This window comes from Rhodanobacter sp. Soil_C_14, from assembly GCF_057657335.1.
This window is the reverse complement of the sequence record NZ_JBDGIQ010000007.1, coordinates 54,289-168,914: the sequence shown is the minus strand read 5'-3', so window position 1 is coordinate 168,914 and position 114,626 is coordinate 54,289. Positions and strand designations below refer to the sequence as shown.

The window sequence follows — 114,626 nt, the reverse complement described above, 5'->3', positions numbered from 1 at the left end:
GCTGTGGCTGGGCGCCTGCGCCGTGCGCGCCCAGGCCGACGGTACCCAGCCCATGCCTGAAAACAGCATCACCCTCGAACGCAGCACCTGCTTCGGCAACTGCCCCGCGTATCGCGTGACCGTGACCGCCGCCGGCCAGGTGAGCTTCACCGGCCAGGCCCACGTGCAAACCATGCAGGCCACCGGCCAGGTCACCCCGACCCAGCTGGCCGCGATCCACGACGCGCTGGCGCGCGCCGACTTCGATGCGATGCAGGCCAGCTACGTCAGCCGCAACGACGGCTGCGGCATGATCATGACCGACCAGCCCGGCATCAAGATCACCGTGGACAGCTCCAGCGGCAACCGCAGTGTGGACTTCTATTTCGGCTGCACCGGCCCGGCCGCCGAAGCGGTACGCCCGCGCATCGAGCAACTGGCCAACAGCATCGACCAGCAACTCGGCACGCGGCGCTGGATCGGTACGCCGAAACCGCCGGGCGCGGCGGAACACGTGGAGCGCTGAGCAGACGCCACCGGCGCCCCGCGCGTAGGGCAGACACCGTCCGCCGACTCTTCAGGTATATACGACTCATGGTGACAGACCACGATCAAAGAGCGGAATTCAACTACCTCCGGCCCCTTTGATCACCGAGGTGCTGCCCGACGAACTGGTCGAAGAGATGCGCCTCCACTTGCAGCAGCAGAAGGTGTTGGGGACAGATCGGTTTCGGTCGAGAGTTGAAGAGAGGACGGGCTGATTCACCGCCGTGCGGTCGATAGGCCTTCCCCATGCGTTCAAATTGTCCTGACACCTTTCGCCTTTTGTAGCAAACTGAGGCGCCGCTCAAGACATGCCAACCACACAGGGAAGAAGAACCATGTCGACAAAAACAGGCAGTATCTCTTCGCTTGCGCCCGACCTGGACACTCCAGCGGATATCTTGAATCTGACCATTGCAAGCAATCGGATTGCATCCAACGGACGCAACTTCAATTCGTATGATGTTCGAAACTCGCTGTTGGTTCGCCAACAGAAGGCACGTGTCAGATACCGGAACGGTATGACCCTGCCAACCTCAGCGGAAGTATTGTTGGCCAACGCTGAGCGAAAGGACTACAACCATCGTCGCTCCCTATCCACGAACGTAACGAAAGCGACGTCGCAGGCTCGGCCCGCTGATGTCTGTGCTCATCACATCGTCGCGCTACGCGACATTGAAGCGGAGAACTCTCGACTCCTGCTGTTCGTGTGGGGTATCGGCATCAATGACGCCGACAACGGCGTCTTCCTGCCTCGCTATGGCAAAGGGCTGCCTGGCTATCCAGATGCCGCACATCACAGCCCGCACCATGCGGCTACGTACCACCTCACGGTGTTCTATCAGCTGAGTCGCGCGACCGAAGTCGAATCGGGTCGAGTACGTCTACGCTCGATCAAGTCACAATTGCTGTCGGGCGTGTTGACGCTTTGAGTAGGGGAAGACAGATGACGATCTGGGAACTGCGATGCGCCTCTGTTCGAGACTACGCCATGGTTGTCTCTCTAAACCGGGATGACATGCTCGAACGACTTTTCAACACGAATGGAAGTCCAAAAAATTGGCTTGATCGTCCGCTCGTCGGCTTGGCGGACAGCGCGCGAGGCAAGAACCCGCGCCCGCCAGCCGACGTCAGTGCGATGGTCGCTGGTGCATTGGTTCTCAATGAGCGCGCAAGGATGATGCTGGCCCCGTTTTTGTTGCAGTTCGGACAACTGCTGGAGCTCGATTGCCAAGGTAGTGGTGAGGTTCGCCACTTCTACAACGTCACCAATATCATCCATTGCGTCAATGTGGAGCGCTCCGAGATGTCCGATCTGGGGGACGTAAAAATGGAGGCGTTCAATGAATTGAAGATTCCCGTTGAGCCCGCCATCTTCAAAGATCCCTCGACGGCAGACGTCAGAATCTATATCAATGATTCCGGCAAAAGGCACATGGATAGCTTGATTGCTTCCGCGAATTTGACCGGCATCGAATGTGGCGCTCTGGCCCCGCTACTCTGGTAAAACAAAGGGGCCAGCTCAACCTGATCCCCTTGGGCTGTGTAACCGTGACCGCTGACGGCCAGGTGCGCTTCGCCGGCCAGGCCCACGTGCAAACCATGCACGCCACCGGCCAGGTCACTCCGACCCAGCTGGCCGCGATCCACGACGCGCTGGCGCGCGCCGACTTCGATGCGATGCAGGCCAGCTACGTCAGTCGCAGCGGCGGCTGCGGCATGATCATGACCGACCAGCCCGGCATCAGGATCACCGTGGACAGCCCCGGCGGCAGCCGCAGCGTGGACTTCTATTTCGGCTGCACCGGTCCGGCCGCCGAAGCGGTACGCCCGCGCATCGAGCAACTGGCCAACAGCATCGACCAGCAACTCGGCACGCGGCGCTGGATCGGCACGCCGAAACCACCGGGCGCGGCGGAACACGTGGAGCGCTGAGCAGACGCCGCCGGCGCCCCGCGCGTAGGGCGGACATCGTCCGCCGGCACTTTCGGGCACGCCCTCCGTGGCGGCTGCCCTGGCAGCATGGAAACGCGGACAACTGAGCCTCACCCCTGCCCGGGATCAATTCCATTCCATTCAATAACGCGATTGGATCTGACAAAAAAAACCAGGCTGTAAGTTCTGAACCTGCCAAATGCCTCAGTTCTGAACCGATACTTTTGTACAGCCCTGACAGCAGCCATTTCCACCCCAATATTTTTGGTCGACTCCGCAATGGAGATATCGATTGGAACGCCATTCGAATCGATGGAAAAGTTCAGCCGAACACATTCCAAAGCGTCACCGTCTGATGACATTTCGCCAATGGGTAGCTCCATTACCGCGGAGTGGACAATAAGCGAGCCTGTTCTATCGACAAGCAGATGTTCCGCGTGCCTTCCACAGTCGAAACTGGCTTCGCCTGATGACGTTGCCGCAAGCATAAGCAAGGTGGCGAAAATCATATGTTCACCTCTCGACCAGTCCTCAGGAACAGGAAGGCTGTCATATGTTTCCTACAAGAACCCCCGCCCATTAAACTCGCCCTCTGATTCAGCCGAAGCAACGGTACGCTGCCTCATCGAAAATAAGCCACGTTGGGACTGTTGGCCATGGCGGTCGAATTGCGAACAAATCAGAGTAACCCAAACCCATTCCGGTTTATTTCTTTATTTTCTCAATTGCCTTATAAATCGCCGATTCGGAACCCAACTGTGAACCGACTTGTCCTGATGGAGGAAATTCACCGCTTTTTAGCGCCGCTCGCAAATCTGGCACGTAGCCGACAGCCCTAGGCCCAATGTTTCCCAATGCAACCGCGGCATACATCTTGACACCATCATTGGGATCAGGCAGCAAGCTAGACAGCGCGCGAAGCTCGGCATCACTGACTGAATTTCGAGCATCAACACTCATTGCAGAAACCGACTCGGACAAACTTCTGGCCAAACGGACTCGCTCCTCGCCTGCCGACGTAACCTTTAAGGCTTTAATCCGGGCCAAAATGGACTGTTGACCATGCCCATTAATCTCGCCACCTGTCTGGCTTGCATATGTTGCGAATGGCGGTGTCGTCAATGGCATGATCATCGTCAGGATGACTGCCGAAAGTATCTTTTTCATGGTAGCCACCACTATCCTGCATCGTTGACAGTCATTCAGCAGAATGGGGCGTTGCCAATTGAGCCTGCCAGGTGGTTCGCTCTGCCTGGCAATGTTCGAATTCAATTAGCCACGCCCCTTTAATTTCTCGGTCGCCGAAGCGGTACGCCCGCGCATCGAGCAACTGGCCAACAGCATCGACCAGCAACTCGGCACGCGGCGCTGGATCGGCACGTCAAAGGCACCAGGGGCGGTGGAACATGCCAAGCGCTGAAAACCTGCGCGAGCGGGAAAGATCAAAAGAACCGGGATCTAATTACCTCCGCCCCTTTAAATTAATCTCACATATCATTTAACGTGGCGATTTATTATCTATTTTTTCGTCGCGCCCCGCTTATGAGCAAAAAAACAAAACACCACCCCCCATGAATAGAAACCACTTGCCAAACTCTCTAATCACAAGATCAATAGAGAAGTGCACCGAACCCATGTCGTGAAAATAACCTCGAAAGTTAGCCATAAGAACTACAATAAAAGACGCCAAAAGACCGAAGAGAACTGAAACAAGGATCAACTTAGCCCAAGTATTCATTGACCTTTACCCTTACTAGCCAAATCGCTCGGCGTCAATTGTCCGGCGGCACTACTCACCACGTTACCGAACAAAGGGAACGGAGGCAATTAAACGGCTTAGCCTACTCGTGACCGGCGCCATCACGGCAGGCCTGCCTGGTCGCCTCTCAGCTCAGCGCATCTCAAGTGCAGCCCCAGTTCTGTCATATCGCCTGACGAAGGCGCGGCGCATAGATGCATAGCCTCCCCACCACTCAAAGCCGACTGCTCCGCTTCAATGCCAGGTACCGTTCGATCAGCGCGCCGGACAGTTCGCTGCAGCTGACGTCGAGGGTGTTGACGCCTTCGCGGCGCAGGGATTCATGCACGCGGTCGCGCTCGGCCAGGTAGTGCATCGCGGCGGCGCTGCGGATGCTGTCTTCGAGTTCTTCGCCCGGCTCGCTGGCGGCGCGGTCCAGCGCCAGTTCGCGCAGGCTGACCAGCATCACCAGGTGGCGTTTGGACAGCATGCCGACCGCGGCGCGCAGTTCCACGTCGTCCTCATCGCGCACGTTGGTGATCAGCACGACCAGGGCGCGGCGGCGCTGGTGCGCCTGCAGCGCGCTGGCCGCGGCCAGGTAGTCGGTGGCTTCGGGCAGTGCCTGCAGGTCGTAGCCGGCACCGAGCAGCATGTCCATGCCCAGGCTGCCCTGCTGCGGCGGCAGCCAGCGTTGCTGCTGGCCGGTGCAGGCCAGCATGCCGACCGCGTCGCCCTGGCGTAGCGCGATGCTGGCCAGCGCCAGCGATGCGTTCAGCACGTGATCGAAATGCACCAGCTGGTCGTCCTGCGCCAGCATGCGGCGGCCGCAGTCCAGCATCAGCACCACCTGCTGGTTGCGCTCGTCGCGGTACTCGCGCGAGATCAGCCGGCTGCTGCGTGCAGTCGCCTTCCAGTCGATCTTGCGCAGGCTGTCGCCGACGCGGTAGTCGCGCAGTTCCTGGAATTCGGTGCCTTCGCCGCGACGCCGCTGCAGCCGCGCGCCCACGCTGCGCGAGGCCAGCTCCACGCTGAGTCCCGCCAGCTCGGCCAGCGAAGCGAAGTTCGGATACACGCGCACGGTCGACGACGCACCGATCACGCGGCGCGCGGTCCATGCACGCCAGGGCGAGCGCAGTTGCACGTGGCAGCCGTCGAAGACGAACTGGCCCCGCGCATCGGGGATCACGCTGTAGTCGAGCAGCAGATCCCGTCCCGGCGGCAGGCGCACGTCGCGCGGCATGCCATGGACCACCCAGCCGCCCGGATGCAGGTCGTGCAGGCGCAAGGCCTGCGTCCGCCGCGTGCCGCCGCGCAGGCGCAGGCTGACCGTGGCCGGCGGACCCAGCGGCATCACCGGCACCACGTCGCGCTGCAGTTCGGGCGAGGGCATCCGGCGCAGGCGCAGGACGTCGACCAGGGCGAACAGCGCGATCACGACGGCAGCGGCCAGCCACGCGGACAGCGGCAGCCAGCCAAGGCTGGCCAGCACGCTGAGCACGGTCCAGCCCAGCAGCACCCACAGCAGTAGCGGAGCAGGTCGCATCATTGGCGCGGCGCGGGCACCTTGTGCAGCAGCGCGGCGAGCACGTCGTCGGGCCGCTGCCGCTCGATCAGCGCCTCCGGCGCCAGCACCAGGCGATGGCGCAGCGCCGGCAAGGCCACCGCGCGCACGTCGTCGGGCGTGACGAAATCACGACCGTCGACCGCGGCGTGGGCGCGTGCCAGTCGCGCCAGCGCCAGCCCGCCGCGCGGACCGGCGCCGCCGATCACGCCCGGCCACTCGCGCGTGGTGCGGGCGATGCGCACGGCGTAGTCGGTGACCGCCTCGTCCATGCGGATCGCCGCCACCGCTTTCTGCACCGCCATCAACTGGGCCTGGCTCAGCACCGGGCGCACCTGCGACACGTCGAGGTCGGCGGCGATCTTGCCGTTGACCACGCTGGCCACCATGCGTCGCTCGTCTTCCAGGCCGGGATAGCCGATGACCACCTTGATCAGGAAGCGGTCCAGCTGCGCCTCGGGCAAGGGATAGGTGCCTTCCTGCTCGATCGGATTCTGCGTGGCCACCACCATGAACGGCTCGGGCAGCGCGAAGCGGCGGCCTTCGATGGTGACCTGGCCTTCCTGCATCGATTCGAGCAGGGCGGCCTGGGTCTTCGCCGGCGCGCGGTTGATCTCGTCGGCCAGCAGCAGGTTGGCAAACACCGGGCCGCGACGGATCTGGAAACGCTCGGCCTTGGGATCGTAGATCGCATGGCCGGTGACGTCGGCCGGCATCAGGTCGGGGGTGAACTGCACGCGGCCGAAGGTGCAGCCGACCGACGCGGCCAGTGCGCGCACCAGCAAGGTCTTGCCCAGGCCGGGCACGCCTTCGATCAGCACGTGGCCGCTGGCCAGCAGGGCCAGCAGCACCTGGTCGAACACGTCGCCCTGGCCGATGAAGGCGCGGGTGACCTGGCCGCGCAGGGCGCGCGTCTGCTCGCCCAGTTCGGCGATCGACAACGGGGCCGGCGGCGTGACCGGAGTAGCGAGGGTTTCGGTAGTCATGGGCGGCTCCTGAGTCGGGCCAGGGTGATGATGGAAGTGCGGAAGGCCTGGGCGTTCGCGGGTGACTGGAAGGCTTGCGCGATCTGCGCGGCGTCGAGCGCGCTGCGCTCGGCCAGGCGGGCGTACAGCGCATCGCCGTTGAGCATGGCGCAGGCCGGGTCGCGTCGGCGCAGGCGCGCCAGCACGGTGTCGCTGGCCAGCCGGTGCAGGCTGCGGCCGCCGTCGCGGCGATAGACGAACTCGCCGGCGGCGTGCACGTGTTCGAGCAGCGCACGCCGATGCAGCGCCGGCGCGGGCATCAGCGGACCCAGCCGCGCGCTGCGCATCGCCATCCACGCGCCGAGCAGCAGGGCCAGCGCCAGCAGCGCGGGCCAGCCCTTGAGCCACAGGAATGTCAGGAACGACGGACCATCCAGCGCGTACACGATGTAGAGCGTGCCGCGCCCGCGATTCGGTTCCAGCAAGCCCCAGGCGAACTGTTGCGCCACCGCCCGCTTCAGCTTGTCGCGCGAGATCGGGGCGAAGCTGGCCAGCAGGCTCACCCTGCCCTTGCCCAGCCGGGTGCGCGCGAACAGGTAGCCGCCTTGCGCATCGCCGATGGAAGCCTCGACCGCCGTGGCGGCGGCACCGGCCAGCAGGAAACGGGCGCCGCACAGGCGCAGCTTGTCGTCGTCCTTGCCGTTTTCCGCATCATCGAAAGCGCTGCACGCATATTCGCCCGGATGCGGATCGAGCAGGCCCAGCGCATCGAACAGCGGTGTGCGCGCACCGCTTGCCGCCCCCGGCGACAGCAGCAGAAGGCCGCCGCCGCGCACCCACGCGGCGATGCGCGCCGCATCGGCGACATCGACCCGGCTGGCGTCGTCGCCCAGAAGCAAGGTGTCGCCGGGCTGCAGAGCAAGATGCTTCGGGTCCAGCGTGGTCAGCGAGCGCGCGGGCAGCTCCAGCCGCCGCAGGGTTTCCTGCAGGGCGAAGAAGCGGTTGTAGCGGGCCTCGCCATGCGCTGGCGTGGTTTCGACGACGTCCCGGCGTTCGAACGTGGCGAAGAAGCCGGCCAGCAACAGCAGTACCGCGCCGAGCAGGGCCAGGACGAGGGTCAGCGTCCGGCGATTCATGCCGGTGCTCCCGCCTGCGCGGGCCAGCCCGTCAGCAGTTGCTCGATGGTGGCGTCATCCGGATAGCGGCCGGCGTAGGCAGCGAACTGCCAGGTGCGCACGATCGCCACCACCCGCTGCGCACGCGCGACATCCTCGATCGCGCCGGCGCGGTGCAGCCAGTCCGACTCGGTCGCATCCTTCGACGGTGGCAGTTGCAGCAGCTGCGCCGTGTGTTCCACGCAGCCGCGATAAAGCAGGGCCAGCGCCTCGCGCCTGCGCTGCGCCTGCCACAGCGCGCGGGTGGCCGCGGCCAGGTCGTCGGGCAGCGGCAGCTCGGCCGCATCGCCGGGCAACAGGCTGGACGAGGTCATCGCCGCCGGCTCTTCCGGCTCGGCTTGCCAGCGTCCACGCCAGCGCCAGGCAAACCAGCCCAGCGTCACCAGCGCAGCGCCCAGCAGCAGCCACAGCAGGCCCTTGAAGATCGCCGACAGCCACTGGCCCAACGCGGGGAACGGCATCTCCTGTTGCTGGCGTTCCGTCTGCCACGGATGCTTGAGCCGCCAGCCGCGCGTCGTGTGTTCGCCACCGAAGCGCGGGTCGCGATAGACCTGCGCGGCCGCTTCGGCGAAGCGCCTTCCGTCGCCGGCCGGCGGCGTGCCGAACACCTTCTCGACGCTGGTGGCGATGGGTTTTTCCGGCGCACTGACGCTTGCCTGTGCACGCGGGCTCGCCTGCGCATGCAGCGAAGGCAGCATGCCCACGCACAGCAGCACGCCCAGCACCTTGCCCAGCGCCTCGATGCGCGTGCGCATGCGGCGGAATGCCAGGTCGATGTCCCACGCCTCCAGTTGCGTGCGGCGATTGAGATACAGCGCGAATCCGCAGGCGACGTACAACGGCTCGATCGCGCTCATCGCCAGGTAGGCCACGCCCGCGCCCAGCACGATCCAGATGGTCGAGACGCCCTGCGTTCCGCCGCGGAACAACTCGCCGAGCGACTCCGGCCGCCATTCGTCGGGAATCAGCAGCCACGCGAACAGCCAGAAGCTGAGGAACAGCACCAGCTCGAACTGCAGGCAACCATAGGTCAGCAGGCTGACGTCGCCCACGATGCGCTTGCGCAGCACCTTCCAGCGCGCCGAGCGCTGCTGCCGCGTAGCGCCTTCGAGCAGATCCAGCGGCAGGCGCAGGGCGCGACTGCTGTCGATGCGCAACCAGGTCAGCCCGGCCAGCGTGCTGCGCCAGCTCCACTGGCGCTGGCCACGCAAGGTTTCGCGCCAGCCCGGCGCGCGATCGAACACCGCACGCGACAGCACGTACAGCGGCACCCGGTCGAACAGCGGCTTCAGCCACCACACCAGCACCCAGCCCAGCCACGGCAGGTCGAGCAGCAGGCCCAGCGCATTGCACAGCACGAACGCCGGCAGGGTGAAGGCGAACCACGCCGACCACACCGCGCGCGCGTTGGCGCGCAGCATGGCGGCGCCAAGATCGACCGCCTCGCGCGTCACGCGCGGGCGCAGCACCACGCTGATCCGTTCAAGCTCCATGCCTGCCCGCCCTGCCGCCACGCCACAACCAGCCAAGCACCAGCACCCACAACACGGCGGCGCTGCCGAACTTCACCGCATCGGACAGGCTGGCGATCGACGACCAGTACGCCTCGACGAAGGCCGCCACCACCAGCATCGCAAACGCGCCCAGGGCCAGCTGCGCCCCGATCCAGCCGGCCGCGACCAGGGCCGGTCCGCGGCGCTGGCGACCCGGTGACAGCAAGGTCAGCCCCAGCCGCAGGCCCGCACCGCCGGCGATCACCAGCGCGGTCAGCTCGAAGGCGGAATGGGCGGCGACAAAACGCCAGAACGGACCGCCATAACCGATCGCGGTGAGGTGCCCGGCGACGCCGCCGATCAGCAGGCCGTTGGCGCCCAGCACGTAGATCGCGCCGACGCCGAAGACCAGGCCCGAGGCGAACGAGCGAAACGCGATGCTGACGTTGTTCATCACGTAGAAGCCGAACATGTGCAGGTCGGTGCCGCTGCTGCGGCCGATCTGCGCGTTGGCGGGGTCGTACATCTTCTCGAATTGCGCCAGTTGCGCGCTGCTGAAGACCGTGTGCGCCAGCTCAGGGCGCAGCTGCATCAGCACCAGGGTGACCAGCGCCGGCACGTAGAACAGCACCGCCGCCGCCAGCATGCAGCGCCATTGCGCCCGCACCAGCCGCGGAAAGCCGGCGACCAGGAACGCGATGACGCGATGCCAGCGCGGCGCCGGCGGCTGGTACAGCACGCGATGCCCCTGCTGCACGATGCGCTGCAGGCGCTCGGTGACTTCATGGCTGTAGCCGCGACCGCGGGCCAGCGCCAGGTGATGGCAGATGCGCCGATACGACGCGGGAAAATCCAGCGCCTGCTCCTGGCGCAGGGTGCGTTTCGCCTGCCGGTCCAGCGCATTCAGCCACGACTGCAGGTGGTCCCACTCGCGGCTGTGCAGGGCGACGAAGCGTTCCTGTTTCATGCCCGCCCCAGCAGCCAGTTGGCGTGCGCCACCAGTTGGCGGATCGCCCCGGTGTCGCGCTGCCCGGTCAGCGGCGTCAGCAGGTTGGCCAGTTCTTCCTGGCGCTGCACGGTGAGCTGGCCGGCGCGCTCGGCGAACTCGACCAGCGCGGCCTGCTCGTCGCTGGCCAGCACCAGCGGCAGCGGCACCGCGGTCAACGCGGGAATCTCCTGGCCGGCAGGAAGGTCCGCGACGTGGATCACCATGGTGCCGGCCACGATGTCGCCGAGGCGCCGCGCGTGCGGATCGATCAGGGTGCAGGCCAGGCCCACGCCGTAGACGCCCGGCAGTGCATCCACCACCCGCAGCAGGTTGCGCACCACCGACGGCAGCCAGGTCACCGGCGTGCCGTCGGCATTGACCACGCGCAGGCCCAGTGCGCGCTTGCCGAACGTCTGCCCGCCCAGCCACACCTCGCACACCACCGAGTAGCCCCACAGCAACGCGAACATCACCAGCATCGCCAGCCCGTTGCCGCCCTTGCCGAACGCCGCCAGCGGGATCAACGCCACGAAGAAGATCGCCAAGCGCAGCAGCAGGTCGACCATCCACGCCTGCGCACGGGGCAGCGCGCCGGCTGCACGCAGGCGCAGCGAGACGCCTTCCGGCGTCTCGATCTCGCGGACGGTATCGATCATCAAGCGTCGACGACGATGGTGTCGGCGATCAGGTCGTGCAGGCAGCGCTTGTCCTTGCCGAAGATCATCATCGGATCGATCAGGTTGATCGCCTTGCCCACGAACGGAATCATGCCCAGGATCAGCACCGGCACCACGCGCAGGAAAATGTAGCGCCCCAGGCCGATCCGGCTGCCGTCGGTGCGCACCACCGCGATGTCCACGGCACGCTTGCCGATGGTCTGCCCGCTCCGGTGCAGCATCAGGCAATTCACCACGATGATGGTGACCATCAGGGCCAGGCCCAGCAGCATCAGCGCGACCATCGGCCCGGCGGGCTTGATCCCCTTCCTGACGTCCAGTGCCATGTAACCGGCCCAGAACACCGGCGCCAGCCAGATCAGGCTGACCACGCCATCCAGCAAGGCGGCACCCAGACGCTTGCCACGCCCGGCCTTGCGGTTCTCCAGGTCATACGCGTCCCACGCGCTTGCATCGTCGACCACGGCCGCCGGTGCGGCGTACGGATTGTTTTCCATCGAGTCCTTCCCCTTGCTGCTTGTCCATGTTGCCCTCCCCCATGGCGAGCAACTTCCACGGAGTATAAAAGGCGTTTTCCGCGCTTGCCTACCGCTTGGGCTTGAGCAGCGTGCCGGTGCACTTCGGCGAACCGCACAGGCACTTCCACAGTTTTTTCAGGCGCGCGGTATGCGGCACGTCGAGCACGATGCCGTAGTCGTAGGTGAGTTCCTCGCCCGGCCTGATGTTGCGGATCGCCTCGATCAACACCTTGTCGCGACGCGGGTCGCCGCTGGCGCTTTCCTCGACCAGCGCGCGGCAGTTCGGCGCACAGCTGTGGTTGATCCAGCGGGCGCTGTTGCCTTGCTGGTTGGCGTCGATGATGTAGTCGTCGTTGAGCGTGAACAAGAAGGTATGGCCGGTTTCGCCGCCGTCGCCATACAGATCGTCCGCCTCGTCGTGACTGATCAGCCGGCCCTTGTACTCGATGATTTCCTCACCCTTGCCGATCGGTGCGGTGGCGAACACGCCATTGCCGTGGATCGGCGAGCGGCGTGCGATAAAACGTCGTGACATGCGGTGCAACCCCAGCGCTGGAGACAAGTCGTCGATGATGCCTGTTTGCGGATGAGCGCGAAACCGGGCGGGCGGGACGGGCTTTCGCGGGGCGCCGCGGCGAGGCGATGACGATGTTCGACGCCGCCACTGGCCAGTTGCCCCCCAAACGCGGTTAGAATCGACTTTCAAACGATCGTTTGGAGAACGGCAATGCGTCTGTTGCGCTGGATCATCCCCGTCCTGCTGCTGGGCCTGGCCGCCTGCGGCCCGGCCAGGAAGAGCGTGTTCCCGCCCACCGTGAACATCCAGCAACTGGTGGTGCTGCCCAGCGGCCAGTGGCAGCTGACCGTGCGCATCCAGAACAACAGCTACGCCGGCATGAAGTTCAGCTCGATCGACGGCCAGTTGCAGATCGCCGAACTGGTGCCGGTGCGCCTGCATGCGAACTTCGACCTCGACATCCCCGAGCTGGCCGGCGACGTGGTCCGCATCGACGTGCTGCCCACCAGCGCGATGAGCCAGGCGCTTGCGGCCATTGCCGGCAAGGGCAGCGCCGGTTCGCTGGCCTATCGCGTCAGCGGCAGCACCAACGCCAAACCCGAGCAGGAAGACAAGCCGCGCTCGTTCGACTTCAACGGCAGCGACTGGATCTCGGCAGTGCCGGGCATCGCCAACACGTATCGCTGATCACCCCATTCAACGAAGGAACCACCATGACCGCATACAAGGCTCCCCTCGACGACCTGCGTTTCGCCCTGTTTGATGTACTGGGCGCCGAGTCGACCCTGACCTCGCTGCAGGGCGGCGAAGCCCACACCCGCGACCTGTTCGACGCGGTACTGGAGGAAGCCGGCCGGCTCAGCGAACAGCTGCTGGCGCCGACGAATGGTCCGGCCGACGCCGAGGGCTGCCACTACGACAAGGCCACCCAGACGGTGACCACGCCGAAGTCGTTCAAGGAAGCGTTCAAGGCGTTCGCCGAAGGCGGCTGGACCGGCCTGACCAATCCGGAAACCTACGGCGGCCAGGCCCTGCCCGGCGTGCTGGGCACCGCCACCACCGAGATCTTCCAGTCCGGCAACCTGGCCTGGAGCCTGTATCCGCTGCTGTCCGAGGGCGCCACCCACGCGATGGAAATGCACGGCGAGGAATGGCAGCGCGAGCGTTTCATGAAGCCGATCGTCGAAGGTCGCTGGACCGGCACCATGTGCCTCACCGAGCCGCAGGCCGGCTCCGACCTGGGCCTGCTGAAGACCCGGGCGGAGCCCGCAGCGGCTGACGCGGACGGCCACGCCGTCTACAAGATCAGCGGCACCAAGATCTTCATCAGCGCCGGCGAGCACGACCTCACCGAGAACATCGTGCACCTGGTGCTGGCGCGCCTGCCCGACGCGCCGGAAGGCAGCCGCGGCATCTCGATGTTCATCGTGCCGAAGTTCAAGCTCAACGCCGACGGCACGCCGGGCGAGCGCAACACCGTGGCCGCCGGCGCGATCGAGCACAAGATGGGCATCCACGCCTGCTCCACCTGCGTGATGAACTTCGACGGCGCCGAGGGCTACCTGATCGGCAAGCCGCACAAGGGCCTGGCCGCGATGTTCACCATGATGAATGCGGCGCGCCTTTCGGTCGGCGTGCAGGGCCTGGCATTGGCCGAGCGTGCGCTGCAGAACAGCCTCAACTACGCGCGCGAACGCCTGCAGTCGCGCTCGCTGTCGGGCCCGAAGTTTCCCGACAAGCCGGCCGACAACCTGCTGGTGCAGCCGGACGTGCGCCGCATGCTGCTGACCCAGCGCGCCTTCGTCGAAGGCTCGCGCGCGCTGGTGCTGTACACCGCGCTGCAGACCGACATCGAACATCGCGGCACCGACGAAGCGGCGCGGCAGAAGGCCGGCGAACTGGTTGCCTTCCTGATCCCGATCGCCAAGGGCATGACCACCGAGCTGGCGCAGGAGTGCACCAAGGAAGCGCTGCAGATCTACGGCGGCCACGGCTACATCGCCGAGAACGGCATGGAGCAGTTCGTCCGCGACGCCCGCATCATCACCTTGTACGAAGGCACCACCGGCATCCAGGCGGCCGACCTGCTGGGCCGCAAGATCCTCCAGTTGCAGGGCGTGGGCGCGAAGCATTTCCTGCAGGAGATCAGCGCGTTCTGCCAGCAGCACAGTGCCGATGCCGCGCTGCGCAACCTGATCGGCCCGCTGGCCGTCGCCACGAAGGAGTGGAGCGACCTCACCGTGAGCCTGGCCCAGCGCGTGGCGGCCAACCCGGAGGAACTCGGCGCCGCGGCGACCGACTACCTGTACTACTCAGGCTACGTCACCCTCGCCTACCTGTGGGCGCGCAGCGTGGTGGCCGCCGAGGCCGGCAATCAATCGGCCGCGTTCAAGCAGGCCAAGCGCGACACCGCCGCGTTCTATTTCGCCCGCATCCTGCCCCGCACGCTGATGCACAAGGCGGCGATCGACGCCGGCGTGGACACGCTGCCCGCGATCGCCTGATCCATCGCTGGCAGTTCAACGACAAGGCCCGGGGCGATCCCGGGCTTTTGTCTGTCCGGGCGCCGACTTCTCAGAAGTGACCGGATGTGCCCATCCGGGTCAGCTTCTGCTGTGCAAGGCTGACAGGATCAGGCTGACGGGATCAGGCCGACGGGATCAGGCGCCGTCGCCCGCGACGCCGTACATGCGCACGTACTGCCTGATCCAGTCCTCGTGGGCCTCGGCGACCTGCAGCAACTCCAGCGCCAGCGCTGCCTGGGCCGCGGCGATGTGCGACGGGCTGCGCGCAGGCCTCGGTGGCGCCTTGGCCACGTGCAATACCGGCACCTCGGCCGTGGCTGCGTCGCTGTCCAGCAGGTAGCTGATGTCGTAGGCATGGTCGCTCATGCCCGGACTGAAGCAACAGTCTTGCCAACTTTCCGGTCGCGATGTGGCGGCGGCGGGTTTACTCTGGCGAGAGTTGACCCCAGGGGATTCATCATGACGTCGAGTCGGTTCGCTGCGGGCATTCGGCCTGCCCTTTTCGCCCTGCTGCTCACCGCGACTGGCCTGCTGCAGGCCACCGATACGGCGCAGGCGAAATACCCGAACTACCCCAGCGAGACCCCGGCGAAATTCGTGCCGGCCACCGCCAGCTTCGACTACGAGCGGCGCGACGTGATGGTGCCGATGCGCGACGGGGTCAAGCTGCACACCGTGATCCTGGTGCCCAAGGGTGCCCATCACGCCGGCATCCTGCTGACCCGCACCCCGTACGACGCGAACGCGCTGACCAACCTCAGCATGAGCGGCCACCTCGGGCCGGCCCTGCAGGGCTACGACAACGTGGCCGACATCATCGTCGAGGACGGCTACATCCGCGTGGTGCAGGACGTGCGCGGCAAGTACGGCTCCGAAGGCGACTACGTGATGAACCGGCCGCTGCACGGCCCGCAGAATCCCACTCCGGTCGACGACGCCACCGACACGTACGACACCATCGACTGGCTGGTGAAGAACATTCCCGAGTCGAACGGCAAGGTCGGCACGCTGGGCATTTCCTACGACGGCTTCGAGCCCCTGATGGCGCTGTTCAACCCGCACCCGGCGCTGAAGGTGTCGGTACCGATGAACCCGATGGTCGACGGCTGGATGGGCGACGACTGGTTCCACAACGGCGCGTTCCGCCAGCAGAACCTGGCCTACATCTACGAGCAGGTCGGCAGCCGCGACAACTCGATCAAGTGGTGGACGAACTACCACGACGACTACGACCTGTTCATGCATTACGGCTCCGCCGGTGCGCTGGCCGACGCCTACGGCATGCGCCAGCTCGGCTTCTGGAACAAGCTGCTGGCGCACCCGGCCTACGACAGCTTCTGGAGCGACCAGGCGGTCGACAAGCTGCTCGCCGCGCAGCCGCTGAAGGTGCCGGTGATGCTGGTGCACAGCCTGTGGGACCAGGAAGACATCTACGGCGCACAAGCCGTGTACCGCGCGATCAAGCCGAAGGACGCCGGCGGCAACATGGTCAAGCTGGTGATGGGCCCGTGGAATCATGGGCAGGAAATCGGGGAAGGCAGCTCGCTGGGCGCGATCCGCTTCGGCAGCGACACCGCGAAGTATTTCCGCGAGAAGATCCTGCGCCCGTACCTGGCGCAATACCTCAAGGACGGCGCGCCGAAGGCCGACACCGCCGCCGTCACCGCCTACCAGACCGGCAGCAACCAGTGGCAGCGACTGGATCGCTGGCCGCTGGCGTGCGCCGATGGCTGCCCCACGAAAAGCCGCCCGCTGTACCTGGAACCCGGCAGCAAGCTCGGCTTCAACGCGCCCGCCGCGGGCGCCGCCTACGACGAATACGTATCCGATCCCGCGCACCCGGTGCCGTTCCGCGCGCGTCCGATCCAGCCGATCGGCTACGGCACCTTCACCTGGCCGCAGTGGCTGGTCGACGACCAGCGCGAGGCGTCCGGCCGCACCGACGTGCTCAGCTACGTCAGCGACGTACTCACCGCGCCGCTGACCATCAGCGGCGCGCCCGAGGTGAACCTGGTCGCCTCGACCAGCGGCACCGACAGCGACTGGGTGGTCAAGCTGATCGACGTCTACCCCGACCAGGTGGCCTACGAACCGGAGATGGGCGGCTACCAGCTCGCCGTGGCGATGGACATCTTCCGCGGCCGCTACCGCGAAGGCTTCACCGAGGCGAAGCCGCTCGCCGCCAACCAGCCGCTGTCCTACCGCTTCGCCCTGCCCTCGGCCAACCACGTCTTCCTGCCCGGCCACCGCATCATGGTGCAGGTGCAATCGAGCTGGTTCCCGCTGTACGACCGCAACCCGCAGACCTTCGTGCCGAACATCTTGCTGGCCAAGCCGGCTGATTACGTGAAGGCGACGCAGCGCGTGTACCACGCGGCGGATCAGGCGAGCTTCATCGCATTGCCGGTGGTGGGCGGCTGAAGCCGGCCGACGCTGCCAGCGGTTCCTCCCCTCTGCTCGCAGGGGGACGGGCAGCAACGTTGGCGACAGGCGCGCTTGCCGTCAGTCTACAAGTCCATCGGAATCGATGCCGGTCAACCCGGCGCCCCTGGCAGACTCCATGAACTCCGCCCCGGCGAGCAGAAGCCGGCTGGCCTCGTTGTTTGAACCGAAATACCCATCAGAGAAGCGCAGCTCCCTGCTCGCGACGGAAGCTCCTTGCTGCAGGATGATACGACTGCAACCGATGATCTCGCGATAACGTTCGCAACCGGGGCACCAGCGTGAGCGCACGGTGCCCATGGCTCTGTAGTCGAGTGCCACCGGGTTGGAGCACTTGAGGTGGTGGAAGCCAGGCGCACGGGGCAGGTCTGCAAATATCAACTGTGCATTTCCAAGAGAGCGGCAGAAGTCCATGAATTTGGCACTGACAATGATTGCGCCGTCATAACAACAGGAGATGTCGTAACGCCGGGTGCGAAGGCGAAACGCCGGAGTTGTGAAATCCGGATCTGTGCGATAGCCACAGGAAGCGCACGACGGACAGCCACTCGCGGGATCGAGTCGATCGCAAGAGCCGACCATGTTTGAATGATTGTCCCTGACCGATATCGCGAAGATCACGGGCCCGGCTCCCATGCTGGAGGCGAGAGCGTCAATCTCCCGTCCGCAGGGCAAACCAGCCAGACCGTTGGGCGCCCGAAGCACATTCCTTCGAGGGCATGCCAGGCGGAGATTGTTGCCTGAAAGGCAGCGGGCCGTCGCCCTGCAGCGGTGCTTGTCATCCCCACATCCGCTCCGGCATCCGCAGGAAGCAGATCTGCCCAATGCCGAAGCCGCCGGCAAAAAAAACCACCTCACCCAACTCCAGCCCCACTATCTGCGAGTGCAGCAGGCAAAGTTCAGCCAGTACCAGCGTGGCGCCTCCGCCAATGATCGACTGGATCCAGGCAGAACGCCTCAATGACGCGTAGTTCGCATGCCCGAAACGGGGCTGGAACAGGCGCCTGAAACATCCCGACAGGAAATGCCAGTACATGACGAAACCGACGACGGCGATGAAAAGGAGCTCGAGCATCAACCAGATTCCATGTCGAACGATGCCCGCCTGCCCTGATGAACGCGAATCTGACATACCCGTTGCGCTCGCGACAACCATCGCAGCGGATGTGCGGCATGGTCGCTCATCGCCGGTATTGCGCCACACCCCCGGCCAGCATCGCCAGCGTGCACGGATTGCCTTGCAGCGACCGAAGCCCCACGCTGGTGCAGTCGACCGCTGGCACGAGACGTGATGAAGCAGAGAATCAGGATGATCGCGCGGATGCTGCTGTTCGGCCTGCTCGCCCTGGCCACCCTGGGTTCGGGCGCGTGGGGCGCGCTGGCCCTGTGGTACCAGCTGCCGGGCGGCACGGTGGTGAAGATCCTGGGCAGCGTGACCTGGTCGCTGGTGGTGATCGTGCTGGCAGGCGTCGCGATCAGCCGCCGCAGCTGGCTTCCACCGGGAATCTACCTGGTGCTGTACGCGTTGCTGCTGCTCTGGTGGAGCGGCATTGCACCATCCAACCTGCGCGACTGGGCCGACGACGTCTCGCGCCCGCTCACGGGCCGCATCGAGGGCAACCAGGTCGTGCTGGACAACGTGCGCGACTTCGTCTGGCGAGCCGACACCGACTACGACGCGCATTGGGAAACCCGTCGCTACGACCTCGACCACCTGGTCACCGCCGACGCCGTGCTGTCGTACTGGGGCAGCCAGGCGATCGCCCACGCGATGATTTCGTTCGGCTTCGACGACGGTCGCCACGTGGTGTTCTCGGTGGAGATCCGCCGCGAACGGGGCGAGCAGTATTCGGCGATCGGCGGCTTCTTCAAACAGTTCGAGACCACCCTGGTGGCGGCCGACGAACACGACATCATCCGTGTGCGCACCAACGTGCGCGGCGAAGACGACTACCTGTACCCGCTGCGCATGGACAAGCCCGCGATGCGTGCGCTGTTCCTGTCCTACGTGCACGCCGCCAACCGGCTGGCGGCGACGCCGGCGTTCTACAACACGCTCACCTCCAACTGCACCACGATCGTCTACCACATGGCCCGCCAGATCGAGCCGCGCCTGCCGTGGGATTTCCGCCTGCTGTTCACCGGCTACCTGCCGGAATACCTGCACGGGGTGGGCGCGGTGGATCGCAGCGTGACGGTGGACGTCCTGCGCGAACGCAGCCGGATCACCGACCGGGCGAGAGGCACGCGGGCGACGGACGACTTCTCGCGGGCCATCCGCGAACGCACGCCGTGATCGACCCGGGGGCCTTGCTCAGCCGCTCAGCGCGAAACGCGTCACCCGCCTGACCGGGTCGGCCTCGACCAGGCTCACCCGGACGTCAGCTCCCAGCGGCAAGGCGGCGCTGCCGGACACACTGGCCTCGATCGCCGGCTCGCGCACGATCACCGTGCCCTTGCGCGGATCGTCGCGGGCCACTTCGACGATCGCCCCGGGGAACACCTCGCCCACCCGCGGCGCCAGCACCACGGCTTCGGCCAGGTTGAGCACGGCGCTTTCGTACTGACCGGCGCGATGGCCGGAGGTCTGCATCGTGGCCGGCAGATCCGGCAGCGCGGCCAGCGCCCATGCCGGCACCGGCTGCTTCGCGCACAGCGCCACGCAGATCTCGCCGCTGTAGCGGTCGACCAGCCGCCGCAGTGGCGCGGTGGCGTGGGCATACTGCGCGGCCAGCGCCGAGTGCATCGACTGTGCCGGCAAGGTGCCGTTGAACGCGGCGTAGCCGGCGCCCCGCAGCACGCTGGTGCAGGCGGTGAGCATCGCCACGTGCACGTCGCTGGAAGGGTCCAGCGAGCGGATGAAGCCGGGATAGTCCAGCGCATCGGGCCAGTCGATGGCCAGCGCCCGCGCCGTGATGCGCAGTCGCGCGATCGCGTGCGGATCGGGCGGCGGCAACGTGCGCAGGATGCCCACCTTGGCCTGCACCATCAGGTAGGCCGCCGCCATGCCAGTCAGCAGCGAAATCTGCTCGTTCCAGTCCTCCACCGCCAGGCGACCGCGGAAGGCCAGCTTCCACTGCCCGTCTTCCACGCTGACTTCCTGTTCCGGCAGCGGCAGGCTCACGCCGCCCCGCGACACCTCGCGCTGCCGGCGCAGTTCGCCGATCTCGCGCAGCACTGCCCACATGGGATCGGCCGCACCGGCGTCGATCTGCCGCTGCACACCGTCGTAGTCGAGCCTGGCCCGACTGCGCACCTTCGCTCGACGCACGTCGACGGCGATGCCTTCGCCGGTGTGATCCAGCTCGATCGTCCACAACAGCGCGGGACGCAGCTGGTCAGGCAGCAGCGAGGCCGCATCCTCGGACAGCACCTTGGGGTGTAGCGGAATCTTGCTCTCCGCCCCGTACAGGGTCTCGCCGCGCCGATGCGCTTCCAGGTCGACCGGATCGCCCGCGCTGACGAAGGCCGCGACATCGGCAATCGCATAGTGCACGCGATAGCCGCCGTCGGTGCGCTCCACATGCATTGCCTGGTCCAGGTCCATCGCACCAGCGGGGTCGATGGTGACCAGGGCGATCTCGCTGCGATCGAGCTCGGGCCAGCGGGGGTTCGCCGCCGCCGCGCTGGCCGCCGCCTCGACCTCGGGCGGAAACGCCGACGGCAGTTTCAGGTCGTCCTGGATGTCGCGCATGCCCTGGGCGAGAGCCGAATCGGCGGATGGCCGGATGTGGATGCGGCGGGTGGTCGACATGGATGACGCTCCTGCGTGGCGGTTTCGACATCGACGGATGAAGTCCGTGACGACGGGCATTCCCCGCAAGATATACCCATGCCCGGCGGGACTACCACGGCGACGATCCAGGGTGTAGAAACGGCAAGTCCCGTCCTGCCCGCGATCGACTCCCATGAGCGACTCCACCCTGATGATCCGTCTGGCCGAAGAAGAGGACGATGACTTCATCCTCGAACAGGTGCCGCGATTCACGGATTTCACGCTGCCGCCGTGGCGACGCCGCCACGAATGCATCGAGGGCATCCGCAATGACCTGCTGCGCCATCTGGAAGACCAGCCACCAAACAGCTACCTGTTCGTGGCCGAGGACACCGATGGCGAACGCGCCGGCTTCATTCACCTGCAGCGCACCACCGACTTCTTCACCGGACGCAGCAACTGCCATGTCTCGGACATCGCGGTGGCGCCGTCGCACGAGGGGCACGGCGTGGGCAAGCTGTTGCTTGCGCATGCCGAGGCCTGGGCCAGCGAACACCAGTGCCAGCTGGTGACGCTGGCGGTGTTTCCGGGCAACGAACGCGCCCGCGCCTTGTACGAAGCGGCTGGCTACGCCACCGACCTGCTGCGGCTGGCCAAGCCGGTGCGCTGAGCACGCATGCGAAGAAGCCGCCCGCAGGCGGCTTCTTCATGATCCGGCGCTGATTGCAGCGATGATCAGTTGGTGGTCTTGCCCGCGGCTTCCTCGGCCTGCTCGCGCACGTCGAGGCGATGGGCGAGGCGATCGATGTTGGACAGCGACAGCAGGTGGGCATAGACCCAGCCGAGCACGCCTTCGCGCAGGAATTCGTGGGTGGTCTTCTCGTCCAGCGCGCGCAGTTTTTCCTCGTTGACCACGAACAGGCCATTGAGGTTGATCGACTTGCCCTGGGCGCCGTCCTTGCCCTGCTTCTGCAGCTGCACGTTGCGCGGCTCCAGCAGCTCATGCTTGTTGAGCTGCTGCATGAACCAGCGCGTGCGCGCCACGTTCTGCTGGAAGTCGCCCAGGAAACCCACGGCATTGGTCAACAGTTCCGTATCGGTGCCGTCTTCCTTGAACAGACGCTCGCCTTCGGTGGTGTTGAAGCCTTCGTACTTCTCGTCGAGGAACACGGTGAAGTCATCGCCTTCCTGGCCGGCCGGCTTCTCGGCCAGCACGAACGGATAGCGACGCACGAATGCGGGGACGTAGGTGTCCGGCGCCCAATGACCTTCGGCGTCGACATAGAGGTTTTCGTTCTGACGCAGGCCCAGCAGGGCGACCGGGCCGGCGTCGGCGACGCTGGAACCGGCAAACACGATCAGCATGTCGCGCGCGGCAAGGCCGAACTCCACGCCGGTCAGCGGCACCGAATGGGCATTCATGGCGAACTTGACGTTCGGCACGACCTTCATGCGCAGATCTTTGTGTTCATTGCGGTTCAGCGGAACCGGATTCTCGTAGAACAGAACTTCAGCCACGTTGTTCACCTCTGCCCATCGCCGTGCCGGGTCACCACCAAGCGCCCCTACCAAACCCGGCGTAGGGTCTGTGTTGACTGACGATCATAACAGTGCTGCGGGCGTCCGGGCGACTGTCCCCGGGAAGGCCCTGACGGAGGCCAAGCATGCGGATTGCAACGAAATTGTTCTATGCTGGCCGCAGACTGGCTGCACGCATTGCCTGAACGATCTTTCGACGCCCCTGGCTGAAGGACGATTTACATGCTGATGGAAGTGCCAAGTCGCGCCGATATCAACGCGACGCGCGTATTGTCGCTGGACGCCGCCGGCCGCATCCTCGACTGGATCAGCTGGCAGGAGGCGGTTTGCCTGTATGTCCGCGATGCGGTGGCCTGGACGCTTGGCGACCCCTGCCTCACCGTCCACGGGGGCCACAATCGGCTGCTGGGGGCGCAAAGCCTGCTGCAACTCCATCCGATCATCGCCAGCACCGGCCGCTGCCGCGAGCACGCGATTGATCCGGCCCCGGCGCTGACCAACACCGCACTGTTCGCCCGCGACCGGCACATCTGCCTGTATTGCGGCGAACATTTCAGCCGCGCCGACCTCACCCGCGACCACGTCATGCCCATCTCCAGGCAGGGCAAGGACGAGTGGGAGAACGTGGTCAGCGCCTGCCTGGCCTGCAACCTGAAGAAGAGCAACCGCACCCCGCAGCAGGCCAACATGCCGTTGCTGGCGGTACCGTACCGGCCGAGCTGGGTCGAACACCTGATCCTGTCCAATCGCAACATCCTGGCCGACCAGATGGAGTTCCTGGTCAGCCGGCTGCCCCGTGACCGGCGTGCCATCGCGGAATACGCCTAGCCTTTCGCCGCGGCTTCACCCTTGGCCTCGCCCTCGCAGGCGCGCGTGGCGCGATTTTCCTTCAGCTCCCGATCGATCTCCCTGACCTCTTCGCAGGCCTCCCCGGCCTCCTCCCGCTTTTCAGCCTGCCGGTCGGCGCCTTCGCGACGGGCCTGCTGCTCGCGCTGGCTGGCCAGCTTGCGATAGTTCTCGCGAATGCGCTCCAGCGTTTCCTCGTCGACATCCTCGAGGTCGAGCAGGCTGTTGTGGGCCGCCGTGGCGCGGATCAGTTCATCCAGCTTGATCTGCAGCGCCGCGCTGTCGCGGTTCTGGCTGTTCTGGATCAGGAACACCATCAGGAAGGTGATGATCGTGGTGCCGGTGTTGATCACCAGCTGCCAGGTGTCGCCAAAATCGAACAAGGGCCCGCTGGCGGCCCAGATCACCACGATCAGCGCGGCGCACAGGAAGGTTGCCGGCCGACCGGAATGGCGGGCGGTGGCTTCCGCAAAACGACGAAAGGACTGCGAGAGACTGGCCATGGAGCGACTTTCCGAAGGGAACCTGACCCAGCATGCAACGCCCGCCGTATGCCGGATGTGCAGGTTTCGGGCCGCTGCCGGGCTGCATTCTTCACGGCTTCGCCCTTGCCCCGCCCCGCCGCTGGGCCAACAATACGCAGATGACCGACCTTTCCCGCTATCCCCATCTGGCCGCGATCGAGGCACCAGCCGATCTGCGCCGCGTACCCGATGACGAGCTGCCCGCCGTCGCCGACGAGCTGCGACAGTTCCTGATCGAGTCGGTCGCCAGTTCCGGCGGTCACTTCGGCGCGGGCCTGGGCGTGGTCGAGCTCACCGTGGCCCTGCACCACGAATTCGATACCCCGAACGATCGCCTGGTATGGGACGTGGGTCATCAGTGCTACCCGCACAAGATCCTCACCGGCCGCCGCGACCGCATCACCACGATCAAGAAGAAGGACGGCCTGGCGCCGTTCCCGCGCCGCGAGGAAAGCGAGTACGACACCTTCGGCGTCGGCCATTCGTCGACCTCGATTTCCGCCGCCCTGGGCATGGCGATCGCCGCGCAGCGCAAGGGCGACCACCGCAAGGTGGTGGCGGTGATCGGCGACGGCGCGATGACCGCCGGCATGGCGTTCGAAGCGCTGAACCACGGTGGCGACGTGGAACCGGACATGCTGGTGGTGTTCAACGACAACGGCATGTCGATCAGCGAGAACGTCGGCGCGATGACCAAGATGATGGCCCGCGCGATGGCGAGCCGCCGCCTGAACCAGCTGCGCGAGCGGGCCAAGCGGGCGATCCCCAAGCAGTCATTCATGGGCCGCTTCTTCAAGCGCTGGGAAGAACATGCCAAGGGCATGTTCGTGCCCTCCACCTTGTTCGAGGAACTGGGCTTCCACTACACCGGACCGATCGACGGCCACAACATGCCGCAGTTGCTGCAGGCGCTGCGCACGGTGAAGAACCTGCCCGGCCCGCAGCTGCTGCACGTGATCACCACCAAGGGCAAGGGCTACGCCCCGGCCGAAGAGGCGCAGATCGAGTACCACGCGGTCGGTCCGTTCGACCCGCAGGCCGGCCTGGTGAAGAAGAACACGCCAGCCAAGCCCACCTATACCGACATCTTCGGCAACTGGCTGTGCGACCAGGCCGCGGCCGACCCGCGCCTGCTGGCGATCACCCCGGCGATGCGCGAAGGTTCCGGCCTGGTGCGGTTCTCGAAGGAGTACCCGGACCGGTACTTCGACGTGGCCATCGCCGAGCAGCATGCGGTGACGCTTGGTGCCGGCATGGCCTGCGAAGGCGCCAAACCCGTCGTGGCGATCTATTCCACCTTCCTGCAGCGCGCCTACGACCAGGCCATCCACGACGTGGCGCTGCAGAACCTCGACGTCACCTTCGCGATCGACCGCGCCGGCGTGGTCGGCCCGGACGGCGCGACGCATTCGGGCAGCTTCGATCTCTCTTTCCTGCGTTGCCTGCCCAACTTCGTGATCATGGCGCCCGCCGACGAAAACGAATGCCGCGCGATGCTTTCCACCGGCTTCCAGTACACCGGCCCCGCCGCGATCCGCTACCCGCGCGGCACCGGCCCCGGCGTCGCCATCAGCGAGCAGCTCGACACCTTGCCGATCGGCAAGGCCGACCTGCGTCGCCGCGGCCACGGCCTGGCCCTGCTCAGTTTCGGCGCGATGCTTCCCGCCGCCAGCACGATCGCCGCCGAGCTCGACGCGACCCTGGTCAACATGCGTTTCGTGAAGCCGCTGGACGAGGCGATGATCGTGGAGCTGGCGAAGACCCACGACGCCTTCGTCACCCTGGAAGACAACGCGGTCGCCGGCGGCGCCGGCTCGGCCGTGGCCGAATGCCTGGCCGCCCACGGCATCACCCAGCCGATCCTGCATCTTGGCCTTCCAGACGTCTATCTGGAACACGGCAGCCGCGAGGAAGTGCTGACGATGGCCGGGCTGGACCTGCCCGGCATCCGCCACGCGATCCATGCGCGCTTCCCGACGCTGTGCGCGGGCAGCATGGCCAGCACCGGCTGACACCGCCTCACGCCGGTCGCCCAATGTGACGTGGCGCACATCGCTGGCCATCGCCGGCGATGCCTTACAGCCCGCGAGCCCCGCCACGATTACGCTGCGTTGAGCTTTGAGGAAAACCTCCAGGGAAGGAGTTGCGATGACGTTGGCCACGTCGATACAGGACTCATGGAACCAGCTCGAGCGCTGGGCAGGCCGCCAGATATCCGGCGCCCGCAATGAAGCCAGACTGATCTCCGCGCGGGCCGATGCCCTGCAGCTTGCCATCACGCTTTCCGAAGGCCTGGCGGTCTATCGCATCCTTCGCGACTTCCAGCACCTCGACCTCGACGCCGTCGTCAACGACATCGTCGCCGTGTTGCGCCAATGCCTGATCGTGATGCTGACCAGCACCGGCGGCGGCGCACTCATCGGCGGCGTCGCCGGCGGCGTGTTCGGCGTGGGCGTCGGCGCCGCCCCGGGAGTCGTCATCGGCGCGGCGGCCGGCGCGCAGATGGGCGAATGGATTCTCATCTTCATGGGGCTCAAGGCACTCAGCGAATACATCGTGCGGGACATGCCCGACGTCGCCCGCGCCTACTGGGACGGCATCCGCCTGGCCTGGTCCGCCGCCTCCCCGTCACCGCTGCCGCAGCAACCCATCCGCGTCGACCGCTTCGCGATCCAGCACGCCGCCGAAAAAATCGCCCGCGCCCACGTCGCCATGTTCGTCCTCCTGCTGATGGGCATCCTCGCCTACCTGGCCAAGGGCCGCGGCGACATGGGCCAACTGGCCGAAGGCGTCCGCAGCAGCCGGATGGGACCGAAGTTCGCCGACTGGATGGTGAGGAATGAGGGGCGGCTGAAGGCGGAGCCGCGGCTAAGAGAACAAACTGCGACGCAGTCAACGCCGTCAGCAGACAAGTGGTCTGATCGCGCAAGAGAAGCTCCCAAAGCAAAACAAGGACCCGCGCAGAGGGCGAGCAAGCCGACCATCAGCGCCAATCCCGAGCCAAGCAATCGCCTGACCGCTGGAAAGGGAAAGCCAATCAAGATGGACGGACATAAAATTTATGACAGCAACTTTCAGCCTTTAAGCACAAATCCCAAAGCTCAATACCGCTTCTCTGATCCCACATTTCGCCAGACCGGAGGGGATGTCTACTTCGGAGACAACGTTGCCACGTCGTATGCAGAAGTTCGCAAAAATATAGCGGGGAAGTCCCTCTATGTCGGTGAACTGAACGTCGACAACGTTCTCGATCTAACCGACCATGAAATGATCAAAATGATGGGCATAGACGGGGCCAGACTCACCGCCCCTGTCAATTCACAAATCGAACAGAAGCTGGTCTACGGATATACGAACAAGATCGCAAACAAGGCTTATACCGCTGGTTATAATGGCATCTTGTACCCAAGCTCAAGAAATGCGACGGGAAAAGCATTGGTTCTTTTTGGTGGAAGATACGATCAAACGGCAATAAGCACCATCATCGACGCAACCATCCCCTGAGTTAATACATGTGAATCTGATGACAAGCATCTCCAAGATCACGGCGGCAGATATATGCGTTGAGCCCGCTCTCATCAAAGGCTGTGAAATACATGGACTCGTCTATTTCACATGGGCAGAAGCGCCCGTCGTTGGTGCTCAGTGTGGACATTGCCACACGATCCTGTGGACAGATCCCCGCGCAGATCGCGTTTTGGGCGAACCGAAGCCCGACAACGTTCCAGATCATGGCGCGGGGTATCGATTGTATTACGAGGATAATCTGAGAAGATTTCTGGGAAGCCTGCCGCCATGTCCGAACTGCGGGAAGCAGGCTTACGATCGCTTTGTAAATAATGTTCAGTGGTGCAGGTTTTCTGACGGCGCCGAAATCCCGGAAGACATTATTCCGGAAAGAATTATTTTGCAGCCGGCCGACTCATGCCTGGTGTGGATCTATCGTCAATAGGACCCACTGGTGACTCACACCTGTCGAATCCATGGAGTTGGGAAGCGCACCGTAGGCACCGCACCCTCCTTCGCAAATTTGTCCTTGGCAATCCGTTGTTGACGCCATGGCGGCAAGGCGGCGGAATTGCTTCGCCTCTATCGTGAACGGAACGTCAGCACTGGCGACGTCGCCCCCCCTGATTCACGCCGTCCCCCCACTGACCCGATCACGCAGCTCCAGATCCTGCGCCGTGAACACGTCGGCATAGCCGGCCAGCTCCAGCAACCTGCGCACCGCTTCACCCTGGTTCCAGCCATGCTCGAACAGCAGCCATCCGCCGGGGCGCAGGTGGTGACGGGCGTCGACGAGGATGCGGCGGATGTCGTCCAGGCCGTCGTCGCCCGAGGCCAGTGCGCTGGCCGGTTCGTGGCGCAGGTCGCCTTGCGCCAGGTGCGGGTCGGCGGCTTCGATGTACGGTGGGTTGGAGACGATCAGCTCGAACTGCTGGCCGGGCAGTGGTGCCAGCCAGTCGCCATGCACGAAGGTGACGTTGTCGAGGTGGTGGCGTTGCGCGTTGCGCCTTGCCACCGCCAGGGCGGCGGCGCTGGCGTCGGTGGCGATCACTCGTGCCTGCGGCCGTTCGCTGGCGATCGCCAGCGCGATCGCGCCGCTGCCGGTGCCCAGGTCGACCACCTCGACGGGCGCCCTGTCGGGCAGTCGTTGCAACGCAAGCTCGACCAGCAGCTCGGTCTCCGGGCGCGGGATCAGGGTCGCCGGGGTCACCTCCAGGTCCAGCGTCCAGAAGCCGCGGCGACCGGTGAGGTAGGCCACCGGTTCGCCGGCTTCGCGCCGCGCGACGAGTTGCTGAAAAGCCGTCTGGACGTCCGTCGCCAGCTCGTCGTCGGCGTGGGTGAACAGCCAGCTGCGCTCCTGCTGCAGCACGTGCAGCAGCAGCAGTTCGGCGTCGGCGCGCTCGCCGAGCCGTGCGGTGGCATCCATCAGCGCATGGCGTACATCAGGCATGCGGCGGCTCCGGATGCTTCGGCGGCAGCTGCGGCGGCGTCACGCCCGGCTTCGGCGGCGGCTTGCGCCAGTAGCCGCCGTGCGTCCATGACTTGAACGCCCACTGCAACCAGCCGATCAGCGCATTGGCCAGCCACAGCGCCCAGATGAGCATCGCCAGCTTGTAGAACCACAACGACACGCTGAGCACGCCACCGCCAGGCAGCACGCCGGCGCTCTGGTCGGCGAACCAGCGCAGGCTTGCGGCAGTCGAGCCGTTGCCGGCCACATGCATGTCGGGCAGGCCGAGCAGTCCCCTGGGCACGGCGGCGACCAACACCAGCAGGGCCAGCACGGTAAGCGCAGCCAGCCCGACCTGCAGCAGGTTGAAACGCGTGGTGTCCGCGTTCTCCGCAGGTGCGTGGCGTGCGCGCAAGCCCAGCAGGATCAGCCACAAGACCACCAGCGCGTAGGCGCTCCAGGCGAACGCGGAAAAGCCCAGCCCCAGCAGCAGCCAGTGGCGGAAGCGCAGCGGCGTCGGCGCGAAACGGGCCAGCAACCAGGCAGCCAGCAGCAGCACGACCAGTTGCGACCAGTACAGTACGGCCGGTCCGGTGGTCGGTCCCCATGTCCACACCACCCAGCGATCCTGCGGCAGCTGCAGGTCGAGATCGATATTGGCCACTGGTGCGTGTAGCGCGAACGTCGGCGTGCGCGTGCGCACGCCGACGCCATGCGGTTCGCGCAGGCGCAACGTGTAGACGTGTTCGCCAGGCAGCAGGGGCAGGCTGAGCTTGCCGTCGCGCACCGCCAGGTTGATGGCTTCGTCGTCGCGGGTCGCTTCCAGCAGTTCGGCGCCGGCAGGCAGGTCGATCACGTGCTCGCCGCCACGGGTGCTGCGCGCGCGCAGTTCCAGCGTGGTTTCGCTGACGCGTTCGCCGGCCCGGCTGGTCACCTGCACGCCGTCGAATGCCAGGCTTTCGCCGGCGATAGCCGCCGGCTTGGCAAAGGTCAACTGCAACTTTTCGCCGGGCAGCGGCTGGAACTGCAGGCCTTCGTCACCGGCGCTGGTGGGTACGCCCTTCGCATCCACATGCCACATCGGCGCAGCAAGGATCTGCCACACCTCGGCACGCTCGCCCAGCGCCGGCGCTTCGAGCGTCAGCGTCGCGGCCTGGTCGAGCCGGCTGCTCCAGTGCACCTCCTGGCTGTTCGCGTTGAACGTGATGCTGATGCGGCCGTCCTTCACCAGCACGTCATCGCCCACCGGGTGCTCGCCCGGCAGCAGCGGCAGCGTGACGCTGAAGCCGCCCTGCTGCGGGGCAACCCGCTCGACCACGTTCTCGACCGTCCAGTCGATGCCCAATTGCAGGCTGCGCGCCACCCGCACGTACGGCGGAAAACTCTGCGCGGGCGGCAAGTCCTTGCCGTCGCTGGCGGAGCGCAGGCGTTGCAAGGCGACGCTGTCGCCCAGCGCCCGCCCCTGGTCGACACCGGCCAGCGACCAGCCCTGCCCATCGAACGCGATGTGTTGCGGACGCAGCGCGAAACGCAGGTTGGCGCTGTCGGTCGACCCGATGCGGTAGCGCAGGCCGACCCGGTGCACGCCGCGATCCAGGCGCAGAAACAATTGATCGCCGATGCGCACGAGCGGCGCATCGGCATGGCCGTCCACGCTGACCTCGAGCAGTTGCAGACCGTCGTCGGCCTGCGGCAACGGAACGGCCACCGCCGCGCCGACGTGCGTCTCCAGCGCCACCGCCAAGGTGTCGCCGGCAGCCTGCAATTGCGCCTGGGCCACGGTGGCGCAGGCCGGCACGCACTTCGGCGCCTCGGTAAGCCTTCCGCGCAGCTGGTTCAGCAGTTGCTGGTCAGGCAGGCTCTGCGCATGCAGACCGACCGGCAGCAGCGCGATGCCCAGCAGCACGACGCCGGCCATGCCCACGCTGCGCCAGCGCTGGCGCAGCGGCACCAGCAGCGGCGGGACCAGCCTGGCCAGCAGGACGGCCAGCAGGCCGACCATCGCCACCCGCAACAGGCGCACCAGCCAAGCCGGCGCAATGATCAGCCGGGTGCTCTGGCTCGTCGTCACCGGGCCGGACCAGCCGAGTTGGTAGTTGTTGCCCTGGTTCCACTGCGGCGTGCCGGCACCGGCCTGGACGATGCTGCGGCTGTCGATGTCGTTGCGCACCGTGGTGGGCCCGCCACTCAGATTCTGCATCGATGAACCCGCCACGGTGACGGCACTCAGCGTTGCGCTTGAGTCGTCGCGCGACACCACACCTGGGGCCAACAGCGCAGTCGAACTCATCTCGCTAACCACTGGCGCTGATGCTGGCGGCGGTGGCAGTGGCGCCACCTGCTGTTTCATCTTCTGCTGCGCTCTCGCATACACCTCTTCCCGCGCCGCCCGTTCGGCGTAACCCGCCGGGGCCATCCGGGCCTGGCTGCCTCCTTCCAGTTGCGGATGCAATGCGTACTGCAATTGCGTCGCCGCGAACGGCAGCGTCCACAAGACCGCCAGCGCGAAGCCGGCCAGCGCGCCGAGGCGCGCCGTGGAGCGCAATCGCCCCTCGGGCAGCGCACGCAGCAACAAGGTCAGCGCCAGGGCGACAGCCAGCGTCCAGCGCGGCGCGCCGCCTTCATGCTGCGCCAGGGCCAGGAAAGCCGCGGCCAGCAGCGCCCACGGCCAGCCGAACAGGCGCCCGGCGAGCAGGGCGATCAGGGCAACCACGAACAGGTCAAGCAAGGTCCATTGCGCCACCCAGGAATCGGGTGAACGGTCCACGCCCGGCGCACCGAGCAGACGGTAGCCGTACGGCAGATGCAAGGTGGCATCGATATCTTCCAGCGGCAGCTGCCAGCCGGAACTGGGAATCACCCCGCCGTGCGCGGGCAGGCGCAGGCCGGCGGCCAGATCAAGCTCCTGCTCGCGCAGCTCGACGCCGCTGCGACCGTGCTCGCCGGTGCTGATCAGCAATGGTTCGCCGGCCTGGCTGGCACGCTGCAACTGCCAGGGCGCCGCCACGTCCAGCCGCTGGTGATGGCGCAGCTCGCCGGTCAGCCGGTCGGCCACGCCGAGGCCGCCACCGTCGAAGTCCAGCCACAATTCGCGCCGCAGATGCAGCTGGTCGCCCGTGCCGCCTTCATCACCACGCGTACCCTGTTCGATCGCCAGGCCCGCGTCGTCATCCAGCACGAACGCCGGCAGGTCGCGCCATTCCCCCGGCACGCCGGCCTGGGCCGCATCGGTGGCATGACCCTCGACCCGGGTACTGCGCAGGTCGGAATCGTCGGCATAGCTCCAGACCTCCTGCCGCGGCCACGGCGTCGGCGGCAACTTCACCGCCACCCTGGCCAGCGGAGCCACGCTGCGCGCGGCGAGCGTGATCGTCCACTGGCCTGGCCGCAGCTGCACGCGCAGTTGGCCGTCGTTCTCCAGCCGGGCCGGCAAGTCGCCGGACAAGGCGGTGGCGACAAAACCCGGCGGCAGCACCGGGCCCAGCGACTGCTCGCGCGCGCTGCCGGTGACATTGAGCTGCAATTGGGTTTGCAGCGTGGCCGGCAGTCCGTCTTCCAGGCGTCGATAGACGCGCAGCGACAGCGCATCGGCGGCACGCTGCGCAGCCGCGGCCTCGCCCAGGGTGAGCTGTTCGCCATTGCGCTCGATGCGGGCTACCGCCGCGCCATCGACGCTCAGCGCCACCAGCCCGATCGCCGCTGGCACGTGCAGCCGTGACGGGCGCGCCACCCATGGCAAGCTGCCGCGCAACTGGTAATCGCCCGGCATCAGCCACAACATCGGCTGGCCGTCACGTTGCAGCACGGTGGCCGGCTGGTTGTTCGCGCTGACCTGTTGCGGCCAGTTCCTCGCATCGCCGGGCAGCGCCACCCAGCTCGGCGCATCCACGTGCACGTCCAGACTGAACCGCCCGCCGTCCTTGCCCGCATCTAGGCTCAGGCGCCCCGGCCAGGCGCATTGACGGCCGCCGACACCCGGCATCTGGCTGGCCATGAACGGACAATCATGCTGCGGCACGTCGTGCAGCACCCAGCCTTGCCAATCGCGCAACGCCGGCGGCACCTCCTGCGCCGGCAATGGCGCCGCCAGCAACAGCCACAGACCCAGCAGACCGAGTATTCGAGCAAGCATGCATTTCTCCCCGTATGCCGAGTGGCCGGCACAGTGTAAGTGGAACACGGGACGACACATCCCGCCCATGGATCCAACGCAACAGCCGGCACAATGGGGTTGTCGCCCGGGCCGGCGACGCGACGCCGTATAGTGGAATGCGCACTGTCCCGCTGCCGCCACGGTGAACCGCATGCCCCTGATCAATCGCCAACTGCGCCTGAAAACCCGTCCCGAAGGCCTGGTCTCGCGCGATGACTTCGACCTGGTCGAACAAGCCGTGCCCGACTTGCAGGACGGCGAGGTGCTGGTGCGCGTGCTGTACCTCTCGATGGACCCGACCAACCGCGTGTGGATGCGCGACATCCCGCAATACCTGCCGCCGGTCGCGATCGGCGAGGTGATGCGCGCGCTCGGCCTGGGCCGCGTGGTCGCCTCGCGCTCGGCACACTACGCCGAAGGCGACCTGGTGCAGGGCGTCACCGGCTGGCAGGACTATCTCGTGCTGCACGAAGACGCCAAAGGCTACGTGCGCCTGCCCGCCGATCCCGGCATCCCGCTGCCGACCCTGCTCGGCGCGGCCGGCATGAGCGGCGTCACCGCCTACTACGGCCTCACCGACATCGCCCCCGTGCAGGCCGGCGAAACCCTGGTCGTCTCCGCCGCCGCCGGCTCGGTCGGCTCCATCGCCGGCCAGATCGGCAGGATCATGGGCGCCCGCGTGGTCGGCATTGCGGGCGGCGCCGACAAATGCCGCCACCTCGTCGACCACCTGGGCTTCGATGCCGCCGTCGACTACAAGTCCGCCGACTTCAAGCAGCAACTCAAGGCCGCGACTCCCGACGGCGTCCACGTGAACTTCGAAAACGTGGGCGGCGAGGTGATGCGCGCGGTGCTGTCACGGATGGTGATCGGCGGCCGCGTGGCCCTGTGCGGCATGATCTCCGGCTACAACAGCGCCGAGCGCCCCGGCGACGACTTCAGCCCCGTCATCATGAAACGCCTCAGCATGCGCGGTTTCCTGGTGCTGGATTACACGAAGACCAGGGAAGCGGTGGGTGCGATCACCGGATGGATTCGCGAGGGGAAGTTGAAGACCGAGGAGACCGTGGCCGAAGGCCTGGAGAATGCACCCATGGTGCTCAACCGGCTGTTCGACGGCAGCCATCGGGGGAAGCTGGTGTTGCGGGTGGCTGCGCAGGCATGAGGTGCTGCTGTTTCGATATCCATACCCGAAGCAATCGCTCGAAAGTTCACACTGACCCGGGTTTTGCGGACATCCCATCCGGGGACATCACCGGTGCGATCCAGCCGCACCGTGACCGCCGCCCCAAGATCCCACCTGGTCAAACACGTCGAGCCACTCCCGTACGGGTGCGGCGGTCGGTCACGGATGCACCTTCTCATGACGCGCCAACATTTCCACGAACTGCGCAATCTTCCTTTCGCGCGTCGCGGCCATTTTGACAGTCTGGATCCGATACAGCACGGCATACCGGTTCCGGCCGTCGAGCGAGTCGAAGAACTCCCGGGCTCGCGGGTTGCCATCCAGGGCAGCCTGAAAGTCGTCCGGCACGGTCGCGGTGCTGGCCGAGTCATACGCGGCGCCCCAGCGCCCATCCTTCCTGGCGCGTTCGACTTCAAGCAAGCCGGCCGGCTCCATCTTTCCCGCTTCGATCAGGGCAAGCGCCTTCGCCTTGTTGATCTTCGACCAGGCACTCTTGCCGGACCGCGGGGTGAACCTCTGGAGCCAGTACTGCTCGTCGTGGGCTTGCTTCTGGCCGTCTATCCAGCCAAAGCAGAGTGCCACCTCGATGGCTTCGTCATAGGACACAGACTGCACGCCCGCCACCTTTTTCGCGAGTTGAAGCCACACGCCAGGGGATTTCCCATGGTTCGCCCCCAGCCACGAGGCCCATTCACGCCGGGTCTTGAAGAGCCGGGTCGGAAGGGTCGCGGGGGAAGAAAGTCGGGAGTTCATGGGCTGTCAATGACCACGTGGCGCGGCCGCCGGCCCACCGCTTCGCCGTCCTGTCGCAGGCCGGCATGGACACGCGGGCTGCCATACGTCTGCCGACTTTCGTCGTGCACCCGACGAATGCGCTCAAGCAACCGCGCATCCTCCCGATCCCGCGTGCTGGTTGGCCGGTCGCGCCACGCGTAGTACCCGCTCGCACTGACACCGTAGAGCCGGCACAGAAGCCTCACCGGGTGCTGCTCTTGCTGGCGGATGAAGGTGAAGATGTCGGCCTTGGACTGGAAGTGAACGCGATCGCTTTTTTTAAAAGGTCATGCTCGACCTTCAGTCGCTCGTAGGCCTTCTTCACCTGGCGCAGCTCCTTGAGCTCCGCCGCCACTTCTTTGTCCACGGCCACACCCTTCGTCATGATCAAACCCTCGCGCGCCTGTTTGCGCCAACGAGACAGCATGAACGGATGGATGTAAAGCGACGCGGCAACGTCACCCACCGCGACGCCAGGTAGCTGGCTCAAACGGACGGCGGTTGCCTTGAACTGATCGGTGTAGCGATAGGTGGTTCGCGGACCTGGCTTGGGCATGTCGTGGACTCCTGAAAAGTTAGTTCAGGGTGTCCACTAAAGCGTAGGAACTGTCCCGTCCGCCTTGAACGAAATGTTAGGCGCTCACCGTGCCCGTTTGATAAGAATAGCGTCTTTGACGCTCGACTCAACGCCAGACCACTGGGTACTTGGCGTAAGAACCAGAGAGCAGCCGTACTCATCTCGTGTAGCGTCAATGATTTGCTGGAACCACTGCAAGTAAGACCACTCCCTTGGTGTGGGAGAGTGGAGGAAACCACCTTGCTCGTCCCAATACACTTCCATTGCTGCGCGGTAGATAAGTGGAAATTTCATGAGCGCCGGCGTCACACAAAGCCGGCCGGTGGCGTCAATTGAAACTTCGGCGATGTTGTCCGATTTCATAGGCCTAACGCCTGAATTAAACCGCGCCGCGAAGCGGCGTCGGCTTGAATGAATTGTTAGACCGCTGGCTCGCCAAGTAGCCAGCGCCCGAGGCGCAGCCAATGCTGGCTCTCAATGGCGGCCAATTCAATAGCATGAATGACAATCATTGCCCCGCCGGCCCAAATATAGACGGGGTGCACACGCTTGTACGCGATCCAGTCACGAGCGATTACGACGAGTAAAACCGAATCTGCAACGAATGAAAAGGTGACAAATGGGTTGGGTACAAAAGGCATGAAATGGCGAAACCTGAGCCATGCCGGACCAAGGATGGAAATTGTAGCCAGCACTAGGAGGCGCTTATGACTTTCAGTATCGCGGCGCAGGAAGATTGCAGCTCCGACGAGCGAGCCGAACAGGATCATCTCAATAAGGATGTTGACGAAATTGCCGATGATTGGACCCTCGGCACCGACCGCCAGATCCCTGCGCGTCGTGAATAGATCAACGAGCACGACGGAAACCATGATTGCAACACACAAAATTGCACCGAACCAACCGATACGACGATGAATTCGGACGTTTTTCGACTGAATAAGGGACGCTTGAACGATGAGGAATGCCAGCCAGCCGAACAGCAGCGCGCCATGAATGCGGATGACAGGTGGTGCGTTGAACTGGCCCCGGGCCACGGGCACGAATAATGTTGTCGAGAACCCGGCGATTGCTATGGCTAAAAACGCCACCGTGAGATAGAGGAAGAATGGACTTCGAGTTGCGCTTCGGTATGCCATGGCTCCCCCAAAAGCATGTCCAGCGGTCTAACGCTTAGTAGACCCCATATCGGGGCATATGCAATGGATGTTCAGCTTTCGAAGGAAACTCGTCAAGCGAGCAGATTGTCCGGTTTGGCAAGGGCTTGCGGGATGACGTGAGCGGCTCGGACGACTGGGGGTGACTTTGCATATCTCACAAATCGAGGTGCTATGTCTTATCTCCCACAATTGATGGTGATAACAGCTGCACGTTCGCAGTGTGCGCAAGCCGCCTTATGAACGAGGTTCGGCGATCTTTTGCGCTCGAACGACACCGCTCAGGTGACTAGGCCATGCGCCACGTGGAAACGTCGGTTCATTTTGGTCCCAGGGAAAGGTGGCTCGGCTGCCGCAGGCAGACGAATGCTCTTGCTTCAAAACTCGAAAATACGAGTCCCGATGAAGTCCGCCTTCACAACGCGAGCCCTCATCCTCAATGACTCGCGCCAGCCGCTCTCTTGCCTGAAAACATGACGCAGACCCCCACGAAGACCAGCAGCACCACCGACGCGGAATAACGACTCAAGGCGAGCCCGCCGGACGCCAGCGGCTTGTCCAGGAAGTCGCCAAGCACAGCCCCCAACGGCCGCGTCAGCACGAAGGCTGTCCAGAACAGCAGCGTGGAGGAGACCCGGGTCCAGAAGTGCGCGCCGGCGACTACCACCAGCAAGCCGCCGAAGATGAGCGCTGCGCCCAGGTAACCCAGGCCGGCGGTGTCCGCCGTCCAGTCGCCGAGCGCGGTGCCCAGCGTCTGCGAGAACATGATCGTGGTCCAGTAGAACATCTCGGATCGGGGCGTGCTCACCGACTCGACCGACACCGTGCCCGTCGTGCGGTGCCACACTGCCAGCGAGGCGAGCAGCAGCACCAGCAGCAGCGTGCTGCCGCCCGCGTAGCCGATGCCCAGGGAGCGGGTCACGAAATCCGCCAGGGTGGTGCCCACCGTGGTGGTGGCGATGATCGCCGCCCAGTACACCCAGGGACGGAAGCGCGTGGCGGCGATCTGCACGCCCACCGCCGCGAAGAACAGCGCGGCGAAGATGGCGGTCGCCACGAGGTAGCCCAGGTTCATCGACATCGACACGGCGTCGCCACCGGTTTCGCCCAGCGTGGTGACGGCGATCTTGATGACCCAGAACAGCAGGGTGACTTCCGGTACCTTGCTAGGTGTCTGGCCGTGGACAGCGTTCATCGGGGCGCCTGCCATGGAAAGTGGTGAAGCCTATACCCATTTGTTTCCGACGCCATTTCAATTTTGCCCGGCTGGCGCGTCTAGGCCTGCAATCGACAGCCGCGGCAAGCGCAAGCGCGCCATGAGTACCCTGATGGACGGTCCGCACAGTTTTATGGAACACCTCTCGCGCCACGACGACCTGCAGTTCGACCCTGCGCCCGCCCATGGCGAGGTGGTGGCGGCGCTGTATCGCGAGCATCACGCTGCGCTGGTGGCCCTGCTGCAGTGCCGGCTGAATTCGCGCAGCGACGCGCAGGAGATCGCGCAGGAGGTCTACGTGAAGTTGCTGACCATGAAGGACCTGGGCCACCTGGAAACGCCGCGGGCGTTCCTGTTCCGCATGGCGATCAACCAGTCGGTGGACTACCTGCGCAAGCGCGTGGTGCGCGCCAACCTGTCGCCCCCGCCCGTCAGCGAGGATCTGCACGCCGCGCCGCTGCCCGAGCAGCACCTGTGGGCCGGCCAGCAATGGAAGAAGGTGCAGGCCGCCCTGCGCGAGTTGCCGGCCAAGTGCAGCCAGGCGTTCGTGCTGCACGTGCTGGAAGGCCGCGAGTTTTCCGCTATCGCCACCGAGATGAAGCTCAGCGAACGGATGGTTCGCTACCACGTCAGCCGGGCCATGGCGCACTGCCGTGAACGCTGTTTTGCAATGGAGACGCCGTAATGGCCACCAATACCGGATTCGACGAGGAAACCACGCGCACGGCGGCGCTGTGGTGGACCCAGTTGCGCGATCCCGAACCGTCCCCGGACCTGCTTGAGCGCTGGGGTGCATGGATGGCGGCTGATCCCAGCAACGCCCAGACCTTCGCCCAGCTCAACGCGCTGGGCGAGCTGGCTGCCGACGCCTCGCCCAGCCAGCGCCAGCAGCTGATCGACGAGTTCGCACCGCGCGCCACGAAGCGGCCGTATCGTCCGCTGGCGGCCGCCGCGGCGGTGGTCGGCGTGGCGCTGCTGGGCGGCTGGTGGATGCTGCGCGGCGGGCCGGATCACTCCCCGCTGCCGCAGCAATACGCCAGCGCGGTGGCCGAGGATCGGGCCATCCAGTTGCCCGATGGCACCGCCATCGAACTCGGTGCGGCCTCCAGCCTGACCACCCGCTATGCGCAGCACCGGCGCGACATCGACCTGCGCGCCGGCGAGGCGTTCTTCACCGTCACGCATGACCGCGAGCGTCCGTTCGTGGTGACGGCCGGCCCCCTGCACATCGAGGATCTCGGCACCGCATTCAACGTGCGGCGTACCGGCCAGCGGGTCAGCGTGACGGTGACCGAAGGACGGGTGCGGCTGTCCCCGGCGAACGGCGCCGCGGACGTTGCGGACCTGCCCTCCGGCCGGCTGGACCTGGTGGCGGGCCAGCGCGCCGAGTACGACCCGGTCAGTGGCGCGCTCAGCGTCAGCACGATTGCACCGGAACACGCGGCGACGTGGCGCCAGCACCGGCTGGAGTTCGTCGACGAACCGCTGTCGACCGTGCTGGCCGACGTCAATCGCTACAGCCGCCAGCCGGTGCAGCTGGCCGATCCGCGCCTGGGCGAACTGAGGTTCACCGGCACCGTCAACACGACTAACATTGGCCGTTGGGTCGATGCCTTGCCGCACGTTTTTCCCGTGCAGGTGAGCGCGTTTGCCGATCACGTGGTGCTTTCGGGCACCGGAAAGCCCTGAGCCGTGAGCGTGGGTGGTGGAAATGTTCGAGGCGAAGGCCCGGCCCGATTTCCACCGGCCACGCTCCTGACCATGGTTCGCACGCACGGTGGGCAGGATGGCGGAATGTAAATGGCGTCGCGGCGACGGGCGCAGGTGTTGCAGATGACGTCCGCGAAGCGGATGCAGCGTGCGTTCGGCGTTGGCCTGGCATGGATCGCGGCGACCGGTTTCGCCGGCGTTGCCGTCGCCTCGGGCGCACCGACACTGAAAGCCGAGCGCACCAGCTTCTCGATACCCTCGCAGCCGCTGGCCGATGCGCTGATGGCGCTGGGACGCCAGGCCGACGTGCAGATACTCGCTTCCAGCAAGGCGATCGCGGGTCGGCGCAGCACCGGCACCTCCGGCAGGTTGAAGGTCGAAGCCGCGCTGGACCACCTGCTGCAGGGCACCGGCCTGGACTACGAGGTGATCGGCAGCCGCACGGTGGTGGTGCACCAGCGCGAGTTCAGCCCGGCGACTTCCTACGCAAGCCCGCTGCGCGGCACCAAGCCGAATGTGCCGATCGTCTCGGTGCTGGATACCGTGCGGGTCTCCGGCCTAGTGCTGGGCGACTGGGGATTCCTGGCCGACAGCACGCGGGGCGCCACCCGCACCGACGCGGAGCTGGCCGACCTGCCGCAGTCGGTGAGCATCGTGACGCGCGACCTGATGGATTCCCGCCAGGCGTTCGAGGTGGCCGACGTGGTGCGCCACGTGGCGGGCGTGGACTATGTGGATGGCTTCGGCGGCCCGCCGCTGTTCCGCATCCGCGGGTTCACCACCGGCAACGGCCTCACCGACGGCATGCCCAACGGCGTGGCGCGCATCGAGGATCTGCCGCCGCTGATCGGCATCGAGCGGGTCGAGGTGTTGAAGGGCCCGGAGACGATCCTCGGCGAGTCGTCGGTGGACAACAATTTCGGCGGCTCGGTGAACATCGTGATGAAGCGGCCGCAGGCCGAACCGGTGCGCCAGCTGACGTTCTCCACCGGCCAGGGCGACGGCAGCCGCCTGGGCGTGGACCTGGCCGGTCCGCTCGACGAGCAGGGCCGCCTCACCTATCGCTGGGTCGCCGCCGGCAATCGCGCCGAGCGCACGGCGCAGGGCTATCGCGGCCAGCGCAGCGGCTACTTCGCGCCCTCCATCGGCTGGCAGGACGACACCACGCGGTGGCTGTTCGGCCTGGAATACGTCGACAACCGCGTGCCGGTTGCGGACCACACGGTGCTGCTCGGGCAGTCGCTGGCCAGCACGTCGCCATTCGACCGCTTGCTGGGCAACCCCGACGACCATGCGCGATTCCGCACGCGGCGTGCGTTCTACATGGTCGAGCAGGCACTGGGCGACGACTGGAGCCTGCGCAGCCGCGGACAGTACGTGAGCCAGCGCAGCAGCGGCCAGGCCTGGGCGTTTTCCGACACCCAGCATTTCGGCCTGAGCGAGGCGCAGGCCAGCAGCTACCGCTATTCCGACGCGTTCTACACCTTGCAGAACGAACTGGCGGCAAGTTTCGAGCAGGGCCTGCTGGTACACGACGTGCTGCTGGGCGTGGACTATGCCCGCACCCACACCGGCAACGGCAACCAGCCCAGCGCGCTGGTCACCGGCGCAGCGGTCAACGCCGACCTGCAGGCGGACGACTTCCTGCCGTTCGCGTCGGCGAAGAACACCGTCGTCGTCCAGACCCGTCCGCTGGGCGGATCGTGGTCGAGCCAGCTCGGGCTGTTCGCGCAGGACCAGGTGTCGATCGGCGAGTCATGGCATGTGCTGGCCACGGTGCGCCACGCCACCTACGAGCTGACGGGTGTGGCGATGCCCGCGCTGCGCCAGTCGAGATGGATACCGAGATTGGGCGTGGTCTATCAGCCGAGCCCCGGCGTGTCGCTTTACGCGTCCAGCAACACCGGTTTCCAGGCCGATGCCCTGCTGGGCGAGGACGGTCGCCCGCTGCCGCCGTCGGTGTCGCACCAGCTCGAGCTCGGCAGCAAGGTCGGCCTGTTCGACCAGCGCGCCAGGCTGACGCTGGCCTGGTACCGCATCCGGCTGGACCACAGCATCAGCCAGGTAGCGCCCGAAGCGCCGCATTTTGCCGTGCCGGGTCCAGGCCAGACCAACACCGGCGTGGAGATCGAATTCGACGGCCAGGTCCTGCCGGGGCTGGATGTCTCGGCCAGCTATACCGGCGCGCGCATCCGCAACCACGACGGCAGTGCTCCGTACGGCGCGCCGCGGCACCAGTGGAACACCTGGGCCAGCTACCGCTTCCAGCGCCCTGCCCTGCAATCCTGGGGCGTGGCCAGCGGCGTGTTCGGGCGCAGCAGCACCAGTGGACGCACCGAGAACGGCGGCTATTTCCGCATGCCGAGCCAGCTCAGCGCGGAGGCGAACCTGAGCTGGTATGCCGATCCCTGGACGCTGACGCTGGGCGTGAAGAATCTTTTCGGAGGCACCTTGTACGCGATCAACGCCGAGTCGTCGTTCGTGCCGGTGCGCCAGGGCCGGCTGGTCCTGTTCAACGGAACCTTCCACTTCTAGCTTCCGCCGCGCGCGCGTCATGGACCGGCAGCCAGCAGGCTGGCGGAAGCGGCCGGATGTTTCTCGCCGCCGCGAAATCGCTGGACCGGCGTCGCCGCGCCTTCGCGCGAGTCCGCGGTTTCCGCGGCGGCAGGCTGCGCTCCGGACGATCGCCGCAACGCGGCCGCGAAGGCGTCACCGGCTTCCCGCCGGAAGGCTTCGCTGCGCTGCTGCTTTTCGCGGCGGCTGCGCGGACCTTCGGCGCACGGCGCGGGAATCAGCGACAACGGCAGCGCATGACAGCCCGCGCCGGCGCTCACGCCGCCCTGTGCCTCCCAGAATGCATCGCCGCTGGCGGCAGCTTCCACGTCCGCACCGTCGGCATCCGCACCCGACTGGCCAACGCAGGCCGCCGCCGTGACGGCGCGAATCCGCTTCAGCCCGTGCAGCGCCGCCAGCTCGCGCACCAGCGACATCAGCAGGTCCTTCGGATGCAGGCCGTGGCTGCCCCGGATGAATTCCCGCGTCGCCTCGAACGGCGCATGCGGACCCGCGCCCCGCAACGCCCCGATGGTGACGCTGTCGCGCCGATCGAAGGTCAGGATGCACGAGGCCAGCACGTCCTTGTCGTCGCTGAGCAGCAACAGGCTCAGCTCGCCCGCGTCGGCGCGCGAAGGCTTGCGCAGGTGCAGGTGCACGTCGGCCGCATCCTCCAGCCGCAGCGTGGTCAGGCGCGCGCCACCACCCAGCACGAGGCGTTCGGCCAGCCATGCGGGAAAGCGCCGCATCACGAAATCGTAGTGCGCATTGACGATGCGACGGCGCGCGGCGGGGTTGAAGTGCGTCGAGATGTAGGGCCGGTGCCAGCGCTCGTACAGCCGCGGATCGGCCTGCGCCGCCCGCCACATCGCCTCGCGCGCATGCAGCGAGCGCAGCCACTGCGTCTGGCGGATGCACAGCCGCAGCCAGCTGGTCATGTGCAGGGCCAGCTGCCAGCGACCGTCACCGGAGGCCTGGCGCAGCGACCAGCGACTGCGCACGGCCTCCATCCACAAGCGGGTCGTCCTGCTGATTTGTTCGATGCGCATCGGTCCGCCTCGTCATGCCGAGTTGACCATAGAGACGCGCGAGCCACCGGTTTTTGAAATGCCGGCGATCAGCAGTCCGCTGCGCGGCGACCGGCGGACCCGATCACTCCGAAATCGCCAGCACGCATTCATCCGCGCCGTAGCTGCGGCAACACACCGGAAAGATCGACAGGCTCCCCGGCGCAATGACCGGTCCCAGCAAGCCTTCGAGGAATCCGCTGAAGAAGCTGCAGCCGGAGTGGCCCTGCTCCGTGCACAGCGGGCTGTCGAGGATGTGCAGCTGCGAACCCTGCTGATCCACTTCCACCAGCGCCCGCAAGGCCGGCGTGCCGATGCGCTCGAGTGCATCGGTCAGGCCCAGGCCACCATCCATCGCGTATTCCCGCGCGAACACCCACGCACCGGCGCGCTGGCCGGCCAGCGCCAGCGAGGATTCGCGTGCACCGTCCGGCACCGAGGCGCTCAGCGCCAGCAGCCTGGGCATCAGTTTCGGATAGTCGTATTCGAGTGACTGCAGCGCCTTGTCGACCGCGCTCTCGTCCGCGTCCAGGGCCACCACGTCGACGAAGGGATTCGCCTCCACCGATGCGACAGGCGGTGGCGCCGGCGCACGCGTGGTAGGCAGGATGAATTCGAAGTCCGGCTCCGCTGGCGCAGGCGGCGCCGACGGAACGGTCTGCACGGCTTCGGCCTGCACGGCTTCGGTCTTCGCGGGCCGGGCCAGGATCGGCGCCACCGCGAAGGGCTCGTCCGTCAGCACTTCTCTCGATGGCGATGCGGCAGGCGAAGCGACGGGCGCCGGTGCAGGCGCCGCCACCTTCGCGACAGGCGTGACCGGCTCGGGCACCGGCGGCGGCAGATAGGTCGCCCGCTTCACCGTGGCGCCGAAATGCGGCTGCTCCTCGCCTTCCACGAACGGCGTGATCCGGAAGCTGACGAAGCGGTCATAACCTTCCAGCGCCGCTTCCAGTTCGCGCTTCTTGCGCGGCGAGCCGCGCACCACCATCGTCAAAAGTGTCCCATGGGGGTCCTGCACCAGACGCTGGCGCTGCAAGGTGAAACCGCTGGCAAGAATGAAACGGCCAACTTCGATGAGCAGGCCTTCGCGACTTTGCGAAAGCCCCTGGATTTCCAGCTCGATCATCAAGCCCCCTGTAGGCGATGCCGATGGAGATGTGGGTTGAAGGACGGCGCCGGTCCCGAACAGGGCCCGGGCGCACATCGGTGCAACGGAGCCATTTTATCGCTGTCCCGCCGCCCGGGGTGTGAACGGATACGGCGGATGGAACATGTCTTGCGGGCACGCGTGGCGTGTGGCGGTGCAAGCACGTATCGTCGCCGCTTCCCCAGCGAAGGTTTGCCATGGCCACGCCGAAACCGTTCCACCATGCTGCCTTTCTGCGCGACCTGGAGCAATTCGTCGCCGGTGGAAGCTCCCCTGCCTCCTGTTCGCCCGAACTTGCCGCGATCCTGCGGACCCCGGGCGTCGATGCCCGGCCCTCACCGGCGGCCAGCCAGCTGGTTCGCCTGCTGCATGCACGCAAGGCCGTGCTGAAGGCAGCGTTCGACACCGGGCAGGTCGCCGACGAATTGCGTCGCCACCAGAAGTTCGCCAGGCCCGGACAGCCGTCGCCGCATATCGTGCAATTGCGCCAGCAACAAGCCGCCGCACGACAGGCTTCCAGCCAGTCGCGACAACTGCTGATCCAGTCCGCCGCCGCCTTCGTGCGCGAGGCCGGCATCGTGCCGCCCGCGCGACTGGCCCTCGAGGTGTTCATCGACGGCTGGATGGAAGCCGGCTTGCCGAAAGAGCCGGGCACGCCAGAGGCGGGCACGCCCGGATAAAAAAGCGCCGCCGGCACGATGCCGTGCCGGCGGCGGATACCTCGTTGCCGCTTAGCGCAGGATGCTGGCCGGGTCCTGCTTCGCCGTCAGCGCACTGCACAGCTGGATCGATTCGCCGGTCTGGGCCAGGCCACGACCGATGCCGGCAGCGTCCTTCTCGCGGGTCTTGAAAAACGCCTGCAGGCGATCGTACTCGGCGGTGGAGCAGCCACCACCGGCGGCCAGCGACGGCAGGCGACCGCCGGAGAAGCTGCCGGTGCGATCGAGGATCTGCTGGTAGTGAGCGGTGAACCAGTTCCACATCGCGTCACGCTGGGCCTGCGTATCGCGACCACCGCGCAACAGCATGCCCATCTCGCCGACCTTGACCGGCTTGGTCAGCGCGAAGTTGCGCACCTGCTCGGCCAGTGCCGGATCTTCCACGCTGGCCAGGCCACCGAGAATGCCGTTGCGCAAGGCCGGGTCGCTGGTCTTGGGCAACTCGGCGATCAGCGCATCGACCGCGCTCTTGCCGTGTTCCTGCACCGCCACGCCCAGCGCATCGCCAAGCAGGTCGGGATCGGCCGCGGCCAGGTTCAGGTGGCCATCCGCCGTCGGCTTCAACGCCGCATCACCCTGCTTGAGCAGGGCCGCACGCACTTCGGGCAACTTGAAATCGAACGCCAGCGAACTGGCCAGGCTGCTGCGCATCAGCGAATCGTCTTCCGGCTCGCCCGCCTTGCGCTGATAGCCGAGCTGCTCCAGTCGCGGCAGGTAGGCGGCCTTTGCCCATGCGGCCAGACGGGCGCGCTGGGCATCGGTGGTGGCGATGCGATGGTAGAGACCGCTGGCCGTGCCCAGTGGCACGGTGGCCACTTCGCGGATCTTCGAGCCGGTCAGCGGCTGCATGGCCGCCAGCACCTGGCCGGCATCCAGATCGCCACGGCGGAAGCTGGCGTTGATCGCATCGGCGTAGGCCAGCTGCTCAGCGTCGCTGAGCGTGCCGACCTGCTTGATCAGGCGGTCGAGCCCGTCCTTGTCGAGGCTGAAGCGGTAGTAGCCGCTGGCGTTCGCGTTCGGCATCACCCAGGTCGACTTGCTGGCGCCGGGCAGCTCCATCGAACCGGTGGCCTGGTCGAGCATGTCGCAGGCGACCTTGCTGCCATCGACGGTGCCGTAGCGCACGCACACCGGCACGCCCCAGATGCGCTTGGCGTCGCCGCTGCTGCCCAGCGGCAGGTAGCGGCTCTGGTTCAGCTGCAGCACGGTCTTGCCATCCTTCTGTTCCAGCTTCGTGGCCACGTAGGGCACGCCGGACTGGTCGAGGAAGCTCTTGAACGCATGCTTGAACGCGTCGCCCTTGTCGGCCGCGGTGGCGATCGCCGAGACCAGGTCGTCGGCGGTGGCGTTGCCGAATTTCTGGCTCTGGATGTACGCCCGCATGCCCTTCTGGTAGGTCTTCTCGCCCACGTAGTTCTCGAACATGGCGATGACGCTGGCACCCTTCTGGTAGGTGATGCCGTCGAACGCGGTCATGATGTCGCCGTTGCCGGAGATCGGCTGACGGATGCTGCGCGCGCTGACCAGGCTGTCGTTGCTCATCGCACCCTGCGCGCCGCGCACGCGGTCGAGGTCAGCGCGGTATTCCGGATGCACCTGCATGGTGACTTTCTGCTGCATCCAGGTCGCGAACGCCTCGTTGAGCCAGATGTCGTTCCACCACGCGGTGGTCACCGTGTCGCCGGTCCACTGGTGCGCCAGCTCATGCGCGTTGACGTTGAACGAGCCCTGCACGTTGCGGGCCGGGGAATCCTTGTCCAGCAGCAGCAGCCAGTCGCGGAACGTCACCAGGCCCGGGTTCTCCATCGCGCCGGCTTCGAAATCCGGCGCCGCCAGCAGGTCGAGCTTGCCGAACGGATAGCCGAAGCCGTAGTAGTTCTCCAGCGCGTGGATGATGCTCGGCGTTTCGCCCAGCACGTGTTCCATGCGATGGCCTTCACCCTTGGCGGCGATGCCGCGCAGCTTCAGCGGTTCGCTGCGGTAGGCGTCGGGCGAGATGTCCGGGCCGTCCACGATGTCCCACGGGCCGACCGCAAACGCGACCAGGTAGGTCGGCAGCGGCTGGGTCTGGGCGAAGGTCACGGTCTTCCAGCCCTTGCCGGCCGGCTGCTCCTTCACCTGCTTGGTATTGGCCACCACGTTCTCGTGGTCAGGCACGGTGATGCTGATGTCGAACGGGGTCTTGAAGCCGGGTTCGTCGAAACCGGGGAAGGCGAAACGCGCGCTGATCGGCTCCATCTGCGTCATCGCATACGGCTGGCCCTTGGCGGTGACCTTGTATAGGCCCTGCAGCTGCTGGTTGAGCGGCGCGCTGTACTCGAACTTCACGGTGAGGTCCTGCGGCTTCAGCATGCTGCCGAAATCCACCCGCACCACACCCGCCTTCGGGTCGACGTTGACGTACTTGCCCGCGTGCGTCTTGCCGGCGGCGTCGGTGATCGTCACCTTCGACACCTTCAGTTCGGCGCCATCCAGCCACAGGTGGTCGGAGGCCTGGTTCAGCTTGACCTTGATCGTGGTGGTGCCGGAAAAGTCCTGCTGCGCCGGATCGACCTTGAACGCCAGCTGGTACGACTGCGGCACCGCCCAGCCCGGCAGGCGACCCTGCGGCGCCTGGTCGGCGGTGGCGGCAAACGCGGCGCCACAACAAGTGGCGAGCGCGGTAAGCAGGAGCGGGCGGACGAGACGGCGCATGGTGGTTTCCCTGGGTTGTGGAGAATCCCCAAGCTAGAGCCGCCATGACCTTCGACCCAGTGCCAGAAGGCATGGCCGGGCATCAGCCTGGCACGGGCCCAAAAAAAACCGGCGATGAAGCGGACTTCATGGCCGGCCGGGGAAGCCCGCGCGCCTGCGGGGGAGAGGGAGGGGACTCCGACGCGCGGGTTGTCACGAGATCAATGGCAGACAGCGTACCGAGCCTTCTTGCATTGCTCCAATTGATTGTTACCATCTCGCCCATAGCTTCTGGCTATTGTCGTACCGGGATGAGCGATGAATCTGCGCGACCTTCAATACCTGGTGGCCCTGGCCGAGCACCGTCATTTCGGGCGTGCCGCGAATGCCTGTTTCGTCAGCCAGCCCACCCTGTCCACCCAGATCAGGAAACTGGAGGACGAGCTGGGCGTGCCGCTGGTCGAGCGCACGCCGCGCAAGGTGTTGCTGACTGAGGTCGGCCGCGACATCGCGATGCGCGCGCGCAACGTGCTCAACGAGATCGAGCAGATCCGCGGCGTGGCCCGGCGCACGCTGGACCCGGAGTCCGGCACGGTGCGGCTCGGCATCTTCCCCACGCTGGGGCCGTACCTGCTGCCGCATGTGCTGCCGCTGGTGCGCAAGGCCTTCCCGCGACTGGAACTGCTGCTGGTCGAGGAGAAGACCGAGACCGTGCTGCGCCTGCTGCACGAGGGCAAGCTCGACGCCGGCATCCTGGCCCTGCCGCTGCACGAGGACAGCCTGCACCAGGAATTCCTGTTCGAGGAACCGTTCCTGCTGGCGGTGTCCGAAGCGCATCCGCTGGCGCACAAGCAGGGCCAGCTGAAGCTGGCCGACCTCACCCACCAGAACCTGCTGTTGCTGGAGGACGGCCACTGCCTGCGCGACCAGGCGCTGGAGGTCTGCCACATGGCCGGCGCGGGTGAACATTCCGGCTTCCGCGCCACCAGCCTGGAAACCCTGCGCCAGATGGTGGCGGCCAACGTGGGCATCACCCTGCTGCCGGTGACCGCGGTGAAGCCGCCGGTGGCGCCGCTGGATAACCTGCACCTGATCGAGTTCCGGGGAACGCCGCCGAGCCGGCGCATCGCGATGGTCTGGCGCAAGAGCTCGGCGATGGACGCCTTCCTGAAGCGCCTCGCCGACGTGCTGCGCGACCTCCCCGCCGACCTGCTGGACGCGCACACCGCGGCGACGCCGCCGGCGGCCAGGGTCTCCGCCGGCTGACGCCGAACGGCCGGACGCAAGCCGGCATCCATCATCCACCGCAAGCAGCCAGCCGACCACGGACACCCTGACGATGCGCAACCTGCTGATCGCCGCCGCGGTGCTGCTGGCCCTGCTGTTCGTGCTGGCGCACCGGCAGCATGCCGCGGTGGAAACCGGGCCGGGCGTGCTGGCCTCCGAGGCGCCGCAGCAGGTCGATCTGGACCACGGCGCACTGCTGCAACGCGACGGCGTCAGCCTGCAGACACGCGCCCACTTCGACATCACCGCACGGGTGCTGTCGCGCAAGGACTATTCGGGCTCCCGCGATGGCGACCTGGTGCCGCTGGACCTGGCGCTGGGCTGGGGCCGCATGTCCGACAGCACCGTGCTGGCCGGCATCGACATCAGCCAGTCCGGGCGCTTCTACTACTGGCACGTGAAGGACTTCCCGATACCGCGCCGCGAGATCGAAACCTCCAGCGCCAACATGCACATGATCCCGGCCGACGAGGACGTGAAGCGCCAGCTGGAGCTGATCCGGCCGGGCCAGGTGGTGCATATCGAAGGCTTCCTGGTCGATGCCAGCCGGGCGGACGGCTGGCACTGGAACACCTCGATGACCCGCGACGACACCGGTGGCGGCGCCTGCGAATTGATCTATGTCGAAAGCGTGACCGTCACTCAGTAGTGCAGCAGGCCGTGCAGCGGCTCGCCGCCCGGCCAGCGCTCGCGCCCGCGCAGCGCGTCCAGTTCGATCACCACGCTGGCGCCGACCAGCTCGGCGCCCAGTTGTGCGACCAGCGCCCGCGCCGCAGCCAGCGTGCCGCCGGTGGCCAGCACGTCGTCGACCAGCAGCACGCGCTCGCCCGGGCGGATCGCGTTGCGCTGCACTTCCAGCCGATCCGTGCCGTACTCCAGCTGGTAGTCCACCGCGATCACCGGCGGCGGCAGCTTGCCAGGCTTGCGCAAGGGCACGAAGCCCGCGCCCAGTTTTTGCGCCAGCGCCGCGCCGAAGATGAAGCCGCGGGCCTCGATCCCGCACACCGCCTGCACGCCGCGGCCCAGCCACGGTTCGGCCAGCGCATCGATGCAGCGGACGAAGCCTGCGGCGTCGGCCAGCAGCGGCGTCACGTCGCGGAACACCACGCCGGCACGCGGAAAGTCGGGCACGGCGCGGATCAGCGCGGCGAGTTCATGCATGTCGTTTCCTCGGGAATTCACGCCGTGAAGCAGAGCTCAGCACGGCAGGGGCAGCGGCTCGCCGGGTAGTTCGTCGTCGCGCATCGCTTCGCGCGCTTCGCTCAGCTGCATCTCGACCCCGGCCACGATGGCCTGGCCGTCGGCCAGCGCGGCCTCGGGCACCATCACCGCGATGTAATCCATCGCCGGCAACTGGCCCACCGCGCCGGTCAGGTACTCGCCGGCGATGAACGCGGGGATGCCGCCGGCTTCCAGCGCATCCTTGACCAGATGGGCATCGAACAGGTTCTCGGCGCGATAGACGATGTGCATGGGCTGCACGCTAACCCGCACGGCAGCGCGGGGCAAGCCGGCCGCCCTGCCCCGATCACGGTGACAGGGTAAACTTGCACGTTTCCACCACCGTCCGTGAGCCACAGCCCGATGTCGACCGATCAGCCCGCCGCCGCACCCGCCCCGTCGCCGGCCGCGGCACCCCAGGATTTCATCCGGCAGATCGTGCGCGACGACCTCGCTTCGGGCAAGCACACGGCGATCCACACCCGCTTCCCGCCGGAGCCGAATGGCTACCTGCACATCGGCCACGCCAAGGCGATCTGCCTGAGCTTCGGCATCGCGAAGGAATTCGGCGGCTGGTGCAACCTGCGCCTGGACGACACCAACCCGGGCAAGGAAGACCCCGAATTCGTCGAGGGCATCAAGGACGACGTGCGCTGGCTCGGTTTCGAATGGCACGAGCTGCGCCACGCCTCGGACTACTTCGAGGTGTTCTACCGGGCGGCGTGCAAGCTGATCACCGACGGCGTGGCCTATGTCGACGACCTCGACGTCGAGCAGATGCGCGCGTACCGCGGCACGCTGACCGAGCCGGGCCGCCATTCGCCGTACCGCGAGCGCTCGGTGGCAGAGAACCTCGACCTGTTCGCGCGCATGCGCGCGGGTGAATTCGCCGACGGCAGCAAGACGCTGCGCGCGAAGATCGACATGGCCTCGGGCAACATCAACATGCGCGATCCGGCGATCTACCGGGTGCGCAAGATCGCCCACCAGAACACCGGCGACGCGTGGCCGATCTACCCGATGTACGACTACGCGCACTGCCTGTCCGACGCGCTGGAAGGCATCACCCATTCGCTGTGCACGCTGGAGTTCGAGGACCACCGCCCGCTCTACGACTGGTTCGTCGACAAGGTCGACCTGCCGAACCATCCGCAGCTGTGGCAGCCGCTGCTCGCCGCTGGCCTGCCGACGCAGCCGGCCAAGCCGCGCCAGATCGAATTCTCCCGGCTCAACCTCAGCTACTGCATCACCAGCAAGCGCAAGCTGGCCCAGCTGGTCAGCGACGGCTTCGTCGACGGCTGGGACGACCCGCGGATGAACACCTTGCGCGGCCTGCGCCGCCGCGGCTTCACCCCGGCAGGACTGCGTCTGCTGATCGAGCGGCTGGGCGTGAGCAAGCAGAACAGCGTGATCGACTACGCCGTGCTCGAAGGCTGCATCCGCGAGGACCTGGACGCCACCGCGGCGCGGCGCATGGCCGTGCTCGATCCGCTGAAGCTGGTGCTGACCAACCTGCCCGAAGGCCATGAGGAAACGCTGGACTTCGCCAACCATCCCAAGGACGAGAGCTTCGGCACCCGCAAGGTGCCGTTCGCCCGCGAGGTGTGGATCGAGCGCGACGATTTCGCCGAGGTGCCGCCGAAAGGCTTCCATCGCCTGAAGCCCGACGGCGAAGTGCGCCTGCGCGGCGTGGGCATCGTGAAGTGCACCGACATCGTCAAGGATGCCGACGGCAACGTGACCGAACTGCACGCCACGCTGGACCCGGAAACCCGCCACGGCCTGCCCGGCGCCGACCGCAAGGTCAAGGGCACGATCCATTGGGTCAGCGCGAAGCATGCGGTGGCCACGGAAGTGCGTCTCTACGACCGCCAGTTCAGCGTGCCCGCGCCGGACCACGAGGAAGACGGCAAGAGCTGGCTCGACCACATCAACCCCGACGCCAAACGCGTGGTGCAGGCGTGGCTGGAGCCGGCCGCGGCCCGTGTCGAGCCCGAACAGCGCTTCCAGTTCGAGCGCCTGGGCTACTTCGTGGCCGACCGCGTCGACCATCGCGCCGAGGCTCCGGTGTTCAACCGCACGGTGACCTTGCGCGACGTCTGGGCCCGGGCCGCCGGCCAGTAAACGGAGAACCGCATGTTGCCCCTGCAAATCCATCTGACCCTGCCGCCGTGGATCGGTGACGTGGCCGATACCAACAGGCGTTACCAGAGCGACGAGGAGCGCGTCGGCCTGGCGATCGAGCTGTCGAGACAGAATGTCGAGCGCGGCGGCGGCGGTCCGTTCGGCGCGGCCGTGTTCAACAATCACAGCGGCCGGCTGGTCGCCGTGGGCGTGAACCGCGTGGTGCCGCAGAGCTGCTCGGTGGCGCACGCGGAAATGATGGTGATCATGATCGCCCAGCAGCGGCTGAGCCGGCATCGGCTGAACGAGGACGGCAGCCACTACGTGCTGGCCACCAGCTCGCAGCCATGCTGCCAGTGCTACGGCGCCAGCGTCTGGGCCGGCATCGACGAACTGCTGATCGGCGCGCGCGCCGAAGACGTGGAAGAGCTGACCGACTTCGACGAAGGCCCGCTGCCGGCCGACTGGATCGGCGAACTCGAGCGCCGCAACATCGCGGTCCGCCGCGACATCCTGCGCGACCAGGCCCGCGAGGTGTTGGCCACTTACGGCGCCAGCGGCACACCGTATTGAGCCGCTGGCGCGCCACGCTGCCGCTGGTGCTGCTGGTGCTGGCCGGCGTCGTGCTGTTCGCCTCCGGCTCGCTGGACCAGTTGACGCCACACCGGCTGCTGGCCAACCAGGCCAGCCTGCATGCGCAGATCGCTGACCACCCGTGGCTGAGCAGGCTGGCCTTCACCGGCCTGCTGACGCTGACCGTGGCCACCGGCATCCCCGGCACCATCGTGGTGATCCTGGCCGGTGGCTTCGCCTTCGGGGTGGTCGACGCCACGCTGTATTCGTCGCTGGGGCTGACCCTGGGGTCGCTGATCCTGTTCCTGGCCAGCCGCTATGCCTTCGGCCCGGGCAGCCGCCAGCCGCCGGCCGTCGTGGCGCGGTTGCACCATGGCTTCGAGCGGCACCCGGTCAGCTACACCCTGTTCCTGCGCTTCATTCCCGTCGTGCCGTTCGGCGCGGTCACCGTGGCGCTGGCCTGGCTGCGCTGCCCGCTGTGGCTGTTCCTGGGCGCCAGCTGGCTGGGCGGCACGATTGCGCTGATCTTCGAAACCTCGATCGGCGCCGGGCTTGGCGACGCGATGAGCCAGAGCGACAGCCTCGGCCTGGGCCTGTTCCTGCACCGCGAGGTGCTGTTGCCGCTGGGCGCGATCGCCCTGCTCGCCCTGCTGCCCCTGCTGATCGAACGCATGACCCGGCGCCGGCGCCAGCGTCGATTCCCGCTGGACTGAAACGGATCGCGGCAGCTGCCAAGCCGCCCCGTTTCGCGCTAGTGTGACACCGGACAACCGGCAGCACCTCGGGCCCGGCATCAATGCCCACCGGTCCGCGACGCGCGATGGGGGACGGGACGGATGGACATGGTGGCTGACTCCTGGCCCAAACGACTGTGGCAACGCCGGTCGTTGATGCAGCGCATGGCCTTCGTGGCCCTGATGCCTGCCCTGATCACCGCCGCCCTGCTGGCGGCCTTCCTGGCCCAACGCCAACTGGTCAACCTGCGCGAGATGGCCCGGAGCAATGCCGACGCCATCGCCACCCAGGCCGCCTCGATCAGCCTGCAGCCGCTGCGCAACATGCAGCTGCGCGAGCTGAGCCGCATCGCCGACTCGGTGGGCGACCTGCCGCATGTCATCCGGGTGCAGATACGAAGCGGCGCCGGCCAGATCCTCGCCGACCACAACGAGCTCGACGGCAACCGCAAGCCGGCGGAAGTCCTCACCGTGGTGCGCGAGATGATCGACCGCGACCAGCCCGGCGGCGTGGCCGAAGGTTCGGTGCGGGTGGACGTCAGCCTGCACCAGGCCATTGCCATGCAGCGTGCCAGCCTGCGTCACGCGCTGATCGCCCTGTTGGTCAGCCTGCTGCTCGCCGGCGTGCTCGCGTGGCAGGCGGCGCGCTGGATCAGTGCGCCATTGCGCCACCTTGCCGGCGCCGTGCATCAGTTGGGGCTCGGCGACCGGCCGGTCGAGGTGCCGGTGACCGACCGCACGGAAATCGGCGAACTGCAACAGGGCTTCAATCATGCCGCCGCCGCGCTGCATGACATACAGAGCGGCATGCGCCAGCAGATCGAACAGGCGACGCGGGAACTGGCGCACAAGAACGCCGCGCTCGAAGCCGCCAGCCTGGCGCGGTCGCGTTTCCTGGCCGCGGCCTCGCATGACCTGCGCCAGCCGCTCTATGCGCTGACACTGTTCTCCTCCGCGCTCAGCGTCGACGAGGACCGGCCGGAACAACTGGACCGCATCGCCCACATCCAGGAATGCGTGCAGTCGCTCGACCACCTGTTCAACGAATTGCTCGACCTGTCGCGACTGGAGACCGGCGCGGTGCAGGTCGAGATCAGCGAGTTCCCGCTGGCCCAGGTGTTTGCCGAAGTCGCCCGGAACTTCGACATGGTCGCCGAGCAGCGCGGGCTGCAGTTGCTCATCCACCCGACCCGGCTGTGGGTCCGCAGCGACCGCACGATGCTGAGCCGCATCCTCAACAACCTGGTCAGCAATGCGCTGCGCTTCACCCATCATGGTGGTGCGCTGATCGGTGCCCGCCGATGCGGTGACGGGCTGGTCCGCATCGAGGTCTGGGACACCGGCAGCGGCATCGCGCCGGAACACCTGCCCAACGTGTTCGACGAGTTCTACCGCATCGACGATCGCGCCGACGCCGGACTGGACGACGGCTCGCAATCGGGCCTCGGACTGGGGCTGGCCACGGTGCAGCGGCTGGCGGTGCGGCTCGACACCGAAGTGCGGGTGCAGTCCCGGCTCGGTCGCGGCAGCGTGTTCCATTTCCGCCTGCCGACCGCCCACGCCAGCCCCGGGGAATCGATGGCGCCCCACGAGATGCCGGTCGACCTGAGCGGCAAGCGGGTGCTGGTGGTGGACGACGATCCGGCCATTCTCTCCGGGGTGCGTTTCCTGCTGCGCAGCTGGGGCTGCGAGGTGGAGGTGGCCGAGGATCGCCTGCAGGCGATGGAGGCCGTCGAGAACTGGCCCGGCCCGCCGGACATCGTGATCAGCGACCTGCAGCTGCGCGGCGGCACCCGCGGCATGGACCTGTTCGCCGCGCTCGACCAGCACTACCAGCGCGACGGCGACACGCCGTTCGCACGACTGCTGGTCACCGGCGAGACCCGCGTCGACCACCTGCGCGACATCATCGCGGCCAACATTCCGCTGCTGTACAAGCCGGTCTCGCCACCCCAGTTGCGCAGCGCGATGATGTCGGCGTGGACCAGCACCCGCGCCGGCCGGTGATCACGATGTCGACGCGCAAAAAAAGAGCGCCCCGCAGGGCGCCCTGAAAACTGGTGGGTCGTCCGGGATTCGAACCCGGGACCAATGGATTAAAAGTCCAGTGCTCTACCAACTGAGCTAACGACCCATCGTTGAAAACTCAAGCGATCAATTTTACGGGCTGCGTGGCAAGGGCACAAGCAAGCGCCCCGCGGCCGGATCACGCATAACGCGTGGGATCGGCCAGCCCGGCCTCGCGAAAGCCCTGGGCGCGCAGGCGGCAGGCGTCGCAATGTCCGCAGGCGCGGCCCTCGTCGTCGGCCTGGTAGCAGCTGACCGTGGCGGAAAAATCCACGCCCAGGCGCTGCCCTTCGCGGGCGATGTCAGCCTTGCTCATGCGCATCAGTGGCGCGTGGACACGGATACCGGCGCCCTCGACGCCAGCCTTGGTCGCCAGATTGGCCAGCTGCTCGAACGCCTCGATGAAGGCCGGGCGGCAATCGGGGTAACCCGAATAGTCGACCGCGTTGACGCCGCACCAGATGTCGCTGGAACCCAGCACCTCGGCCCAGCCCAGCGCGATCGACAGCATGATGGTGTTGCGCGCCGGCACGTAGGTGACCGGGATGGCGCTGGCGTCCGCGGCATCCAGCGGCACGTCGATGTCGGCGGTCAACGCCGAGCCACCGATGCTGCGCAGGTCGATGCCCACCGTCTTGTGCTCGACCGCACCCAGCATGCTGGACACTCGGTCGGACGCCGCCAGTTCCGAATGATGGCGCTGGCCATAGGAGACGCTCAGCGCGTGCACCTGATAGCCCTGTTCACGAGCCATGGCGATGACGACGGCCGAATCCATGCCGCCGGAAACGAGTACGACGGCCTTGCGGGGGGAATTTTCAGACATGGTTTGCATCCACGGGGTACGACCGGTCACCGGCCGGAAAACGCCACCGGCAACACAGGCCGGCGCGCGATGTTCGTTGCAGGGTCCGGCCACCGATGGCCGTTCCCGCTTCCCGCGCCCCGGGCGGGCGCAGAAAACTATCTCCCGGCGGCGTCATTCCACAGCAGCTTGTGCAGCTGCAGCTGGAAGCGCACCGGCAGCCTGTCGGCGATGATCCACTCGGCCAGTTCGCGCGGCTCGACCTTGCCCCAGACCGGCGAGAACAGCACCATGCAGCGATCGGCCAGGCTGTGCTCGGCCAGCACGGCGCATGACCACTCGTAGTCTTCGCGACTGGCGATGACGATCTTGATCTGGTCGTGCGGTAGCAGGTGATCGAGGTTCGACCACAGGTTGCGCGCGCTTTCGCCCGAGCCGGGTGCCTTCAGGTCCATCACCTTGCGCACGCGGGGGTCGACGGCGGAAACGTCCAGCGCGCCCGAGGTCTCCAGCGACACCTCGTAACCGGCATCGCACAGGCGCTGCAGCAGGATCAGGCAGCGCTTCTGCGCCAGCGGCTCGCCGCCGGTGACACAGACGTGCCGCGCGCCATGCGAGGCGACTTCGGCCAGGATCTCGTCGATCCCGTGCCAGTCGCCGCCATGGAACGAATATTCGGTATCGCACCAGACGCAACGCAGCGGGCAGCCGGTGAGGCGCACGAACACGGTGCGCCAGCCGATCGCGTCGGCTTCGCCCTGGATCGAGTGGAAGATTTCGGTGATGCGCAGCCGCTCCGGGACGGCCACGGCAGGCGTCGCCGACGCCTGCTGCGCGTCATGACCACTCATCGCCGCGGGACTCAGTTGCCCGACTGCAGTTGCAGACGCTGCAGACGTTCCTTCGCCAGGCTGGCCGCCTTGGAACCCGGGTACTTCGTGGTGACCTGGGTCAGCGTGGCCCTGGCCTCGTCGCTCTTCTTCAGCTCGAGCTGGCTGTAACCCACCTTGAGCAGGGCGTCGGGCGCCTTGTCACTCTGCGGGAACTGGCTCAGCAGCTGCTGGAACGACTCCAGCGCCACCGGATAGTTGGTGGTGGCGTAGTACGACTCGCCCAGCCAGTACCACGCGTTGGGAACCAGCGGATGATTCGGGAATTGCTGGATGAAGCTGCGAAACTCGCGCGATGCTTCCACGTAATTGCCGCCGCGGATCGCCTTGAACGCCACGTCGTAAGCCGCCTGCGCCGCCGCCGGATCGCCTGCGGCTACAGCCGCGCTGGCTGCGACCGCCGGAGCGTTGCCGGCGGCCGCTGCTGCCGGCACATTCGCGCTGGCGCCTGCAGCGGGGCTGCCCGCGGCCGCGGCCGCTGCCGCCGGGTTGCCGGCGCCGGGCACCGCGCCCGCGCCACCCGACTCCAGACGCCCGAGCCGGGCATCGAGATCGGTGTACTGGGCCTTGTTCTTGTCGTCGAGCGTCTGCAGCTGGTGCTGCAGTTCCTCGACCTGACCCTGCAGTTGCTGCACCTGGGCCTGCAACTGCTGCATCTGGTTGACCATGCCCGTACCGGACTGGTCCTTGTTCTGTGCCTGCTGTTCCAGCCGCGCGACACGATCGGCGAGGCTCAACCGGGAATCCTGCGCGAAAGCCGGGAACGCGAACAGCACGGCGGACGCGATGGCGCCCGCCGTGCTGATCCTGGCTGCAAAGCTGTTAGCCAGTCGCTTCATCATTACTGCGCCGTGTAGACGATCTCGACGCGACGATTCTTGCTCCAGCAATCCTCGTTGTGCTCACGGCAAACCGGCTTTTCCTTGCCATAGCTGATCACTTCCAGCTGGCTGGCCTGGCCGCCACTGGCCTGCAGCGCGTCGGAAACGGCATTGCCACGACGCTCGCCGAGGCCGAGGTTGTACTCGCGGGTGCCGCGCTCGTCGGTGTTGCCTTCCAGACGGATGTGCGACATCGGGCGATCCTGCAGGTACTTGGCGTGGCACGCCATGATCTGCTGGAACTCCGGCTTGATCTCGGTCTTGTCGAAGTCGAAGTACACGACGCGCTGACGCAGGCAGGCATCGGTATCGAGATCGGCGGGGGTGTACTTGCCGTCAGAGACGGGTGCCTGCACGGGAGCAGCCTGCTCCGGAGCCGGCTGCGGTTTGACTTCCTGCTTCTTGGAGCAAGCGGCCGCGCCTACGCAGAGCAGGGCAACCAGGGCGACGCGAACGGTCTTATTCATGGTGACGTTCCTTACGGGTTGAGTTCCGACAAACAATGACGATGGGAATTACGGGACAGCTGACGCCGGTTGACCGGCTGTTATTTTGACACTTGAAAGATCGATGGTGCGTGAGCCTGCACCATCCACCTGACTGGCTCTCGACGCGACAAGCGCCGTCACCGGAAACCGAAACGCGCCTTGCCGGCGCTGTTCGGGCCCAATCCCTGGGCATCATGCTGCCGCACTTTCGCGCAGCAGCATGAAAATATCATCGTTGCCGGTATGGCCCCCAGGCCGGTTCGCGCACGTCGCCATCGGAAAGTACGAGGCGCTGGCGAACCTGACCGTCAGCCGATACGGCGTACAGCACGCCGCGACGTCCTTCGGTAGCGGCATAGAGCAGCATGCTGGCATTCGGAGCAAAACTCGGGGACTCGTCAATCGGGCCCGGCGAGAGGAATCGCACCTGGTCACCCAGGCTGCGATCCATGATGGCAATACGATACACGTTCCCATTGCCCTGCACCATCGCGATCTGCTTGCCGTCATAGCTCACCGAGGCGTTCGCGTTGTTCTGGCCCTGAAAACTGATCCGCTGCGGCGATCCACCGCTGGCCGGGACCTGATAGATCTGCGGCCGGCCGGAACGGTCGGAGGTGAAATAGATGCTCTGGCCGTCCGCCGACCAGACCGGCTCGGTGTCGATCGACAGGCTGTTGGTCAGGCGGGTTTCATGGCGGCTGCCCAGGTCCAGCACGAACAGTTCGAGGTTGCCCACGTAGGACAGCGCCACCGCCAGCTTGCTGCCGTCCGGCGACCACGCCGGCGCACCATTGATGCCGCGGGGGTGCGACTCCACCAGCTGGCGCGAGCCGGTGGTGATGTCCTGCACGTAGATGTTCGAGTTGCCGCTCTCGAACGACACATAGGCCAGCTTCTTGCCGTCCGGCGACCAGGCCGGCGACAGCAGCGACTCGCGCGAACGCGCCACCACCTGCGGGTTGTAGCCGTCCGAATCGGCCACCAGCAGCGAATACGTCGTGTTGTTGCCCAGGCCGACGGCGGTGATATAGGCGATGCGGGTCCAGAAGGCGCCACGCACGCCGGTGATCTTCTCGTAGATCACGTCGGCGATCTGGTGCGCCACGCTGCGCAGGTCACCGGCGGGTGCCGGCGGCATCTGCTGGTGCAGCAGGCTCTGCTGCTTGTTGACGTCCCACAGTTCGTATTCGACCTGGACCATGCCGTTGCCGGCGTCCCTGATGCTGCCGACCACGATGTAGTCCTGCTTGAGCAGGCGCCAAGTCGGGAACTTGATGTCGGCCCCCTTCGACGGGAACTCCACGATGTCGCTCTTGGCCAGCGAACGGAACTTGCCCGAGCGGTTGAAATCGTTGCGCATCACGTCGGCGACATCGGTCGACAGCGGGGCGCCCCCGGCTTGGGCAAAAGGCACCACCACGATCGGGGTGGCGGTCTTGACGCCACCGACGATGTCCACATTCAGCGACTGGGCCGCGGCAGGACCGGCGAACAAGGCCACGGCGGCCAGCAGGATGATGGCGAAGCTTGAGCTGAATTTGCGCATGGGCTTGATCATTGCGGCCTGAATGTGAAGGTAAGGTTGCGTTGGAACACGCTTTCAAAGCCCTTGTACGGCAGGGTCTTGGTGCGCAACACCGCGTTTTCGACCGAACGGCGACCTGCGTCGTCGTACGGACAGCTGGAATCGACGGTGGCACTCATCACGTCGCCACCGGGCGATTGCACGATATGAACCTGACAGGGGAGCGCCGCTATGTTATCCGGCCTTAACCAATTGGGCGTGACCGCATTCTGAATGGCCGCGGCGTATTCGTCGGCCAGATTGCTGTTCTGGCTGTTGTTGCCAGTCTGGCGCTGGTCGGCGGCCGGCAGGTCGGGCTGACCGTCATCCTGGGCGTTCTTGAGGTCCTCCAGCTGCTGCTTCGCCTGCTTTGCCTTGTTGTCCAGCTGCCTGGTCTGGGCCGAGGCCGCATCCATCTTGGCGAACAGCGCGTCGAGCTTCTTCTTTTCCTCAGCCTTCTTCTTCGCCGCCTCGGCATCCAGTTCGGACTGGCGCTGGCGTTCCTTTTCTTCCTGCAACTGCCTGGCGTCTTCGGCCTGCTTGGCGGCGTCCTCGACCACGCGTTCCTGGTCCTTGACGTCGACATGCTTGGGCGGCGGCGGCAGCTGGCTTACCGGCGGGGTCACCGGCGGTGGCGGGGTCGGCGGCGGAATGGTCGGCGGCGGCGGGGTGGAATCGGGCACGGGCTTGGCCTTGACCGCCTTCGGTGGCGGGCTGCCGGTGCGCCCGATCAGGGTTGCCTCGATGATCGGCCCCTGCAGCTCCAGCGGCTTGGCGCAGGCAATCGGGTTCATCCACGCCGGCAGATGCAGCGCGTTGAAGAAATTCTCGTAACTCGAACACGGCAGAACCGCGAGGAACAGAAACCCCACGATGCCGATGTGCAGGATGGCGGAGACTACGACCGCCTTCGGCGTCGCCTTACTTTCGTCCATCGGACGTGCTCTTGCCCTGCACCGGCTGGGCCATCAGGCCGACCTTGGCGACGCCGGCCTGCTGCAGGTCGGCCAGCACCTGGACCACGCCGCCGTAGTGCCCCTGGTCGTCGCCGGCCACCAGCACGTTGACGTCCGGATTGGTGCGCACGAACGCGCCGACCTTGGTCTGCAGTGCCGCCGCGTCCAGCAGCTCCTTCTCGGCGCCGGGCAGGGTCAGGAACAACTGGCCGTCCTGCTTCACCGTGACGATGACCGGGTCCTTCTTCTGCTGCAGCGACTTGGCGTCGGCCTGCGGCAGGTTCACGTCCACGTTGGACTTCATCATCGGCGTGGTGACCATGAAGATGATCAGCAGCACCAGCATCACGTCGATGTAGGGCACCACGTTGATTTCGGATTTGAGCTTGTAGCGCCGCTGACGGCCGGAGGTTCGCATGAGTGCTCTCCGCTCAGGCGACGTCGTCGGTCTGGATCTGCCGCTGCAGCACGGAGGAGAACTCCTCCTGGAACACGTCGTAACGCGAGGCGATGCGCTCGACCTTGGTGGCGTAGCGGTTGTACGCCCACTGCGCCGGGATCGCGGCGAACAGGCCCATGGCGGTGGCGATCAGCGCCTCGGAGATGTGCGGGGCGACCACCGCGATGGTGACGTCCTTCATCTCGCCAAGGCCCTGGAACGCACCCATGATGCCCCATACCGTGCCGAACAGGCCCACGTACGGGCTGATCGAGCCGACGTTGGCGAGGAATTCCAGGTTGCGTTCGAGCAGGCCGATCTCGCGCGTGCCGGCGACCTGCATGGCGCGCTCGGAACCCTCGATCACGCTACGGGTGTCATGCGTCTTGCGCTGGCGCTGGCGGGCGAACTCGCGGAAGCCGGATTCGAAGATGTTCTCGATCCCGCCGGTGCCGCCCTGGCGGCTGCTGACCTCGCGGAACAGCTGGGCCAGGTCGCCGCCGGACCAGAAGCGCTCCTCGAATTCCTCGGCGTTCTCCATCGCCGCCTTGGTCTGCGAATACTTGCGCACGATGATGACCCAGGACAGGAACGAGAACACCAGCAATACCAGCAGCACCAGTTTCACCGGCAGGCTCGAATCCGCGATCAGCGTGAAAATGTTCAGTCCACCGTTCATTGCTTGCAGGTACTCCGCCGGTTCGGCTTGGTTGTTCTTTAAGGAATCAGGTCGGCCGGAATCGGTGCCGGCCGCATGCGCTGGAGATCGACGCAGGCCACCCGCACGCTGGCGCGGATCAGGCAACTGCCGTCCGCCTTCATGATCGTCTGGGTGAACAGGATACTGGCAGCGCGCCGTTCTTTGACGTCGACCGTTACCGTCAGTTCATCATCCAGCAGGGCTGGCTTGAGAAAGTCGATGTGCATGTCGCGCACCATGAAGGCCAGCCCGGTGGCCTGCTTGTACGCCAGCTGGTCCACGCCCAGCGCGCGCATCCACTCGCTGCGGGCGCGCTCCATGAAACGCAGGTAGCCGGCGTGATAGACCACGCCGCCGGCGTCGGTGTCTTCCCAGTAGACCCTGACCTTCCAGCTGAAAGGCAGTTGCGTGGCCTGCTCAGACATCGCCAGCCCCCGCATCGAACAGGTCGGCCGCCTGCGCCTGGCGCGGCGGCGGGGTCAGCCCCAGGTGGCGCCAGCCCTTCGCGCTGACCATGCGGCCGCGGGCGGTGCGCACCAGGTAACCCTGCTGGATCAGGTACGGCTCGACCACGTCTTCCAGCGTGCCGCGGTCCTCGCTCAGCGCGGCGGCCAGCGACTCCACGCCAACCGGCCCGCCGTCGAAATTCTCGATGATCAGGCCGAGCAGGCGCCGGTCCAGTTCGTCGAACCCCTGCGGGTCGATCTTCAGCATGTCCAGCGCGGCCTGCGCCGCGGCCAGGGTGATCTCGCCACCGGCGCGCACCTCGGCGTAATCGCGCACCCGGCGCAGCAGGCGGTTGGCGATGCGCGGCGTGCCGCGCGAGCGGCGGGCGATTTCCTGCGCCCCTTCCGGCGCGCAGCTGATGCCGAGGATTTTCGCCGCCCGGCGCACGATCGCGGTGAGCTCGTCGGTGGTGTAGAACTCCAGCCGCTGCACGATGCCGAAACGGTCGCGCAAGGGCGCGGTGAGCATGCCGGCGCGGGTGGTGGCCCCGATCAGGGTGAATGGCGGCAGGTCCAGCTTGATCGAGCGGGCGGCCGGGCCTTCACCGATCATGATGTCGATCTGGAAGTCTTCCATCGCCGGATAGAGCACTTCCTCGACCACCGGCGACAGGCGGTGGATCTCGTCGACGAACAGCACGTCGTTCGCCTCCAGGTTGGTCAGCAGCGCGGCGAGGTCGCCGGCGCGTTCCAGCACCGGGCCGGAGGTGGAGCGCACGTTGACGCCGAGCTCGTTGGCGATCACGTGGCTCAGTGTGGTCTTGCCCAGGCCAGGCGGGCCGAAGATCAGCACATGGTCCAGCGCCCCGCCCCGCTTCCTGGCCGCCTCGATGTAGATCGACAGCTGTTCGCGCACCGCCTGCTGGCCGAGGTATTCGGTCAGCCGCTTCGGCCGGATGGTGGCTTCCAGCGCCTCGTCGTCGAGCTGGGCGGATGCAGCGATGATGCGGGCTTCGGTCATGCCGCCATTATGGCAGGCGGATGAAACGGAGCGGGAATCACCGGCAGAGGCGGCCCTTCATGCCGGGAACGTGCTTTCCTGCACTTTCCCGGCTCGCCTGACCGGGCGATGCCCGATCAGGCTCCGAATGCCGATCGCAAAAACGATCGGCATTCGTGCGGCCCATCCGTGGGCCGCGGTGGAGATCCAATCCGCTGCGCGGATCAGATCTCCACCTGCGCCCCCAGCTCGATCAGCCGGTTGCCGGGGATCTGGAAGAACGCGGTGGCGGGCAGCGCGTTGCGCGACATGAAGGCGAACAGCTTGTCGCGCCACAGCGCCATGCCGGGACGACGCTCGTCCGCCACGATGCTTTCGCGGGACAGGAAGAAGGTGGTGTCCATCATGTCGAAGGCGAGGCCTTCGCGCGAACATTGCGACAGCGCCTGCGGAATGTTCGGGTCCTCGGCGAAGCCGAAGCGCAGTTCCAGTGCGTAGAAATCGTCGCTTCCGGACGACAGCGCGGTGAGCTGGATGCGCTCGTCGGCCTCGGCCACCGGCGTCTCCAGGATGCCGACGGTGAGCAGCACGTTGCGCTCGTGCAGCACCTTGTTATGCTTCAGGTTGTGCAGCAGGGCATGCGGCACCGCGCTGAGGTTGGCGGTGAGGAACACCGCCGTGCCGGGCACGCGCAGTGGCGGATGCGCAGCCATGTTCTCGATGAACGGCGCCAGCGCCAGGCCGCCCTGCTTGATCTCGCGCACCACCAGCTCGCGGCCGCGGCGCCAGGTGGTCATCACCGCGAACATCAGCAGGCCCAGCACCAGCGGGAACCAGCCGCCCTGCAGGATCTTCAGCGTATTGGCGCCGAAGTAGCTGAGGTCGATCGCCAGCAGGATCAGGCCCAGGCCGATCACCAGCAGCCGGCTCCACTGCCACATGCGGCGGGCCACGATCATCACCAGGACGGTGTCGATCGCCATCGTGCCGGTCACCGCGATGCCATAGGCGCCGGCCAGCGCATTGGACGAGCCGAAGCCGACCACGGTGGCGATCACCGCCACCATCAGGGCGCGGTTGATCCACGGCAGGAAGACCTGCCCGATCGCCTCGCGCGAGGTGTGCACCACCTGCATGCGGGGCAGGAAACCCAGCTGGATCGCCTGCCGGCACACGGTGAAGGCGCCGGAGATCACCGCCTGCGAAGCGATCACCGCCGCCACCGTGGCCAGCGCGATCATCGGATACAGCGCCCACTCCGGCACCGAGTGATAGAACGGATTGGCGATGGTCTCCGGATGCACCAGCAGCAGGCCGCCCTGGCCGTAGTAGTTCAGCAGCAACGCCGGCATCACGAAGAAGAACCACGCGGCACGAATCGGCACCCGGCCGAAGTGGCCCATGTCGGTATACAGCGCCTCGGCGCCAGTCACGCACAGCACCACCGAACCCAGCGCCAGGATCGAGGTCTTGCCATGGGTCATGAAGAACTGCACCGCATGCCATGGATTCAGCGCACGCAGCACTTCCGGTGCCTGGATGATGTTCCACACGCCGATCACCCCCAGCGCCAGGAACCACACCACCATCACCGGCCCGAAGATCGCGCCGACCTTGGCCGTGCCATGCCGCTGCAGCCAGAACAGGCCCAGCAGCACCGCCACCGTCACCGGCACCACGTAGTGCGACAGCGACGGCGCGGCCACCTGCAGGCCCTCGATCGCGGACAACACGGTAATGGATGGCGTGATCACGCCATCGCCGAAGAACAGCGCCGCCCCCAGCAGGGCCATCAGCATCACCGCCCGACGCGTGGCCACGGACTTGCCGCTGGCACGCTGCGCCAGCGTCATCAGCGCCATGATGCCGCCCTCGCCCTTGTTGTCCGCACGCATGACCAGGCTGACGTACTTCACCGCCACCACCATGATCAGCGACCAGGTCACCAGCGACAGGATGCCCAGCACCGTGCTCGGCCGCGGATGCAGGCCGTGCTCGGGCAGGAAGGTCTCGTGCATGGTGTACAGCGGGCTGGTGCCGATGTCGCCGAACACCACGCCGATCGCGCCGAGGATCAGCGTCGACTTGGCGCCACGCACGTGGGCGGTGTCACCGTGGGCCGATGGCTGGGCCGGGTTGTCTGCTTGCGTATTCATTGAAGTCCTGGCGAACTAGCTGCCCAGAGCGGCGCGCAGCGCCTTGCGGATGATGGCTTCGGCCGTATCGCCTTCCGCGGCCACTTTCTGCACCAGGCGGCTGACCTCGGCAGGCTTGTAGCCCAGCTGCTGCAGCGCCACGGTCGCTTCGCCGGCCGCATCGAGCGGTGCGCTGGCGCGCTGCGGCGACACGCCGGGAACGCCGGCCACGCCATCGAGCCGGTCGCGCAGTTCCACCACGATGCGCTCGGCGGTCTTCTTGCCGATGCCGGGGATCTTGGTCAGGGCCACCACGTCACCGGCCTGCACCAGCCGCGCGAAATGGTCGGTGGACACGCCGGACAACACGGACAAGGCGATCTTCGCGCCAATGCCGCTGACCTTGAGCAGGTTGCGGAACAGCGCGCGCTCGGTCTCGTGCAGGAAGCCGTACAGGGTGATGCCGTCTTCCTTCACCGCATGATGGATCAGCAGCACCACTTCCTTGCCCAGGCCCGGCAGGTCGTAGATGGTCGACATCGGCGCCTCGACGTCGTAGCCGACCCCGCCCACGTCGACCAGCAACGACGGCGGCTGCTTGCCGATCAGGGTGCCGCGCAGACGCCCGATCACCGACGTCGCCTCCAGGCGGTGCGCGGGATGCCGACCCGGGCCAGACTGGCCCGGGTGTGTGCGTGCGTGACCGCGATCGCCAGCGCATCGGCGGCGTCGGCCTGCAACGGGCCTTTCAGGCCCAGCAGGACGCCGATCATGTGCTGCACCTGGGTCTTGTCGCCGCGGCCACTGCCGACCACGGACTGCTTCACTTCGGTTGCCGCGTATTCGTGCACCACGATCCCCTGACTGACCACTGCGCAAATGGCGGCGCCACGCGCCTGGCCCAGCTTCAATGCCGAGTCGGGGTTGCGCGCCATGAACACGCGCTCGATCCCGCACTCGGCCGGCCGATGGGTGGCGATGATGTCACACAGCTCGTCAAAGATGCGTTTGAGCCGCAACGGGAAAGTCGCCTCGCCCGCCACCGCAAGCGCGCCGTGGAACACATGGCTCAGCTTGCCCGTGTCGTCCACGTCGATGATGCCCACGCCGGTGCGCTGGCTGCCCGGATCGATACCGATGATCCGGGTGGATCGGGATTCGGTCAAAGCCACGGCTCGCACCTGGCCATCTCGCGGGCGCTGGAACGAGCCACGAAACTCGCCTTGCGCACCAGCGAAACCGGAATCCCGAATCCCGAATCCCGGATTCCAGCGCCTTGCTGCTTCACGTCGGCAGCAGGGCGTTGTGCGACACCTCGCTGACGTCGTCCAGCGAGTCCAGCTTCTCGAGCAGGTCCATCAGCTGTTCCAGCGCCTCTTCCGGCACCTCGACGCGGTTGTTGGGGCGCATCACCACGCCGGCGTGCAGCGCGCTCAGCCCCGCGTCGACCAGCGCCTGCTGCACCGCCTCGAAATTTTCCGGCACACACAGCACGGTGCTTTCGCCGTGCTCGTTGACCACGTCATCGGCGCCGGCTTCCAGCGCTGCTTCCAGCACTTTCTCCTCGGCCGCCTCGTCGCCGCCGGTGGCAAACACCAGCTCGCCGCAACGGGTGAACTGGAACGCCACCGATCCGCTGGTGCCCAGGTTGCCGCCGTGCTTGGTCAGCGCGTAGCGCACGTCGGCCACGGTGCGGGTGGGGTTGTCGGTGAAGCTTTCGATGATCAGCGCGGTGCCGGCCGGGCCGTAGCCCTCGTAGCGCAGTTCCTGCATGTCGGCGCCGCCATCGGCACCGGAGCCGCGCTTGATCGCGCGCTCGATGGTGTCCTTGGTCATGTTGGCCGACAAGGCCTTGTCGATCGCCGCACGCAGGCGCGGGTTGCCGCCAGGGTCTGCCACTCCGGCGCGGGTGGCGACGGTGATTTCGCGGATCAGCTTGGTGAACACCTTGGCGCGCTTGGCGTCTTCGGCGTTCTTGCGACCTTCGATGGACGGACCTCTACCCATGACGATTCCTGCACGACGGCGGTTGGACAAGCCGGGAATTTTACCTGAATTGAACCTGTGTGCCGGATCGCGGGGTGCGGCGTCTCAACGCGGCGCCGGCGGCGAAAACCGCCCGTGGCGCAGGAAACCGGCAGCCAACTGCGCCACTTCGGGCGAAAACAGCAGGCCGGTGTGGTTGGTTTCGACCACGCAATGGTCGGCAAGCCCCGGCAGGCGGGTCTCGTCGACCGCCACGGTGCCATCGTGCTCGCCCTGGAAATGGCCGAGCATGGCGCCCAGTCCCAGCGGCGTGCAGCCGGCGATCATGCCCACCTCGCGCGGGCCATCCCAGCGCTCGAGCCCCTGCTCCAGCAGCTCGCGGTTATGCCCCAGCAGGACCTCGCCACCGCGCCCCCAGCCGGCAAAGCTGCGCGCCGCCGCACTGCCACGCAACGGCGAACCGAGGCAGACGATGCGACCGGACGGCAGTGCGTCGGCGTCATGGCAGGCACGCAACGCGAGCAGCCCGCCCAGGCTGTGTCCGACCAGGTGCACGGCTTGGGCGTCGGCCTCGCCGAGCAAGGCGGTCATGCGCGCATGCAGCCGATCCAGGATGCGCTGCTCGGTGGCCGCCACGCTGAGGTAGTCGAAGCGATGCACGCGAAAGCCGGCCTCCATCAGCCGGCGATGCAGCATGGACAACGCGAAACCGCGCATCCACAGGCCGTGCAGCAGGATCACATGTTCAGACATGGCGAGCGCCGGGAAGAGTGGCCTGGGGACCGGGAATCAAAAACGTGGAAGCAGCCGGCGTGGACAACCGCCTCAAGCCGCCCACGCTCCTAAGCCCGCACCGCCACGTGCAGTTCCTTCAACTGTGCATCGCCGACCGGCGACGGCGCGTCGGTCATCAGATCCTGCGCGCTGGTGGTCTTGGGGAAGGCGATCACGTCGCGGATCGACTCGGTGCCGGCCATCAGCGCGGCGATGCGGTCGATGCCGAAGGCCAGGCCGCCGTGAGGCGGCGCGCCGAACTTCAGCGCCTTGAGCAGGAAGCCGAACTTCGCCTCGGCCTCGTCCGCGCCGATGCCAAGCAGCTCGAACACCGCACTCTGCATGTCCGGCCGGTGGATACGGATCGAACCGCCGCCGATCTCGTTGCCGTTGAGCACCATGTCGTAGCCACGGCTCACCGCGGTGGCGGCGTGGCTCTTCAGGTCGGCGATGTCGTCGATCTTCGGCGCAGTGAACGGATGATGCAGGGCGACGTAGCGCTGCTCTTCCGCGTCGTATTCGAACATCGGGAAGTCGGTGACCCACAGCGGCTTCCAGCTGTCCTCGACCAGGCCGCGGTCCTTGCCCACCTTCAGGCGCACCGCGCCCATGAAGTCGGTGACGGTCTTCCACGCGCCGGCACCGAAGAACACGATGTCGCCGCTCTGCGCGCCAGTGGCTTTCAGCACACCGTCCAGCGCCGCGTCGTCGAGGAACTTCGCCACCGGCGAGTTGATCCCCTCGCGCCCCTTGGCCAGATCCTCGACCTTGAGCCAGGCCAGACCCTTCGCGCCGTAACGCGAGGCGTATTCGGTCAGGCCGTCGATGTCCTTGCGCGACAGCGCGCTGCCGCCGGGCACGCGCAAGGCCGCCACGCGACCGTCCGGAGCACTGGCCGGCTCGGCGAACACCTTGAACTCGATGTGCCTGAGCACGTCGGCCACGTCGACCAGCTCCAGCGCGATGCGCAGGTCCGGCTTGTCCGAACCGAAGCGACGCATCGCCTCCATCCAGGTCATGCGGGGGAACGCGGCGTCCAGTTCCACGCCCTGCACTTCGCGGAACACGTGGCGGATCAGCTCCTCCACGAAATCCTGCACGTCTTTCTCTTCGACGAAGGCGAACTCCAGGTCGAGCTGGGTGAATTCCGGCTGGCGGTCGGCGCGCAGGTCCTCGTCGCGGAAGCAGCGGGCGATCTGATAATAGCGATCGAAACCGGCCATCATCAGGATCTGCTTGAACAGCTGCGGCGACTGCGGCAGCGCGTAGAACTGGCCCGGGTGCACTCGGCTGGGCACCAGGTAGTCGCGTGCGCCTTCGGGGGTGGCCTTGGTCAGGATCGGCGTCTCGATGTCCTGGAAGCCGCGCTCGTCCAGGTAGCGGCGCAGCGTCTGCACCAGCCTGATCCGCTTGCGCATCATCGCCTGCATCTCGGGGCGGCGCAGGTCGAGGTAGCGGTAGGTCATCCGCATGTCTTCGTTGGGATTCTCGTGCAGCGCGAACGGCAGGTCCTTCGCGGCGTTGAGGATCTCCACCGTGTCGGCCAGCAGCTCGACCGTGCCAGTCTTCAACTTGTCGTTGACCGACACGCGCGGGCGGATGGTGCCGGTGACGCGCAGGCAATACTCGTTGCCGATCTCGCCGGCCACGGCAAAGGCCGCGGCGTTGTCGCGGTCGACCACCACCTGCGCCAGGCCCTCGTGGTCGCGCAGGTCGACGAAGGCGACGTGGGCCTGCAGACGAATCTTGTTGACCCAGCCGCACAGGGTGACGGACTGGCCGATCAGCGACTCATCGATGAGGCCGCAGTAATGCGTGCGCATGCGTTGGAACTCCGGCGTCGCCGCGGGGCGACTTCAGGCAGGGGAAAAGACCGCCAAGTTTACCACCGCCGCGCGCCGCGGCGGACTGGTGGCGGACGACCGCCACCAGCCCGGGCCCGCATCACCAGCGGCGATCGACCAGGAACTGGCCGCGGCAACCATGCGCCACCCACACTCCGGCGCGGTTCCAGCCCCAGCTGTAGCCCTCGGTGCAGCGGGCATCGGAGAGCTGACGGCCCAGTCGCACGCTGCCGTTGCGGCCCACGTCGACCTGGCACATCTGGTACTTCTTCTTGTTGCTGTCGCACTGCAGGCTGATCCGGCGATTCCAGTCCGGGCCGGGCTGCCAGCCGCCGTGCTGATGGCCATGTCCCCGACGATCACCGCGGTTGTCACCATAGCCACCGCGTCCCGCCGGACCGAACAGGCCGCGACAACCCCGGTCGACCCACAAGGTGCCGTGGTCCATGCCCCAGCTCTGACCCTCGATGCAGGCGCCCTTGGACTCCTGCTTGTAGAGTTCAACCCGGCGCCACGGCACGGCGCAGCGGGCATAGTGCCCGTCCTTGCTCACGCAGCGCACCGGCGTATCGGACTGCGCACGCACCGGTGGCGCGATCCCGAGCAGGCTGCCCAGCAGTCCTGCGATGACGATTCCACTGGTCCATCCGCTGATTGCGCGCATCAGTCTGGCTCCTCGCTGGCAGTGGCGGCAGCAGGATCGCCGCCGTCCTCGGGCGTCAGCATATCTTGCGACGCCACGCAGGAAACTGCGCGGCCGTTCCGTGGTTCAGCTTCCGCTGCTGCCCGATCCGCCCGCTGCCGGCGCGGGGCTGGCAGCCGGAGCGGGAGCAGCGGCCGCAGTTGCCGGTGCACCGGCAGCAGGCTTGGCTTCGCCCGGTGACGCATCGACCAGGTTGCGCTTCTTGTCGCCGTCCTTCTTGAAGTCAGTCTCGTACCAGCCGCTGCCAGCCAGCCGGAAGGACGGCGCGCTGACCCGCCGGTGCAGGCTCGGGGTGTCGCACGCGGGGCAGACCACCGGATCGGTGTCGGACAACTTCTGCAGGCGGTCGAAACGGTGGCCGCACTGGCTGCATTCGAATTCGTAGATGGGCATGAAGGCTCCGGAAAATCCCGCCGGCATGCGAGCCGGCAACTGGCCATTATCGGCGCTGACCGGCGGATTTCAACGTGCCGGACCGCTCATGGCGACGTGCGCGGCCGGGTAGTAGCCTCGGGACCGCAACCAGGCGCGACCGCCCCGCCATACGCCCGCACGCCGCGATAGATGCAACGGCGATGGACGTATAGACGTCTATACGTCTATTGACGGCCGATCCGTGCACCACTAGTCTGTGGTTGCTGCATCGCAACAACACCTATCCGGAGAACCTCATGAGCAAGCGTCCCCGTACGACCGCGTCGGCATGGCTTCCTGCCGCGGTGTTGCTGGCACTGGCCGGCAATGCCGCGGCGCAGGAAGCACAGGCACCGGCACCCGCCAAGGCCCGCGACCTCAGTGCCGTGATCGTCACCGGCACCCGCGCCGACAACCGCACGGAAAGCAGCTCGCTGACCCCGATCGACGTGGTGTCGGCCAAGGTCCTGCAGCAGACCGGCACCAGCGAGTTGTCCACGGCGCTGGCGCGCATCATTCCCTCGCTGAACTTCCCGCGCCCGGCCGCCGCCGACTCGGCCGATACGCAGCGCCCCGCCCAGTTGCGCGGCCTGTCGCCCGACGAAGTGCTGGTGCTGGTGAACGGCAAGCGCTGGCATCCGGGCGCCATCCTGCTCAACAACGGCGTGATCGGCCGCGGCTCGCAGCCGGTGGATCTGAACACCATCCCGATGTCCGCCATCGACCACATCGAAGTCTTGCGCGACGGTGCGTCCGCCCAGTACGGCTCGGACGCCATCGCCGGCGTCATCAACATCATCCTGAAACAGGGCGCCAAGGGCGGCGACGTGCAGGTCAGCGGCGGTCAGTATTCCGCGGGCGACGGCAGGCAGTGGCAGGGCTCGGCCAACTTCGGCATCCCGCTGGGCGGCGACAAGGGCTGGTTGCGCTTCGCGCTGCAGAGCGGCAAGCAGGATCACACCAATCGTGCCGGGCCGGACAATCGTCCCGGCTTCCCGCAACTGGGCGTGAACTTCCGCCAGGGCGACCCGGACGTGCATGACAACAACCTGCTGCTGAATGCGCAGTACGACATCACCCCGGACGTGCAGCTGTACAGCTTCGGGCACTACGGTCGCCGCCAGAGCACGTCGCCCGCGTTCTTCCGCTACGGCACCAATTCGCCCAAGCCGAACAATGCACTGATCGGCCAGGTGTATCCGGACGGCTTCCTGCCGCTCGAACACGCCGACTCCACCGACACCTCGCTGGTGGCGGGCCTGCGTGGCAAGATCAATGGCTGGCGCTGGGACCTGAGCGGCAACTACGGTCGCAACCGGGTTTCCTACGAAACGCGCAACAGCACCAACTACGCCTACCTCAACGACTTCGGCAGCGCGCCCAGCGTATTCAGTGACGGCATCCTCAGCGCCTCGCAGCAGAGCCTGGATCTCGACGTCGCCAAGGACATCCAGGCAGGCTGGCTGCCCAATTCGCTCACGGTGGCGTTCGGCGCCCAGTATCTGCGACAGACCTACGCCATCGATGCCGGCTCGCTGCCGTCCTGGTACGTGGGCACCTCCGGTGTCTCGGGCGGCGCGCAGGGCTTCGCCGGCTGGCAACCGGCGAACGCGGTCGACGCCTCGCGCCACGACGTGGCCGCCTACCTCGACCTCGAAACCAACCTCACCGACCGGCTTGGTGTCGCCGCCGCCGTGCGGCATGAGCATTACAACGACTTCGGCAACACCACGTCCGGTTCGCTGTCGGGACGCTTCGACTTCACCGACAGCTTCGCCATCCGCGGCAGTGCCTCCACCGGCTTCCGGGCGCCCTCGCTGGGGCAGGAGTATTTCTCGCAGATCTCCTCGCTGTTCTACGGCGCCGGCAGCCTGCCGGGCCTGCCGGCGGGCATCTACAACCGCGGCCTGGTGCCGGTCGGCAGCCAGATCGCCCAGCTGCTGGGCGCCGAAGCGCTGAAGCCGGAGAAGTCCAGGAACTACACCCTGGGCACGGTATGGAGCCCCACCGATGCGCTGACCCTCAGCCTGGACGTGTACCAGATCAACATCCGGAACCGCGTGGCGTTGTCCGGCGCGATCTCGACCACCACGCCCGCGGTGGTCAGCTACTTGGCCGCCAACGGCATCAGCGACCTCGGCTACAGCAGCGTCAACTACTTCACCAACGCGGCGAACACCCGCACCCGCGGCATCGACTTCGTGGGCAGCTACCTGGCCGACCTCGGCAACGCGGGCACCCTGGCCACCACGCTCAGCGCGAACTACAACCAGAACACGGTCACCGACGTGAAGCCCAACCCGGCGGTGCTGGACAACCTGGGCGTCAGCTTCGTCCGCCTGAACCGCCAGGACATCCAGGGGTACCTGGGCAACTCGAGCCCGCGCAGCAAGCTCATCCTCAATGAGCAGTACAACGTCGGCAACTGGGGCGTGACCGGCACGCTGACCCGCTACGGCCGCTACACCAGCTATGTCAGCAGCCTGGCGAGCTACAACCCGAGCGCCACGCCGCCGGTGATCGACCAGACCTTCACGCCCAAGTGGGTGCTCGACCTGGCGGTGAACTACAACCTCCATGACTGGACCTTCACGGTGGGCGCGGACAACGCACTCGACGCCCATCCGGACAGGAACATCGCCAACAACACCAACAACGGCACCCTGCCCTACTCGACCTTTTCGCCGTTCGGCTACAACGGCGCCTACGTCTACGGCAAGGTGCGCTACAGCTGGCAGTGACGGCGAACCATTCCTGGCAATACGCAGCCCCGGCGCGCCCGGGGCTGCGCCCGACTCACCGTTCGCCACCGACTCATTGACCGCCTGGGCCCCACCATCGGGGCACCGCCACCCCGGCAGCTTCCGCAACGCCGGCGCTGTCGTCCCCGCCGCCAGGCATTGACGGTTTTGCCTTACAGCACCTGCCGTCCGCGCTGACAGCCGACCCGACGGCGCCCCGGGATAATCGCCGCACAGGGTGCCGCCCGGCACAGGGGAATGCACCCCGGCAGGGATCGCTTGACAAGGCCAATCCCGCACGACCAGCATCCGGCGTGATCGCGCAACGGCAAACGCCTGCGCCGCCCGCGACACTCGGCAGCCGGAATCCAGGGGGATTGCGGGGGGACTGCACCCTGGCACGACACCACACCTGTACGTTCGCCGCGGCATCGCGCGTCGATCGGACAGGCATCACGCCAATGACTGGAGGGGACTTGATGAAACTCGCAAACCACACGGGCCTGCTGGGCGCAGCGCTGGCCCTGGCATTGACCGCAGGCGGGGCCGCCATGGCCCGCGAAGCGCCGACGATGACCGTCGCCGTGATCGACTTCACCAACCAGACCAGCTCCGCCAGCTGGTGGAACGGCGACGTCGGCAACCAGCTGGCCGACGTGCTCAGCAACGAACTGAGCGCCACCGGCGACTTCAAGGTGATCGAACGACAGAAGATCGACGCCGTGCTCGCCGAGCAGGACCTGGCCGCCTCCTCGCGCATGCGCCCGGGCAGCACGCCGCACACCGGCAACATCACCGGCGCCCAGTACCTGGTCACCGGCAGCGTCGCCGCTTACACCGAAGACACTTCGAAGACGGGCGGCGGCCTCAACATCGCGGGCTTCCGCGTGGGTGGCGGCAAATCCCAGGCCTACGTGGCGATCGATCTGCGGGTGATCGACGCGGAAACTTCCGAAGTGGTGTATTCGCGCACGGTCGAGGGCAACAGCTCCGGCGGCGGGGTCAATCTCAGCGGCTTCACCCACGGCGTCGGCGGTGACTTCGGCCACTCGAAGAAGACGCCGGCCAGCAAGGCCGTGCGCGCGGCGTTGATCGAGGCCACCGATTATCTGGACTGCGTGATGGTCAAGCGCGACGGCTGCGAGGCCCGCTACCAGCAGAAGGAACAGCGCCGCCGCGACAACGACAAGAAGGTGCTAGACCTCGAGTGAGTCCGGGCGACCGCCCCACCGGGGCGGAGGCCGCATCGAGCAAACCACGGGGCCATCCGGCGAGGATGGCCCTGTTTCGTTCAGGCGAACCGGACTGCCGGCGCCGCATCAGGACTTGCGAAACACCAGCTGTCCGCCCTCGGCGGCCACGCCGACCGTATCGCCCGGCTGGAACTGTCCTTCCAGAATCTGCCTGGCCAGCGGATTCTCCAGTTGCTGCTGGATTGCCCGCTTCAGCGGCCGCGCACCGTAGACCGGATCGAAGCCCACGTTGCCGAGCAGGGCCAGTGCGTCGTCCGCGATGTCGAGCTTCAGCTGACGCTCGGCCAGCCGCCGCTCCAGATACTGCAGCTGGATCTTCGCGATGGCGCGGATCTGCGTCTTGTCCAGCGGACGGAACACCACGATCTCGTCCAGCCGGTTGATGAACTCTGGACGGAAATGCGCCTGCACCACACCCATCACCGACGCCTTCATCTGGGTGTACTGCTCCTCCTCGTCGCCGCCATTTTCCGCCGCGTCCTGGATCATCTGCGAACCCAGGTTCGAGGTCATCACGATGACCGTGTTGCGGAAGTCCACGGTGCGGCCCTGGCCATCGGTGAGGCGGCCGTCGTCGAGCACCTGCAGCAGGATGTTGAACACATCCGGGTGCGCCTTCTCCACCTCGTCCAGCAGGATCACGCTGTACGGCCGGCGACGCACCGCCTCGGTGAGGTAACCACCCTCCTCATAGCCGACGTAGCCGGGAGGCGCACCGACCAGGCGCGAGACGGAGTGCTTCTCCATGAATTCGCTCATGTCGATGCGCACCATCGCGTCGGTGGTGTCGAACATGAACTCGGCCAGCGCCTTGCACAGCTCGGTCTTGCCCACGCCGGTCGGGCCGAGGAACAGGAACGAACCGTTCGGGCGGTTCGGATCGGACAGCCCCGCGCGCGAGCGACGGATCGCATCGGCCACCGCGTGCACCGCCTCGTCCTGGCCGACCACGCGCTGGTGCAGTTCGTCCTCCATCTTCAACAGCTTGTCGCGCTCGCCTTCGAGCATCTTGCTGACCGGGATACCGGTCCAGCGCGCCACCACCTCGGCGATTTCCTCGGCGGTGACTTTCGTCTGCACCAGCTTGAAGTCCTGCGTCTCGGCGGCCTGCGCCGCGGCGAGCTGCTTTTCCAGTTCGGGCAGCTTGCCGTACTGGATTTCGCTCATCTTCGCGTAGTCCTGCCGGCGCTGGGCGGACTCCAGCTCCTGGTGTGCCTGCTCGATCTGTTCCTTGACCCGGGTCGTGCCCTGCAGCGACGCCTTTTCGGACTTCCAGATTTCGTTGAGGTCGGAGAACTCGCGCTCGAGCTTGTCGATGTCGGTTTCCAGATCGGCCAGGCGCTGCTTCGACTCGCTGTCCTTTTCCTTCTTCAGCATCTCGCGCTGGATCTTCAGCTGGATCAGCCGGCGCTCCAGCCGATCGAGCTCCTCCGGCTTGGAGTCGATCTCCATGCGGATGCGCGAGGCGGCCTCGTCCATCAGGTCGATCGCCTTGTCCGGCAGCTGGCGATCGGCGATGTAGCGGTGCGACAGCGTAGCCGCGGCGACAATTGCCGGGTCGGTGATTTCCACGCCGTGGTGCACGGCGTAGCGCTCCTTCAACCCGCGCAGGATCGCGATGGTGTCCTCGACACTCGGCTCGCCCACGAACACCTTCTGGAAGCGCCGCTCCAGCGCCGCGTCCTTCTCGATGTACTTGCGGTACTCGTCCAGCGTGGTCGCGCCGATGCAGTGCAGCTCGCCGCGCGCCAGCGCGGGCTTGAGCATGTTGCCCGCATCCATGGCGCCGTCGCCCTTGCCGGCGCCGACCATGGTGTGCAGCTCGTCGATGAACAGGATCACCCGGCCTTCCTGTTTCGACAGGTCGCTGAGCACGGCCTTCAGCCGCTCCTCGAACTCGCCGCGGAACTTGGCGCCGGCGATCAGCGCGCCCATGTCCAGCGCCAGCACGCGGCGGTCGCGCAGGCCCTCGGGCACCTCGCCCTTGATGATGCGCTGGGCCAGACCCTCGACGATCGCGGTCTTGCCCACGCCGGGTTCGCCGATCAGTACCGGGTTATTCTTGGTGCGCCGCTGCAGCACCTGGATGGTGCGGCGGATTTCCTCGTCGCGGCCGATCACCGGATCGAGCTTGTTGCGCTCGGCGCGTTCGGTCAGGTCGATGCAGTATTTCTCCAGCGCCTGGCGCTGCTCCTCGGCGTTCTCGCTCTGCACCTTCTCGCCGCCGCGCAGCTTGTCGATGGCCGCTTCCAGATTCGCCTTGTTCGCACCGGCCGCCTTCAGCGCCGCGCCCAGTTCGCCCTTGTCCTCCAGCGCGGCCAGCACGAACAGCTCGCTGGCGATGAACTGGTCGCCGCGCTGCTGGGCCAGCTTGTCGGTGAGGTTGAGCAGGCGGTTGAGGTCGTTGCCCAGGTTGATGTTGCCTTCCTGCCCGCTGACCCGAGGCAGGCGCTCGAGCATTTCGTTCACCCGCTGCGTGAGCATCGGCACGTTGACCTGGGCCTGGGTCAGCAGCGGCGCCGTGGAGCCGCCCTGCTGGCCCAGCAGCGCCGCCATCACGTGCACCGGTTCAAGCATGTTGTTGTCGCGGCCCACGGCCAGCGATTGCGCGTCGGCCAGCGCCTGCTGGAACCGCGAGGTGAGTTTGTCCATCCGCATGTCGAAGATCCCCGAAGCTGGTTTGGCGGTGCATCCGCCACTGACGCAAAAATGCGGACGGCGAAGCACGATTCAAGCTGGCCCGTCCACGGCGACGGCGTGAGCGGCATGTCCGGCCTTTCACATTCGGCTTGTTACGGTGGATGCGATGTCAACTCCACGCCCCTCCACCGCATCGCCACGCCCCGGCCTGCCGGCTCCCCCGCTGCCCGCTGCCGACGCCCGCTGGGCGCTGCTGTTCGACGTCGACGGCACCTTGCTCGACTTTGCCGACGATCCGCGTTCGGTGCGCGTCAGCTCCGCCTTGCTGGCCCTGCTGCACGAGCTGCATGCGGCAACCGACGGCGCGCTGGCGCTGGTCAGCGGACGCGAACTGGATGATCTCGACCGGCTCTTCGAGCGCCCGCGCTGGGCAGCGATCGGCCTGCACGGGCTGGAGCTGCGCCAGGCCAGCGGCAGCTTCCGCCGCCTCAGCGTGCCGCAGGCCAGCCAGGATCGCATGCACCGCGAGGCACGGGCGCTGGCCGCGCGGTTCGACGGCGTGCAGGTGGAGGACAAGCAGCTGGCGATCGCGCTGCACTGTCGCCGCGCGCCGGCGCAACTGGCCCGCCTGCACGGCGCCGCCGCCGAACTGATCGCGCGGCTGCCCGGCTACGAGTTGCAGCCCGGCCATCAGGTGCTGGAGTTCAAGCCGGCGGGCATGGACAAAGGCCGCGCCGTGCTGGAGCTGCTGCAGCGCGCACCGTTTGCCGGCCGCACCCCGGTCTACCTCGGCGACGACCTCACCGACGAGCACGCCTTCGACGCGGTCAATCGTCGACACGGCATCAGCATCCGCATCGGCGAGCGCGCCCCCAGCGCCGCCCACTTCACCCTGCCCGGCCCGGCTGCCACCGAAGCCTGGCTGACCCGCGTCCTGCACGCACTGACGCACGGAGTCCCTACCCATGCCCGAGTTCCCCACGGAGGCCCTGCACGCCAGCCTTGAGCTTGGCGTGATCGGCAACGGCAGCGTTGCCGCGCTGATCGACCCGCATGCGCGCATCGTGTGGTGCTGCCTGCCGCGCTTCGATGCCGACGCCAGTTTCTGCAGCCTGCTTTCGCCCACCGGCGGGGGCGGCGACTGGGCGATCGAACTGGAGGACTTCGATCACGTCGAGCAGTTCTACCTGGCCAACACCGCGGTGCTGGTGACGCGCCTGTTCGACCGTCACGGCGGCGCCATCGAGATCACCGACTTCGCGCCGCGGCATCGCCTGAACGGCCGCTTCTATCACCCGGAGATGCTGGTGCGCCGGGTCGCGCCCATCGCGGGTTCGCCGCGCATCCGCGTGCGCATGCGCCCGCTGTGCGAGTACGGCGCACGCGCGCCAGCCACCACCGCCGGCAGCAATCACATCCGCTACCTGCTCAGCGACGTGGTGCAGCGCCTCACCATCGACGTCGCGCCGCCGCTGGTCGAACGCCAGCTGCCGTTCGGACTCGACCGACCGGCCCACTTCGTGTTCGGCCCCGACGAAACCGTCGACACGAACGTGGCCGACTTCGTCCATCTGGCGCTGGAACGGACGCTGGACTACTGGCGCGAATGGGCCCGCTACCTGTCGATTCCCTACGAATGGCAGGAGGCGGTGATCCGCGCCGCGATCACCCTGAAGCTCTGCCAGTACGAAGCCACCGGCGCGATCGTGGCGGCGCTGACCACGTCGATACCCGAATCGGCCGGCAGCGCGCGCAACTGGGACTATCGCTACTGCTGGCTGCGCGACGCCGCCTTCACCGTGCGCGCGCTGAATCGCCTCGGCGCGACCCGCACGATGGAGGAGTACATCCGCTACACCTTCAACCTGGTCGCCCAGCTCGCTGAAGGCGAGCTCGGTCCGGTGTTCGGCATCACCTTCGAGAGCGAGCTGCCCGAGCGCCAGGTGGAGACGCTCGCCGGCTACCGCGGCATGGGTCCGGTACGGGTGGGCAACGACGCGTGGCGCCAGCGCCAGAACGATGTCTACGGCTCGGTGGTGCTCGCCTCGACCCAGCTGTTCTTCGACCGCCGGCTGGAACATCGCGGCGACGAAGTGACCTTTCGCCGGCTCGAGCGCATGGGCGAGATGGCGCTGCGCGTGGCCGAACAACCCGATGCCGGACTGTGGGAATACCGCGGGCGCGTGGCCGTCCATACTTACTCGGCAGCGATGTGCTGGGCCGCCTGCGACCGGCTGGCGCACATCGCCACCGAGCTGGGCCTGGACGAGCGCGCACGCTACTGGCACGAGGAGGCAGTGCAACTGCATGGACGCATCGAGGCCCGTGCCTGGAACGGGAAACTCGGTCACTTCGTCGACGCCTACGATGGCGAGCACCTGGACGCCAGCCTGTTGTTGCTGGCCGACATCGGTTTTCTCGAAGCCACCGATCCGCGTTTCGTGGCCACGGTCGACGCGATCGGCCTGGCGCTGGGCCGCGGCGACTACCTGTTCCGCTACATCGCCCCGGACGATTTCGGCGCGCCGGAAACCAGCTTCAACATCTGCACGTTCTGGTACATCGAGGCGCTGGCCGCCACCGGACGCAGGGAACGGGCGCGGGCGCTGTTCGAGCACATGCTGAAACAGCGGAACGCGCTGGGCCTGCTGTCGGAGGACCTTGCCCCGGCCACCGGCGAACACTGGGGCAACTACCCGCAGACCTATTCCCTGGTCGGCCTGATCCAGGCGGCGATGCGCCTGTCGCGGCGCTGGGAGGAGGCCCTGTGATGACGGCGCGCAAGGCCGGCGGCCGGCTGGTGGTGGTTTCCAATCGCGTCGCGCTGCCCCGCCAGGGCGCGCCCGGCGGGCTGGCGTCGGCGTTGCTGGCCGCGCTCGACGAACACGGCGGCCTGTGGTTTGGCTGGAGCGGCAAGGTGGCCGGCGAGACGGCCGCGGAACTGCATCAGCAGCAGGAGGGAAAGATCGACTACGCCACCATCGACCTTTCCCGCACCGACCACGACGACTTCTACACCGGCTTCGCCAACGGCGCGCTGTGGCCGCTGCTGCACTACCGGCCCGACGTGGTCGACTACCGGCGCAGCCATCTGGCCGGCTACCTGCGCGTCAACGAGGTGTTCGCGGAAAAACTGCAGCAGCTGATCAAGCCGGACGACGTCATCTGGGTGCATGACTACCACCTGATCCCGCTCGCCTCGATGCTGCGGCGCCGGGGCGTGCACAACCGCATCGGATTCTTCCTGCACACGCCGCTGCCCGCCGCCGGCCTGCTGATCGCCCTGCCGAATCACCGCGAACTGCTGGAAACCCTGGCCAGCTACGATCTGGTCGGCGTGCACACCCGTCGCGACCTGCGCGCGCTGGAAGACTATTTCCTGCACGAGGCCGGCGCGGTGATGCGCCTGGCCGGGCGCATGCGCATGCCGAACGGCCGCCAGTTCCGCGCCGGCGCGTTCCCGATCAGCATCGACACCCGGGGCATCGCCGACGTGGCGGCCAGGGCAGCCTCGATCCGCGAAATCACCCAGCTGCAACACAGCCTCGAAGGGCGCGCGCTGATCATCGGCGTGGATCGGCTGGATTACTCCAAGGGCCTGCCGCAACGATTCCAGGGTTATGCCCGGCTGCTGGAGCGCCACCCCGAACTGCACCGGCAGGTGACCTTCCTGCAGATCGCGCCACCCTCGCGCGGCGCCGTGCTGGAGTATCGCGCGATCCGCCACGAACTCGAGCGCAGCGCCGGCCACATCAACGGGAAGTACGCCACGCCCGACTGGGCGCCGATCCGCTACATCAACAAGTCGTTTCCGCACCGATTGCTGGCCGGCTATTACCGCAGCGCCCGGGTCGGCCTGGTGACGCCGCTGCGCGACGGCATGAACCTGGTGGCCAAGGAATACGTGGCCTGCCAGGACCCGGCCGATCCCGGCGTGCTGGTGCTGTCCCGCTTCGCCGGCGCCGCGCTGGAGCTGGAAGAAGCCCTGCTGGTGAATCCCGCCGACACCGAGGAAGTCGCCGACGCGCTGGCACTCGCCCTGAAGATGCCGCTGGCCGAGCGTCGCCGCCGCTGGGAGGCGATGATGGACGTGCTGCGCACCAACGACATCACCCTGTGGCGCAGGAATTTTCTGGGCACGCTGCGCGCCTAGGGATCAGCCGCGGTCGAGCCAGACCAGGCTGGCGAAGCGCCCGCTGCGGACGCCGTAGCGACGGTACGAGTAGAACCGCGCATCGGCGAAGGTGTCGAACCCGCCGCCGTGGATGCGTGCCACGCCGGCCGCGGCCAGCCGCTGCCGGGCCAGGCCGGCCAGGTCGCACAGCCAGTGGCCGGGCCGCGTGGCCACGAAGCATCCGGCCGCGGCTGCATCGTGCGCCACGAAGGCGGCGCGCACCTCGGCTCCCACCTCGTACGAGGCAGCACCGATGCACGGTCCCAGCCACGCCAGCAATCGCGACGACGGCGTGATCATCTGGCCCACCGTGGCCTCCAGCACGCCGCCGGCCAGGCCACGCCAGCCCGCGTGAGCGGCACCGATCTCGCCGCCATCATCGGCACAGAACAGCACCGGCAGACAGTCGGCGGTGAGGATCGAAAGCACGGTGCCGGGGATGTGCGAAACCGCCGCGTCCGCCTGGGGTTCGGCCTTGCCGGGCAGTGGCCCCAGCTCGGCCACCTCGCAGCCGTGCACCTGCTGCAACCAGCGCGGCTCGGCCGGCAGGCGCAGCGACTGCAACAAGGCGCTGCGATTGGCGGTCACCGCGTCAAGGGCGTCACCGCTGCGCAAGCCCAGATTGAAGCGATCGAACGGCGGCGCCGAGACGCCGGGGCCAAGCCGGGTGGTGATCGCGGCCCGCACCTGGGGTGGCGCGGGCCAATCAGGGAAGATCCAGCTTTCAGTCATCAGGCCGGGTATCGGGAAACGGGGAGCCACGAAGCATCGCACACTCGTCGCCCGCGTTCCCGCGGCCGGTCAATAGTGCTCCGAACCGTGCTCGGCCAGATCCTCCCGCAAGGCCTCGATCAGCACGCGCTGGTCTGCGGGACGTTCGGCGCTGAAGGACATCTCCTCGCCCGTGGCCGGGTGGATGAAGGACAGCTTCTCGGCGTGCAGTGCCTGCCGCCGAAAGCCGCGCAAGGTGCCGATCAATTCCGCGCTGGCTCCCCTGGGCAGCTTCAGGCCGCCGCCGTAAAGCGGATCGCCGATCAGCGGATGGCCGATGTGCGCCATGTGCACCCGGATCTGGTGGGTGCGACCGGTCTCCAGCTGGCATTGCAGCAGGCTGTGGGCGCGGAAGCGCTCGCGCAGCCGGTAATGGGTGACCGCCCGCTTGCCGTCTTCCTCGTCGCGCACCGCCTGGCGCAGCCGGTCACCCATGCTGCGGCCGATCGGTTCGTCCACCGTGCCGCCGGCCACCATCGTACCCAGCACCACCGCCTCGTACTGGCGTTCCACCTCGTGCCGCGACAACAGGTCGACCAGCGCGGTGTACGTGGGCAGGGTCCTGGCCACCACCATCAGGCCGGAGGTGTCCTTGTCCAGCCGATGCACGATGCCCGCACGGGGCAACTCGGCCAGCTTCGGATCATGGTGCAGCAGGCCGTTGAGCAAGGTCCCCACCGGGTTGCCCGCGCCCGGATGGACGACCAGCCCAGCCGGCTTGTCCAGCACCAGCAGGTGTTCGTCCTCGTGCACGATCGCCAGCGCCATCGCTTCGGGGGCGCTCGACACCTCGTTCTCCAGCTCCACCTCCAGCCGCACCAGCTCGCCGCCGCGCAGCAGCTGCCGCGCGGCCACCTGCGCCCCGTCGAGGCTTACCGCGCCGGACTTGATCCAGCCGCTGAGCCGCGAGCGCGAATAATCGGGGAACATCTCGGCCAAAGCCTGGTCGAACCTGCGTCCCGCCGCGGTCAGCGGGACCTGTGCCTCGTGCCGGATCGTGGTCATGCGGGCATCCGCGGGGGACGACCGGTTTCGGCTATCATGCCTGTTCGCTCAAACATCTGAATTCCTTCCTTATGCGCCCAACAATCGACTCGCCGAAGCTGCCGATGTCCAAAATGACTGTGATGAAATTGCTCGTGCTGCTGGTGGCCGCGATGTCGATGAGCGCATGTTCGATGTTCAAGTCGAAGCAGAACATCGACACGATGCCGCTGGAGGCGCTGTACGACAACGCGCACAACTCGCTGGAAAACGCAGATTACGCCGCAGCCACCAAGGCCTACCAGCGCCTGATCGCCCGCTTCCCGTCCGGTGAGTACAACGAACAGGCCCAGCTGGACCTGGCCTACTCTCAGTACAAGGACAACCAGCCCGATGATGCCCTGTCGACGGTGAACCGCTTCATCAAGACCTATCCGGCCAACAAACACGTCGATTATGCCTATTACCTGCGCGGTCTGATCAATTTCGATCGCACCGGCACCGTGCTGGAGCGCTGGTTCCCCCGCTCGGACAAGGATTCGCGCCGCGACCAGGGCTACAACCTGCAGTCGTTCGACGACTTCTCCGAGCTGTCGCGGCGTTTCCCGGACAGCGCCTACACCGCCGACGCGCGCCAGCGGATGATCTACCTGCGCAACATCCTGGCCCAGTACGAGATCAACGTGGCCGAGTTCTATCTGCGCAACAAGGCGTACGTCGCCTCCGCCGACCGTGCCCAGTACGTGGTCGAGCATTACCAGCAGGCGCCGCAGACCGGCGACGCCCTGGCCATCCTCACCCGCAGCTACCTGGCGCTGGACCAGAAGGCGCTGGCCGAGCAGAGCCGCCAGGTGCTGGCCATGAACTACCCGAATCACCCCTACCTCACCGACGCCAAGTGGCCGCATGCACCGTCCACCCTGCGCAAGATGGTGCCGTTCTCGGGCCATCACTGAGTCGATCGGTGAATGCAGTCAGAAAGCCGGCGAGCGATCGCCGGCTTTTTTTGTGCCCGCTCAATGCCAGCCGGAAGTGATCGGATAACGCCGCTCGCGACCAAACGCGCGGGTGGTCACGCGCGGTCCCGGCGCGGACTGGCGGCGCTTGAACTCGTTCAGCAGCACCAGCCGCACCACCCGGCGCACCGTCTCGGCCGCAAAGCCCTGCGCCACGATCTCCGCCTGCGACTGTTCGCGTTCGATGAAGCGCTCGAGGATCGCGTCCAGTTCGTCGTAGGCCGGCAGCGAATCCTGGTCGGTCTGGTTGTCGCGCAACTCGGCAGAGGGCGGGCGCTCGATGACTGCAGACGGAATCATGTCGCCACGATCCGCGGCGTCTGCCTGCGCATTGCGCCAGCGCGAGAGGCGATACACCACGGTCTTGTAGACATCCTTCAGCGGCGCATAGGCACCGCACATGTCGCCGTACAAGGTCGCGTAGCCGACCGCCATCTCGCTCTTGTTGCCGGTGGCCAGCAGCAGCCGGCCGTGCTTGTTGCTCAGCGCCATCAGCATCACGCCACGGGTGCGCGACTGCAGGTTTTCCTCGGTGGTGTCCGCGGGTTTGCCGGCGAACGCGGGAGTCAACGCGTCGACGAACGAGCGGTAGGTCGGTTCGATGTCGATCACGTGGTAGTCGACGCCGAGTTTCTCCGCCTGGGCGCGCGCACCGTCCAGCGACAACTGCGAGGTGTAGCGCGTGGGCATCATCACCGCGGTGACGCGCTCGGCGCCCAGCGCGTCCACCGCCAGCGCCAGGGTCAGCGCCGAGTCGATGCCGCCGGACAACCCCAGCAGCACGCCGGCAAAGCGGTTCTTGTCGATGTAGTCGCGGGTGCCGCGCACCAGGGCGGCGTACAGCGTGGCCTCCGGTAATTCGTCGACCGCGACCGGCCAGTCCTGCGCCGCGAGCGTGCGCGTGGCCGGATCGAATTCGGCCCACAGCAGCGCATCGACGAAGGCCGGCGCGCGCGCGGCAATCGAACCGTCGCCGTTGACCAGCATCGAACTGCCGTCGTAGACCACCTCGTCCTGGCCGCCGACCAGGTTCAGGTAGACGATCGCGCAGCCGGTTTCCCGCGCCCGTGCCTGCAGCACCGCCTCACGCTCGACCTGCTTGCGTGCATCCCACGGCGAGGCGTTGGTCACCACGATCAGCTCGGCACCCGCAGCGGCAGCCTGCGCGGCCGGCTCGGCTTGCCACACGTCCTCGCAGATCAGCAGGCCGATGCAGGTGCCATCGATCACCGTGGTGAGCGAGGCATGACCCGGGCGGAAGTAACGCTTGTCGTCGAACACGCCGTAATTCGGCAACGCCTGCTTGTGCGCGGTGCACTCGACCCGGCCGTCACGCAACACGCTGGCCGCGTTGAACACCTCGCCCTCGCTGTGCGGATGGCCGACCAGGGCCGCGATGCCATGGGTGGCTGCAGCCAGCGCCGCCAGCTCGCTGTCGCAAGCGGCGAGGAAGCTCGGCCGCAGCAGCAGATCCTCCGGCGGGTAGCCGCTCAGGGTCAGCTCGGGAAACGCCACCAGCGCGGCGCCGCCGGCGCGGGCGAGCGCAATGAGCTCGCCGACCTTGGCGGCATTCGCCGCCACCGCACCGACCGAAAAATCGTGTTGGGCCAGTGCCAGACGCAACTTTGCCATGACGGCGTGCATTCCTTGGGAGTTATCCGGGCAATGGTAATTCAAGAAGGGGAGCGTGCCCCCATCCGCCCTGTCGGGCACCTTCCCCCGCAAGCGGAGGAAGGAAAATGGCCGCGTGCTTCCTTCCCCCGCAACGCGGGGGAAGGTGCCCGACAGGGCGGATGGGGGAAGCGCCCTACCCCAACGCCCCCAGAATCACCTCCAGCACCAGCTCCGTGCGATCAAGCACGTCATGATTCCAGCAGCGCACCACCGTGAATCCGTGCTGCCGCAACCAGTCATCACGCCCGACGTCGGCCACCGAATCCAGGTGCCCAGAGCCATCGACCTCGACCACCAGGTGTTTTTCCAGGCAAGCGAAATCGACGATATATGGACCGAGCGGATGCTGGCGGCGAAACCGGCAGCCGCCCAGCTGTCGCTGCCGCAGGCGCGCCCAGAGATGGTGTTCGGCCGGTGTCATGGCGCGGCGCAGCTGGCGCGCAAAGGTGGTCTTGGCATGGTCGCGCATGCAGGCTCTCGTTCGGCGGTGTTCGAGGGCCCCCAGCTTGGCGAGTACGGTCGGGTTCGGGCAGAGGAGTCTTCCACGGGGAGTGTGGGGTTGTATCGGGAGCTTGTGAGAGCGCCCCCCATCCGCCCTGTCGGGCACCTTCCCCCGCTAGCGGAGGAAGGAAACAACAGCAGCGTCACGATCTCCCTTCCCTCGCTCGCGGGGGAAGGAAACAACAGCAGCACCACGATCTCCCTTCCCCCGCCAGCGGGGGAAGGTGCCCGAAGGGCGGATGGGGGCACGCACCAAAACAAAAGGCCGCGCAATGCGCGGCCTTTCATCAACATCACGCCACCAGGCTTACTTCATCAGCTTCGCGAGCGTCTTGCCCAGGTCGGCGGGTGACTTCACCGTGGTGACGCCGGCCTTCTCCAGCGCGGCGAACTTCGCCGCGGCGGTGCCCTTGCCGCCGGAGATGATCGCACCGGCATGGCCCATGCGCTTGCCGGCCGGGGCCGAAGCGCCGGCGATGAACGAGACCACCGGCTTCTTCACGTACTCGCCGATGAACTCGGCCGCGTCTTCCTCGGCGCTGCCGCCGATCTCGCCGACCATGATGATGCCTTCGGTCTGCGGGTCGTCCTGGAACAGCTTCAGGCAGTCGATGAAGTTGAGGCCGTTGATCGGGTCGCCGCCGATGCCGATCACCGTGCTCTGGCCGAGGCCTTCGTTGGTGGTCTGGAACACCGCTTCATAGGTCAGCGTGCCGGAGCGCGAGACCACGCCGACCCTGCCCTTGCTGTGGATGTGGCCGGGCATGATGCCGATCTTGCATTCGCCGGGGGTGATGATGCCGGGGCAGTTCGGCCCGATCAGCACGATCTCCGGATGTTGCTGCAGCACGTTCTTGACGCGCAACATGTCCAGTACCGGGATGCCTTCGGTGATCGCCACGATGGTCTTGATGCCGGCGTCGATCGCTTCGAGGATCGAGTCGGCCGCGAACGGCGGCGGCACGAAGATCACCGACGCATCGGCGCCGGTCTGCAGCACGGCTTCATCGACCGAGTTGAAGACCGGCAGGCCGATGTGCTCGGAGCCGCCCTTGCCCGGGGTCACGCCGCCGACGACCTGGGTGCCGTAGTCGAGGCACTGCTGTGCGTGGAAGGTGCCCTGCTGGCCGGTGAAGCCCTGCACCAGCACCTTGGTGTTCTTGTTGACGAGTACGCTCATGTTTCGATTGCTCCTCAGGCCTTGGCCGCAGCCACGGCTTTCTGCGCCGCGTCGTTGAGATCGTCCGCCGGCGTGATCGCCAGGCCGGAGTTGGCCAGCAGTTCGCGGCCCTGATCGACATTGGTGCCCTGCAGACGCACCACCACGGGGATCTTCAGGCCCACTTCCTTGACCGCGGCGATGATGCCCTCGGCGATCATGTCGCAGCGGACGATGCCGCCGAAGATGTTGACCAGGATGCAGTTGACCTTGTCCGAGGAGGTGATCAGCTTGAACGCCTCGGTCACGCGTTCCTTGGTGGCGCCGCCGCCCACGTCGAGGAAGTTGGCCGGCTCGCCGCCCGCCAGCTTGATCACGTCCATGGTCGCCATCGCCAGGCCGGCGCCGTTGACCATGCAGCCGATGTTGCCGTCCATCGTCACGTAGTTGAGGTTGCTCTGCTGCGCGGCGGCTTCGGCGGCGTCTTCCTGGGTCAGGTCGCGCATCGCGGCCAGGTTCGGGTGACGGTATTCGGCGTTGTCGTCGGAGTTGACCTTGCCGTCCAGCGCGGCGAGGTTGCCGTCTTCCAGCACGGCCAGCGGGTTCAGCTCGACCAGGGCCAGGTCCTGCTCGTTGAACAGCTTGTACAGGCCCAGCATGATCTTGGTCAGCTGGTTGACCTGCTTGTTGTTGAGGTCCATCGCGAAGCCGAGCTGGCGGCACTGGTACGGCTGCAGCCCTTCGACGAAGTCGACCACGATGGTGTGGATGTCTTCGGGGGTTTCTTTCGCCACCTGCTCGATGTCCACGCCGCCGTGCTTGGAGGCGATGAACGAGACGGCCTTGGAATCACGATCGACCAGGATCGACAGGTACAGCTCGCGGGCAATGTCGGTGGCGTCGGTGACCAGCACCAGGTTCACCGGCAGCGCGCGGCCGGCCGACTGGTAGGTTTCCATGTTGGTGCCCAGCATGCCCTTGGCGGCGGCACGCACGTCGTCGAAGCTGCGGCAGAACTTGACGCCGCCGGACTTGCCGCGGCCGCCGGCGTGGATCTGCGCCTTGACCATCCACTGGGAACCGCCGAGCGCCTTGGCGGCATCGACGGCGGCGTCGGGGGAGTTGGCGACCTTGCCCGGCGGAACGGCGATGCCGTACTGCGCGAACAGTTCTTTGGCCTGGTATTCGTGGAAATTCATTCGATACCTCGAGCGAACGGAAAAACGATGGCGGCCGCACGCGTGTCGCGATGCGTGGGTCAGGAAGGTCGGACGGCGGAGGAGCGCACTGCCGAAGGCAGTGCGCCTGCCGGATGGAACCGGGCATACCGCGCCATGCGGCCGCCCATTTTCGCGGAAGCCGGCCCCGATGGAAAGGCCCGCCTGCCCGAAACGGCCGCGCGGCGCGCTCCCATGCGCTTTCGCAGTGGCTCACAGCGCCGATCAGCCCGTCTATACTCGCCCGGAATCGCCAGGGAATAGCCCAAGTGCCCAACAGCGCCCCGTTCGTCGCCACCCCTGCCGCCACTGCGACGATTCGCCACGAGCTGTCGTTCCTCAACGCGTTCCGGGTAGTACAGGCGCTGGTCTACGCGGGCCTGGCCTTCAGCCCGCCCGGGCTGGGCTGGCCGCAACTGAATGCCCCCGACCTCGCCCATGGCATGGTCACGCTGTATCTGGTGTTCGCCCTGGTCATGCTGTTGTTGAACCGGCGCAGCATGCCCCACGCGCTGATCGTGGTGGGTGCGACGCTGGTGGTGGACATCGCCGTGGCGGTGATGGCGATCGCCGCCATGCACGATGCCCGCATCGGCATCGCGATGATGCTGGCGGTGAACCTCAGTGCCGGCGCCCTGATTCTGCCGCTGCGGCTGTCCAGCTTCTTCGCCGCGCTGGCCACGCTGGGCATTCTGGGCCACACCTTTTTCGGCGATTCGGCGAGCAATCCCGGCGACCGGGACCTGCTGGAGGCGGGACTGTTCGGCCTGGCCTATTTCGCCACCACCAGCCTGTGCAACGTGCTGGGCCGCCAGTTGCGCGCCACCGAGGCGCTGGCCGAGCAGCGCAGTACCGACCTGGCCAACCTGGCCCAGGTCAACGAACTGATCATCCGGCGCATGAAGACCGGCGTGCTGCTGGTGGACGATGCCAACCGCATCCACCAGATCAACGAGTCCGCCTGGATGCTGATGGGCAACCCCGGCGCCGACCAGCGCGACCTGGGCCAGCTGGCGCCGGAACTGTCGCGCCGCCTGTACCACTGGATGACCTCGGGCAAGCTGGACGAGACCGCCACCCAGCTTGCCGACGGCGTGCCCGAGGTGGTGCCGCGCTTCACCCGGCTGGCGCCGAACGACGACTCGCACGTGCTGATCTTCCTCGACGACACCTCGCTGCTGTCGCGCCGCGCCGAGGAGCTCACGCTGACTTCGCTGGGCCGGCTGTCCGCCTCGATCGCGCACGAGATCCGCAACCCGCTGGCGGCGATCCGCTACTCGGCGCAGCTGCTGGCCGAATCGGACAGCATGGACGCCACCGACCAGCGCATGGTCGAGATCATCAACAACCACTGCATCCGGCTCAACGAGATCATCGAGAACATCCTGCAGCTGTCGCGCCGCGAGCGCTCGCGCCCGGAAACGCTGGACCTGGGCCACTGGGCCCAGGCCTTCGTCGAGGAGTACGTGCAGGGCAACGACCTGGGCGCCGATTCGCTGCGGGCGATCGCCAGCAGCGGCACGCCGGTGGCTGCGGTGGCCGACCCGCAGCAGTTGCAGCAGGTGGTGTGGAACCTGGTGCAGAACGCGCTGCGCTACGGCCGCCTGCCCGGCGAGCCGGCGCGGGTGATGGTGGTGACCCGCCAGGGCGAGCACGGCGTGCCGATCCTGGAAGTGATCGACCGCGGCCCCGGCATCGCGCCCAAGGTGGCCGCGCAGATCTTCGAGCCGTTCTACACCACCCACGAATACGGCACCGGGCTGGGCCTGTATCTCGCGCGACAGATGAGTGATGCGAACCAGGCGGCGCTGGAGTACGTGCGGGTGGCCGGTGGCGGCAGCTGCTTCCGGCTGGTGCTGACGCCGCCGGCACGCAGTCCGGCGGAAACCAGCGAGGCGGTGCAGACCGCCACGCGTTGACCTTTTGGCCCGCCCTAGTACCCTTCAACAGCCTGCTTCGGGAAACATGGACCTCCTATGACCGCACAGACCGTACTGGTCATCGACGATGAACGCGACATTCGCGAGCTGCTGACGATCACGCTGGGCCGCATGGACCTGCAGGTCGATGCAGTGGGTACGGTCGGTGATGCACGCCGCGCCCTGGCCGAGCGCACGTACGATCTCTGCTTCACCGACATGCGCCTGCCCGACGGCAACGGACAGGAAGTGATCGAGCTGATCGCCAGCGAACATCCGGACATGCCGGTGGCGATGATCACCGCCTACGGCAACGTCGACGCCGCGGTCAACGCACTGAAGGCTGGCGCCTTCGACTTCGTCTCCAAGCCGGTCGACATCCAGATGCTGCGCGGACTGGTCCGCACCGCCCTGCGCCTGGCCGAGGAAAAACGCAACGGCGGCGCGACTGCCACTCCCGGCGATGGCGGCAACCGGCTGATCGGCGATTCGGCGGCGATGCAGCAGGTGCGCGCCACCATCGGCAAGCTGGCACGCAACCAGGCGCCGGTGTACATCGCCGGCGAATCCGGCGTGGGCAAGGAACTGGTCGCCCGGCTGATTCACGAGCAGGGTCCCCGCGCCAGTGGACCGTTCGTGCCGGTCAACTGCGGCGCGATTCCGTCCGAGCTGATGGAAAGTGAATTCTTCGGCCATCGCAAGGGCAGCTTCACCGGCGCCGGTGCCGACAAGGAAGGCCTGTTCCAGGCCGCCCAGGGCGGCACGCTGTTCCTCGACGAAGTGGCCGAGCTGCCGCTGCACATGCAGGTGAAACTGCTGCGCGCGATCCAGGAAAAGGCGGTACGCCCGATCGGCGGCCGCGACGAGATTCCGGTCGACGTGCGCATCCTCTCGGCCACCCACAAGAACCTGGGCCAGCTGGTCGAGCAGGGCCAGTTCCGCCAGGACCTGTTCTACCGCATCAACGTGATCGAACTGCGCGTGCCGCCGCTGCGCGAGCGCCGTGGCGACGTGCCGCAACTGTCGGCCTTCATCCTCAAGGCGCTGGCCGGCAAGAGCGGCGAACCGGTGGGCCAGCTGGCGCCGGCCGCACGCGATGCACTGGCGGCCTATGACTTCCCCGGCAACGTGCGCGAGCTGGAGAACGTGCTCGAACGCGCGATGGCGATGTGCGACGGCAACACCATCGAGGCGGTCGACCTGATGCTGCCCCAGCGCAGCGCCCGCGTCGGCACCGAGCAACTGGCCGGCGCCACGGCGACGGCGCCCGCCACGGCTGCTGCCGCCGCGGGTGCGGACGGCGGCCTGGACGACTACATCAGCAATCTCGAGCGCACCGCGATCGTCAAGGCGCTGGAAGAATCCCGTTACAACAAGACCGCGGCCGCCCGCAAACTCGGCATCACCTTCCGCGCCCTGCGCTACAAGCTGAAGAAGCTGGGCATCGACTGAAGGCTTGAGCCCGCGCGAGGGCTCGCGCGCTGCGTGACGCGCGGGTTCACTCCGCAAACGCTTCCGCAACCGTCGCTCGCGGGCACGGAAAGCGCGATCGGCCGCGCGTTCAACCGTTGCCGGAAATCACCGCATTCAGCGCCTTGCGCAAACTGCGCAACAATACCTGGGTGGTCACCGGTTTCTCGACCATGTGCAGGTGTTGCAGCGGCGGCAATTCCTGCAGGTCCGGCACCGCGCCCGGACGGGTCAGCAGGATCACCGCGCCGGCATAGCCCTGCTCGATCAGCGCCGACAGCGTGCGCACGCCGGTGAACAGGTTCATGTCCGCGTCCAGCACCACCAGGTCGGGCAGGCCGCCGGCCTCGATCCACTGCAGTGCCGCCGTACCGCTCTGGCTGGCGTGCGCCTGGTAACCATAGGCGTCCAGCGTGTCGGCCAGCAGGGACAACTGACCGGCCTCCTCCACCACCACCAGCACCCGCTCGGCCGCACCTTCCAGATCGTCGTCGCCGTCAGCCCCGAGCGCGTCGGAGCCCATTTCCTCCAGCGGGATGTACAGGTCGAAGCGGGTGCCGCGACCCGGCTCGCTCTCCACCCGCATCACGCCGCCGTGGCTGCCCACGATGCGCTTGCATGACAGCAGCCCCAGGCCGGTGCCGGTTTCCTTGGTGGTGAAGAACGGCTCGAACATGTGTTCCAGCACCGCCGGCTCCATGCCGGGGCCGTCGTCCTTCACGCTGATGCACAGGTAGCGTCCATTGCGCGGCTGCTCCTCCGGCAGGAAGAAGTCATCGTCCAGCGTGGTCTGCGACGTCTCGATGTGCAGCTTGCCGCCGTCGGGCATCGCCTGGATCGCATTCAGGCAAAGGTTGAGCAGGCATTGCTGCAGCTCGGTGTGATTACCCTCGAACGACAGTTCCGGGTCGTCGATGACCAGCTCCATCGCCACGCTGCGTGGCACGCTGCCCTGCATCAGCAGGTCGAACGCGCTGAACAGGGGGCCCAGTTTCACCTGCTCCGCGCGACGGGCGCCGCGGGCGAACGACAGCATCGAGTGCACCATGTCCAGCCCGCGCCGCCCGCAATCGCGCACCAGCTTGCCCAGTCGTGCCAGGCGCGGGTCGTCCTGGTAGTCCTGCAGGCTGTCGCCGGCCAGCAGCAAGGGTTGCAACAGGTTGCGCAGGTCGTGGCTGAGGCCACCGGCGAGCATCGCCAGGCTCTCGAAGCGCTGCGCCCGGATCAGCTCCGACTCGGCGCGGCGATTGGCCCGGTGCGCCTCCGCCTCGTCCAGCGCCCGCCGCACCGCACTCGCCAGTCGCGCCGGATTCTGCTTCAGGATGTAATCCGTCGCGCCGTTGCGCAACGCGCCGATCGCCGCTTCCTCGCCCAGCGTGGCCGAGACGAAGATGAAGGGAATGTGCTCGTCGCGTCCCCGCAACAGCTCCAGCGCACGCATGCCGGAAAACCCGGGCATGCTCAGATCGGATAGCACGATGTCCGGGTGGAATTCTTCCAGCGCCGCAAGATAGCGCTTCTCGTCGTCGACCAGGCGCACCTCGTAGGCGATCGCGTCCGCATCAAGCTCGGCCAGCACCAGCTCGGCATCGAGTTCGCTGTCCTCGACCTGCAGGATGCGCACGGTCGGCATGTTTCGCAGCTGCCGGTTTGGCATGGTGTTCCTCGTTCCTTGTCCTTGGTGCTGTCCGTTCAGTCGTTTTCCGGCGCCTGGTTGAGCAAGGCCCAGAACTGGCCAAGCGTGCGCACCGCATCGAAAAACTGGTCGACGTCGACCGGCTTGATCACGTAGGCGTTCGCGCCGAGGTCCCAGCTGCGGGCCAGGTCGCTTTCCTCGCGCGACGAGGACAGGATCACCACGGGGATGCGCCGCATCCGCTCATCGGCGCGCATCGCGGTCAGCACGTCCAGTCCGTTCATCCGGGGCATCTTGATGTCCAGCAGCACCACCGCCGGGTTGCCGGGTTCACGCCCGGCCCACGCGCCCCGCTGGAACAGGTAGTCCATGCATTCGACGCCGTCCTCGACGTGCACCACCGGGTTGGCCAGGTGCGCCTCGCCCAGCGCATCCATCGCCATCTCGGCGTCCGCCATGCTGTCTTCGACCAGAAGAATGGTACGCAGGTCTTTCTTGTTCATGCTTCGCTCTCGATGCTTGCGCCAGCCGCGTCGGTGGCCGGCAGGGAAAAATGAAAATGGGCGCCCTGACCCGGTTCGGCCTCGGCCCAGACCCGGCCACCGTGACGGGCCACGATGCGCCGCACGTTGGCCAGCCCGATGCCGTTGCCGGGAAACTCCGAGGCGCGATGCAGGCGCTGGAACACGCCAAACAGCTTGTCCGCGTACTGCATGTCGAAGCCTGCGCCGTTGTCGCTCACGGTAAATTCGTAATTGCCGTGGCGCCCCTGCCGCACGCTCACCTCGATCTTCGCCAGCTCGCATTGTCCGGTGTATTTCACCGCGTTGCCGAGCAGGTTCTGCCATACGGTGCGCAACATGTTCTCGTCGCCGATCACCATCGGCAGCGGCGCGATCGTCCACGCGATGCGGCGCCCCTCGGCGCCCGTCTCGGCCAGCGCGCGGGCCTCGTCGACCAGCGACTGCATGTCCACTCCCTGCAGCCGCAAGGCGCCCCGGCCGAGTCGCGAGAACACCAGCAGGTCGTCGATCAGCAGCGCCATGCGCTGCGCCGAGTCGCCGATGACAGCCAGATAATGCGCCGACTTGTCGTCGATGCGTTCGCCCAGTTGCTGCTCCAGCTTGCGCGCAAAGCCGGCGATATGACGCAGCGGCGCGCGCAGGTCGTGGGAAACCGAATAGCTGAACGCCTCCAGCTCGCGGTTGACGTCGGAAATCTGGCTCACCTTGCCCTCGAGCTGGCGGTTGAGCTCGTTCACCTGGTGCTCGGCCAGCGCACGAGTGGTGACATCGCTGACCGTCAGCAGCAGCGCCGGCACGTCGCTGTCCTGCTGCTGCAGGCGCCGCGCGTTGATCACCACGTTCCGCTCCATGCCGCCGGCGGTGCGCTGGACCATGTCGTAGTCCCACAGTTCGCGGTCACGCAACAGCACGTCGTTCAGGCGCTGCAGCAGCACGCTGTCGTTCCATGCACCGTCGCCGATCTCGGCCAGCGGCACGGCTCTTCCTGCCGGGTCCATTCCATACAGCTCGCCGAACGCATTGTTGACCAGCAGCGACTTGAGGTTGTCGTCGAACAGCGCGATCGGTTCGCGCACGGCCTGGAAGATCATCCGCGAGCGTTGCACGGCGCGCCCTTCGCGACTCTCCGCCAGCCGGCGCTGGCCGATCTGCCGCTCCGACATCATCACGATCACGGCGAGCAGGAACAGCTGCGCCAGCGCGGTCAACGCAAGCACCACGCCACCGTCCGTGGCCTTCTCCCGCGCGGCGGCCTCGCGACTGGCAAGCAGGCCGTCTTCCGTATGCACGATTTCGTCGATTTCCGCGCTGATGCCGAACAGATCGCCCGCATTGCGCAACGACTGTCGCGCGCCGTCGGTATCGCCGCGGGCAATTCTCGTCCGGGCCTCCTTCATCAGGACGATGCGACCGGTCAATGCATTGTCCAGCGCGCCGATGCGAGTCTGTTGATCCGGGTTGTCCCGGGTCAGCGCCCGCAACTGGCGGATCAATGCGGGAATCTGCTGATCGGCGACTATCGCACGCTGTTGCGTCTGCTGGTCGGCGTCGCCCGCCAGCAGGCGGTAGCTGGCGCTCTCGCCATCGCGTGCCAGATAGGCCAGCTGATAGGTCACCGCCTTGATCTCGCTGGAATGGGCGACCCATGCAGCCGCCCGCTGCGTCTCCTGGATGCTGGTCCGGGTCACCACATAGGGCAGTGCCACGATGACCATCACGGCCAGCAGCAGGCCGACCGTGCGCCAGCGCGGAAGTACATTTTTTTTCATCCGGCCAGCCACCTCGATCAAGCCACCACCGCTGGGCATTCTGGCCATTCTTGCATGTTTGCACGCTGACCAGAGCACCGTCGCGGCGCCCTGACGTGCTTCACATTGTCACGACAATCAGTGTGTTGCCGACCACGACGAGGCGGGCTGCGCCTGCATGGTGAAGTGCAATTCGCCACCGGCCACGATCTGGCCGTGACGCAACATCGGCCGATCCAGCGGCTTGCCGTTCAGCGTCACCGAGCCCACGTACGGATGCGCGTCATCCAGCGGCGCGGCGGTGATCGTGAACGTGCGGCCGCCGTCCAGGTGAATCGCCGCGCGCGCCACGAACGGCCGGCCGAGCGCGTACTGATCGCTGCCCGGCGCGACCGGGTAAAAGCCCAGCGCGGTGAACACGTACCAGGCCGACATCTGGCCCAGGTCATCGTTGCCGGAGAGCCCGTCCGGCCGCGCCGCGTACTGGCTGTCCATGATCTGCTTCAGCCGCTGCTGGGTTTTCCAGGGCGCGCCGGCGTAGTCGTACAGATAGGCGATGTGATGGCTGGGTTCGTTGCCATGGGCATACCAGCCGATCAGGCCGGTGATGTCCTCGACGTGCTTGAAGTGGGCCGGGTCGACCTTGGCGTCGAACAGCGCATCGAGCTTGTCCACGAACTTCGCCTCGCCGCCCATCGCGGCGACCAGGCCCGGCACGTCCTGTGGCACGTACCACGAATACTGCCAGGCATTGCCTTCGGTGAAGTCGCTGCCATAGCCCGCCGCCGTGGGATCGAACGGCTCGCGGAACGTGCCGTCGGCGAGCCGGGCACGCATGAAGCCGGTCTTCGGGTCCCACGCGTTCTTCCAGTTGCCGGCGCGCTTCGCGAAGGTGGCCGCGATATCGGTCTTGCCCATCGCCTTCGCCATCTGCGCCAGCGACCAGTCGTCGTAGGCGTACTCCAGCGTCTTCGAGGCGCCTTCGGGTTCCTTGTCGATCGGCACGTAGCCGAGCTTCATGTAGTCGGCGAGATCCCCGTACGGCGCGTAGGTGGCGCTGGCCACCATCGCCTGCAGCGCCTTGTCCGCATCGAAGCCCCGCACGCCCTTGATGTACGCGTCGGCGATCACCGGCACCGCGTGGTAGCCGATCATGCACCAGGTCTCCAGGCCCTGGTACGCCCACACCGGCAGGATGCCGAACGGGCTGGCCTCGCGCGCGGCGATCAGCGAACGGATGAAGTCGGTGCTGCGCTGGGGATTGAGCAGGACCATCAGCGGCTGCTGCGCCCGATAGACATCCCACAGCGACCAGGTCGAGTAGAACTCGTAGCCGTCCGCCTTGTGCACGGCGTGGTCGGGGCCGCGATAGTCGCCGTTGACGTCCATGCTCAACGTGGGCGACAGCATCGCGTGATACAGCGCGGTGTAGAACTGCGTGCGGGCGGTCTTCGGCGCGTCGATGTCGACCACCGCCAGTGCATTGTCCCACGCGGCCGTGGCCTCGGCGCGACGGGCGTCGAAGTCCCAGCCGGCGCCGTCATGGTCGAGGTTGCCGATCGCGTTCGCCTCGCTCACCGTGGAGATCGCCACCTTCACTTCCAGCGGCTGCTTCAGCTTGCCGAAATCGAACACGCCGACCAGGGCGCGGCCGTTCTGCGCGTCGTGATCCGCGGCGTGGTTGCCCGGGCCGACGAAGCCCTTGTAGGTCACGTCGGTCTCGCGGTTCAACAACTCGCGCGAGGTCATCGGCTGCGAGAAGCGCATGGCGAAACACAGCTCGCGTCCCGGCGCCCAGCCGCGGGTGGTGCGGCAGCCGGTGACGGTGCCGTCGTCATGCACGCGCAGGCTGGACCACAGCACCTTGCCGGCGTAGTCGTAGATGCTCGGGCGCAGGTCCAGCAGTACGTGCGCCGGCTTGCCGGTCGGGAAGGTGTAACGATGCCAGCCGATCCGGCGCCCCGCGGTGAGTTCGGCGCGCACGCCGTAATCGCTCAGGGTCACCGCGTAGTAGCCGGCCTGCACCACTTCGCTGTCGTGCGAGAAGCGCGAGCGGTAGCCGCTGCCGGGTTTGGCCGGATCGCCCGGCTCCAGCCGCACCTCGCCGGCGATCGGCATCACCAGCACGTCGCCCAGGTCCGAATGGCCGGAACCGGAAAAGTGCGTGTGCGAAAAACCCATGATGCTGCTGTCGCCGTACTGGTAGCCGGCGGCCCATTTGTACGCATGCTTGAAATCCGGCATCGCGGTGTCCGGCGACAGCTGGATCATCCCGAACGGCACCGTGGCGCCGGGAAAAGTGTGGCCGTCGCCGCCCGTGCCGATGCGTGGATCGACCGCCGCCGCATGGCCTTGCACGGCATGCGCGCTGGCGGGTGCGAGGGCGGCGATGCCGAACGCGGCACCGAGCAGAGAGGGAAGCACAGCGCGCAAGCGGACGGTCATCTGATCTACCTTTGGAACGATTCAAGTCCGCACGCTATCATCCGGCAAGGGACATGGCATGCTGCGCTGCGACGTGCCGAACTGCTGCGATAAGCTAAATTTGGATCGTTCTAATGAGGCAAACTGCATGTCGAGTCATAGCCCGATCGGGCGCAAGGTCACCCTGAACGACATCGCCGCCGGCTGCGACGTATCGCGCGCCACGGTCTCGCTGGTGCTGCGCGGCAGCCCGCTGGTGAACAAGCACACCCGCGCCCGGGTCGAGGAAGAACTGCGCCGGCAGGGCTACGTCTACAACCGCGCCGCCGCCAACCTGCGCCGCCGCACCTCGACCAGCATCGCGCTGGTGCTGAACGACCTGGCCAACCCGTTCTTCGCCGAATTCGCCGCCGGCGTGGACGAGGCGCTGGCCGCCGCCGGCTTCGTCACCCTGCTCGGCTGCACCGGCGAATCGATCGCGCGCGAGCAGGCCGTGCTCGGTTCGCTGCTGGAACACGGCCCGGCCGGCATCATCCTGTCGCCGGCCGAGCACAGCAAGGCGCCGGATGTGCTGGCCGTGGTCGGACGGCGTGCACCGATGCTGCTGTTCAACCGCGAACTGGGCGGCACCCTGCCCGAGTTCGCGCACTGGGATCAGCTGATGCTGGACAACCAGCACGGCGCCCGCCTCGCCACCGAACACCTGATTGCCCGCGGCCACCGGCGCATCGCGTTCTTCGGCGGCCACCACGACTCCAGTTCGTGCCGGCAGCGCCATGCCGGTTACGCCGAGGCGATGCACACCGCGGGACTGCGCACCGAACCGTACTGGCGCGTCGAATGCGCGCCGACCCGGCTCGATGCCGCCCACCGGACCGAAGCCCTGTTCGCCGGCACGCTCGCACCGACCGCGGCGGTCTGCTACAACGACGCGGTCGCGCTGGGCCTGATGCTCGGCCTCAACCAGCGCGGGCTGCGCCCGGGCCACGACTTCGCGTTGACCGGCTTCGACGACATCGCCGAGGCGGCACTCGGCATGCCGCCGTTGACCACCTTGTCGGCTGCGCCGCACGAACGCGGCAAGCAGGCCGCACAATTGGTGCTGCAACGACTGCAGCAACCGCAGGCCGCCAGCCGCCGCACCGTCGCACCGGTGCGGCTGATGGTGCGCGAAAGCAGCTGCCCACCACCCGCCGCCTGACCCATCCGCTCATTCGCACAGGGGAATTCCATGGCCTTCGCTCAAGCTCCGTCACCGACGCCCGGCACACCGGCACACGGCGAGCGCTACACCGACTATCCGATGGCGCTGGGCGTGCTCACCACCATCTTCTTCATGTGGGGCTTCCTCACTTGCCTCAACGACATCCTGATCCCGCATCTGAAGTCGGTGTTCCAGCTCGGCTACTTCCAGGCGATGCTGGTGCAGTTCACCTTCTTCGGCGCGTACTTCCTGATGGCGTTGCCGGCCGGATGGATGGTCGCCGCGCTGGGCTACAAGAAGGGCATCGTGGCGGGGCTGGCGATTGCCGGCGTGGGCGCGCTGGGCTTCTGGCCCGCCGCCACGCTGCAGCTGTATCCCGCCTTCCTCGCCGCGCTGTTCGTGCTGGCCACCGGCATCACCGTGCTGCAGGTGGCGGCCAATCCCTACGTGGCGCTGCTGGGGCCGGAGCGCACCAGTTCCAGCCGGCTGACCCTGGCCCAGGCACTGAACTCGTTCGGCACCTTCCTGGCGCCGCTGTTCGGCGGCATGCTGATTCTTTCCAGCGTGGTGAAGAGTCCGGCCGAACTGGCCGCGTTGCCGCCGGCGGAACACCTGGCCTACCAGGCACAACAGGCGCAGGCCGTGCAGGGTCCGTACATCGGCCTGGCCGTGGTGCTGTTCCTGCTGGCCGTCTTCGTCTGGCTGTTCCGCCTGCCCGCGCTGAGCGAGGCCACCGACAAGGGCGACCACGACCGCCACAGCTTCGCCGAGGTGTTGCGCCACCCGCACGTGCTGTTCGGCGTGCTGGGCATCTTCTTCTACGTGGGCGCCGAGGTTTCGATCGGCAGCTTCATGGTGAACTACCTGTCGCTGCCCGAGATCGGCCACGTCAGCGAGCAGCAGGCCGCGAAGTACGTGTCGTACTACTGGCTGGGCGCGATGATCGGCCGTTTCATCGGCTCGGCGCTGATGGCGAAGTTCTCGCCGCGCAAGCTGCTGGCCGGCTTCGCCGCGATCAATGCGCTGCTGGTGCTGACCACCATGCTCACCTCGGGTGACGTTGCGATGGTCAGCATCATCGCGATCGGCCTGTTCAACTCGATCATGTTCCCGACCATCTTCGCGCTCGGCATCGAGCGGCTGGGGTCGATGACCAGCAAGGCCTCCAGCCTGCTGATCATGGCCATCGTCGGCGGCGCGATCATCCCGCCGCTGCAGGGCCTGCTCGCCGACCACATCGGCCTGCAGCACGCGTTCTTCCTGCCGCTGCTGTGCTACCTGTACATCGTGTTCTATGGCCTGAGCGGCTCGCGCATCCGGGGCCTGCCCGCCGACGCCTCGCAAAGGGGGTCGTGAGTGGCCTTCCATCCCATCCTGTGCTTCGGCGAGGCGCTGATCGACCTGCACGCCGACGGCTTCGACAACCACGGCTTCGCCGTCCGCTTCGTGCCGTTCGCGGGCGGTGCGCCGGCCAATGTCGCGGTCGCCGCGGCGCGTCTCGGCGGCGCCGCCCGTTTCGCCGGCATGCTGGGGCGCGACCGCTTCGGCGATTTCCTACTGGACAGCCTGCAGCAGGCCAGTGTCGGCACCGACGACATCGTGCGCACCGATGCGGCGAACAGCGCGCTGGCCTTCGTCACCCTTGACGCCCGCGGCGAACGCAGCTTCAGCTTCTACCGCGACAACTCGGCCGACCTGCTGTTCCGGCCGGCGCATTTCCGCGCCGACACGTTCCGCGACGTCGCCGTGTTCCACGTCTGCTCGAACAGCATGACCGACCCCGCCCTGGCCGGAACCACCCGTGAAGGCATGCAGCGCGCGCACGGCGTCGGCGCCCTGGTCAGCTTCGACCTCAACCTGCGCCCGGCGCTGTGGCCGCGCGACATCGATCCCCGCCCGCTGCTGTGGCCCGCGCTGCACCTGGCCGACGTGGTGAAGCTGTCGGCCGAGGAATTCGCCTGGCTGGCGGTCGACGGCGAACAGGCCGCGCTGGACCGCCTGTGGCTGGGCCGCACCCGGCTGGTGGTGGTGACCGATGGCGGGCAGCCGCTGCGCTGGTTCCATCCGGACGCCGAGGGCGAGCTGCCGTGCTACCCGGTCGAGGTGGTCGACAGCACCGCCGCCGGCGATGCCTTCGTCGGCGGCCTGCTGTGCTGCCTGGCCGAACTCGAAGCGGGCGCCGAACGACTCGATCACCTGGTGACCGAGCTGCCGCGCCTGCACGCGATGTTGCGCTTCGCCGCCGCCTGCGGCGCGCTGACCGTCACCCGCCAGGGTTCGTTCGCCGCGATGCCGCGGGGCGACGAGGTGCTGGCCTTCATGGAACAGCAGGCATGAACAGCAGTCCCGATTTTCCTTCCGCCGATTTCCGTTCCGCCGGGTTCCTGCGCGGACACATCGCGCAGACGATGGCGTTCTATCACCCTCGCGCGATCGACCCGCAAGGCGGCTTCTTCCACTACTTCCGCGACGACGGCACGATCTACGATCGCAGCCACCGGCACCTGGTCAGCAGCACCCGCTTCGTCTTCAACTACGCGATGGCGGCGATCGAGTTCGGCGACGACGCGGCGCTTCGAGGCGAGTACCTCGACGCCGCCCGCCACGGCCTGCGCTACCTGCGCGAGGTGCATCGCGATCCGGCCAGCGGCGGCTATGCCTGGACCATCCGCGACGGCCAGCCGGAAGACCGCACCAACCATGCCTACGGCGTCGCCTTCGTGCTGCTCGCCTGCGCCAGCGCGGTGAAAGCCGGCATCGACGAAGCCGCCGCCTGGATGGACGAGACCTGGAACCTGCTGGAACAGCGCTACTGGGATGCCGACGCCGGGTTGTACCGCGACGAGGCCGATGCCGACTGGCACTTCAGCGACTACCGCGGCCAGAACGCGAACATGCACATGTGCGAGGCGATGCTGGCCGCCTACCAGGCCAGCCGCGAGCCACGCTACCTCGACCGCGCGCACACCCTCGCCGATCACATGACCCGTCGCCAGGCGGCGCTGGCCGGCGGCCTGGTGTGGGAACACTACGACCGCGACTGGGCCATCGACTGGGACTACCACCGCGACGACCCGAAGCACCTGTTTCGCCCGTGGGGCTTCCAGCCCGGCCACCAGACCGAATGGGCCAAGCTGCTGCTGATCATGGAGCCGCTGCTGCGCGAACGCGGTGCCGCGCCGGACTGGATGCTGCCCACCGCGCAGCACCTGTTCGACACCGCGCTGGCCCGCGCCTGGGACAACGCATACGGCGGCATCTGCTACGGCTTCGCGCCGGACGGCAGCGTCTGCGACGACGACAAGTATTTCTGGGTGCAGGCCGAATCGCTGGCCGCCGCCGCCCTGCTGCACGAGCGCAGCGGGCTGGTTGTCCATGACGACTGGTACGTGAAGCTGTGGGCCTACGCGTGGCAGCATTTCGTCGATCACCGCCACGGTGCCTGGTACCGCATCCTCACCCGCGACAACCGCAAGTACGACGACGAAAAGAGTCCCGCCGGCAAGACCGACTACCACACGATGGGCGCCTGCCACGAACTGCTGGCGCTGATCCGTCGCGGTGGCCAGCCGTAAGGCGTCTTCCCTTCCCCAAAGGCTTCGCATGAACAACCTCACGCTCACTCTGGCCGCCACCTTCGCCGCGCTTTCGCTGGCGCCCGCCTTCGCCGCCGACACCGCGCCTGCGCGCTTCGATCCCGCGCAGACGTTCGCGCCGTACAGCTACCCGCAACCGGCCACCGCCTACCGCTCCGCCAGCGGCAAGCCTGGCCCGATGTACTGGCAGAACCGCGCCGACTACCGGATCAAGGCCACGCTCGATCCCGCCACCCGGCTGCTGAGCGGCAGCGAGGTGATCAGCTACACCAACCACAGCCCCGACGCGCTCGACGTGCTGTGGCTGCAACTGGACCAGAACCGCTATCGCAAGGACGCCCGTGGCGCGTTCACCAGCAAGTTCCCCACCGAGTTCACCGACGGCTACAGGATCAGCTCGGTCGAAGTCGAAGACGCGCAGGGCCACACGCAGCCGGTGAAGTGGATCGTCTCCGACACCCGCATGCAGGTGCAGCTGCCGACCGCGCTTAAAGCAAGGGACGGCCAGCTGAAACTGCACATCGCCTGGAGCTTCACCGTGCCCGGCGAGTTCGGCGGGCGGATGGACGTCAACCCCAGCAAGAACGGCGAGATCTTCGAGATCGCCCAGTGGTATCCGCGCATGGCCGTCTACGACGACCTGCGCGGGTGGGACACGGCGCCCTACCTCAACAGCGAGTTCTATCTGGAATACGGCGATTTCGACTACGCGATCACCGTGCCGTGGGACATGATCGTGGCCGGCTCCGGCGAACTGCTGAACCCGCAGGACGTGCTGACCAGGACCGAACAGCAGCGACTGGAACAGGCGCGCCGCAGCGACAAGACCGTGATGATTCGCAGCGCGGACGAAGTCACCCAGCCGTCCAGCCGTCCAAAGCAGAGCGGCACGCTGACCTGGCACTTCGCCATGCACGACACCCGCGACGTGGCGTTCGGTGCCTCCAAGGCCTTCGTGTGGGACGCGGCGCGAATCAACCTGCCCGAAGGCAAGAGCGCGCTGGCGATGTCGGTCTATCCGGCCGAAAGCGGCGGCGACGCCGCCTGGGGCCGCGCCACCGAATACCTCAAGGCCTCCACCGAATACTTCTCGAAACAGTGGTATCCGTACCCCTGGCCGGTGGCGATCAACGAAGCCGGCACCGCCGGCGGGATGGAGTATCCCGGCATCACCTTCGACCACAAGCTGGCCAAGGGCCGCAGCCTGCACATGGTGATCGCCCACGAGATCGGGCACATCTGGTTCCCGATGATCGTGGGCAGCAACGAGCGCCGCGATGCGTGGATGGACGAAGGCTTCAACACCTTCATCGACGTCTACGAGGCCGACGCGTTCAACCACGGCGAATACGCGCCCAAGCGCGACGGCGAATACGCGCCGGGCAAGGGCAACCCGGCCGACGAGATCGCCAAGGTGCTGCAGGACCAGGACGCCCCGCCGCTGCTGCTGGGCGCCGACATGGTGCCGGAGAAATACCGCCACCCGATCAGCTACTTCAAGGGCGCCTTCGGCCTGGTGCTGCTGCGCGAGCAGATCATCGGCCCGGAACGCTTCGACCCTGCCTTCCGCCGCTACATCGCCACCTGGGCCTACAAGCACCCCAGCCCGTCCGACTTCTTCCGCTTCATGGAAAGCGAGACCGGCGAAGACCTCGGCTGGTTCTGGCGCGGCTGGTTCGAACACAACTGGCAGCTCGACCTGGCCGTGCAGAAAGCCGCCTACACCGACGGCGACTACCGCAAGGGCGTCGACGTCACCGTGGCCAACCTGGATCAGCTGGTCATGCCCGCCACCCTGCAACTGGTCTACGACGACGGCAGCAAACAGGACGTGAGCGTGCCGGTGGAAACCTGGCAACAACACCGCAGCTACGTGGTCCACGTGGATGGCACGCGCAAGCTGAAGTCGGTCACGATCGATCCTGCGCGGGCGTTGCCTGACGGCAATCGCGGCAACAACAGTTTCGCGATGCCTTGAGCGCAGCCATGGTGTCGGGGACAGTTTTAATGGTCCCTGACAACTTTTCCGCTAAAAGCGCCAAGAGCTTTGAAGGGCTTTAGAGCAAGGGCTTTCGTCCGCCTTCGGAGGGCGAGGTACTTCTCTTTTGCCTGTCCACATACGCGCAGGAGCGCGTATGAACAGCGAAGCTGGCCCGAAGGGCGAAGGGCAGGACGCGCGGAGTCAAATAGAAGTCCCCAAGAGAAAACGACACCCGCTTGTGGTCGGGAACCTCGGCGTCGACCTCGCGCGAGCCCTGGTAGACCTGCAACGTCCCGGCGGTGTGCTCTGTCGCAACATTCAGCTGCAATAGTGTTCTGCAGCAGCCGGGCACCTTTCCCTGCGGGCGAAAATGAATCGGCGTTCGCAACACGCGCCGCACCTCATCCATCAAACGCGGCGCCGAAGGGCCGCTGACCATACGGTTTATTCCTGCGTTTGCGGGGTCATAAGACATAGCACTTCACTTTGCGAGATATGCAAAGCCCATCCTGACCCAGCCAGATCACAGGCGGCAGGCGGCAAACCCCCGCCACGCCGTAGGATTTGCCTACTTGACGCGCCCCGGATCAAAGCTGAACATCCATTGCATATGCCCCGATATGGGGTCTAATAAGCGTTAGGCGTCGTCATACAAATTCAGGGAAGACCATGCTTGGAAGCAATCGCAAGCGCGTGCAGCAGCTCACCGGGCCGGAGATCTGGGCGTTCATAGTCGCAAGGGTTCTAATCGGCTTCGCGGTTGGCGTCTTCGCAGTGGCTTACTTCCCTCGCATCGCCAGGCACCTTGCTTGGCCTGCGCTTATCCTCGGGGCGTTGCTGTTCGTGGTTGCCGCAAAAGGTCTGCTTCGCCGCGGCGCCTAACAGTTCGTTCAAGGCGGACGCCGTACCGGCGCCGCTTAACTCAAGCGTTAGCCGTTCATCAACAGGGGAAAGCCATGGCACATGAAGTACGGGTCAAGATTGACACTGCAGTCGTTGCGCACAAAGATTTTGAGGTAGTGGTTCGCTCCGACGACGGAAAGCTCGGCACGCTACTCATCAGCAAAGGAAACATCGAGTGGCTTCCAAAGGGTAACTCGGTAAACAAGCGCCGCCTGTCTTGGGCAAAATTCGCCGAGTTCATGGAAGAGCACGGAAAGCCGGCAAAGGCCAAGTAACTCGGGGCCGGCTAACAGTTCGTTCAAGGCGGACGGCTGCGCCGCCGCTTAACTCTAGCGTTAGCCTTCAAGGAGAGACATCGTGCCCGACGTAATTCCTGGATCATGGCGAGGAGTCGTCAATCGATATCATCAAAGTCCCGCTGAGGTTCAGGCTTACTTCGAGAGCTTGCCAAGTCTCCTTGAGGAATACGAGTGGGAGGTTTCTCTCGGCTTTATCTTTATTCGAGTCGAAAAGGCACTAAATACTATGCTCTACTGCGGCGCACGCAAACTGCATCGTGCCAATGCGGAAATCGCGCGCAACTTCGTTGATTCCCACCACATGACTCGCAAAGAATTCCGCCGACTTTTCGCGAATATATTTGGCCGAGACATCCCGGCAGAAACCACTGCAATCCTTGCTGAGGCCGAGAAGGTTCGTGACAAGGTGATTCATGGCAAGATCGTAGGCGAAGCAGATTTTCGCAAAGCCACTGTCCGTGTCATCGAGTACGCAGAGGCCATGAATGATCTTGTTCATGAGATCGCTGCGTTCAAGCCTTTCACTATTGATCTTCGTGGTTTTGTGGGTCGCGGAGAAGCCTTAGATAAATCGACTACAAAGTGGCTAATGAGGGGGCTCGGCTTTCTAGCTAAGCAGCCAAGCGAAGCAGAGGCCTAGCCTAATGGCGTTGCAGGCTAACAACTCGTTCAAGGCGGACGGCTTCGCCGCCGCTTAACTCAAGCGTTAGGTGCCACGTGGGCGCACTGTCGAAATTTCGAAAATGGGCCAACCGCGATGATGGTCGGCTTTTCCAGATCGACAACGAATCTATCGGCGCCACCACGGTGGTCGGCGTTCTCGTTTTCATAGGTGCGCTAATTCTTTGGCAACTTCACTCACAGGTAGGCATCAGTGGCGGGTGGGCTATCGTCGTGGGTGTTGCGGGTCTAGCTCTACTCTTTGCGGGTGGCACGTCAGGCGGCAGCGGCGGTGGCACCTAACCAGTCATCCAAGCGGACGGCTGCGCCGCCGCTTAATTCCAGCGTTAGGTGCGGCGGTAGCTCATGCGCAAACTGGCAGCAATAGCATTTGCACTACTAGCAGTGGCGGCTACGGCGAGCCAACCGCAGATCAACGAGAGTGCTATCGAGGTTTACTATCGCTCGTTTGACAAGACTTCCATCGTCAACCTGGATGCGGAAGCATTGATTGGCGCTCACGATCGCCATTTGTTCATCAGCAAGCGTAGCCAAGTAAAGGCGCTACTCAGCGCGCTCGGGCAACCCTGCAACTCGGCCCCACCCTGGCAAGCTCAAGATCTTCGCCTGCTCATTCTTGTTCGTGGTGCGCATCCTTGGCGCTGGGAGGCATCAAGCTTCGCGTACCGGGACGACCGCACTGGTGCCACTTGCCTTCTTTCCTCATCACAGCAGTCCCATCTGCTGGCACTATTGGATCTAGAAAGGTAGCGGCGTGTCGGCCGCACCTAACCACTCGTCCAAGCGGACGCGCGAAAAGCCGCGCGCCGCTTAACTCCAGCGTTAGCCGGTAGCTCGTGGTGGTTCTTCGTTGCACGTGTTTCGCCCAGCTTCGCGCTGGCTTGTCGTCCGTCGCCGCAGCGGCTTTTCATGCGGCGTCATCGCAAGCCTCAGCTTTCAGAGCTGGTTGTTTTGGGGTAGCCGGTTGCTCAAGCTGCGCGCTCGTCGTGGCAGTCGTTGACGCCCGAGCAAGCAGCGTCGCAACCGTCTAACTCCTCGTCCAAGCGGACGGCGTACCGCCGCCGCTTAACTCAGGCGTTAGACCGCAATGACACAAACTAACTCACGCATTTGGAATATCTTGTGGTGGTCCTATTTCGCCCTGTTAGCCATCGCTACGATTTCGTCATGGTTTCGCGTTCACTCTTTGCCTGACGCGCTGTTGGCTGTGTTCGGAGGTTTCGGACTTGTAGGTCTTTGGGGTTACCTGCGCCGGGTCAACATAGGTTGGCCCAAATTTTGGGTCGCGTATTTCATACTATTCGCAACGTACGCTCTCTACAGCATTGGCCTAATTGCATGGCTCGCTTGGCAGGCGCATGCGGTAACGTACTACTACGTAGCCATTGGTGCGGCCTTGCTTGTCACACCTCAAGGCTTGGCGCTGTGGCGTTATGGATTTCGTAGCGGCTCACTCTGGCGGGCCGCGTAGGCTGCGGTCTAACATTTCGTTCAAGGCGGACGGCTTCGCCGCCGCTTAACTCAAGCGTTAGGCCTTCAGTGAGCATCGCGGAACTCCAATCCAAATCTGCCTCACCGAGCGAGCTTGTGCTGCCACTCGCAGCGGCTATCGAAGCGCTACAACTCTTGGAGCAAGCGGGCGTTGTGGTTGTCGGCTGGGAGGGTTGGCTGCACTACCCAGATGGCAAGCTCGGGCATTCAATGAAGCACCAAGGCACTGCATTCACTTCCCAACTGACTCAAGCCGAAATGTATGCTTGGTTCCGTAGCACCATGCACAGGTCTCAAGCTGAGCATCACAATCATCCAGAGGCATCTGGCAGTGAGCTTCTTTTCTGCATCACGGTACAGGCCTAACCCATCATCCAAGCGGACGCGCGAAAAGCCGCGCGCCGCTTAACTCCAGCGTTAGACCGCAGGAAGATCATGCAGAGGCTCGTAAAGATTTCATTTGTCTTCGCTGACTTGTGCGCTTGGCTGCTAGTGGCGATCTTCCTGTTCGGCGCCATTGCCTGGCCGGTCATCGGACCTGTTCACGCGCGCATGGCTCATCTACCAATCACCACATTTTCCATCGTTGGCACTTGCATCATGTGGCTTGCCACCGCTGCAGGGGCCTATGCTATTACCCGGCGGCAAGTCCTTGGTCTTACTCTTATCCAAATTCCCTCCGCGGTCTGGCTAGTTTCAGGACTTTTTGTATTTGCGCTAACCTTCACGGTTGTAGCGGCAGTAATTTTTGGTACGCCATTTCTGCTTGCCTTTCTTCAAGCACGCTCGGCCCCAGCGTCCGGGTCAGCGGTCTAACAACTCGTTCAAGGCGGACGGCTACGCCGCCGCTTAACTCCAGCGTTAGGCCGCATAGGAAATATGGTCGATAAGTCAGACATGCTTTCGCTCCACCAGCAGCACACTGCCAGCCAAGATAAGTACGCGTTCTTTTTGCTGGCGGCTGCAGGCGCGGCGATCGGGTTTGCCGTACAAAAGACAGATGGGCTCTTTCTGTCTTGGTCTCTGTGGCCAGTTGGTGTCGCTGTTCTCTGCTGGGGCGTCAGTTTCTATGCCGGGTGCAAACGCATAACCTGGGTGCAAACCTCCATGTCAGCGAACTACACGAGGTTACAACTTCAACACGGCAGCCACGCCGAGCAACCGCCTCATCCTGAGCTTGTCGAGGCCGCTATAAGAGGCGTTACCACAGCTTTCAATAAGAATCTTAGTTGGGCGCGCTTCTACTCGCGGCTTCAGTTCTACACACTCATCGCAGGCGCCATCTTCTTCATCGTGTGGCGGCTCATCGTCATGGCGGCTGCGGCGTATGCGGTCTAACATCTCATTCGAGGCGGACGGCTACGCCGCCGCTCAATTCCAGCGTTAGGCCGCGATGGACACTTGGGAGCCAACATCCGCAAAAGAATTGGAGGCCCTCATTGTTCGGGAGTTGGCCAAGTGCACACCTGAGCAACGAGAGTTTTTCTCTCGCATCAGGATTCCGCTTCGTGCGGTTCCTATCCCTCGTTTCGGTCAAGTCGAGAGCATCTTTGTGGTCGCTCAACAAGGTGATGTCGTGGTGTACTACGAAGACGTCGAAGAGGGTTTCAATCTGTCTACATTGGCACACGACGGATCAATAGAATCACCAGGTTACGAGCAGTGGGAGCTAAGGCATGTGCTCTATCGCTTGGCGCCCTAACAATTCATTCAAGCCGACACCGCTCCGCGGTGCGGCTTAATTCAGGCGTTAGGCTCTATGAAGCACGAAATGTTTGCGTTGGTGCTTGCCGCAATAGCGCTGTCCTGCACAGCGCAAAGCATCCCTCGCGCACCAGACTGGCAGAAAAACCTCCACTTCGTGGGCGAGAATTACCCACACCGAGACAACATTCGCGTACTCCTTGGGCAGCCAGATAGCGTGCAAGGCGTAGTGGTCAGCAGTCCAGACCATTACGCTCCTTTCCAGCCACTTGCCTGTGCGCACGTGCCGCTAGGCACACAACTAGAGTTATGGCGCTACAACGAGAGTCAATTTAGCTATTTTCTCTACTTTGAGGGCAACTCTATGGTCTGCTTCACAACGGACCCAGGGCTGCCTAACAGATCGTCCAAGCGGACGCGCGAAAAGCCGCGCGCCGCTTAACTCCAGCGTTAGGCCCTCCATGGAAGAATTCCGAGTACGTCCTGGCTTTGGCGCCCCGAACCTCATGCTCATCGAGTTCCGTGGTGACCACAGAGCTGAAGGCTTCCCGCCTGTTCTCAATCTACTGGAAGGTCAGCTAGCTGAGTTCTCATGTACTGGAAGCTGCCCGGCGCCGGATGACTTTCTTTGGGAGTGCGTCTATGCCGGTGGCGCTTTCGAAGTGTCCGATGACTGGGGCGGGCTCTTTGTCATTCCCACTCTCAACAACGACCGGGTCGTTGCAGATGTATCCTCGGCCCTAGAAGCATCAGGGCAGTTCCGCCGCGCTGCGGAGCAAGCCTAACATCTCGTTCAAGGCGGACGGCTTCGCCGCCGCTTAACTCCAGCGTTAGGCCTCACAACAAAATGACCAGGCTCCGCAAAATACCTTCTCTGGCGGTGACATTCGTATGGCGCTTATTTCTGGTCTGCATGCTGCTGGGGCTTTACGCATGCGGAAGCGCGCACGACCGGAACGTTTTCGGCCGTCCAGAAGACGATCACCTCATGAATCATTGTATGACTGACAATGGCATCAACGTAGCCTTGTATGTCAATACAGGTGGGGGTGCCGCAGTTGGAACAACGTATTCTGTAACGGTTGAGCACAAGCCCGATCTTGCCGAGCGTCAAATCTTGTACTCGGACTACAATCCAGAATTTTCTGCCCTTAAGTGCAAGCCGCGAGGCTTCGAACTGGTAACGTCGGATGGCACGTTGACTTTCAATAGTGGTGAATTGGATGCTCTTCGCGCGGAACCACGAGATCTCAGCGAGCAAGACCGGAAGTGACGCCTAACATTTCGTTCAAGGCGGACGGCTTTGCTGCCGCTCAACTCCAGCGTTAGAGCTCACAATGAATGCTTGCCGTATATTGGCTGCATCTTTTTTCACATCGCTGCTTGCTGGTTGCTATGCAGCTCACGGTGACGCCCAGTCGAGCCTCAACCACTGGAACACTTTACTTTCCAAAGAGGTGCCTGCCGGTTCGTCAAAAGCAACAGTCGTCGCCTTCTTCTCGGCTCATGGGTTGGAGCACAGCTATTCACCACCGAGACTAAAGGGACGTGGCTAATTAAATTTGCACAGAGATCAGTGTCCGACGCGCCTGTGGGCTGCAAACCCAGGCAGACGTTCGACGCCGACCCAATGCACGGTCGGGTACTGCGTGACTGATCGCCCGGGATCGACCGCACAGCGCCTGTCCATGACTCATACCAGCCTTTCGTGCGGGCGCCCACGCTCGCCATGCGTTTGCGGCTCAGCGCTGCGCGGGCCAGCCTTCGTGGAAACCGTGGCGACCAAGTCGCCGTCGATGCTCAGGCACTGGTCGGCGATCGTCGCCACGCTGGCCCGGTGCGATACCACGATGAGTATCGTACGGGGCAATCGGCGCTTCATCGCGGCCAGCACGCGGATCTCGGAGGCGGCGTCGAGCGCGCTGGTGGCTTCGTCGAGCACGGCCAGGAACGGCTGGCGCAGGATCACCTGGGCCAAGAGCAGGCGCTGCAGTTCGCCGCCGGACAATCGGCTCGACGCGCTGTGCAGCGTGGTGTCCAGTCCATCCGGTGAATCGGCCAGCCGCTTGTCGAGGCCGACATCCAGCAGCGCGGCCTGCATCCTCTCGTCGCTGGCTTCCGGCGCGGCCCAGTGCAGGCATTCGCGCACCGAGTATTGCCACGGACGCACGCTCTGGCTGACATAGGCGCCATGCCGCACCAGCTCGCGGTATTCGCCGAAGCCGATGGAATGTCCGTCGACCCGTGCCGCGAAAATCCCGGGCAGGCTCATGCCGGCCAGCACGTCGACCAGGCTGCTCTTGCCGATGCCGGAGTCGCCGGAAACCAGGGTCAGCTCGCCGGGCGCCAGGCGCAGGTGGCGGACATCGACAGCGGCCAGTGGCGGCGCCAGCTGCATCCGTTCGATGTGCAACGCTGTCCGATCCGCCGGCGCCGATGCCGCCGAAGAACGCACCGCCTCCAGGCTCATGTAGCGCTGCCACAGCTCGAACGCGGGCGCAGCCGAACGCAATTGCTGGAAGCTCTGCCGGGTCGACACCAGGTACGGCAGCAGTCGCCCCAGCAGCAGGCAGGCCGCGGTCAGCGCGGCCTGATCGACCCCGCGCCAGCGGTAGGCCAGCACGAAGACTGCCGCGATCCCGACCGCCGCCAACAGCTCCAGCAGCAGCCGCCCGTTGGCGACGAGTTCCAGCTGGCGTCGGTAGCCGTGGCCAAGCTGGGCGGAGATCGCGCCGTAGCTGTGCTTCTCGGCATCCTCGCGCTGGAACGAGCGCACGTGGCGCAGCCGTCGCGGGAAGTCCTCGCTGTGCCAGAACAGGCGCGTCATGTCGGCGACATACTGGCGACCGACCCGCGACTGTTCGCGACCGAACGCGCGCGAGGCGATCACGCCGAACACGGCAAACAGTGGCGTCGCCAGCATCAGCGGCGGACAGACCCAGAACGCCGCCGCCAGACTGACCAGCGAAGTGACGCCGGCCACCAGCAGTTGCTGCAGGGCGCTGAAACCCTGGGTGATGATTTCGACGTTGTAGGTGAGCACGTTGGCGATCTCGGCCGAGGTCGAATCGGCCAGCGCATCCAGCCGCGCGTCGAGCAGGCGCGCGTGCACCTGGCGGCGCCGGGTCATGCCGTAACGTGCGGTCAGGCGGGCGCCCAGGCGGGCGGTCGACCAGCGCAGCACGGCGAAGGCGAACGTGGCCGCCGCGAAGATCGCCGCCTGCCACTCCACGCCGCCGCGCGCGGCAAACACGCCGCCGGCGAACGTCAGCGCATGACCTGGCTGCACCAGCGGCACCAGCAGCACGGCCGC

At 66.1% G+C, this 114,626-nt stretch carries 102 protein-coding genes, 1 tRNA gene and 1 pseudogene (2 of these 104 only partly in view); 43 read left to right on the top strand and 61 right to left on the bottom strand.

The window, feature by feature from the left end; all coding sequences use genetic code 11:
* The 4 genes from AC3A56_RS16090 to AC3A56_RS16075 form a co-directional block, all read left to right on the top strand.
* Positions 1-505: the 3' portion of a DUF6438 domain-containing protein gene (locus tag AC3A56_RS16090; protein WP_487771015.1), read on the top strand. The gene continues 50 nt to the left of window position 1, outside the view; only the last 505 of its 555 coding nucleotides appear in the window; its start codon lies beyond the left edge, outside the window; the stop codon is at positions 503-505.
* Positions 506-860: 355 nt separating this feature from the next.
* The gene (locus AC3A56_RS16085; RefSeq protein WP_487771014.1) at positions 861-1,454 is read left to right on the top strand and encodes an AHH domain-containing protein; all 594 of its coding nucleotides are present in this window, start codon (positions 861-863) and stop codon (positions 1,452-1,454) included.
* A 14-nt stretch (positions 1,455-1,468) separates the two neighbouring features.
* Positions 1,469-2,029, top strand: a complete 561-nt coding sequence (locus AC3A56_RS16080) for a hypothetical protein (protein WP_487771013.1) — start codon at positions 1,469-1,471, stop codon at positions 2,027-2,029.
* 44 nt (positions 2,030-2,073) lie between these two features.
* Entirely contained in the window at positions 2,074-2,457 is a 384-nt protein-coding gene (locus AC3A56_RS16075; RefSeq protein ID WP_487771012.1) for a DUF6438 domain-containing protein, read from the top strand.
* Positions 2,458-2,567: 110 nt separating this feature from the next.
* Here the strand turns inward: AC3A56_RS16075 and AC3A56_RS16070 are convergent, their stop codons facing one another.
* The 10 genes from AC3A56_RS16070 to AC3A56_RS16025 all read right to left on the bottom strand — a co-directional run bounded on the left by AC3A56_RS16070 (position 2,568) and on the right by AC3A56_RS16025 (position 12,107).
* The gene (locus AC3A56_RS16070) at positions 2,568-2,966 is read right to left on the bottom strand and encodes an energy transducer TonB family protein (protein ID WP_487771011.1); all 399 of its coding nucleotides are present in this window, start codon (positions 2,964-2,966) and stop codon (positions 2,568-2,570) included.
* 196 nt (positions 2,967-3,162) lie between these two features.
* Positions 3,163-3,624, bottom strand: coding sequence for a hypothetical protein (locus tag AC3A56_RS16065; RefSeq protein ID WP_487771010.1), 462 nt, complete (start codon positions 3,622-3,624; stop codon positions 3,163-3,165).
* A gap of 806 nt (positions 3,625-4,430) precedes the next feature.
* Positions 4,431-5,738, bottom strand: coding sequence for a DUF58 domain-containing protein (locus tag AC3A56_RS16060; RefSeq protein ID WP_487771028.1), 1,308 nt, complete (start codon positions 5,736-5,738; stop codon positions 4,431-4,433).
* Positions 5,738-6,742, bottom strand: a complete 1,005-nt coding sequence (locus AC3A56_RS16055) for an AAA family ATPase (RefSeq protein ID WP_056715747.1) — start codon at positions 6,740-6,742, stop codon at positions 5,738-5,740. The genes AC3A56_RS16060 and AC3A56_RS16055 overlap by 1 nt, the downstream gene beginning before the upstream one ends.
* Positions 6,739-7,857 carry a hypothetical protein gene (locus AC3A56_RS16050; RefSeq protein WP_487771009.1) on the bottom strand — a complete coding sequence of 373 codons (1,119 nt, stop codon included), beginning with the start codon at positions 7,855-7,857 and terminating at the stop codon, positions 6,739-6,741. The genes AC3A56_RS16055 and AC3A56_RS16050 overlap by 4 nt, the downstream gene beginning before the upstream one ends.
* Complete coding sequence (locus AC3A56_RS16045; protein WP_487771008.1) at positions 7,854-9,389, bottom strand: DUF4129 domain-containing protein; 1,536 nt, start codon at positions 9,387-9,389, stop codon at positions 7,854-7,856. The genes AC3A56_RS16050 and AC3A56_RS16045 overlap by 4 nt, the downstream gene beginning before the upstream one ends.
* Positions 9,379-10,356, bottom strand: coding sequence for a stage II sporulation protein M (locus AC3A56_RS16040; protein WP_007804137.1), 978 nt, complete (start codon positions 10,354-10,356; stop codon positions 9,379-9,381). The genes AC3A56_RS16045 and AC3A56_RS16040 overlap by 11 nt, the downstream gene beginning before the upstream one ends.
* A complete protein-coding gene (locus AC3A56_RS16035; protein WP_056768431.1) occupies positions 10,353-11,033 on the bottom strand; it encodes an RDD family protein in 681 nt (226 codons plus the stop codon). The genes AC3A56_RS16040 and AC3A56_RS16035 overlap by 4 nt, the downstream gene beginning before the upstream one ends.
* Complete coding sequence (locus tag AC3A56_RS16030) at positions 11,033-11,551, bottom strand: RDD family protein (protein WP_056715733.1); 519 nt, start codon at positions 11,549-11,551, stop codon at positions 11,033-11,035. The genes AC3A56_RS16035 and AC3A56_RS16030 overlap by 1 nt, the downstream gene beginning before the upstream one ends.
* A gap of 88 nt (positions 11,552-11,639) precedes the next feature.
* Positions 11,640-12,107 (bottom strand): SET domain-containing protein, encoded by a 468-nt coding sequence (locus tag AC3A56_RS16025; RefSeq protein WP_487771007.1) that lies wholly within the window; start codon positions 12,105-12,107, stop codon positions 11,640-11,642.
* 192 nt (positions 12,108-12,299) lie between these two features.
* On the opposite strand from AC3A56_RS16025, the gene AC3A56_RS16020 reads away from it, so the two are divergent.
* Positions 12,300-12,776, top strand: a complete 477-nt coding sequence (locus tag AC3A56_RS16020) for a hypothetical protein (RefSeq protein ID WP_007804144.1) — start codon at positions 12,300-12,302, stop codon at positions 12,774-12,776.
* A gap of 26 nt (positions 12,777-12,802) precedes the next feature.
* On the top strand, positions 12,803-14,593 hold the full coding sequence (locus AC3A56_RS16015) for an acyl-CoA dehydrogenase C-terminal domain-containing protein (RefSeq protein WP_487771006.1): 1,791 nt from the start codon (positions 12,803-12,805) through the stop codon (positions 14,591-14,593).
* Between the two features lie 156 nt (positions 14,594-14,749).
* Here the strand turns inward: AC3A56_RS16015 and AC3A56_RS16010 are convergent, their stop codons facing one another.
* Positions 14,750-14,980 carry a hypothetical protein gene (locus tag AC3A56_RS16010; RefSeq protein WP_487771005.1) on the bottom strand — a complete coding sequence of 77 codons (231 nt, stop codon included), beginning with the start codon at positions 14,978-14,980 and terminating at the stop codon, positions 14,750-14,752.
* Positions 14,981-15,073: 93 nt separating this feature from the next.
* On the opposite strand from AC3A56_RS16010, the gene AC3A56_RS16005 reads away from it, so the two are divergent.
* Positions 15,074-17,035: a CocE/NonD family hydrolase gene (locus AC3A56_RS16005; protein WP_487771004.1), complete on the top strand. Its 1,962-nt coding sequence runs from the start codon at positions 15,074-15,076 to the stop codon at positions 17,033-17,035.
* Positions 17,036-17,116: 81 nt separating this feature from the next.
* Here AC3A56_RS16005 and AC3A56_RS16000 read toward each other — a convergent pair whose 3' ends face one another.
* Positions 17,117-17,677 (bottom strand): hypothetical protein, encoded by a 561-nt coding sequence (locus tag AC3A56_RS16000; protein WP_487771003.1) that lies wholly within the window; start codon positions 17,675-17,677, stop codon positions 17,117-17,119.
* Between the two features lie 157 nt (positions 17,678-17,834).
* The gene (locus AC3A56_RS15995; RefSeq protein ID WP_487771002.1) at positions 17,835-18,131 is read right to left on the bottom strand and encodes a hypothetical protein; all 297 of its coding nucleotides are present in this window, start codon (positions 18,129-18,131) and stop codon (positions 17,835-17,837) included.
* A gap of 234 nt (positions 18,132-18,365) precedes the next feature.
* Here AC3A56_RS15995 and AC3A56_RS15990 point away from each other — a divergent pair, with 234 nt between their 5' ends.
* Positions 18,366-19,352 carry an Lnb N-terminal periplasmic domain-containing protein gene (locus AC3A56_RS15990; RefSeq protein ID WP_487771027.1) on the top strand — a complete coding sequence of 329 codons (987 nt, stop codon included), beginning with the start codon at positions 18,366-18,368 and terminating at the stop codon, positions 19,350-19,352.
* Positions 19,353-19,370: 18 nt separating this feature from the next.
* Here AC3A56_RS15990 and AC3A56_RS15985 read toward each other — a convergent pair whose 3' ends face one another.
* Entirely contained in the window at positions 19,371-20,810 is a 1,440-nt protein-coding gene (locus tag AC3A56_RS15985; RefSeq protein ID WP_487771001.1) for an RNB domain-containing ribonuclease, read from the bottom strand.
* A 154-nt stretch (positions 20,811-20,964) separates the two neighbouring features.
* Here AC3A56_RS15985 and AC3A56_RS15980 point away from each other — a divergent pair, with 154 nt between their 5' ends.
* Entirely contained in the window at positions 20,965-21,441 is a 477-nt protein-coding gene (locus tag AC3A56_RS15980; protein ID WP_487771000.1) for a GNAT family N-acetyltransferase, read from the top strand.
* 65 nt (positions 21,442-21,506) lie between these two features.
* Here AC3A56_RS15980 and AC3A56_RS15975 read toward each other — a convergent pair whose 3' ends face one another.
* Positions 21,507-22,289 (bottom strand): SapC family protein, encoded by a 783-nt coding sequence (locus tag AC3A56_RS15975; protein ID WP_056715761.1) that lies wholly within the window; start codon positions 22,287-22,289, stop codon positions 21,507-21,509.
* A gap of 243 nt (positions 22,290-22,532) precedes the next feature.
* Here AC3A56_RS15975 and AC3A56_RS15970 point away from each other — a divergent pair, with 243 nt between their 5' ends.
* On the top strand, positions 22,533-23,138 hold the full coding sequence (locus AC3A56_RS15970; RefSeq protein ID WP_056715710.1) for an HNH endonuclease: 606 nt from the start codon (positions 22,533-22,535) through the stop codon (positions 23,136-23,138).
* Positions 23,139-23,319: 181 nt separating this feature from the next.
* Here the strand turns inward: AC3A56_RS15970 and AC3A56_RS15965 are convergent.
* Positions 23,320-23,659: pseudogene (locus tag AC3A56_RS15965) on the bottom strand (low affinity iron permease family protein); the annotation flags it as partial.
* 140 nt (positions 23,660-23,799) lie between these two features.
* Here AC3A56_RS15965 and dxs point away from each other — a divergent pair.
* The 3 genes from dxs to AC3A56_RS15950 all read left to right on the top strand — a co-directional run bounded on the left by dxs (position 23,800) and on the right by AC3A56_RS15950 (position 27,632).
* Positions 23,800-25,692: a 1-deoxy-D-xylulose-5-phosphate synthase gene (gene dxs / locus AC3A56_RS15960; protein ID WP_056768405.1), complete on the top strand. Its 1,893-nt coding sequence runs from the start codon at positions 23,800-23,802 to the stop codon at positions 25,690-25,692.
* A 136-nt stretch (positions 25,693-25,828) separates the two neighbouring features.
* Positions 25,829-27,184, top strand: coding sequence for an RES family NAD+ phosphorylase (locus AC3A56_RS15955; protein ID WP_056768400.1), 1,356 nt, complete (start codon positions 25,829-25,831; stop codon positions 27,182-27,184).
* Positions 27,185-27,203: 19 nt separating this feature from the next.
* Positions 27,204-27,632, top strand: a complete 429-nt coding sequence (locus tag AC3A56_RS15950) for a hypothetical protein (RefSeq protein ID WP_157599056.1) — start codon at positions 27,204-27,206, stop codon at positions 27,630-27,632.
* 183 nt (positions 27,633-27,815) lie between these two features.
* On the opposite strand, the gene prmC is transcribed toward AC3A56_RS15950, so the two are convergent.
* Together prmC and AC3A56_RS15940 are read right to left on the bottom strand one after the other, a co-directional pair.
* Positions 27,816-28,637 carry a peptide chain release factor N(5)-glutamine methyltransferase gene (gene prmC, locus AC3A56_RS15945; RefSeq protein ID WP_487770999.1) on the bottom strand — a complete coding sequence of 274 codons (822 nt, stop codon included), beginning with the start codon at positions 28,635-28,637 and terminating at the stop codon, positions 27,816-27,818.
* Positions 28,630-32,769, bottom strand: a complete 4,140-nt coding sequence (locus AC3A56_RS15940) for a hypothetical protein (protein WP_487770998.1) — start codon at positions 32,767-32,769, stop codon at positions 28,630-28,632. The genes prmC and AC3A56_RS15940 overlap by 8 nt, the downstream gene beginning before the upstream one ends.
* Positions 32,770-32,941: 172 nt before the next feature.
* Here AC3A56_RS15940 and AC3A56_RS15935 point away from each other — a divergent pair, with 172 nt between their 5' ends.
* Complete coding sequence (locus AC3A56_RS15935; protein ID WP_487770997.1) at positions 32,942-33,955, top strand: NADP-dependent oxidoreductase; 1,014 nt, start codon at positions 32,942-32,944, stop codon at positions 33,953-33,955.
* Positions 33,956-34,135: 180 nt separating this feature from the next.
* Here the strand turns inward: AC3A56_RS15935 and AC3A56_RS15930 are convergent, their stop codons facing one another.
* The 6 genes from AC3A56_RS15930 to AC3A56_RS15905 all read right to left on the bottom strand — a co-directional run bounded on the left by AC3A56_RS15930 (position 34,136) and on the right by AC3A56_RS15905 (position 37,679).
* The gene (locus AC3A56_RS15930; RefSeq protein ID WP_487770996.1) at positions 34,136-34,729 is read right to left on the bottom strand and encodes a YdeI/OmpD-associated family protein; all 594 of its coding nucleotides are present in this window, start codon (positions 34,727-34,729) and stop codon (positions 34,136-34,138) included.
* The gene (locus AC3A56_RS15925) at positions 34,726-34,956 is read right to left on the bottom strand and encodes an IS3 family transposase (RefSeq protein ID WP_487770995.1); all 231 of its coding nucleotides are present in this window, start codon (positions 34,954-34,956) and stop codon (positions 34,726-34,728) included. The genes AC3A56_RS15930 and AC3A56_RS15925 overlap by 4 nt, the downstream gene beginning before the upstream one ends.
* The gene (locus AC3A56_RS15920; protein ID WP_487770994.1) at positions 34,953-35,306 is read right to left on the bottom strand and encodes a transposase; all 354 of its coding nucleotides are present in this window, start codon (positions 35,304-35,306) and stop codon (positions 34,953-34,955) included. The genes AC3A56_RS15925 and AC3A56_RS15920 overlap by 4 nt, the downstream gene beginning before the upstream one ends.
* 84 nt (positions 35,307-35,390) lie before the next feature.
* Positions 35,391-35,690, bottom strand: a complete 300-nt coding sequence (locus tag AC3A56_RS15915) for a hypothetical protein (RefSeq protein ID WP_204109426.1) — start codon at positions 35,688-35,690, stop codon at positions 35,391-35,393.
* Between the two features lie 56 nt (positions 35,691-35,746).
* Positions 35,747-36,466, bottom strand: coding sequence for a hypothetical protein (locus tag AC3A56_RS15910; protein WP_487770993.1), 720 nt, complete (start codon positions 36,464-36,466; stop codon positions 35,747-35,749).
* A 454-nt stretch (positions 36,467-36,920) separates the two neighbouring features.
* A complete protein-coding gene (locus tag AC3A56_RS15905; protein WP_487770992.1) occupies positions 36,921-37,679 on the bottom strand; it encodes a COG4705 family protein in 759 nt (252 codons plus the stop codon).
* A 121-nt stretch (positions 37,680-37,800) separates the two neighbouring features.
* Between AC3A56_RS15905 and AC3A56_RS15900 the strand changes: the two genes are divergently transcribed.
* The 3 genes from AC3A56_RS15900 (at position 37,801) to AC3A56_RS15890 (ending at position 41,945) form a co-directional block, all read left to right on the top strand.
* Complete coding sequence (locus tag AC3A56_RS15900) at positions 37,801-38,385, top strand: RNA polymerase sigma factor (protein WP_487770991.1); 585 nt, start codon at positions 37,801-37,803, stop codon at positions 38,383-38,385.
* The gene (locus AC3A56_RS15895; protein ID WP_487770990.1) at positions 38,385-39,389 is read left to right on the top strand and encodes a FecR family protein; all 1,005 of its coding nucleotides are present in this window, start codon (positions 38,385-38,387) and stop codon (positions 39,387-39,389) included. Before AC3A56_RS15900 ends, AC3A56_RS15895 begins: the two co-directional genes overlap by 1 nt.
* Positions 39,390-39,533: 144 nt before the next feature.
* Positions 39,534-41,945: a TonB-dependent siderophore receptor gene (locus tag AC3A56_RS15890; protein WP_487770989.1), complete on the top strand. Its 2,412-nt coding sequence runs from the start codon at positions 39,534-39,536 to the stop codon at positions 41,943-41,945.
* Positions 41,946-41,962: 17 nt separating this feature from the next.
* Here the strand turns inward: AC3A56_RS15890 and AC3A56_RS15885 are convergent, their stop codons facing one another.
* Both AC3A56_RS15885 and AC3A56_RS15880 read right to left on the bottom strand, forming a co-directional pair.
* Positions 41,963-43,012 (bottom strand): DUF535 family protein, encoded by a 1,050-nt coding sequence (locus tag AC3A56_RS15885; RefSeq protein WP_487770988.1) that lies wholly within the window; start codon positions 43,010-43,012, stop codon positions 41,963-41,965.
* A gap of 103 nt (positions 43,013-43,115) precedes the next feature.
* On the bottom strand, positions 43,116-44,156 hold the full coding sequence (locus AC3A56_RS15880; RefSeq protein WP_487770987.1) for a hypothetical protein: 1,041 nt from the start codon (positions 44,154-44,156) through the stop codon (positions 43,116-43,118).
* Between the two features lie 218 nt (positions 44,157-44,374).
* Between AC3A56_RS15880 and AC3A56_RS15875 the strand changes: the two genes are divergently transcribed.
* A complete protein-coding gene (locus tag AC3A56_RS15875; protein WP_487770986.1) occupies positions 44,375-44,857 on the top strand; it encodes a hypothetical protein in 483 nt (160 codons plus the stop codon).
* A gap of 51 nt (positions 44,858-44,908) precedes the next feature.
* Here AC3A56_RS15875 and AC3A56_RS15870 read toward each other — a convergent pair whose 3' ends face one another.
* Positions 44,909-47,590 (bottom strand): M1 family metallopeptidase, encoded by a 2,682-nt coding sequence (locus AC3A56_RS15870; protein WP_487770985.1) that lies wholly within the window; start codon positions 47,588-47,590, stop codon positions 44,909-44,911.
* Positions 47,591-47,887: 297 nt separating this feature from the next.
* Here AC3A56_RS15870 and oxyR point away from each other — a divergent pair, with 297 nt between their 5' ends.
* Together oxyR and AC3A56_RS15860 are read left to right on the top strand one after the other, a co-directional pair.
* Positions 47,888-48,835 carry a DNA-binding transcriptional regulator OxyR gene (gene oxyR / locus AC3A56_RS15865; protein ID WP_487770984.1) on the top strand — a complete coding sequence of 316 codons (948 nt, stop codon included), beginning with the start codon at positions 47,888-47,890 and terminating at the stop codon, positions 48,833-48,835.
* A gap of 73 nt (positions 48,836-48,908) precedes the next feature.
* A complete protein-coding gene (locus AC3A56_RS15860; RefSeq protein ID WP_487770983.1) occupies positions 48,909-49,505 on the top strand; it encodes a hypothetical protein in 597 nt (198 codons plus the stop codon).
* On the opposite strand, the gene AC3A56_RS15855 is transcribed toward AC3A56_RS15860, so the two are convergent.
* Complete coding sequence (locus AC3A56_RS15855) at positions 49,499-50,017, bottom strand: adenine phosphoribosyltransferase (RefSeq protein ID WP_487770982.1); 519 nt, start codon at positions 50,015-50,017, stop codon at positions 49,499-49,501. The two genes, AC3A56_RS15860 and AC3A56_RS15855, sit on opposite strands and share 7 nt — an antisense overlap.
* 36 nt (positions 50,018-50,053) lie before the next feature.
* Complete coding sequence (locus AC3A56_RS15850) at positions 50,054-50,329, bottom strand: putative signal transducing protein (RefSeq protein WP_056717253.1); 276 nt, start codon at positions 50,327-50,329, stop codon at positions 50,054-50,056.
* Between the two features lie 111 nt (positions 50,330-50,440).
* On the opposite strand from AC3A56_RS15850, the gene AC3A56_RS15845 reads away from it, so the two are divergent.
* The 4 genes from AC3A56_RS15845 (at position 50,441) to AC3A56_RS15830 (ending at position 55,515) form a co-directional block, all read left to right on the top strand.
* Entirely contained in the window at positions 50,441-52,201 is a 1,761-nt protein-coding gene (locus AC3A56_RS15845) for a glutamine--tRNA ligase/YqeY domain fusion protein (protein WP_487770981.1), read from the top strand.
* Positions 52,202-52,213: 12 nt separating this feature from the next.
* Complete coding sequence (locus tag AC3A56_RS15840) at positions 52,214-52,774, top strand: nucleoside deaminase (protein WP_487770980.1); 561 nt, start codon at positions 52,214-52,216, stop codon at positions 52,772-52,774.
* A complete protein-coding gene (locus tag AC3A56_RS15835; protein WP_487770979.1) occupies positions 52,771-53,487 on the top strand; it encodes a TVP38/TMEM64 family protein in 717 nt (238 codons plus the stop codon). Before AC3A56_RS15840 ends, AC3A56_RS15835 begins: the two co-directional genes overlap by 4 nt.
* Positions 53,488-53,616: 129 nt before the next feature.
* Positions 53,617-55,515 (top strand): ATP-binding response regulator, encoded by a 1,899-nt coding sequence (locus AC3A56_RS15830; RefSeq protein WP_487770978.1) that lies wholly within the window; start codon positions 53,617-53,619, stop codon positions 55,513-55,515.
* Positions 55,516-55,566: 51 nt separating this feature from the next.
* Here AC3A56_RS15830 and AC3A56_RS15825 read toward each other — a convergent pair.
* The 19 genes from AC3A56_RS15825 to AC3A56_RS15735 form a co-directional block, all read right to left on the bottom strand.
* Positions 55,567-55,642: transfer RNA gene (locus AC3A56_RS15825), tRNA-Lys, on the bottom strand.
* A gap of 72 nt (positions 55,643-55,714) precedes the next feature.
* A complete protein-coding gene (gene queC, locus AC3A56_RS15820; RefSeq protein WP_204109440.1) occupies positions 55,715-56,401 on the bottom strand; it encodes a 7-cyano-7-deazaguanine synthase QueC in 687 nt (228 codons plus the stop codon).
* Between the two features lie 137 nt (positions 56,402-56,538).
* A complete protein-coding gene (gene queE / locus AC3A56_RS15815) occupies positions 56,539-57,231 on the bottom strand; it encodes a 7-carboxy-7-deazaguanine synthase QueE (RefSeq protein ID WP_056766946.1) in 693 nt (230 codons plus the stop codon).
* Between the two features lie 11 nt (positions 57,232-57,242).
* Entirely contained in the window at positions 57,243-58,112 is an 870-nt protein-coding gene (gene ybgF / locus AC3A56_RS15810; protein WP_487770977.1) for a tol-pal system protein YbgF, read from the bottom strand.
* The gene (gene pal, locus AC3A56_RS15805; protein ID WP_487770976.1) at positions 58,112-58,618 is read right to left on the bottom strand and encodes a peptidoglycan-associated lipoprotein Pal; all 507 of its coding nucleotides are present in this window, start codon (positions 58,616-58,618) and stop codon (positions 58,112-58,114) included. Before pal ends, ybgF begins: the two co-directional genes overlap by 1 nt.
* A gap of 250 nt (positions 58,619-58,868) precedes the next feature.
* Positions 58,869-60,200 (bottom strand): Tol-Pal system beta propeller repeat protein TolB, encoded by a 1,332-nt coding sequence (gene tolB / locus AC3A56_RS15800; protein ID WP_200946195.1) that lies wholly within the window; start codon positions 60,198-60,200, stop codon positions 58,869-58,871.
* A complete protein-coding gene (tolA, locus tag AC3A56_RS15795) occupies positions 60,197-61,141 on the bottom strand; it encodes a cell envelope integrity protein TolA (protein ID WP_056717261.1) in 945 nt (314 codons plus the stop codon). Before tolA ends, tolB begins: the two co-directional genes overlap by 4 nt.
* Entirely contained in the window at positions 61,128-61,580 is a 453-nt protein-coding gene (tolR, locus tag AC3A56_RS15790; RefSeq protein ID WP_487770975.1) for a protein TolR, read from the bottom strand. The genes tolA and tolR overlap by 14 nt, the downstream gene beginning before the upstream one ends.
* A gap of 13 nt (positions 61,581-61,593) precedes the next feature.
* The gene (gene tolQ, locus AC3A56_RS15785; RefSeq protein WP_007808409.1) at positions 61,594-62,280 is read right to left on the bottom strand and encodes a protein TolQ; all 687 of its coding nucleotides are present in this window, start codon (positions 62,278-62,280) and stop codon (positions 61,594-61,596) included.
* A 38-nt stretch (positions 62,281-62,318) separates the two neighbouring features.
* A complete protein-coding gene (gene ybgC / locus AC3A56_RS15780; protein WP_487770974.1) occupies positions 62,319-62,726 on the bottom strand; it encodes a tol-pal system-associated acyl-CoA thioesterase in 408 nt (135 codons plus the stop codon).
* Positions 62,719-63,768: a Holliday junction branch migration DNA helicase RuvB gene (gene ruvB / locus AC3A56_RS15775; protein WP_056766941.1), complete on the bottom strand. Its 1,050-nt coding sequence runs from the start codon at positions 63,766-63,768 to the stop codon at positions 62,719-62,721. The genes ybgC and ruvB overlap by 8 nt, the downstream gene beginning before the upstream one ends.
* Before the next feature lie 203 nt (positions 63,769-63,971).
* A complete protein-coding gene (locus AC3A56_RS15770) occupies positions 63,972-65,903 on the bottom strand; it encodes a potassium transporter Kup (protein ID WP_056717264.1) in 1,932 nt (643 codons plus the stop codon).
* Between the two features lie 15 nt (positions 65,904-65,918).
* Positions 65,919-66,515 carry a Holliday junction branch migration protein RuvA gene (gene ruvA / locus AC3A56_RS15765; RefSeq protein WP_056717265.1) on the bottom strand — a complete coding sequence of 199 codons (597 nt, stop codon included), beginning with the start codon at positions 66,513-66,515 and terminating at the stop codon, positions 65,919-65,921.
* The gene (ruvC, locus tag AC3A56_RS15760; protein WP_235577823.1) at positions 66,512-67,054 is read right to left on the bottom strand and encodes a crossover junction endodeoxyribonuclease RuvC; all 543 of its coding nucleotides are present in this window, start codon (positions 67,052-67,054) and stop codon (positions 66,512-66,514) included. Before ruvC ends, ruvA begins: the two co-directional genes overlap by 4 nt.
* Positions 67,055-67,166: 112 nt before the next feature.
* Entirely contained in the window at positions 67,167-67,889 is a 723-nt protein-coding gene (locus AC3A56_RS15755; protein WP_487770973.1) for a YebC/PmpR family DNA-binding transcriptional regulator, read from the bottom strand.
* Between the two features lie 84 nt (positions 67,890-67,973).
* A complete protein-coding gene (locus tag AC3A56_RS15750; protein ID WP_487770972.1) occupies positions 67,974-68,621 on the bottom strand; it encodes an esterase/lipase family protein in 648 nt (215 codons plus the stop codon).
* An 89-nt stretch (positions 68,622-68,710) separates the two neighbouring features.
* Positions 68,711-70,465, bottom strand: coding sequence for an aspartate--tRNA ligase (gene aspS, locus AC3A56_RS15745; protein ID WP_487770971.1), 1,755 nt, complete (start codon positions 70,463-70,465; stop codon positions 68,711-68,713).
* A 121-nt stretch (positions 70,466-70,586) separates the two neighbouring features.
* A complete protein-coding gene (locus tag AC3A56_RS15740) occupies positions 70,587-71,150 on the bottom strand; it encodes a DUF3011 domain-containing protein (RefSeq protein WP_056717269.1) in 564 nt (187 codons plus the stop codon).
* A gap of 105 nt (positions 71,151-71,255) precedes the next feature.
* Complete coding sequence (locus AC3A56_RS15735; protein WP_056717270.1) at positions 71,256-71,582, bottom strand: FmdB family zinc ribbon protein; 327 nt, start codon at positions 71,580-71,582, stop codon at positions 71,256-71,258.
* Positions 71,583-71,860: 278 nt separating this feature from the next.
* Here AC3A56_RS15735 and AC3A56_RS15730 point away from each other — a divergent pair, with 278 nt between their 5' ends.
* The gene (locus AC3A56_RS15730; protein WP_487770970.1) at positions 71,861-74,344 is read left to right on the top strand and encodes a TonB-dependent receptor plug domain-containing protein; all 2,484 of its coding nucleotides are present in this window, start codon (positions 71,861-71,863) and stop codon (positions 74,342-74,344) included.
* A gap of 479 nt (positions 74,345-74,823) precedes the next feature.
* Positions 74,824-75,555, top strand: coding sequence for a CsgG/HfaB family protein (locus AC3A56_RS15725; RefSeq protein WP_056717271.1), 732 nt, complete (start codon positions 74,824-74,826; stop codon positions 75,553-75,555).
* A 108-nt stretch (positions 75,556-75,663) separates the two neighbouring features.
* On the opposite strand, the gene clpB is transcribed toward AC3A56_RS15725, so the two are convergent.
* Positions 75,664-78,255, bottom strand: a complete 2,592-nt coding sequence (gene clpB / locus AC3A56_RS15720; RefSeq protein ID WP_487770969.1) for an ATP-dependent chaperone ClpB — start codon at positions 78,253-78,255, stop codon at positions 75,664-75,666.
* Between the two features lie 148 nt (positions 78,256-78,403).
* Here clpB and otsB point away from each other — a divergent pair, with 148 nt between their 5' ends.
* Genes otsB through otsA form a run of 3 tightly spaced genes read left to right on the top strand, consistent with a single transcriptional unit; the run spans position 78,404 to position 82,390 of the window.
* A complete protein-coding gene (gene otsB, locus AC3A56_RS15715) occupies positions 78,404-79,243 on the top strand; it encodes a trehalose-phosphatase (RefSeq protein ID WP_487770968.1) in 840 nt (279 codons plus the stop codon).
* Positions 79,203-81,008: a glycoside hydrolase family 15 protein gene (locus AC3A56_RS15710; protein ID WP_487770967.1), complete on the top strand. Its 1,806-nt coding sequence runs from the start codon at positions 79,203-79,205 to the stop codon at positions 81,006-81,008. The genes otsB and AC3A56_RS15710 overlap by 41 nt, the downstream gene beginning before the upstream one ends.
* Positions 81,008-82,390, top strand: coding sequence for an alpha,alpha-trehalose-phosphate synthase (UDP-forming) (otsA, locus tag AC3A56_RS15705; protein WP_487770966.1), 1,383 nt, complete (start codon positions 81,008-81,010; stop codon positions 82,388-82,390). The genes AC3A56_RS15710 and otsA overlap by 1 nt, the downstream gene beginning before the upstream one ends.
* A 3-nt stretch (positions 82,391-82,393) precedes the next feature.
* Here otsA and pgeF read toward each other — a convergent pair whose 3' ends face one another.
* Positions 82,394-83,143, bottom strand: coding sequence for a peptidoglycan editing factor PgeF (gene pgeF / locus AC3A56_RS15700; RefSeq protein ID WP_487770965.1), 750 nt, complete (start codon positions 83,141-83,143; stop codon positions 82,394-82,396).
* A 69-nt stretch (positions 83,144-83,212) separates the two neighbouring features.
* Positions 83,213-84,187: a 23S rRNA pseudouridine(1911/1915/1917) synthase RluD gene (gene rluD / locus AC3A56_RS15695; protein ID WP_056766922.1), complete on the bottom strand. Its 975-nt coding sequence runs from the start codon at positions 84,185-84,187 to the stop codon at positions 83,213-83,215.
* Between the two features lie 104 nt (positions 84,188-84,291).
* Between rluD and AC3A56_RS15690 the strand changes: the two genes are divergently transcribed.
* Positions 84,292-85,122, top strand: a complete 831-nt coding sequence (locus AC3A56_RS15690; RefSeq protein ID WP_157582180.1) for an outer membrane protein assembly factor BamD — start codon at positions 84,292-84,294, stop codon at positions 85,120-85,122.
* A gap of 60 nt (positions 85,123-85,182) precedes the next feature.
* Here the strand turns inward: AC3A56_RS15690 and AC3A56_RS15685 are convergent, their stop codons facing one another.
* The 4 genes from AC3A56_RS15685 to sucC all read right to left on the bottom strand — a co-directional run bounded on the left by AC3A56_RS15685 (position 85,183) and on the right by sucC (position 89,778).
* Positions 85,183-86,814, bottom strand: a complete 1,632-nt coding sequence (locus tag AC3A56_RS15685; RefSeq protein WP_056767011.1) for an NAD+ synthase — start codon at positions 86,812-86,814, stop codon at positions 85,183-85,185.
* 175 nt (positions 86,815-86,989) lie between these two features.
* Complete coding sequence (locus AC3A56_RS15680; RefSeq protein WP_056717279.1) at positions 86,990-87,325, bottom strand: endonuclease domain-containing protein; 336 nt, start codon at positions 87,323-87,325, stop codon at positions 86,990-86,992.
* A 339-nt stretch (positions 87,326-87,664) separates the two neighbouring features.
* A complete protein-coding gene (gene sucD, locus AC3A56_RS15675; protein WP_056766918.1) occupies positions 87,665-88,537 on the bottom strand; it encodes a succinate--CoA ligase subunit alpha in 873 nt (290 codons plus the stop codon).
* 14 nt (positions 88,538-88,551) lie between these two features.
* Complete coding sequence (sucC, locus tag AC3A56_RS15670) at positions 88,552-89,778, bottom strand: ADP-forming succinate--CoA ligase subunit beta (RefSeq protein ID WP_255357486.1); 1,227 nt, start codon at positions 89,776-89,778, stop codon at positions 88,552-88,554.
* A gap of 224 nt (positions 89,779-90,002) precedes the next feature.
* Here sucC and AC3A56_RS15665 point away from each other — a divergent pair, with 224 nt between their 5' ends.
* Entirely contained in the window at positions 90,003-91,652 is a 1,650-nt protein-coding gene (locus AC3A56_RS15665) for a sensor histidine kinase (RefSeq protein ID WP_487770964.1), read from the top strand.
* A gap of 57 nt (positions 91,653-91,709) precedes the next feature.
* On the top strand, positions 91,710-93,104 hold the full coding sequence (locus AC3A56_RS15660; RefSeq protein WP_487770963.1) for a sigma-54-dependent transcriptional regulator: 1,395 nt from the start codon (positions 91,710-91,712) through the stop codon (positions 93,102-93,104).
* A gap of 109 nt (positions 93,105-93,213) precedes the next feature.
* Here the strand turns inward: AC3A56_RS15660 and AC3A56_RS15655 are convergent, their stop codons facing one another.
* The 4 genes from AC3A56_RS15655 to AC3A56_RS15640 all read right to left on the bottom strand — a co-directional run bounded on the left by AC3A56_RS15655 (position 93,214) and on the right by AC3A56_RS15640 (position 99,475).
* The gene (locus AC3A56_RS15655) at positions 93,214-94,779 is read right to left on the bottom strand and encodes a hybrid sensor histidine kinase/response regulator (RefSeq protein ID WP_235577821.1); all 1,566 of its coding nucleotides are present in this window, start codon (positions 94,777-94,779) and stop codon (positions 93,214-93,216) included.
* Positions 94,780-94,814: 35 nt separating this feature from the next.
* On the bottom strand, positions 94,815-95,261 hold the full coding sequence (locus AC3A56_RS15650) for a response regulator (RefSeq protein WP_056717285.1): 447 nt from the start codon (positions 95,259-95,261) through the stop codon (positions 94,815-94,817).
* Positions 95,258-97,051, bottom strand: a complete 1,794-nt coding sequence (locus tag AC3A56_RS15645; protein WP_487770962.1) for a sensor histidine kinase — start codon at positions 97,049-97,051, stop codon at positions 95,258-95,260. Before AC3A56_RS15645 ends, AC3A56_RS15650 begins: the two co-directional genes overlap by 4 nt.
* A gap of 117 nt (positions 97,052-97,168) precedes the next feature.
* Positions 97,169-99,475: a GH92 family glycosyl hydrolase gene (locus tag AC3A56_RS15640; RefSeq protein WP_487770961.1), complete on the bottom strand. Its 2,307-nt coding sequence runs from the start codon at positions 99,473-99,475 to the stop codon at positions 97,169-97,171.
* 127 nt (positions 99,476-99,602) lie between these two features.
* On the opposite strand from AC3A56_RS15640, the gene AC3A56_RS15635 reads away from it, so the two are divergent.
* From AC3A56_RS15635 to AC3A56_RS15615, 5 genes are all read left to right on the top strand, one after another.
* Entirely contained in the window at positions 99,603-100,655 is a 1,053-nt protein-coding gene (locus tag AC3A56_RS15635; RefSeq protein ID WP_056766908.1) for a LacI family DNA-binding transcriptional regulator, read from the top strand.
* A gap of 102 nt (positions 100,656-100,757) precedes the next feature.
* Entirely contained in the window at positions 100,758-102,014 is a 1,257-nt protein-coding gene (gene fucP / locus AC3A56_RS15630; RefSeq protein ID WP_487771026.1) for an L-fucose:H+ symporter permease, read from the top strand.
* A complete protein-coding gene (locus AC3A56_RS15625; protein WP_487770960.1) occupies positions 102,015-102,995 on the top strand; it encodes a carbohydrate kinase family protein in 981 nt (326 codons plus the stop codon). It begins immediately after the preceding gene.
* Positions 102,992-104,233: an AGE family epimerase/isomerase gene (locus AC3A56_RS15620; RefSeq protein WP_487770959.1), complete on the top strand. Its 1,242-nt coding sequence runs from the start codon at positions 102,992-102,994 to the stop codon at positions 104,231-104,233. Before AC3A56_RS15625 ends, AC3A56_RS15620 begins: the two co-directional genes overlap by 4 nt.
* Positions 104,234-104,261: 28 nt before the next feature.
* Positions 104,262-106,232 (top strand): M1 family metallopeptidase, encoded by a 1,971-nt coding sequence (locus AC3A56_RS15615; protein ID WP_487770958.1) that lies wholly within the window; start codon positions 104,262-104,264, stop codon positions 106,230-106,232.
* 79 nt (positions 106,233-106,311) lie between these two features.
* On the opposite strand, the gene AC3A56_RS15610 is transcribed toward AC3A56_RS15615, so the two are convergent.
* The gene (locus AC3A56_RS15610) at positions 106,312-106,710 is read right to left on the bottom strand and encodes a hypothetical protein (protein ID WP_487770957.1); all 399 of its coding nucleotides are present in this window, start codon (positions 106,708-106,710) and stop codon (positions 106,312-106,314) included.
* A 481-nt stretch (positions 106,711-107,191) separates the two neighbouring features.
* Here AC3A56_RS15610 and AC3A56_RS15605 point away from each other — a divergent pair, with 481 nt between their 5' ends.
* The 6 genes from AC3A56_RS15605 to AC3A56_RS15580 all read left to right on the top strand — a co-directional run bounded on the left by AC3A56_RS15605 (position 107,192) and on the right by AC3A56_RS15580 (position 112,586).
* Positions 107,192-107,413: a hypothetical protein gene (locus AC3A56_RS15605; RefSeq protein ID WP_487770956.1), complete on the top strand. Its 222-nt coding sequence runs from the start codon at positions 107,192-107,194 to the stop codon at positions 107,411-107,413.
* Between the two features lie 82 nt (positions 107,414-107,495).
* A complete protein-coding gene (locus AC3A56_RS15600) occupies positions 107,496-108,077 on the top strand; it encodes a hypothetical protein (protein ID WP_487770955.1) in 582 nt (193 codons plus the stop codon).
* Between the two features lie 386 nt (positions 108,078-108,463).
* Positions 108,464-108,868 carry a hypothetical protein gene (locus AC3A56_RS15595; RefSeq protein WP_487770954.1) on the top strand — a complete coding sequence of 135 codons (405 nt, stop codon included), beginning with the start codon at positions 108,464-108,466 and terminating at the stop codon, positions 108,866-108,868.
* A 1,638-nt stretch (positions 108,869-110,506) separates the two neighbouring features.
* The gene (locus AC3A56_RS15590; RefSeq protein WP_487770953.1) at positions 110,507-110,947 is read left to right on the top strand and encodes a hypothetical protein; all 441 of its coding nucleotides are present in this window, start codon (positions 110,507-110,509) and stop codon (positions 110,945-110,947) included.
* A gap of 872 nt (positions 110,948-111,819) precedes the next feature.
* Positions 111,820-112,098, top strand: a complete 279-nt coding sequence (locus AC3A56_RS15585; RefSeq protein WP_487770952.1) for a hypothetical protein — start codon at positions 111,820-111,822, stop codon at positions 112,096-112,098.
* 215 nt (positions 112,099-112,313) lie between these two features.
* On the top strand, positions 112,314-112,586 hold the full coding sequence (locus AC3A56_RS15580; protein ID WP_487770951.1) for a hypothetical protein: 273 nt from the start codon (positions 112,314-112,316) through the stop codon (positions 112,584-112,586).
* Between the two features lie 420 nt (positions 112,587-113,006).
* On the opposite strand, the gene AC3A56_RS15575 is transcribed toward AC3A56_RS15580, so the two are convergent.
* Positions 113,007-114,626, bottom strand: partial view of an ATP-binding cassette domain-containing protein gene (locus AC3A56_RS15575; protein WP_487770950.1) — the 3' portion only. It continues 147 nt past the right edge of the window; 1,620 of the gene's 1,767 nt are visible here — the last part of the coding sequence; its start codon lies beyond the right edge, outside the window — the gene reads right to left on this strand; it ends in the stop codon at positions 113,007-113,009.

Bases quoted from the DNA above. Each gene is read 5' to 3' on its own strand.
- AC3A56_RS16085 (WP_487771014.1), top strand. From the start codon at position 861: ATGTCGACAAAAACAGGCAGTATCTCTTCGCTTGCGCCCGACCTGGAC.
- AC3A56_RS16080 (WP_487771013.1), top strand. From the start codon at position 1,469: ATGACGATCTGGGAACTGCGATGCGCCTCTGTTCGAGACTACGCCATG.
- AC3A56_RS16070 (WP_487771011.1), bottom strand. From the start codon at position 2,966: ATGATTTTCGCCACCTTGCTTATGCTTGCGGCAACGTCATCAGGCGAA.
- AC3A56_RS16065 (WP_487771010.1), bottom strand. From the start codon at position 3,624: ATGAAAAAGATACTTTCGGCAGTCATCCTGACGATGATCATGCCATTG.
- AC3A56_RS16060 (WP_487771028.1), bottom strand. From the start codon at position 5,738: ATGCGACCTGCTCCGCTACTGCTGTGGGTGCTGCTGGGCTGGACCGTG.
- AC3A56_RS16055 (WP_056715747.1), bottom strand. From the start codon at position 6,742: ATGACTACCGAAACCCTCGCTACTCCGGTCACGCCGCCGGCCCCGTTG.
- AC3A56_RS16050 (WP_487771009.1), bottom strand. From the start codon at position 7,857: ATGAATCGCCGGACGCTGACCCTCGTCCTGGCCCTGCTCGGCGCGGTA.
- AC3A56_RS16045 (WP_487771008.1), bottom strand. From the start codon at position 9,389: ATGGAGCTTGAACGGATCAGCGTGGTGCTGCGCCCGCGCGTGACGCGC.
- AC3A56_RS16040 (WP_007804137.1), bottom strand. From the start codon at position 10,356: ATGAAACAGGAACGCTTCGTCGCCCTGCACAGCCGCGAGTGGGACCAC.
- AC3A56_RS16035 (WP_056768431.1), bottom strand. From the start codon at position 11,033: ATGATCGATACCGTCCGCGAGATCGAGACGCCGGAAGGCGTCTCGCTG.
- AC3A56_RS16030 (WP_056715733.1), bottom strand. From the start codon at position 11,551: ATGGAAAACAATCCGTACGCCGCACCGGCGGCCGTGGTCGACGATGCA.
- AC3A56_RS16025 (WP_487771007.1), bottom strand. From the start codon at position 12,107: ATGTCACGACGTTTTATCGCACGCCGCTCGCCGATCCACGGCAATGGC.
- AC3A56_RS16020 (WP_007804144.1), top strand. From the start codon at position 12,300: ATGCGTCTGTTGCGCTGGATCATCCCCGTCCTGCTGCTGGGCCTGGCC.
- AC3A56_RS16015 (WP_487771006.1), top strand. From the start codon at position 12,803: ATGACCGCATACAAGGCTCCCCTCGACGACCTGCGTTTCGCCCTGTTT.
- AC3A56_RS16010 (WP_487771005.1), bottom strand. From the start codon at position 14,980: ATGAGCGACCATGCCTACGACATCAGCTACCTGCTGGACAGCGACGCA.
- AC3A56_RS16005 (WP_487771004.1), top strand. From the start codon at position 15,074: ATGACGTCGAGTCGGTTCGCTGCGGGCATTCGGCCTGCCCTTTTCGCC.
- AC3A56_RS15995 (WP_487771002.1), bottom strand. From the start codon at position 18,131: ATGCTCGAGCTCCTTTTCATCGCCGTCGTCGGTTTCGTCATGTACTGG.
- AC3A56_RS15990 (WP_487771027.1), top strand. From the start codon at position 18,366: ATGATCGCGCGGATGCTGCTGTTCGGCCTGCTCGCCCTGGCCACCCTG.
- AC3A56_RS15985 (WP_487771001.1), bottom strand. From the start codon at position 20,810: ATGTCGACCACCCGCCGCATCCACATCCGGCCATCCGCCGATTCGGCT.
- AC3A56_RS15980 (WP_487771000.1), top strand. From the start codon at position 20,965: ATGAGCGACTCCACCCTGATGATCCGTCTGGCCGAAGAAGAGGACGAT.
- AC3A56_RS15970 (WP_056715710.1), top strand. From the start codon at position 22,533: ATGCTGATGGAAGTGCCAAGTCGCGCCGATATCAACGCGACGCGCGTA.
- dxs (WP_056768405.1), top strand. From the start codon at position 23,800: ATGACCGACCTTTCCCGCTATCCCCATCTGGCCGCGATCGAGGCACCA.
- AC3A56_RS15955 (WP_056768400.1), top strand. From the start codon at position 25,829: ATGACGTTGGCCACGTCGATACAGGACTCATGGAACCAGCTCGAGCGC.
- AC3A56_RS15950 (WP_157599056.1), top strand. From the start codon at position 27,204: ATGACAAGCATCTCCAAGATCACGGCGGCAGATATATGCGTTGAGCCC.
- prmC (WP_487770999.1), bottom strand. From the start codon at position 28,637: ATGCCTGATGTACGCCATGCGCTGATGGATGCCACCGCACGGCTCGGC.
- AC3A56_RS15940 (WP_487770998.1), bottom strand. From the start codon at position 32,769: ATGCTTGCTCGAATACTCGGTCTGCTGGGTCTGTGGCTGTTGCTGGCG.
- AC3A56_RS15935 (WP_487770997.1), top strand. From the start codon at position 32,942: ATGCCCCTGATCAATCGCCAACTGCGCCTGAAAACCCGTCCCGAAGGC.
- AC3A56_RS15930 (WP_487770996.1), bottom strand. From the start codon at position 34,729: ATGAACTCCCGACTTTCTTCCCCCGCGACCCTTCCGACCCGGCTCTTC.
- AC3A56_RS15920 (WP_487770994.1), bottom strand. From the start codon at position 35,306: ATGCCCAAGCCAGGTCCGCGAACCACCTATCGCTACACCGATCAGTTC.
- AC3A56_RS15915 (WP_204109426.1), bottom strand. From the start codon at position 35,690: ATGAAATCGGACAACATCGCCGAAGTTTCAATTGACGCCACCGGCCGG.
- AC3A56_RS15910 (WP_487770993.1), bottom strand. From the start codon at position 36,466: ATGGCATACCGAAGCGCAACTCGAAGTCCATTCTTCCTCTATCTCACG.
- AC3A56_RS15905 (WP_487770992.1), bottom strand. From the start codon at position 37,679: ATGAACGCTGTCCACGGCCAGACACCTAGCAAGGTACCGGAAGTCACC.
- AC3A56_RS15900 (WP_487770991.1), top strand. From the start codon at position 37,801: ATGAGTACCCTGATGGACGGTCCGCACAGTTTTATGGAACACCTCTCG.
- AC3A56_RS15895 (WP_487770990.1), top strand. From the start codon at position 38,385: ATGGCCACCAATACCGGATTCGACGAGGAAACCACGCGCACGGCGGCG.
- AC3A56_RS15890 (WP_487770989.1), top strand. From the start codon at position 39,534: ATGACGTCCGCGAAGCGGATGCAGCGTGCGTTCGGCGTTGGCCTGGCA.
- AC3A56_RS15885 (WP_487770988.1), bottom strand. From the start codon at position 43,012: ATGCGCATCGAACAAATCAGCAGGACGACCCGCTTGTGGATGGAGGCC.
- AC3A56_RS15880 (WP_487770987.1), bottom strand. From the start codon at position 44,156: ATGATCGAGCTGGAAATCCAGGGGCTTTCGCAAAGTCGCGAAGGCCTG.
- AC3A56_RS15875 (WP_487770986.1), top strand. From the start codon at position 44,375: ATGGCCACGCCGAAACCGTTCCACCATGCTGCCTTTCTGCGCGACCTG.
- AC3A56_RS15870 (WP_487770985.1), bottom strand. From the start codon at position 47,590: ATGCGCCGTCTCGTCCGCCCGCTCCTGCTTACCGCGCTCGCCACTTGT.
- oxyR (WP_487770984.1), top strand. From the start codon at position 47,888: ATGAATCTGCGCGACCTTCAATACCTGGTGGCCCTGGCCGAGCACCGT.
- AC3A56_RS15860 (WP_487770983.1), top strand. From the start codon at position 48,909: ATGCGCAACCTGCTGATCGCCGCCGCGGTGCTGCTGGCCCTGCTGTTC.
- AC3A56_RS15855 (WP_487770982.1), bottom strand. From the start codon at position 50,017: ATGCATGAACTCGCCGCGCTGATCCGCGCCGTGCCCGACTTTCCGCGT.
- AC3A56_RS15850 (WP_056717253.1), bottom strand. From the start codon at position 50,329: ATGCACATCGTCTATCGCGCCGAGAACCTGTTCGATGCCCATCTGGTC.
- AC3A56_RS15845 (WP_487770981.1), top strand. From the start codon at position 50,441: ATGTCGACCGATCAGCCCGCCGCCGCACCCGCCCCGTCGCCGGCCGCG.
- AC3A56_RS15840 (WP_487770980.1), top strand. From the start codon at position 52,214: ATGTTGCCCCTGCAAATCCATCTGACCCTGCCGCCGTGGATCGGTGAC.
- AC3A56_RS15830 (WP_487770978.1), top strand. From the start codon at position 53,617: ATGGTGGCTGACTCCTGGCCCAAACGACTGTGGCAACGCCGGTCGTTG.
- queC (WP_204109440.1), bottom strand. From the start codon at position 56,401: ATGTCTGAAAATTCCCCCCGCAAGGCCGTCGTACTCGTTTCCGGCGGC.
- queE (WP_056766946.1), bottom strand. From the start codon at position 57,231: ATGAGTGGTCATGACGCGCAGCAGGCGTCGGCGACGCCTGCCGTGGCC.
- ybgF (WP_487770977.1), bottom strand. From the start codon at position 58,112: ATGATGAAGCGACTGGCTAACAGCTTTGCAGCCAGGATCAGCACGGCG.
- pal (WP_487770976.1), bottom strand. From the start codon at position 58,618: ATGAATAAGACCGTTCGCGTCGCCCTGGTTGCCCTGCTCTGCGTAGGC.
- tolB (WP_200946195.1), bottom strand. From the start codon at position 60,200: ATGATCAAGCCCATGCGCAAATTCAGCTCAAGCTTCGCCATCATCCTG.
- tolA (WP_056717261.1), bottom strand. From the start codon at position 61,141: ATGGACGAAAGTAAGGCGACGCCGAAGGCGGTCGTAGTCTCCGCCATC.
- tolR (WP_487770975.1), bottom strand. From the start codon at position 61,580: ATGCGAACCTCCGGCCGTCAGCGGCGCTACAAGCTCAAATCCGAAATC.
- tolQ (WP_007808409.1), bottom strand. From the start codon at position 62,280: ATGAACGGTGGACTGAACATTTTCACGCTGATCGCGGATTCGAGCCTG.
- ybgC (WP_487770974.1), bottom strand. From the start codon at position 62,726: ATGTCTGAGCAGGCCACGCAACTGCCTTTCAGCTGGAAGGTCAGGGTC.
- ruvB (WP_056766941.1), bottom strand. From the start codon at position 63,768: ATGACCGAAGCCCGCATCATCGCTGCATCCGCCCAGCTCGACGACGAG.
- AC3A56_RS15770 (WP_056717264.1), bottom strand. From the start codon at position 65,903: ATGAATACGCAAGCAGACAACCCGGCCCAGCCATCGGCCCACGGTGAC.
- AC3A56_RS15755 (WP_487770973.1), bottom strand. From the start codon at position 67,889: ATGGGTAGAGGTCCGTCCATCGAAGGTCGCAAGAACGCCGAAGACGCC.
- AC3A56_RS15750 (WP_487770972.1), bottom strand. From the start codon at position 68,621: ATGTCTGAACATGTGATCCTGCTGCACGGCCTGTGGATGCGCGGTTTC.
- aspS (WP_487770971.1), bottom strand. From the start codon at position 70,465: ATGCGCACGCATTACTGCGGCCTCATCGATGAGTCGCTGATCGGCCAG.
- AC3A56_RS15740 (WP_056717269.1), bottom strand. From the start codon at position 71,150: ATGCGCGCAATCAGCGGATGGACCAGTGGAATCGTCATCGCAGGACTG.
- AC3A56_RS15735 (WP_056717270.1), bottom strand. From the start codon at position 71,582: ATGCCCATCTACGAATTCGAATGCAGCCAGTGCGGCCACCGTTTCGAC.
- AC3A56_RS15730 (WP_487770970.1), top strand. From the start codon at position 71,861: ATGAGCAAGCGTCCCCGTACGACCGCGTCGGCATGGCTTCCTGCCGCG.
- AC3A56_RS15725 (WP_056717271.1), top strand. From the start codon at position 74,824: ATGAAACTCGCAAACCACACGGGCCTGCTGGGCGCAGCGCTGGCCCTG.
- clpB (WP_487770969.1), bottom strand. From the start codon at position 78,255: ATGCGGATGGACAAACTCACCTCGCGGTTCCAGCAGGCGCTGGCCGAC.
- otsB (WP_487770968.1), top strand. From the start codon at position 78,404: ATGTCAACTCCACGCCCCTCCACCGCATCGCCACGCCCCGGCCTGCCG.
- AC3A56_RS15710 (WP_487770967.1), top strand. From the start codon at position 79,203: ATGCCCGAGTTCCCCACGGAGGCCCTGCACGCCAGCCTTGAGCTTGGC.
- otsA (WP_487770966.1), top strand. From the start codon at position 81,008: ATGACGGCGCGCAAGGCCGGCGGCCGGCTGGTGGTGGTTTCCAATCGC.
- pgeF (WP_487770965.1), bottom strand. From the start codon at position 83,143: ATGACTGAAAGCTGGATCTTCCCTGATTGGCCCGCGCCACCCCAGGTG.
- rluD (WP_056766922.1), bottom strand. From the start codon at position 84,187: ATGACCACGATCCGGCACGAGGCACAGGTCCCGCTGACCGCGGCGGGA.
- AC3A56_RS15690 (WP_157582180.1), top strand. From the start codon at position 84,292: ATGTCCAAAATGACTGTGATGAAATTGCTCGTGCTGCTGGTGGCCGCG.
- AC3A56_RS15685 (WP_056767011.1), bottom strand. From the start codon at position 86,814: ATGGCAAAGTTGCGTCTGGCACTGGCCCAACACGATTTTTCGGTCGGT.
- AC3A56_RS15680 (WP_056717279.1), bottom strand. From the start codon at position 87,325: ATGCGCGACCATGCCAAGACCACCTTTGCGCGCCAGCTGCGCCGCGCC.
- sucD (WP_056766918.1), bottom strand. From the start codon at position 88,537: ATGAGCGTACTCGTCAACAAGAACACCAAGGTGCTGGTGCAGGGCTTC.
- AC3A56_RS15660 (WP_487770963.1), top strand. From the start codon at position 91,710: ATGACCGCACAGACCGTACTGGTCATCGACGATGAACGCGACATTCGC.
- AC3A56_RS15655 (WP_235577821.1), bottom strand. From the start codon at position 94,779: ATGCCAAACCGGCAGCTGCGAAACATGCCGACCGTGCGCATCCTGCAG.
- AC3A56_RS15650 (WP_056717285.1), bottom strand. From the start codon at position 95,261: ATGAACAAGAAAGACCTGCGTACCATTCTTCTGGTCGAAGACAGCATG.
- AC3A56_RS15645 (WP_487770962.1), bottom strand. From the start codon at position 97,051: ATGAAAAAAAATGTACTTCCGCGCTGGCGCACGGTCGGCCTGCTGCTG.
- AC3A56_RS15640 (WP_487770961.1), bottom strand. From the start codon at position 99,475: ATGACCGTCCGCTTGCGCGCTGTGCTTCCCTCTCTGCTCGGTGCCGCG.
- AC3A56_RS15635 (WP_056766908.1), top strand. From the start codon at position 99,603: ATGTCGAGTCATAGCCCGATCGGGCGCAAGGTCACCCTGAACGACATC.
- fucP (WP_487771026.1), top strand. From the start codon at position 100,758: ATGGCGCTGGGCGTGCTCACCACCATCTTCTTCATGTGGGGCTTCCTC.
- AC3A56_RS15620 (WP_487770959.1), top strand. From the start codon at position 102,992: ATGAACAGCAGTCCCGATTTTCCTTCCGCCGATTTCCGTTCCGCCGGG.
- AC3A56_RS15615 (WP_487770958.1), top strand. From the start codon at position 104,262: ATGAACAACCTCACGCTCACTCTGGCCGCCACCTTCGCCGCGCTTTCG.
- AC3A56_RS15610 (WP_487770957.1), bottom strand. From the start codon at position 106,710: ATGTCTTATGACCCCGCAAACGCAGGAATAAACCGTATGGTCAGCGGC.
- AC3A56_RS15605 (WP_487770956.1), top strand. From the start codon at position 107,192: ATGGCACATGAAGTACGGGTCAAGATTGACACTGCAGTCGTTGCGCAC.
- AC3A56_RS15595 (WP_487770954.1), top strand. From the start codon at position 108,464: ATGCGCAAACTGGCAGCAATAGCATTTGCACTACTAGCAGTGGCGGCT.
- AC3A56_RS15590 (WP_487770953.1), top strand. From the start codon at position 110,507: ATGCTTTCGCTCCACCAGCAGCACACTGCCAGCCAAGATAAGTACGCG.
- AC3A56_RS15585 (WP_487770952.1), top strand. From the start codon at position 111,820: ATGCTCATCGAGTTCCGTGGTGACCACAGAGCTGAAGGCTTCCCGCCT.
- AC3A56_RS15580 (WP_487770951.1), top strand. From the start codon at position 112,314: ATGACTGACAATGGCATCAACGTAGCCTTGTATGTCAATACAGGTGGG.